This is a genomic window from Terriglobia bacterium (assembly GCA_020072645.1).
Classification (GTDB): domain Bacteria; phylum Acidobacteriota; class Terriglobia; order Terriglobales; family Acidobacteriaceae; genus Angelobacter.
In genome coordinates this window covers 1-115,343 of record JAIQGK010000015.1, presented here as the reverse complement: position 1 = coordinate 115,343, position 115,343 = coordinate 1, and the positions used below count along the sequence as shown (strand labels likewise).

Here is a 115,343-nt window from a genome sequence, read left to right as displayed (position 1 = left end):
TTGGGCCTCCAGCCCGCTGAAATCACCGTACGTTCATCGTCAACTCGTTAATCCTTCCCAATCGCTTCATTCAAGTGCTTGCCAATGGCTTCTCCGGCGCTCTGCTTGCCTCTCACGGAGTTCCCTTTGTGCACGGAATAAGCAAAGACAACGTCGCCGGTTTTGATCTCCGTTACGTTAATGCTGGCCTCTTCATTGGTAGAGTCGTTGCCCGTGAACATGATCTTGGCCCAGCCGGCTTTTTGCGATTCCGCGGCGCCTTTGATCTCAAAGTCGGCTTTGTCGCGGTCGGCCACAATTGCTACCGGGACCTTTTTCTTCATGATGCCCGCAACTATGTAGCTTTCAAAGCCGCCCATGGGCGCAACGTAAACCCGGGAGCCAGACGGAATCTTGATCCCGGTTACCGGCGTGTGGTTTGGCGCGGCTGTCTGTGTGGCCGTCGGAGACGTCTTGGGATCTTTCGAATCTGCCGCGTTGTCATTCTTCGGCGTGGCTTGCGCATCGGTGGAAGTGCCGGGAGTTGTGGGCGCATTGGTTTGCGGTGTGGATTGTGATGCCGTCTGGCCAGATGCCGGCGCGCTCTGCGGATTGCTCTGGGCCACGGCAAACCCAGCAATCGCCAGACAATAAACGGCGAGGATTGCGACTCTCTTGTGCATATGGAGTCCTCCAAAAAGGTAATAGGCTAGGGGGTTAAGCTTAGCCTACTCCATCCAGCTACTCTGATTCAAGCAATATGTTTCCATGCTGTGGTTACCGCTGGTGAACAGGGCTGTTCCACAGTTGAGTGATAGTTGGCTGATAGGTCGCGAGAAAAGACCCGGAGAGTCAAACATGGAGGTTGGTTAGATCAACAGAGGTTTCAAAACGGGAAGCGCGTCATCTCTAATACGCGATTTTGCTGCTGTTTGTCCGGTTCGCGGGACTAGAATTTTTTGATAAGACCTTTCGGCTGGTCTTTAAGGAAGGACACTGCGTATGACGAAAAAATTGTTCCTGGTATTTGTTCTTCTGCTGGCGGCCACGGCTGCCCTTGCTGCAACGTCTGATTCCAGTTCTTCACGCGCAACAGTCACTCCGGCCATCCGGACTTACCTGATGCCGGACCTCTCGATCAAGAGCGTGTTCCCGGACCTTCTGCCCCAGGCTGCGGCCCTGACGTCACAGCCGGATGCAGCACCCGCTGGCGCTACCAAGTCGGGATTCTGCCAGTGCGGTTGTGGTATTCGCTGCTCCACGTCCGCTGACTGCGGCGGCAACGCATGCCGTCCGTTCATCACCTGCTGCGCGCGCAAATCGCAAAACTCGGAAATCGACTGGTTCACCCAGAGCTTTGAGTCCTCTTCACACAAAACGTCCCTGCCTGATTCCATCCTCAAGGAAGCCCTCAAGGCGGAGTGTAAGTAGCTTCGTCATTCTCCGGCGGGTGAAAGTTGCCCGCCGGACCTACCTCAACTGCCCGTGAAACGTCTCCGGATCGCCATCGCCTACGCGCCCTCCCACCAGCGGAAAGCCCGGTGAATCCAGCTTCATCGTTGTGGCGTGACCGTTCTGCACTACGAAAGAAATATGCGCCACAGGCGATGACCGCATGGCAAAGCTGCCGTCATCCTGTTTGAGCAAACGCTCCGGGCCTTCACCCAGCGGCTGGATCATCAGCCGTCCGTTTTCATCGAAGACGCGATATGTCCGGCGATATTGCGCGAAAGAGTCATGCAGATTAGCGCCGGCGCCCACCTGGCCCAGTTTGAGCACAAACGTTCCGGCAAGCTGCTTGCGCTCGTCGGCGGAAATTGGTTTATCGGCCAGCGTGGGTTCAGCTTCACGCTTGGGCGCGGGCAGAGCAGGCAAGCCAAGGATCGCGCGGCCCAGGGCGCGCGTGATGGCGTAAGCGTTCTGGTCTTCAGTGTTGGTCAGCACTATGATGGTGAGATTGTCTTCAGGAAAGTCATACAGGCTGCCGCTGTATCCCATGAGCGATCCGTGCTGGCCGATTCGACGATGATCCTCTTCATGGTTCAGGATCATGGCGAACCCGTATTGCGCTTTGGGGTCCTGCGCGGACATATGCTGCGCCGCGCCCTCAGCGGTTGTCATCTGCTGGAATGTTTCAGGGCGGACGAGATGCTTGTCTTTGATAGCGCGCCACAACTGCAGAAGATCGCCCACGGTGGAGCAAAAGCGCAGGTCAGAGTTATAGACCATGCCGTTTTCGCGCGCTTCAACGTAACCGCCGCCGATTTTGCGATACGCGTGGGCCAGTCCGCGTGTAAGCGTAAAGTCGTCACAGTACGAAGTTGACTTCACTCCCGCAGGCTTGAAAATGTTTTGCTGCACGTAGTCAGGGAAGCTCTGGCCGGTGACGCGCTCCACGATTGTGACCAGAAGATTGAAGCCGGAGATGGACCAATCCCACTTCTGGCCAGGCTCATTGACCCATCTTTTACCGGCATATAAGGCTGTTACTTCATCCAGAGCTTTAGGCTGGCGGCTGGTGGCTTCAATGGGATCGCCAAGGTAGTGGTAGTCCACAATGCCGGAAGTATGGTTGAGCAGTTGCCGCACGGTAACGTGATGACCCTGCAAAGGAAATTCAGGAATGAACTTGGAGATGTCATCGTCCAGTGAAAGCTTGCCGCGCTCCACCTGCTGCATTACCGCAATGCCGGTGAACGGCAGCATGGGCCCAACAATGTGATAGACGGTTTCAGCTTTTGCCGGCGCTTCCAGTGCGAGATCGGCAAAGCCATAGCCCTTGTGCAGCAGGATCTTGTCACCTCGCGCCACCAGCACCGACGCTCCAACGACCCGTTCCTGCGCGATGACGCGCTGGACGATACCGTCAAAATCGGCTGTCTTGAGATCGGCGCTTGAGGGTGCGGACTGCAAGGCGTTGGCGGCGGAGCAGAGAAGCAATATCGCAATCGTTGCTAGGGCTGGCTTTGAAATGGATGTAGCGTGCATGGCTGGAGATTATAGACATGAAAGATGTCAATTACTTTCCATAAAAGCAAACCCCGCTACCGATGAGACGGATGACACCGATTTACCAAGCTAAATTCTTTTATTGAATTACTTTGATCAGTGCAAATCAGTGTTATCAGCGTCATCAGCGGTAAGGTTTAATGTTTATGCAAGCCGATGTTAACCATTGGTTAAACGGTTTTGAGACGGCGATGATTTAGAATCTTTGCTTCCCATGAACTCATTTGACGCATTGCTGGTTGTCTCTTTTGGCGGCCCGGAAAAGCATGAAGACGTAGTCCCTTTTCTGGAAAACGTGTTGCGCGGCAAGAACGTTCCACGCGAACGCATGCTGGAAGTGGCCGAGCATTACTACCACTTTGACGGCCGCAGCCCCATCAATGACCAGAACAAGCAACTGATAGCCGCGCTGGAAGGCGAGTGCAGAACCAAAGGCATTGCCGTGCCGGTATATTGGGGCAATCGCAACTGGCATCCGCTGCTGGCGGACACGCTGAAGCAGATGCACGCTGAAGGCGTTCGTCGCGCCGCGGCGCTCACCACTTCGGCTTTCGGATCGTACTCAGGCTGCCGCCAGTATCGAGAAGACATTGCGCGGGCGCAACAGACCGCCAGCGTGCAGGATATGGTAATTGAAAAGCTGCCGAACTTTTGCGATCGCCCCGAATTTATTGAAGCCATGACCGACCGCGTTCGCGCCGCCATGGCCGAACTGCAAGGAGCCGAGCAACTCATTTTCACCGCTCATAGTATTCCCGTAAGCATGGCCGAAGCGTCTCCATACCTGCGGCAGTTAAAGGAAGCCAGCGCGCGCGTTGCCGCCGCCTCTGGCATGAGCAACTGGACTCTGGTTTTCCAGAGCCGCAGCGGCCCTCCCACGCAGCCCTGGCTTGCGCCCGATATCTGCGATTACCTGCGCCAGCAACATGCGGCTGGCGTTCGCAGGGTGATTATCTGTCCCATCGGGTTTATTTCCGACCACATGGAAGTGCTTTATGACCTGGATACTGAAGCGCGAGCGCTATGCGACCAGCTCGGTATGAAGATGGTCCGCGCCGGCACGGCAGGCGCGCATCCTAAGCTTGTTAGTATGGTTTGCGACATGCTCTTACATTCGCCGACGACAGAAATTCTAGCGCACTGCGAGCCCGGTTGTTGTCCCGCGCCGCAGCGGCCACGGATCACGCCAGAACAACACCACGGATGATTGAGAGAAAATGTTTCCGTAGAGACTTAGCATGCTACGTCTCTCTGTCACAGAGATTTACCTGCCAACGCAGATCAGCGTCATGAGTGCTTAACAGTGGTGAGTTTTCAGCTCTTGGCCGCTGAAGTCGCCACCGGCATGCTGGTGAAACCTTCTGCCAGCGCTTCTTCGCATGTGTGCTCAATCACAGAGCGGTAATGCTCGCCCAGAAAGACGCGCAGGCGCGCGGTGTCCATGGTGCTGGAGCCCAGCAGGTAGGGAAGCGCTTCGGGCGGAATATCGGAAACGCCAAGGTCCCAGAGCACGCGGAGCGCCTGTTTGCAAATCGACCTTGCTGGAACGCGCTGAACTTCTATCTTTGCAATGTCAATGCACCGGCGCAGTTCCAGCGGATCGCCTCGGCCGGCCACGTTCAGGATCGTGAGTTTTGGGTCCAGCAGTTTGCGTTGCAGTATGTGTGCAATCAACCGAGCTACATCATCAATGTGGACAAACTGAAACTTGTGCTCCAGGTAGTCACCGCGTGAAGGCAGCCAAAGTGGCAGGCGCTTGCCTTGACGGCGCAAACGTTCCGCCAAACGTCCTTTTCCGCCGGGAATGCCGCGCAGCACACCCATCTGATAATTCTGTACCGTAGGCCCGGCAAAAACGTGCGGACGCAGAATGTACACCTTGGTCTTCATGCTCTTGACCCGCGATTGCACCGTGCGGTCGGCTTCTTGCTGATGGAGCGCATACGGCAGGCTCTGCGCGTTCAGCGGAGCGTCTTCCGTCGCCGGTTTGGTGAGGTCAGGACCATACACCAACGCGCTGCTGGGAAAGATAAACTTGTCAATCACGCCCAGCATGCGGTTGTGTTCCGCAATGGCTTCAGTAACGCGGCTGGTGCCCGCAACGTTCACCCGCCACATGCGTTTTTTCTCCACAACTCCGGAGCGCAACGGATCCAGAATGAACGCCAGATGAACTACTGACTCCGGACGGTGCGTGCGCATCAGGTCCAGCAATTGATCGCAGGAGCGCTCTTCCGCCAGATCAACTTTCTCAAAGCGCGCCAGACTGGATGCATCTTCCGGTTCGCGAATGTCCGTGCCGATTACGTTAAAGTCCGCCAGTTGCTTGAGGAGACGAACGCCCAGGTTGCCGGAAACTCCGGTCACCAGCACCGTCGGTTTTTGGGTGTTCACTGCCATTTCTGCCGTTCAAGATTGGCGCTCGCTTGCCGCGATTTGCCCTTTCACGCCGCAGCCCGCAACGCCACGGCGATCTTTGCATTCATCATGCAATTTTAGCTTTTATCTGCCTTGCGGATTCGGCGGCACAGGCGGCTTGAGCTGCATTGGCGTAACCGGCGGGCCAAAATATTTTTCGTCATACTCGACGTGCACCGGTGCATTCAGCTCCTTGGTCTTCGCTTCCATCTTCTGGCGGAATAGCTGCTGCGTTATCTCAGCTTTTACGCTATCCAGCGGACTAGTCTGCCGGCTATCGACCCGGTAAATCATGTGGCCTGTTGCTTCATCAGAGCGGAAGACCTCTCCCGCTTTGTGGGAAAAGATTTCCTGTTCAATCTTGGGCGGGAAAGTGCCATGGCGGGCCAGGCCCAGGTCCGTGGTCGGAGGCGTAGCAGCGATTGCCAGGGTCGTATAAGCCTCTTTTTGCAGTTTGCTCATGTCTTCACCCTTGGCCGCGCGTGCCTGTATATCGTCCGCCACCTGCGGGGCTTTCTTCTGGTACTCGGCCTTTTTTTCTGCGGTAGCCTGCGGATCAGGATCGCTCGTCGGGATAAAAATCCTGGTCAGCTTGGCGCCTTCAAATTTGTCCGGATTGGCCTTGTAATAATCCTCAATCTCCTGCTGCGACGGGGTGCGGTACTGTTCTGCCAACTGGTTGCGGTAAAGGTCGCCCAGCGTTTTCATCCGCAGCACACGCATCACTTCAATGAAAGCCGGAGTATTTTCTATACCCGCGGCCTTGGCGGCTTCTGAAAATATCAGCAACTCCACGTAGGATTGTCCCAGATTGCGCCGCTGCGCCTGGGTCACAGTCTGGTTGTTCGTGTTAAAGGCCTTCACCAGGTTATCGAACTGCTGCTTGGTCACCGTCATGGAGCAGTCACTGTTAGAAGGCACCTTATTGCTCACTGCCGGGCTGTTTTCAGCCGGACAAAGGCCTTTAATGCTGATCACTGGCGTCTCTGGCGGCAACTCAGCAGGCTGTTCATCGCGCTTTAATAATGAGGGAGGCGTTGCCTTCGGGGTCGGCGTCGGGCTGGCTGAAGGGGCCTTCGTCGTCGCCGCGCCTTGCTTCTTGGTTGCGCCTGGCGTCTGCGCCAGCGCCGTGGATGCTATAAAAACGCAAATAATGAGCCTGCGAATCATCGTTGGGTTCCTTTCGTCGTATAAGGGAAGTCAGGCGGCAATATCCTAGCATAATGGTTTTTTGGCAAATGCAGCCAGCAACAATGGTTGTAGTACTAGGAACCAAAAACTTGAGACAATGGCAGTGTGTCCTCGGCTGAACTCAACCCGGTGCTGGATAGTATGCAGAAGGAAAAGCGCAACGTTGCGCTCAATTCTCTGCTTGCCGCGCTTGGAATTACCGTCCTCAAGCTGATCGTCGGTATTTCCACGCTGAGCCTGGGCATTCTTTCTGAGGCGGCGCATTCCGGTCTCGATCTGGTGGCCGCGCTGGTCACGCTGCTTTCCGTCCGGGTTTCAGATAAGCCTGCCGATGCTGAACACCAGTACGGCCATGGCAAGGTGGAAAACTTTTCTGCCTTTATTGAAACCGGCCTGCTTCTTCTTACCTGCGTCTGGATCGTCTGGGAAGCGGTTCGCCGTCTCAATGGGCATCATAGCGTGCACATTGAGCCCTCTCTGGCCGCTTTTGGCGTGATGTTCCTTTCCATGGCGGTGGACTGGTGGCGTTCACGCAAGCTTCAAGTCATTGCCGATAAGTATGACAGCCAGGCTCTGGAGGCTGACGCTCTCCATTTCAGTACCGATATTTTTTCCAGTGGCGTCGTGGCGCTGGGACTGGCAATGGTCTGGGTAGGCGAGCACTGGCACGTTGGATGGCTGACCAAGGCCGATGCCGTCGCTGCTCTCATGGTCTCTGCCGTAATCGTTTACGTTAGTTCGCGCCTGGCCCGCCGCACCATTGATGCACTGCTGGACGCCGCTCCCGCCGGCTATCGCGGGCGCATCATGGACGCGGCGCTAAAGGTAAATGGCGTGATTGAGGTGGAGCGCGCCCGCATCCGCCGCGCCGGCAACCGCTATTTTGCCGATCTTACCGTTGGGCTGGCGCGCAATGTCACCTTCCAGCGCTCAGGCCAGGTGGTGGGAGAAATCACGCGCGCCGTGCATACGATCCTGCCCGATGCCGATGTGGTCATCCATTCCATCCCGCGTGAAACAGGACATGAAAATATTTTTGACCGCATCCGTGCCGTGGCTTCGCGCAATAACTTCAGCGTGCATGATGTCAGCGTCCAGGACCTTGAAGGCCGGCTCCATGCGGAACTTCATCTGGAGCTGGACGAAACTCTCAGTCTGAAAGACGCGCACGATGTGGTGACTGTCCTTGAAGCGGAAATCCGCAGTGACGTCCCGGAAATTTCATCCATCCTCACGCATATTGAGAGCGAGCCTTCAACAATCGAGCCTGGCAATACCGTGGTGCGTGACGCGGTACTGGAGCAGAAGCTCAAGCCCGTGATCCATGAATTTCCTGAAGTGGTGGATATGCACGACGTGGAAATCAAGCGTGTGCGTGGGAAGATTTATATGTCGTGCCACTGCACCATGTCAGACGAACTGCCGCTCTCCCGCGTGCATGACGTTTCCACGGAGCTGGAAATCCGCTTTAAACAGGCCGCTCCGGAGTTGTTTAAGGTACTGATCCATCCTGAGCCACAGACAGACAACCGCAGATAAAATTAGCCACGAATTTAACGAATGAACACGAATCTTAAAAAAATTCGCGTCTTTCGCGTTCATTCGCGGCCAATTGTTTTTTCGCGCTGCGCAGCGATCAAAAAACCGGGCGTTTCAGCCCGGCCTTCACCAACCAAAAGAGGAGAGAAGAGGCTACTCTTTGGAAGGAGCAATTTCTTTGTGCATTTCCAGCTGCCGCTCAACTGAAACCTTGGCTCCCGGCGGGGGTTGAAAGAGCGAAGCATCCGGTTCGTTGCGCTTGATGTCCGTCAGCCGATAGGTGCTGTCTCCCGTGCGCGGGTCAGAATGCTTTCTCAGCACCATGGTGTGCAGCTCAGGTGAGAACCATGTCTCCGTAACGATCTCAATTGGCCGCTCGTTACCGATCTGGCCTGCGGGAATCGTTACTGTTTCGCGCTTGCCTTGGGCGGAGACGCCTTCAATCGTCTGCGTTCCCAGGTCTTCATGTTTAACCTGCTCGCTGCTTTCCTTGCTTTGCAGAGCCTCATTTGCGCCCTGCACGTTTATCATGACTTTTTCTTTCAAGCGACGCTCGCGCTGGCCGCCGAGCTCAATGATCTGTGGCCCCTCTTTCCAGCTGCCTTCGCTGCGTACCACCTTTGTGGCTTCGCCTCCGGGAGCGAAGATGTACTGGGTATGTGTGGTGGGATCGTTGATAAAGATGGTCTTAGGGCTATCCACCGGCATGAGACCGATGCGACGCAGATCGGTTTCGCGCCGCGTGCGCCCCTGGCTGTCACGCGCCACAAAAGACGATGTCTTATTCACAATCCTGTTGCCGTCCGCCAATACCTGTGTGCTTTCCGTGGTCGCTGTGGCGGAATAGGGTGCTCCCGTTACCACTTCGCCCGCGCCGGCCATTTCCGCCGAGAAGAATTCAATCTTGCCTTCCGGCACGCGCTCGCTCTGCATCATTCCAAATGGCGCCATCATGGTGATGGGTTCATCCTGCGTGAACGTGAAGGTGCGCTTCTCCTTCTGCGCGGATTCCTGCGCAGCAACGCTCGCTGCAAGCACGCATCCGCTGAGCAATAAAACAGCAATTCGATTCATAGATACTCTCCTTGAAAAATTGTTATTGCACTAATCTCACGGCGTAGGGCGTTCCATCCTGGCTCACCACAAAATCGGCCATAAATCTTCGCGATCCTAGATCGGGGCTTACCGGAGCGCCCATCTGCCAGAGCGCGCTTGCGGGCACCTGCACCCGCACCACATGGAGTTCGTCAGCCGGAACAGAGGGATCGTATCCGGGCAGAGCAAGGAACTGGCGTCCGGAAGAGGCAAGGCTGCTGTTCGCGGCCTTCGGCTTTGCTTGCTTCTTCACAGATCGTGGTGGCGTTGTGTTCACCTTGGCGACGTTTGCGACGTCCGGAGATTTTGCTGGAACGCCGTTCGGTTGTTCTTTCACGATTTCTTGTCCCGGCACTTGATGTGGTGCGCGCGATCCCAAAGACATCAGGGCGGCCACTACTACTAAACCTGCCGCTATCGTGCCGATGCTAACCCGCCGTACCAGCCTGCGTCGCGCATGATGGCGTCGGAATGCCGCCGCCAGGCCAGCGCCAATTTCGGCCGGTGCGCCCTGCCGCGCCGAGACAGCCATTCCGCGCAGCGCCTCGCTTAGTCGCGCATCCCCTGTGGCATCTTTCAGTGGATCTCCGGATTGTGGATCTATTTCACGCATTTTTGCCAGCTCAACCTGATTTTCAACAACTTGGCTTTCAACATCGCCCGCGCACGATGCAGCCGCGAGGCCACCGTTCCAGGCGAACACTCCAGCAGCGCCCCCGCATCGGCGTAGCTCATCTCTTCCAGGTCACACAGCGCAACCACCTCGCGGTATTGCTCCGGCAATGCCAGCACCGCTTTGCGCAGCAACTCCAGCAGCTCAGTGTTGCTGAGTTCGGAAAGAACATCCAGATCGCTGGTGAACCCCGAATCTCCGCTATCCAGCCATTCCTCTTCAATTGGCAGATCCAGCCGCGACCGCTGTATCACTCGCCGGGTCAAGTTGCGCGCCACACCGAACAGATAGTTGCCTAAAGCTCCTTTGTCCGCCTGATATCCCTTCGGGTTCCCGATCAGCAGCATAAACACTTCCTGCGTTACTTCCTCCGCCGTGGCGTTATTGCCACTCATGTGCAGCGCAAACCGGTAAATAGCCCCCTGGTACCGCTCATAGAGCGCGGTAAACGCCGTCTCATTTCCTTTGCGAAGCTGCCGCAGCAGCTCCTGATCTTCGACTGGCGATTCTGCCATGGCTTTGCTGGGCGCTGCCCTCGCTCCTGTTATCCATTGCTCGAATTGGGCAAATCGTTCCATTTATTTTTTGTGATTGATCGGAGGTAGCCACTCAGTCGCCTCAGCATGAGACGGTCAGGGAAGCTTTCAGTTATCGAGGCCCAGGGAGGATTGGCCAAATCGTAATGGGCACGTCTTAGAAAGAGCAAAATAGGGAGCTGCCTGGAGTCGGAAGATTGGCTCGTTGTGTTTGCGTCCAGTCTACTCTTTCAAGCTGAGCGGGTTTAAAATTATTTGGTTACGCGGAGGCCAGATCGTATGGCAATACGCTGCTGCCGAATTCTCCTCTTTGTCCTTGTTGCGGTAAGTGGGCTAAATGCGTCAATGCCCACGTTCACACTTTATCCAGCGGTTGATCCCGTCACAAAACATTATGACGAGGGTAAATCACTTTTCAGTTTCAAGCGCGGTGCGACAAAAGATATCACCAAAAGTACAAAGGATTGGGACCTCAGCTATGGCGGCTGGATCATCAATGACGAGGACTGGTTTGGGCTTCACTTTGGACCAGAAACCCGCTCGGTCATTCAGGATCTGGGCAAGTTTGACTGGGATGACGACTATCCCATTCCTGTCCTCGAACCGCGCCCGCTAGTTGAGAAAGGGAAGAAATGGCAACCGACAGTCGTTGTCACGCCCGATCCGCATGGAGCATGGACGCGTTCTGGGGAATATGCCAAAGTCATCCTTGGCCACATGTACCTCTTACACGTGAAAGACGAAACCGCTGATTTTTATGTGACCTTTCATGTGGATGATTTCGAGCAGCACAGGTGGTGTACGATTTCCTGGCGGATAATTCCCACTCCTGAACCTCCGGAAGAGAGTCAGCGCTGAGCTGCTGTCGGCCGCAAACCATCCTTGAAGGAAAGAGAATCAGCTCAAACCAAAGCCACATTCACGCTTGGCCCAATTTCAAACGGAAGTATGTACTTTACGCAAGGGCAGTTAGGCCCAACAGATTCGCAATTATTTCGTTGCTTTAGACTCAGGGACACGTTATAAGCGGAAACAGGACAGGCCAGCGCGTGAACGCCGACCCGTCCCTGACCACAAATCACCTTTGCTAGAAAGGCGAATCATGGCTGTCCTTGATGTTACCCAAAAGGCTGGCGTTTATGAAACTCTGTCCAGCCTCAATACTGCCTTTAACGAAGTCATCCAGCACCTTCACACGCTACAGAAAACAGGGCTGTTTAAATCCAAAGTTGCAAAGCTGTTTCCCGGTTTTGCTCAAGAATTACAAGCTGAGTTTAACCAACAATTTCTCGAAGACCTGCACCAGATTGAGCTAGACGATTGGGGTGAGTACGGGAAGGCACGGCAACGCTGGGAAAAGCACTTGCGTGACCCAGATGACGTTTTCATTCAAGCTAAAGAACGTAAAAAGCAACTCGCTAAGCAACGCAAGAAAAAGTAAAAGATAGCCTTTAACAAAATGACCCGCCCCGCGATTGGGGCGGGATTTTTATTGGAGAACAAAATGGAAGATCACAAATATGACATTATGATTTTGGCGTATGCGCGGCATATCACAGGCACAGATACGGCAGCAATTGAAAGTGTTATGAGGGCCGGTAGCATTGCAGAGGTACTGTATCCCTACCCAAAAAATTCAAAAGCAGAACTTCTCAAGTCCCTTATCTCTTCTTTTCCAGAAGCGCAACAAATAGCCAAGGCTTAGTCGTCGCCACACAAGTAAAGCCGACAACGCGCCAGCCATCTTTCGCAAATTCGTTGATTGCGTCTGTTATCTGGTCGTGTCTACCTTCGATTGTTTGGTATTGAAATAAATCTTCATTCTGCATGTCCTGAGTCTAATCCTTAGGCCATCCACTAGCGGGCTTTTTCTTGGTGAGAGATTTCTTAACCGCGTCCTGCCATTTGCCCTCGATCTTGAGGGTATCTGGCTTAGGGCCGGGAGTTGCCCCTCTCTTAGTGCTTTTACGTTTCTTGCGTTTAGTCTTTATCATGCCGCCTCTCCCGTAACTGGCGGTTTATACATCATGCGTTTCCCTTCCGCTGATTGCACTGCCAAGATGGTACGCTCTCCGTCATTCAACTGGCGATTGTTCCAAAGAAAATCAAACTGCCACAGATACCGATGTAAATATTCAGTGCTTACGTTGTGATAGATGCCGACGATTCCACGTTTCACTAGAGCATGGCTGCTCTCTGCTGTGTTTGTGTGGATGTCGCCACGGGCATACTCTTTTGTTGCGTGGCATACGGTGCTGTGACTTGCGTACTCTGGGCCAATGCGTCTGTATGCCGAAAACTCATCTGTGACTAAATGCGCGCATCTGTCTACTTCTTCGCGGATTGCAGCCTCTATGGTTTCCGTTGTTACATCTGCCACAATGCGCCGACGAATTTCTCCGTCACGCTGTACAGCACAGAACACGGGAGTCTTACTGGTTCCCCTTCCGCGCTTGCTGGTGCCTTTGTAACGTGGCTTGCGCGGCCCGATGTACGTTTCATCACATTCAACCGTGCCGCTGAGTTTGGGCGCGTCATTATCGGCCATCGCAAAGCGAATGCGATTCATTAAGAACAATGCCGACTTGTAGCTTATCTGGCAATGCCGTTTGATCTCCAGCGCGGATACGCCTTTCTTTGATGTTGCGGCTCTCCAGAACGCATAGGCCCAATGACGAAGGGGCAGTCTGGATTCCTCATAGACCGTTCCAATGCGTACCGTGAATTGCGCCTTGCAATCCTTGCAACGCCACAGGAAACGCTTGCTACGCTCTCCCGTTCCCGCTTCTACCATCTTGTACACATCAACACTGCCACAATGGACACATGCGGGAGTGCTACCCCAACGCTGTGCCTCGAAAAACTCTACTGCTGCAACCTCATCGGAACAGGCCAATGGGATTGCGCGGATAACTTCTGAGTTTGAGAGGCTGTGCTTTTTGTAGCTCTTGGATTTCATAAAACAACTTTATACCTAACGCAATGTTGTGTCAAGTATAAAATTGAGTGTGTCTGATTTTGTGGGAGTCTTTGGTAATATATGAAACGTGCGGGAGTGGCGAAACTGGTATACGCAGCAGACTTGGACTCTGCTGGCGGAAACGCCGTGGGGGTTCAAATCCCCTCTCCCGCACGTCCAATTGGAAGCATTGCTGCTGCCAATTCCTGAAACAATGTTACACGTCAAATAGTTGACAGTACAACCGTCTTAAGTGTGCTACGTTTTCTCTGCTAAAATTGCGCCTCATGTACGTTCTGGGCATCCTCGCAATATCACTATCTCTGTTCTTGTCAGAAGGCACACAAGCCGATAATCAGCCCGCTAATCCCGACAAGCACAGCCGTGGCAATGTAAACATTGGCGATCAAGTATCTACCGTCACAAATTTTTCCCCCTGCGATGATCGACAAGGGGAGACATCCAAAAAATATGATCGTGCCGCACAAGAGCAACCAAGGCTTTTGGGTCTTACTGCTGCTGAGTGGGTGCAAGATGTTATCACCCTTTTTCTGGCCATTATCACGGCCCTTTACGTTCGTATTACTAGCGGGATACTCAAGGAAACCAAAGAGCAGTCCGCCATCTCTACCGCGCAACTGCGCCTGATGGAGGGAGGTGTCCATGTTGATAACGTCAGAACCGCCGCCGAGTTGGCAGAAAGTAACATGCAAGTATTTTTCGTTACCGTCGTAAACTCGGGACTGACCGCTAAGCGCGTTTCTATGACTATGGAAGTAGACCTTGCCGGGAACACCACTAAATATCAGGGCAGTATTGCCATGATGGTACCTGCTAACGGCAAAAGAGATTTCTCCATTACGTCTCACGTTGGCATCAGTGCAGAGTTGTTGCAAAGGTTGGACGGTGACACGCTGCGTGTTCGTGGTCGCATAGCATGGGACGATAAAACAGAGGACTATTGTTACAAGTACAATCGGTGCCCACTTGTACCCGTGCCTGAGGGATTCCCAAAGTTTGTACCGTGTGATTTCGACACAAGGATGGCTGTAAGCATTGGTGGAAGGTCGGACGGAACTTCTACGGGCAGTGGAACGCTTACAGCCCTGAAAAACCCGCCGGACGAAACAAAACAAACGTAACAGGGAAAGGGTTTTCGGGGTCATCTCACAGCCCCTTCCCCGTTTGGCCACGGTTGACGCACAGAACGCCCTTGCGTAAAGTGCATACTTCCGATTTCAAATTACCGTTAACCGAAGATAAAACCTCAGTTACGCTAAACTCTTTGCCTATGGAATGGTTTGAAAATGACGATTTCTGGCGGGATTTTTATCCTTTCATGTTTTCCGATGAGCGGTTTGCCGCCACCCCGGACGAAGTGACTCGCATTCTTGCCTTGACGCAATGCAGCGGCGGCAGTGTGCTCGATCTCTGCTGCGGGCCGGGACGCCACTCCGTTGAACTCGCCCGCCGAGGATTCAAAGTCACAGGCGTTGACCGCTCTCCTTTTCTGCTGGCCAAGGCCCGTGAACATGCAGCCAAGTCTGGCGATGCAATCGAATGGGTAGAGCAGGACATGCGCGATTTCGTTCGGCCCGCAAGCTTTGATCTGGCCTGCAGCCTCTTTACCTCGTTCGGATACTTTGAAGATGAGCAGGACGATTTGCGCGTGCTGCGCAACATTCACCAAAGTCTCAAAGAAAACGGCGTCCTCATTATGGAAATGCTGGGCAAAGAGCGTCTGGCGCGCGTCTGGAAAGATACCATGTGCAACGAACTGGCGGATGGCTCGCTGATTTTTCAGCGTCCCCAGATTCTCAACGATTGGACCCGAATCCGCTCTGAATGGACGCTGGTGAAAGATGGCCGTTCGCGCAGCTTCGCCTTTGAACACACCATCTATTCGGGCCGAGAACTCAAGGATCGGCTATTTGACTGCGGCTTCAATCAAGTGCAGTTATTTGGCGATCAACAGGGGTCGCCCTATGGCCTCGACGCGCAGCGGCTGATCGCTGTGGCGCGGAAATCGAATCAATGAAAATGGTTGTAGCCGTGGCTTGAGCCCTGACAGACGAGGCCCAGTACTCGATCCCGAAGATGGTTCCATTATTTTTTTGTGATAGAAAGCAGGTTGCTTCAACGATCGGATGGATTTGTCTACTTTTCAGTTATTGGACACCCAAGGAGTCTTAGACAAATTTCTTCGTCCAGGAGAATAATCTCGGACCTGGATTGGTTCCGGCTTGGCATCAATCTGCTCGTAATGGCCTAGGCGCTTCCGAGGAAGCCCGTTTCTGATAATTTCCTGATCGCCGACACTGACAATCGGAGGAGGACGGGTGAACGACGCCGAACCGCCAATGAATTCTTATGCTATCCTCGCTTGGTCGTGGTCTCGCGGATAGTGGCTGGTGACTCTTATGGCAAAACATGAAATATATAACCAGTTCATGGATGTGCCTGAAGGATACAAGACGTACTCTGCGCTCCTGATTCCAGATTATGAGTGGTTCAATAAGGTAGGACTTGCGGGCGCATACAAATTCTTCAACCGCTTTAAAAGAGTCGGTGAGATCATCGGCGATGATCATTTGACATTCTGGTTTTACCACGATTGGTTTGGTTATGGGAGGTTAGTAGATTCAGAAGTCATTGCCGCCATCGGCCACCATATCAGTTCAGTAGAAGAGTTAAAGAAGTTCACAACAGAGCACTTCGAGAAGGGCGCGCAACAAGCCTCGCAAGGAAGCTATGACATCGAGCGTGCTAGGCTGATTTGCCACGGGCTTTCACTTAGCTATTCGGCGGGACCTTATGTTGCATTTTTTTCCAAGCGACCTATTTTGCCATACCGGGAGCGTACGGATGAAGGTGTCGTGATCAAAAATGGGAATACTTACACTTCTCCAGAATTCGTATTGCGGTTCGGAGGGCTCGAACCCGACCGTTGCCTGGAGTTACTTGACGAATTGGAGCAGCAGTTATTATCAGAGAAGTTTGATACATCCCAATTAAAATGGAAGCAGGTCTGGTTTCGAATTGAGCAATGGTGCGGGAAACATCAAGATCTGATTGTGGCAGTATTAAAAGGTGTTGTTGCCAAAAGCATCCGCGGTCCCGTGTAGTCGGAAATCCGCGTTCCAGTGAAGCTTGGGTACTAATCCCGATCATGTGTAGCTCACACTTGATCTGACACCCTGACTAAAATTCAAGGTACCACGCGCGGCGCCAGAGCATGTGTTCCGCCGGCTGCTCCCCGGCGCGCCGGGCTGAGACAGAAACAGCACGAGTATTTTCTCCTGAGCTAGCGGAAGCGAGTACATGAAAATGTCATAGACGTCTGCGTAGCAATTCTTCGCTGAATGCCATTGTGTCCGATCGTACTCTGCCAGCCAATAGTCCCGAAATCGTTTTAGCCCCGAAAGATCTCCTTCAGACATCCTGCAAACCAAAGATTGTCACTCAGTGCCGGATTAGCTTCTCTTGTACCGACGATAGCGGGTTATCTGAAGCACTGCCATCCCCCGCTTCGTCGGGTCACTATGATCCCCTTTCAAGTTTGCGGAAAGCAAAAGGAACCTCACATTTTCCTTGGTGGACCATAAGTCCGACGATGGGAAATGTGTGTGTTCCCTGACTCTCACTCCCATCACACGACAACAGACGGAATCGCTCGTTACCGGACCTTTGAAGGCACCTGTGATGACTCGGCTGCCGTATGATAGAGTTTTCGCGGCTAGGGGGAGGGATCAGGGACCATGAACGTTGAAGCGCAGGTAACGTGGACAGATGGCGAGAGATTTGTCGCCAATGCCAGCAGCGGCCATGCCATCGTGATCGATTCCGACCGCCAGCGCAACACTGCTGCAGGTCCCATGGAAATGGTCCTGATGGGCCTGTGCGCTTGCACCGCCACCGATGTCGTGAGCATCCTGCGCAAGAAGCGTGAGCCATTCGTCGGCGTGCACGTGAAGGCCGAGGCAGTTCGCGCGACGGAAGCGCCCACGGTCTATACTTCGATCAAGCTTATCTATACAGTTTCCGGGCAGGTTTCACGCAAGGCGGTGGAAGACGCGGTGAGGCTGTCTGAAGAAAAGTATTGCGGCGTCTCTGCGATGCTGAAATGTACGGCAAAGATCGTTACTGAAGTGCATCTTTCAGGTGCGGAAACGCTTGCTCCGGCAAAGAAATAAAAGAAACATTGCGGTAGCGGAAAGAATCTAATCCACACAAAGGGGGGAAGTTCCTTTCATGTCGCAAAAGAAAGTTGTGGTGTACAGCCAGCCGGGTTGACCGCCCTGCTCATGGGCTGAGTCCTACCTTTCGGAGAAAGGTATTGAGTTTCAAGTGAAAGACGTTAGTTCTGACCAGCAGGCGGTTTTTGAGCTGGTCCGCACCTATAAGAGCCGTTCCACGCCAACCATCGTCGTCGGAGAAAAAGTCATGGTCGGCTTTGATCCTGAGCGCCTGGACGCGATGCTTGCCGAGTGAGTCCGCTGCCCAACAGTCAATAAGCCCCGCGCCGGAGCATCAACATCCATGGCGGGGCTATTTCTTTGTGGCCACGGCAACGTTCTGCTGGGGAGCCGCCGCTGTAGTTGGCAAGGCGATTTTTAACGGCAGCCTCTTTGCCGGCCATGCCTTGATTTCACCTGTAGTGCTCACGCAAGCCCGGACCACTTTTACCGTCCTGGTTTTTGGTCCCATTCTCTTGCTGCGATTTGGCCGCCGTATCTTTTCCATCACTCGGCGTGACCTGATGTTGTGCGCGCTTGTCGGCACACTGGGCGTGGCCTGCTCCAATTTTTTCTATTATTTTGCCGTCAAGAAATCGACTGTCTCACTGGCGATTACGATCCAATACACCGCGCCGCTCTGGGTATTGATTTACATGGTCGCGCGGGGCAGGGAACGGGCAACAGTTCAGCGTACCGCGGCAACGCTGGTAGCGATGATCGGAACCGCCCTTGCGATTGGGGTCTTCCAGACCGGCGTAAAATTCAATTTGATTGCCGTGTCGTCCGCTTTGCTGGCGTCGTTTGGCTACGCTTTTTATAACGTCGCAGCACAAGGGCTGGTGACGAGAAACCACCAGTTCACCGTCATGTTTTATCTGCTGCTGGGCGCGGCGGTCTTGTGGACCGTGGTTGATCCTCCGTGGAAGCTGATGGCACAGGATTTCAGCGGACGGCAATGGGGATTTCTGTTTGTCTTTGCCTGTCTCTCCATGGTGCTGCCTTACATGCTTTATCTCAGCGGGTTGAAATACCTTGATCCCACACGCGCCGTTATCACCAGTTGCCTGGAGCCGGTGTTCGCCATTGTTTTTGCGGTGCTTTTTGTGGGTGAAACGCTGCGGGCGTTGCAGATCGTAGGAATTGTGGCCGTGCTGGTTGCCACCGTAATGGTCCAATTGAGGCGGCGAGTGGCGGGCCGTCCTGCACCGGCGGGCTAGGGTATAAGCCGCTCTGGCTGTAAAATAGCAGCAGCCATGAATATCCAGCGTCTTACCCTTGTGTGCCTGTTTTGTATGCTTCTGCCGGCGGCTGCGCTTGCCAAAAAAAAGCCGCCTGAGCCCGAACAGAAGACCGCTTCCGTAAATATGACCGTGATCAGGAATTCGAGCGGCAAGCCGGTGAAAAATGCTGAAGTGGTGATTCACTTGATCGATAACCATGGCAAAGCAAAGCAGGAAGGTCTGGAGCTTAAGACCCATGAAGACGGCAAAGCGGAAGCAAGCGGCATTCCTTATGGCAAAGTCCGCATTCAGGTGATCGCGCCGGGGTTCAGGACGTACGGAGAAGATTTCAGCATCAATCAGCCTAATCATGAATTCACCATCAAGTTGCAAAAACCGGCTGAGCAGCTTTCCATTTACAAATGAACGATTGACAGCCTATCAAGGCCGCCGTCCGCACCAAAGAGCAGTATTCAGCACCACAAAGGCGTGTACCTGCTTGACATTACCGCGCGGGAATGTCATTTCTAGTAGCTTTACTTAATGCCATATTTTGAAGAGCAGAGAAAGGTCTTTTGAAAGTCAGGGTCTTTTTTCACGGCAAATGTTTTGACGGGACGGCCTCGGCTGCGCTGTTTTCGCGCTTCTACCGCGAACGCATACGGTCAGACGTGGACTTCCAGTTCACCGGCCTGGTGCATCGCGCGGGCGCGCTCTTCAATGAAGCAGATTTTGATGGCGATGAGAATGCCATTGTCGACTTTAAGTATTCCGCTTCGCCAAAGATTACCTGGTGGTTTGACCATCACCAGAGCGCATTTCTCTCGCCGGAAGATGAGGAGCACTATCGCCTGAGCGATAAGAGCCGGAAATTTTTTGATCCTGAATACAAATCATGCACCAAGTTTCTGGCGCATGTGGCGGAGCAGAAATTTGGTTTTGATCCGCGTCCCGTGGAAGAGCTGATTCGCTGGGCCGATATTATTGATGGCGCACAGTTTCACAGTCCGGAAGAAGCGGTGGAAATGGCCGAGCCCGCCATGAAACTCACCATGGCCATTGAGTCCACCAACGATCCTGATTTCCTTCCGCGCCTGATCCCGCATCTGGTGAGTGAGCCACTGGCTGACGTTCTGAAGGAGCCTTTTGTCGCCACGGTTGTTCCACCGCTCATGGCGCGCCATCGCCGTTCGATTGATATCCTGCGCCAGCGTTCAGAGTGCAAACAGGGAACCATTTACTTTGACATTAGTGATCAGGACCTGGAAGGCTACAACAAATTCATTCCTTATTATCTGCACCGCGATTCGGTTTACAGCGTTGGGCTAAGCAGCAGCAGCTTCCGCGTGAAAGTCTCTGTCGGGTCAAATCCGTGGACTAATCGCCAGAACATGGTGAACCTGGCAAAAGTCTGTGAGCGCTATGGCGGTGGAGGACATGCTCGGGTGGGCGCTATCTCTTTTCCGCCCGATAAAGGCGATCTGGCGCGTACGGCAGCAGCGGAAATTGTGGCTGAACTCCGGAACGCCGAATCAGCTGTGGTCAAATAACCTCAGTTGCGTAACGAAATTTCCCATCTTCCCCTCTGTGGCCGATAGTCTTTCGGGTTAAGAAAGCTACTTAGTTCTCATCTAATTCCTGATTCGGGAATGTTATGTGGAGCTCTGCTAAAAGATTGAAGCAGAGTAGATGCTTGGTTAACCTCAGGACAGTCCTCACCGGCAGGTGAGCATCAAACAATTTTGGAGTCTAAGAGCAGTGCAGAGCATACATAAGTGTCTGGCTGCTGTTGTTGTCCTTGGTCTTTCTCTGACTGGGACGGCCCAGCAGCAGAGCAATCCAAGCCTGAAGAGATCGGCAAAACCTCAGGCCAACGCGCCTGCAACCCCGGCCAAACTTACGCGCGAGCAGAAGTTTGTGATCGACACGGTAAAAATGGCGGTTGCATTGCCCGAATCTGATCCGCAGGACAGGTTGCGCGTTCTCTCCTCAGCCGCCGATGTAGTCTCTCCCATCGATAAAAAGATGGCGCGCGGATTTTGGCATGAAGGGGCACGCATTGAAACTGATCTGGTTCGGATTGGGCAAACGCCCGCTGTCTCCATGATGTCCAGCGGTTTGGTGGATTGCGCCGCCGCCCTTAACTTTGTGGAAAACCTGCCGGACAGCGCTGTGCTGCGCGCGGAGCAATCACTGATTGGCGCAGTTACAAGTTGTCCCAAGCAGACTCTGGATCCCGTTTCACGCAAGCTGGATGCCGGTTTGGAGAAGAACATTGTGGCTTCGCGCGCCCTGATGGCGGTAATGGCAGCGCAGGGCGAAAGCTCGGCATGGTCACAGCAGCATTTCGCAAAAATGTTTGATTCGCTGCCGGACCCAAAAGAAAACGCCGCAGAAGCGGAGAATATTGCAGCAATGTACATGCAGATGTCCGGTTCGGTGAATAAGGACATTGCAGCCAAGAGCGGCTTGCAGCTTCTAACATGGCTGGGAAAGATTGACGACTCGCCTCTGCGCACGCTTTCAATCACCATCACCACACAAGCGATGCAGAAGGCTCTGGGCGCGGAAGGCTACCAGAAAGCGCTGGAGTCTGACGTGGTGGCCAATACCACGGTACAAAATGCCGGCGAGCAGCGTGAAATTCAACGTCCGGAGCAGGAGAGCGTCTCAATTCTTTCCGCAATGGATAACAAAGCCACTGACCAGACCGAGCGCCTTCGCAGTTTGCCTGCTAGCCAGCGGGCGCGTGAAGCCGCAGCCGACGGCTTTGCAACGGGCACAGGCGGCAACAAGCAGCAGGCAAGCAAGTACTTTGACATGGCGTTCAGCGCCGCCGATGAAGTCTGGGATGCGCGCACGCCAGAGCAGAATGCAGCGGCCGTGGTGCAGGAGATCAGCGAGGCGGCAGCACAGGTGGATTCATTGAATGCGTTGTCTCGGGCGCAAAAGCTGCGTGACAGTTCCGCCCAGGCCATTGCCATGCTGGCTGTGGCGCGAGTGGTTGCCAGCAATGGCGTTACTCGATAACGCCCAGTACTCTAAAAAAATCAGTAAAGTTTTGAAAATTAATCGGACGTAATATTGTCAGGCAGGTCATTACATTGGTAGGCTATCAACATCTCAAATCTACAAGTCAGGGTCTTCAGTTGGTCCATATCGTCGACGTCCAGTGCCCCAAATGCATGCGCAAGTTCAGGACTGTTCCCTCCGTCGTGGAGCACGCCGGCTGGGTGTACTGCTCGGTTTGTGGCACACGCATGAATATCTCTGAGCCCAAGCCGGTTACCGCCTTATCAAAGGACCGGGTCGTCACCAAGTAATATCCCCGCGCGCTCTCATTTCAGCGGCAACGCGCCAACAGCACCGGCAAAATGCCGTTAAGGCCCAGGGGGTACCTGATCTTTTACCAGCCAGAAGCACATATGAGCCTTGCCCCAAAGTTACCTGCGTAAGGTTGTTTTGGCGTTGTCTGTGGAAGAGACAATGCTCTAAGCTTGCGTCAATTAGGTTCCTGGAGAAATAAATGTTCCGTCCCAGATTCCGGCTGGCGATCTGCGCCGCGTTTGTCTTTATGGGCAGCGCCTTGGCACAGCGCTCTGCGATGCATGATCAGTCGCCGCGTCAGGCCCTGATTGAGATGTTTTCAGGAGGCGAAGCGCCATTCAAGAAGCATCTTACGCTGGAAATGCAGAGTAAGCTCCAGAATCTGATGAAGGGTTCGGTCGACAACGCACCCAACCCACTCTTAGCCTTAACGGGGGCAAAATCCGCAGGCGCAAACGGGTTTCAGTCTTTCGATATAGGTCCTATCCTTTTCGCCTTCAACAATCCCGACCAGCATGAGCGATACGAAGTGGATGTTGACAGCGACGAACAGCATGGAGACGAAGATAGCATGGCGCTTTCACTCCATCTGGTGCGCAATGGCGTGGAGCGTGAGATCCCCGTGGGTCTCAAAATACTTGCCAAACTTAAGCGGCAGGCCGGTGTCTGGCGGCTGACAGCAGTCAACCTGAGCGCCTCGCTGCCGGTGGGCGATCCCCGAATTCTAGAAAAGTCATGGTGGGGACCGGCGGTTGCGGCTGCGGCTGCCGCAGGCGCGGACGAAGACACTCCCGGCTCTTCGCCGGTTGTGATTGATGAACGCCCCAAGATGAATCCTTTGCGAGCAGTGCGAATGATTGGCATGGCGGAAAACCTGTATGCCCAGATGCATCCCGGATTTGGTTATACGTGCAATCTTTCCAAGCTGGTGAATATTGGCAAAGGGATGGACGAAGAAGGCATGTACAAATTCATGGATGCCGAATTTGCCGGCGGCCTTTATAACGGCTATAGATTTACGCTCACCGGATGCGAGCATGCTCCCGCACGGGCGTTTCGCATTATCGCTGAGCCGGTGGCAGGCCACGGGAAGGCTTATTGCTCTGATAATACGAACAACCTGCGCGCCGCCGACGATGGCCGAGGAACCACCTGCCTTGCAGCCGGAAAGATCGCGCGCAAATAAAACGGAGGAGTAATCTCCTCCGTTCGATCCCTTTCACGCTTTCCAAGGTAACTGCTTAATCAGGACTTCTGCACTTGAAGATGGTTATCTACCGAGAAAACTCCGGGAACACTGTTCGCGCGAATGCGGGCCTCGTTCTTGTCCGCTTCCGAATTCACAACGCCTTCCAGCGTGACATGGCCGCCTTTCACGATAATGTGGATGGGCGGAACTGATCCCATGGAATAGCGGAATAGCCGCTCGTCATTGAAAAGCGAACGCGCCACTTCTCTGCGAATCCGGTCATCGTTCCCTGAAGGGGGCAGAATCTCAATCTGATTGTTCACGCTATCCACGCCTTCAATGTGTTTGACGGTCTTTTCCGCCGAGTCCTTCAGGATTGCGTCTCGCACTTGTCCCATCAGCGTAACTTTGTTGCCGTCTACTTTGTATTGAATGTTGTCAAAAATGGTGAGCTGCGGCAGCATCACTAGTTCGTGATAAACCTCGCGCGAGATTCTGTCCTGCATGCGTTGCGGTCCGGTAACATTTTGCGCCCCGCTGCTAGAATTACCGCCGGCTGGTTCCTGGGCCACACTGACCCCAAACATCCCGATACAAAGTGCACCGACTAACAGAAAACCTGGGATTTTACTCATTGTTTCCTCTTTTCATACTTGCCAGGCATTGCCTTTCTTAATTTCTGATGCACGCACAAACGCTGGTGTTGACTTGTCCCTTTGACATGCGTAAAAGCTGCGTCCTGGTGCTTGATCACGTTGACAGCTAGGGCGATGTTTAGCTTGGTACCTAGGGTGAATCCCTAGTTGTGGCGGTTCATGGCGCACGTAAAATCGTGATCAACTTCCCCCGGCCCAGATCCTCACAATGAAAATGCACGTAGAAAAATGCACAGTACTGTGCGGATTACTGAAGTACCGTTGTCACAAACGGTGAACCCCTTAAGAATGAACAAGTACGCAGGGAAGAAGGCTGTTGATCTGGACTGCCCGCCCGGTGATTTGCGCACGAGGAGAAGCTTACAAATGAAAAAATACTTTACGATCTTTGCGCTGGGAATGATGGCACTTTCCACAGCGGCATTCGCCGGCACCACGGCGACCAATTCCAACACAGTGTCGCCGACTTTGCAGATTTCAGCGACCGTCCAGAGCGCGGTTCAGTTGACGCTTAGCACAGGCACAGCGGCCGTAACGCATTGCGCCGTTACGCCAACAGGCGGCACGCCGGATTACACCATGAACTTTGGCACAGTGGACGCACTGGGCATCAACGCCGGAAACTGCAATAAGTTTGCCCCGACAACTCCGGGAACCACCAACGCCATTTACTGGTCCGATTACAACCTGAACCCGGTGTTCACCAGCCAGACGGCTTCCACCAATACCATCACCGCTCAGGTGACCACAGATTTCGCCGCGCCGAACAATCTTTTTATCGTTCGTGACTCTGCGAACTCCGCCACCGTTCCCGCTGCCGCGACGGACTTTACGGCTGTGAGCACGGCAACGCCTGACACTATCGTGACCAACGCGGCCAGCGGTTCAACCCAGACGCGCTTCATCGGCGTGGCAGTAACGCCAGCCAACGGCGCCGGCGTTACGGGCGCAAAGTCGGCCACGGTTACCTTTACTTTGACAGTCCAGTAGTCTGCGAGCTTCTCTGCCAGTTGCCGCGGTTGCCCTGTCTAGCACTTAGACAATGAGATTTAGAGAGTATGAAGACCTTCGACGCACACACCTCCCCGTCGTCAAGTCCGGCGGGAAGGTGTGTAGTGCGTCGTTTGGACGATCCCTCTCAGCGCTCATCATTCTGGCTATTGCTGCAATTGCATTTACCAAGCCGGTCCAGGCCCAAAACGGTACATTCACTGTTTCGGCGGCTCCCGGTGGAATCGCCCTTGCCGCTGGTGGCGGCGGCACGCTGTCTGGCCAGTTCGGCACCATGAATGCGCTGGGCATCGGAACGCCCGGTGTTGGCGTTACTGTGATCCCTCTGAGTAATGGCGCTCTCTACATCACACACTATCAAATAACTATTTCAGGACTGCCCAACCCTCATCTTGGCGCTGTGACGGCATTTGTGAATTCCAATTTCACGCATCCCGCCGCGCTGATCATGCAGAGTTGCCCCAGCAGCTCAAGCTGCAATGCGTCAGGAAATTTTTCTGCCATGTCGCTGCTTGCCGCCGCGCCGACCACAGTGGTTGCAGCGCCGGGAATCAATAATCAGACCATCACGCTTGGGCTGGGGATTTTTGTTCCGGACAACAACGGCGCTTCATCGTTTACCGGCGTTGATACAGCGCGCATTACGTTGACCGCAACGGACACAACAAACAACAAAAACTTTGCGACCGCGGAAATCCGTCTTGATACGCCAGTGGGTGAGACTGTTCAGAACGCCGTGCGGCTCACTTTAGCGACGGCGACCGGTGGACTCACAGTCACGCCAGGCGCAGATTTTTCCATGAACTTTGGCAACGTCAACGGCCTTGGTTTTGGTCCAGGCGCTGGACTGACTACCGTCGCTGCCCCGGGTGGAGTGATTTATTCCACGCCTTATCTTTTGCAGCCCGCTTTTAGCGCTTTCAGGTCAACCACGGCGACGATCAAGACTTTCGTGAGCACAACTTTTGCGCACCCAGCCATTTTAATCTTGCGCGATGCCGCAGCCAGCGCCGGTCCTTACAACAACATTGGCACGACGGCCGGAACAGCCACACAGATCACTAATACTGCCGCTGATCGCAGTTCGATCACACGATTTTTGGGCCTATTTGTTTCCAACACCAACGGCGCAACGGCTTTTCAAGGAAGCGATTCTGCCACACTCACTTTTACGATGACGGTGCCATAAGCAATGATGACGATGAATCAAAGCCGCGAAATAATGTTCCGCCTGCTTTGTGGGCTAGTTTGCCTGGCTGCTCTGGCAGGACAAGCCAGTGCGCAATCACTGGGATTGGCTCCGGCCCAGGTGGTGGAAACTTTTAAGCCGGGTGTGCCTTTCCAGTTTGATCTTTCCACCGTGAATTCCGGTGACACGGCGGTGGACATGCACGTTGAGATCACCGATTTCTGGTACGACGAGAAGAACGAGAAAGTCTTTTCCTCGCCCGGAACCTCGCCGCGCTCCGCTGCCAACTGGATACAGTTTGTGCCCGATCACTTTGAAGTGGGCCCGCACGGCACACAGAAGATGAAAGCCATTGTTACCCCGCCATCCGATGCGAAGGGCGGCTACTACGCGGTGCTGTTTGTGACATCCAAGCCGCAGCTTTCATTTCCCAAGAGCGACGGCAAAGGCGTTTTCACCAGTATGCGCATTGGCTGCCTGGTGCTGCTGCGCGCGGAAAACACCGGCGAATACAAGATCGAGCTGAGCAATGAAAAAGTGACTCCGCCGACGGATGCGCATGGGCTGGGCGTGGATTTTGATCTCTTGAATGCCAGCAACACGCATGTGTTTCCAGTGGCGCGCGTCGCCGTGCTGGATGCCAGCCGCAAGCTGGTGGCAAAAGCTGAAAGCGAAGAAAAGCGTTTTCTTCCCGGGCAAAAAAATTCCATGCACGTGGAGTGGGCAGGGAAGTTGCCCGCTGGAAATTACACGGCCGTGCTCACCGTGGCATACGGTGAAGACCGAATTGAGACGCAACAGATTCCATTCAACGTAACAGAGTAGGTATTGAGATTTTGAAGCGGCAATGGCACATCACGGCAATGGCAGCAGTACTGAGCAGCCTGCTGTTGTTGTGTGCGTTCGTTCCGGCCGCTACGGCGCAATCCGTTGATGGAAACGGTGTGCCTTCATTGGTTGAAGTCTATTGGCAGTGGTCACGCACGATCACAATGCCCGAGCTGACCAACATGATTGTGCTCGACCAGGAAGTTGCGCGGGTGGAAAGCACTGGTGACGGCATTCAGATTTTTGGCCTGGCGCGCGGCGAGACGGTAGTGCTCGGCTACTTGAATGACAAGCCGGTAAGCATTCGCGTGCGAGTTGTTCCGCGTCCGCAGGTTACGATTTCACCGGCACAGCTTCGCCGCCAGGGTGAGATGGCACAGGGGAGCTTTGGTTCGGGCGTGCAGATTGCCAATGCGGGCGGTCAGACAACGACTGCCGTCGTCAATGACTTTAACTGGACGCAGCTGGCCGGAAGCCAGGGACGACTGACCGTCTCAACGCAGGTTGAAGACAACGATATTCAGGGCGGCCACGCTTTCAACATCCGGCACGGAAGCATTGCCTACCGCAGCCCCGGTATAGACATAAGCCTGCTCGACAATCTGGTGAGCCTTACTGACAACGGATATGAGCGCCACCTGAGTCCATTCACTTACTCGGATTCGGTGGAACTGCGCGGCGCAGGCGTGACTGTTCGCCATGGCGAAAATCAGTACATGTTTTTTGGCGGCTCAACCATTCCGTTTTACTTTCTCACGCTGGGCTCCACGCGCGATATCGGCGGCTTTTCTTTCCAACGCAAGCAGACCAAGAAACTCAATCTGTTTGCCACCACGAGCTATATCAATTCTCCTGTCGATTTCCTGAATCCGACCGGCGGACGGCAGGATGACTGGATGCAGACTGGTGGGTTTAACTACCAGGCCAGTGACAAATGGAATTTCCAGTCCACAGGCGGTGTGAGCACTCATGGCGGCATGGGACGCGGAGAAGTCGATTACATCAGCCATCGCTTTACGTTCTTTGCCGCTGGAGGCGCGTCGTCGCTGTTGTTTCCGCTCAACCGGGTGCAGTCATTGTTTTCGGGCACAACTTCAGCCAAGGCGGGACTCACGCTGAGCACTGGCGAGCGCTTCAGCGAATCTGTCTATTACCAGCACACCATCACACAGCCTTTCGGCAACATACTGCACGCGGGCAGTTCGGATTATCTATCTCCCGCAGTCTCATGGCGCATCAATCCCAAAGATGATGTCAGCTTAAGCTATACGTTTAGCCACAATGATGGCGGCTTTGCAAACCAATCCACCGACGGAAACCGCTTTGATACCAACTGGCATCATCAGATTGCGCCACGCATTTCCAACGCCGCCCAGTTTACTGTCGGCTCCGTACAGGACCCATTGCAGCTCAGCTCAGAAGATGAGTTTGCCCTGCGCGATAACGTTACCTTCCTGATCAAGAGTGGAAGCATGACGGTGGGCTTTGAGCATGATCGCCGCAATCCGTCGCTGGTAAAGAAGCTGGGATCTGAGTTGGAGCTGCTGTCTCCGGCGTTGCAACAGTTGTTCCTGCAGGACCCGATTTCCTTTGTGCAATCGAACGATGTGCCGCCAGAGGTCAAGGCGCTGCTGGACTCGCAGGTGCCGATCAATACGTCGATTTCCGCATCCGCACAGATGCGCTTTGGCAAGAAGCTCAGCCTCAATCCTAACTTTGCTTTTGCCCGCGCCTCCAACGGCAAGACCGATTCCTGGACGCCATACGTTGGATACTCACTGGCATATCAAGTGCGGCCATCGCTTGATTTCAACTCAGGGCTAACGAACATTTGGGTGCTGGGCAATACGGCGAACACGGTCCAGCGGACCACGCTGATGTATTTTGGTTTTACCAAGCGCTTCAGCGCCATGCCGGGCGCGCTCATTCCCACGCGCCATGCCGGACGGTTGATCGAAGGGCGCGTTTTCCGCGATAACAACGTGAATGGCACGTTTAACTTTGGCGAACAAGGACTGGTCGGATTGCGTGTGCGGCTGGATGACGGCGAAGTCGCGGAAACCGATGAGCAGGGCCGGTACAAATTTACTGACGTGAGCCAGGGCGAGCACATGGTGTCATTGTCACTGACTCAGTTTGCCGAGCCGGTGCGCATGACCACTAAAAATCAGGCGTCTGTCGATTTGATCCGGCAGAAGATCGGCATGGTGAATTTTGGCGTCGTTGATTTTGCCCAGGTCACCGGAAGCGTCTTCAACGATCTGAACCTCGACGGCAACCGAACGCCGGATGCGAAAGGACTGGCTGGCGTACACCTGACCCTGGATGATGGCAAGACGCATCGCAACATCGTTGCCCAGGATACGGGCGATTTTGAAGTCGATGACGTGCCTCCGGGCGATTATCGCATCACCGTGGATGCGAGCACATTGCCGGCAAACTATTCACTACCGGAAGACACTTTCACTCTGCATGTGACGCCGATTTCGACCGCCGTGGAAAATATTCCGGCACGGGCGATGCGGTCGATTGCTGGCAGAGTGTTTGTAAAAGTTCTGGCGGAGTCAGCGGCCCAGCCGGCAGACTCCGGTAAGTTGAAGATCGGCGGCATGCCTCCCGGATCGGTGCGCAGCCAGCGCGGCGGACAGGTAGGTGGACGCGTAAGCCAAACGGGACGCGGCCAGGCACAGGGGACTACCGGAACTTCTACGGGTGGAGATTACAACCTTGTCCCAATCGCCGGTGTTCAGATCACGGCAGGGCACGGCATTGCCAAGACCGATGAAAATGGAAACTTCTTGCTGCGCGATCTGCCTGCAGGAGAACTCACGGTGACACTGGCCCCAGTAAAGGATTTACCGCCGGGGATGAAAGTCCCTGTTGGCCAGGTAAAAATGCCGCCAGAGCCAATCCAGGTGCAGGGCGCGACGATTGTGATCAGCAATCCGGACCTGGCGCCTTATCTGGTGGATGCGCCAAAGCAGTAATCCCATCCTGCCGCTCTTATTTTTTTCCGTGAAACAAGAAGAAAAGTTCTATTAGCAGGATCAGCACGACGATAAATTCCAGCAGGAAGGCGCGCGCCTGATGGAATTCTTCAATCATGAAATCATAGAGTTCGTCAGCGGTGTGGAGCTTTTCCTGCACCAGGGCCTGGTAGTCGGTAACGCCAATTTTGCCGGCGCAAAGCTTATAGACGCGGGCAAAAAACATGTCGCCGACAAATTTAAGCGCGTTGTTGGTGCGCTCCGTCAGTTCGGTCACATCCACCAGCATTGTGCGTAGCCGAGCGGCAGCGGAGCGCATGCGCCATCCATAGAACAGGCCCTTGCGGGTTTCCACAATGTCATACACGCGCTCAAGTTCGCGGGTGAGAATCTCGTCATAATGGCGGAACTGCAGTAGCTGTGAGTTGGCATATTCCAGCAGCGTGATCGTGGGCTCGGCGCCGGCGGGAGTATCGAACACAAAAGCCGCATTCCAGCCGGCAACAATAAGGTCATTGGGGTAATACGACATATATCCCTGGAGCACTTCGGTGCGCTCCTGGTCAGCCAGCGGCGTAAGCTCTCCGCGGACGATCTGGCTGATTTCTTTGCCATGCTCCTGTAGAAGCGCTGCGCCATTCGTTGTCCCGGCGACGGAATGCAGATGAATTACGGCGTAGTCCTCACTGAGCCAATTTGTATAGGGCTTTACCAGTGCCGCGCCGATTGTCTTCAGGCGTTCACGGATCGTGTTACGGCAAAGCTCGTCGAAAATTGTGCCTGAAATCCAGCTTCCGGCGAGTTGCTGAAGTTCTTCCCATGAACCGGAAAAGGCGAAGCGCAGAAGCACGCTGACAACACCGTAATCGTAATACTGGAGCGTGACGTCAAAGCGCTGGCCGGTGGAAAGAGACAGGGGTGGCAGAGGCTCGATGACCGGAGGCCGTTCGAAACGGACGTGTGCCGGTGTCGATGACTTGAATGCGGGTGCAAGCCGAGTGCCGCCCGTGATGGGAGGAAGATCAGAGAGCCTGATTTCCTCAGCAATGTCGTACAGATTTAAAACGACGATGGAGCCCTGAAGGTCGGCCATGCTTCCATCCTGACTTGTAGGACTGTCTCAACAGATAGTGTACCTGCCAGATGGATTGAGTAAATGGCGCAGCTCTATTTCGGCACGACCGTGATGGCCCATACCGGCTCTTGTCGGAGTGAGTTTCCGGAGTCCACCAGCATGGGACGTATTTCTTCTGTGACTGAAAATTCTTCATGCCGAGGATTCAGGTTGTAGGACACGGCGTCGCCGTCCTGCCGTCCATCTTTATCCTTGTCCTTATCGTCATCTCTGTCACGATGATGCACGCGTACAGCGGGAACTACTTTTACATCAATGCGCAGGTTGGATTGCGCTCCGTTGCTGTGGATTCGAGCTGTTTGTGAGGACAAGGGAATGCTCAAGGACGCGGCGAGTATTGCGCATCCGATCCTGAGCGCCTGCATGCGGGGGAAAGTGCAAATAAACATGCGCATAATCTTCCTTCCACTCTGATTGCTGCGGACGGAACGGCGTTGTGTCTGGCTTTACATTTTTAAGCCTTCGAAGCCAAATCTCACCGCTGATAAAAAACTGATCACACTGATTTACACAGATCAAGAAAGTTCAATAAAACCCCTTGAATTTGTAAACCGTGTCATCGCCGTTCATCCGTGGCAAGGTTTGCTTTCTGTGCAAAGCAGAAGGCGCCTAATGATAGCTAAACCTCGGGTTCCCGTCACCCGAGAGGAACTTTTTCCAGCCAATGAGCGATCTCCACGTTCCAGCCCAGCTTGGTGGTAATGGCCTGTTTAAGCCGGTTGGCCGCTTCGGATTCGCCGTGGACCAGAAAAGTTTTCTTTGGGGGCGCTTTGAACGTCCGCAGCCAGCCAAGCAGCTCTTCAGTATCGGCGTGGTCACTGAATTGTTCCAGCGCGGCCACCTGGGCGCGGATGGGAACGGCTTCAGAAAAAATCCGCACGGACTTTGCTCCGCTCTTGATGATCTCGCCGCGCGTGCCGGGCGCTTGAAATCCAATGAACAGCACCTGGTTGCGCGGATCGGGCAAACGCAACAGCAGATGGTGGAGGATGCGTCCGCCGGTCACCATGCCGCTGGAAGAAACGATGATGCAGGGATAGCGCATGTCATTGATCTTGCGCGAATCTTCCTGCTTGGGAGCAAAGTGGAAACCCGCCCAGTTCAGCGGCGAGCCGTATTTCCGGACAAGCTGTTTCGCATCTTCGTTGAATTCCTCAGCGTATTTCATGAAGATTTCGACAGCTTTAATGGCCATGGGACTGTCAACGAACACGGGCACCCGGGGAATCTGGTTGGATTCCATAAGTTCCTTGAGCAGAAACAAAAATTTCTGTGTGCGCTCTACGGCGAAAGCCGGAACGATGACGGAACCGCCGCGCTGCACAGTCTGGGAAATGATTTGTGCCAGCTCTGGGCGTACATCGTCATGCGGATGTGCGCGATTGCCATAGGTGGATTCCATGACCAGGATTTCCGGGTCTTCATTTGGTTCCGGTCCGGCGTGGACGACGCGGCCAGGAGCGCTGGGCTTCATGGGGACCCGGCCAATATCTCCGGTGAAGAGGAGCTTGCGCGGTTTGGCTCGATCACCCAGGAAAAGCTCAACCATGGCGGAGCCAAGAATGTGCCCAGCGTGGACAAACCGAAATGCAATCTTTGGACCCAGTTGCGTGATTTGCCTAAAGGAAACGGGACGGAACAAATGCATGCAATCTTCAGCTTCCTGCAATGTGTAGAGAGGCAGGGCAGGATGGTGCTTAGAAGATTTTTTCTGATTGTGAAAGCGCGCTTCTTCCTCTTGCAGATGTCCGGAGTCAGTCAATATGACGGAACACAGATCGATAGTGGGAGGCGTGGCATAAATTGGGCCGTTGAACCCCTCTTTGGCCAGCCGCGGAATCCAGCCGCAGTGATCGAGATGAGCATGTGTAAGAATTACGGCGTCGATGTCGCGGGCTGGAACGGGAGTATCTTCCCAGTTGCGCAACCGCCATTCCTTCTGCCCCTGAAAAAGACCGCAGTCAACAAGCACCTGCATGCCCGGCTGATGGGAAGAATCGTCGCGGGTGTTGATGAGGTGCTTGGATCCGGTAACGGTTCCGGCAGCGCCCAGAAATTGAAGATAAGCCACAGTCCGTCCTTTAGCAGTAGCTATTGCGAAGCGAACCATTTCACAGGAAAGCGCCGCTCAGCGTGCGCTGACGAATGGGTTCTCAATGAGAATACCCGCGATCATTTGTCCCGCGTTCAGATCTTCAGACAGGATCCGGACGGCGCCACTCTTGAGAGCGGAGGCGACAATCAGAGCGTCCCAGAATCCGATCTTGGACGCATCCTCGATCTGGAATGCCATAGAAATTTCAGCAGGTGTGGTATCCACGCACCAAACTGCGTAGTTGTTCACGACCGTGCGGGCCGAGTCTTTGGAGATGGGATTCGGAATTTTTCGCGTAACGTTGACGTAGAATTCCTGGAGCACCTGCGTGCTCAAGACACCAGTCCGTTCACTCCAGAGGTCACGCAGAACACTCTTCGCAGCCTCGTGCCTGGCTTTGGCATCAACATCGTGCGCATAAATCAACACATTTGTGTCGACAAATGTCCTATCGTTCATGCAGTTCGTCCCGATCCGCTTGAATTACACCACCCAGATGAAAGCCGTGATCGAGAAACGCCAACGCCTGGCGTTCGGCACGCTCGTATGCTTCATCGTTACTTACGAGAAATTCGATTTCCTGGGCCAGGAGCCCACTGATCGAAGTCTCACGCCGGGCGGCGAGAATCTTCGCTTTTTTGAGCACTTTCCGGCTCAAACTTATGGTTACATTTTGTTTCCCGCCGTCTCGCGAAGCTGCCACAAGTGGCCTCCATTCCAATTTATCACGTATCTTACGTGTAGCACGTATGGTGCGTATCGTCAAGATTCGGCAGTAGGCTTTGAATATACGTCCCAATGAGTCGCTTCAGAATCAACCATATGCGCAATATGACGAACTATATCTACGCACTCGGAATTTTAGTGCGATTCTAAGCGCAACTGCCGGGTAATTCTCCTGGTGGTGTCTCACAAACACCTTTACAAAGAGTTGGCCCCGATACTCGCTCGCCCAAAAGATTATTCCACGCAGCCGAGGGCGACTGCGGTCCACAATGATTTGTCTATTGCATGCATTGTCGAGTTATTTCAGAGACACCACACTAGCGGATCTTGAAAGTGTGCCAGCACCAGCGCGCCCTCTTTATACGGTTTAGTCCCGATTAAGGAATTATTTTAGGAACTTTAGCGCATCCCTGAGCGTTCTAAAGGGTGTTCGATTCCGAACAGCCGATTGCGTTAGCGAACACCCAAAGAGGCCACTGGGAAGCATTGATCTTCTATTTTGCTTAATGTTTTTAATGGGTTATGAGAAGATGTCATTTCGGCACAATACGTGCCATTATTTACGTGCCACGCTTTTTGGGCACGAGAAAAGCAACCAAACTTCGGCGACCGGCGCCGCTGCCCGTGGATAAGGAGTGGGTATGCGTGAAGTTAAGAAAGCAGGCTTTGCCCTCTGTCTGGGAATGGTTCTGTTGATTCTTACTGGTTTTGGGCCTAAGCGCGGCACCACCGTTTCCGCCGGTGGGGAGACCGATGCTTTTGCGCGCCACGTTGCCCTGCTTCGATCAGGCAAGCCGCAGCAGAAAGCAGCCGCTGCATACTGGCTGGGGCAACAGAAGTCGGCGGCGGCGGGCGCGGTTGATTCGCTCCTGGAATTTCTGGGTGACGCCACTGAAGTTGACGCCAAGCAGTACCGCCAGCGTCCGCTGGAAAAGATGACTCTGGGCGAGGAAGTGGCCGCAGCCCTGGTCAACATTGGCCATCCTTCGATTGAACCGCTGATCCGGGTGCTGAAAAATTCTCCGCAAGCCGAGGCGCGCAAGAATGCCGCCTGGGCCCTGGGCGCGCTGCACGACACCGGCGCCACCAGCAGCGAGATCTAGAGAAGCACTTTCAAACCACTTAAGGGAGCAAGACGCGACAAGTGTGTCAATTGGGACTGTGAGCTGAGAGGGAAAATTACAACGCAGCGTTCAGCTTTCAGCCGTTTTATTTTTCAACGTTGATTCAGTTAGCTGGTGATTGCATGGGAACTTTTTTTCAAGACCTTCGATATGCCTTACGCATGCTGCGCAAGAATCCCGCGTACACCGCGGTTGCGATAATAACGCTGGCGCTTGGCATTGGCGCGAACACGGCCATCTTCAGCCTGGAAAATGCCGTCATGCTGAAGATGCTGCCGGTAAAGAATCCCGCAGAGCTGGTGGTTGTGGGCGATCCCACGGACGTTCACGGGCGGCACATGGGCGATCCCCAAGTAACCTCGTTTTCTTATCCGCTTTACCGGGACATACGTGATGGAAACAGTGTGTTTACCGCGATGCTTGCTTCTGGCGAGGTGCATCGTCTGCGCATCACTGGAGATTCCATTGGCGAAATTTCCGGCAACACCACTGGGGTATTGGTGAGCGGCAATTACTTTGCGGTGCTGGGCGTGAATGCGCTTTACGGACACGTGATTACACCGGATGACGATTCTGCTCCGGGCGCTCATCCGGTAACGGTAGTGAGCTACGGCTTCTGGAAAAACAAATTGGGCGAGAATCCCAATATTGTTGGTCAGACGCTACGCATCAACAACTATCCCTTTACCGTGATAGGCGTTGCGCCGCCGGGATTCTACGGCGACACGGTGGGCGACGCACAAGATTTGTGGGTCCCCGTGACAATGCAGGAGCAAGTGATTAACGGCCGCAAATGGCTGGAAGACTACAACGCGAGCTGGCTGCACGTGATCGCCCGCCTGAAGCCCGGAGTGACGGTGGAGAAAGCCGCGGCGAACGTGAACCTGGTGGTCCAGCAGTTGGTCAGCGGGCCGCTTAAAGCAAAACTTTCCAAGGACGATCTGGATAATCTGAAGGCAGACAAGGTCCCGGTGAGCGCGGGCGGAGGCGGCTTTTCTGATCTGCGTGGCGATTTCCAGCAACCGCTTTTGCTGCTGATGATTATTGTGGCGCTGGTCCTGGTAATTGCGTGCGTCAACGTGGCAAACCTGCTGCTGGCGCGAGCTTCCTCACGCAGGAAGGAATTCGCCGTAAGAGTGGCGATTGGCGCCGCTCCGGGCCGAATCGTCCGCCAGCTTTTGACGGAAAGCATTCTTCTGGCTTTTGCGGGTGGAGCGCTAGGATTCCTGCTTGCGCGCTGGGGCACAGACGCGCTGCTAAAACTAAGCGGAAACAAAGATCTGGAAGCTTCACCCGATCTGCGGGTATTTGTTTTTACCGCCGTGGTGTGTCTGCTTACCGGCGTGCTGTTTGGCCTGATACCCGCGCTGCGTTCACGCCGTGTGGCGGCGGCCCTTACGCTGAAATCCGGATCGCAAAATGGAAGCAGCGCCAATGCCGGCTGGAACTGGGGAAAATTGCTGGTGACAGGGCAGGTAGCCGTGTCACTACTGGTGCTGTTTGTAGCCGGGCTGCTGGTACACAGCCTGCAAAATATTCGCAACGTTGACCTGGGCTACAACCGTGAACATTTGCTGGTGGTGTCTACAGATCCATTGGCCGCGGGTTATGACAAAGTGAGGATTGCGAGCTTTGCCAATGAGCTGGCGGAGAAGATTGGCAGCCTGCCCGGAGTTCGTGCGGTGACGAGTTCCAAGAATGGGCTCTTCAGCGGGAGCGAATCAGGAAACAGTATCAAAGTGGAAGGTTACAGCTCAAAGAATGACGCTGATTTGCAGGCCGCGTTTGACGAGGTGGCCCCGAACTATTTCCTCGGTGTAGGAATCCCAATGCTTCTGGGGCGCGATATTGGATTGCAGGACACAGCGACTTCACCGAGAGTGGCCGTGATCAATGAGACGATGGCTAAGTTCTATTTTGGACAGGCGAATCCCATTGGCAGAAAATTTATTGTTGATGATCAGGAATCCAAAGGGCCGGTGGAGATAGTTGGAGTGGCGCGGGATGCCCGTGACCACAAGCTTAAGGGTAGTATTGATCGAAGGTTCTACCTGCCGCTTTCGCAATCGATTGGGCAGATTCCCGTAGTGAATTTTGTGGTAAGGACAGTGGGAAATCCTGTTGCTGTGGCCGAGGCCGTACGCAAACAGATTAAGAGTCTGGACGCAAACATTCCCGTGAATAATATTCGCTCACTCAATGAATTGACGGAGCGAGCTATTAGCGACCAGGTCCTGATTGCGCGACTCTCCAGTGTTTTTGCGGGTCTTGCGCTGCTTTTAGCGGCGATAGGGTTGTACGGAATCCTTTCATATTCAGTAGCGGGACGCACCCGCGAGATTGGCGTGCGCATGGCGCTGGGCGCGCAACGCGGCAGCGTGCTGAAAATGATTTTGCAGGAAGCAGGAAAGCTTGTGCTGCTGGGAGTGGTGATTGGAGTACCCGCAGCGATATTGGCGAGCAGACTTTTTTCGTCGATGCTGTTTGGGCTGAAAGGGACCGATCCGGTTTCCATGCTGCTGGTGCTTGCGGTGCTTCTGGCGATCACCTTGCTGGCGAGCTACATTCCGGCGCGGCGAGCGACGAAAGTGGATCCGATGATCGCGTTGCGATACGAATAGCATGGGAACTCTCTTTCAAGACTTTCGCTACGGCCTGCGCATGCTGCGGAAGAACCCCGGCTTTGCGGCCGTTGCCGTGCTTACGCTGGCGCTGGGCATCGGCGCGAATTCAGCCATCTTTACCGTGGTGAATGCCGTCCTGTTGCAGCCGCTGCCATATCCTGAGCCGGATCGGCTGGTTTACCTAGTAGAAGGGGACGGGGGCAGCCTTGGATATCCGAATTACCTGGATTGGGCCGCACAGAATAAAGTCTTCGAAAACATCGGCGCCATCCAGCCCGCCTCTTTTGTTCTTACCGGACACGAGGAGGCGGAACTGGTTCCGGGAAGTTATGTGGCGGAAGGTTTTTTCCCCACTCTGCGCGTCAAGCCAGTAATTGGCCGTGGTTTTGTGTCTGCGGATGATCAGCCTTCAGCTACTCCGGTTACGTTGGTCAGCTACAAATTCTGGCAGCAACGACTCGGTGGCGATCCGAGCGTATTAAGCCAAGTCATTAATCTGGATGAACGCGCCTATCACGTTGTTGGCGTGATGCCAGCGGGTTTTCAGGTTCCTCGTGATGATTCTGCCGAAATCTTCGTTCCGATAGGCTTGACCGCTAATACCCGCGAAAAGCAGGACCGCGCTAAGCATGATGGCGTTCATGCCATTGCACGACTCAAGGCAGGCGTAACCATGGAACAAGCCCAGTCTGATTTTGATTTGATCTCCGCGCGGTTGGCCAGGGCATATCCGGAAGTGGATTACCCAAAGCAGGCCAATGTCTGGTCTCTTTACGATGAGATCACCTGGAGAGTGCATGACTGGCTTTTAATCCTGCTTGCTGCCGTCGGACTGGTCTTGTTGATTGCTTGTGCGAATGTCGCGAACCTATTACTGGCAAGAGCGACCGCCCGGCAAAGTGAAATGGCAATCCGTCTGTCACTGGGTGCGCCGCGGTCGCGGCTTTTCCGTCAGATGCTGACGGAAAGCGTTCTGCTTGGAATCTCTGGAGGCGCTCTGGGACTGCTCTTGGCGTCAGCGGGCGTCCACGCACTTCTGCGGCTGGCGCCGGAGACGCTGGTTCGTCTGCCGGAAATTCATCTCAGCGCGCTAGTTGTCGGGTTCACCTTATTAGTATCGATTCTTACGGGGATTGGTTTTGGTCTGGCCCCAGCATGGCACATCGCATACTTTCGCGGAGCCTTGCAGAATGGAGTCCAGAAAACCGTCAGCACCGGACGACAACGCATCAAAAATATGCTGGTGGTTGCGGAACTGGCGATTTCTCTGGTGCTGCTGGTGGGCGCCGGCCTGTTGGTGCAAAGCTTTGTCCGTATGATCAGGCAGGAAACAGGATTCGATCACCGCAACCTGATCACCGCAGGAATCCAACTTCCGCTGAACAAGTACAAGACGCAGCCCGATCTTGATGTCTTTTTTGACACACTGGTGGAAAAGCTGAATGCGACTCCGGGTATTGAGTCATCTGCTGTGAATATGCCACTGGAATTTTCTGGGGACAGTTGGGGTTACAGTTTCATGGTGGATGGCGACCCAATTCCTGGTCCCAGTCAGGAGAATAACACCCGTCTGCACTACGTGACGCCTGACTATCTGCGCACAATGAAAATCCCTCTTGTACAGGGCAGAAACTTTACACTGGCGGATAATGACAGCAGCGCGCCTGTGGCATTAGTGAGCCGGTCCTTTGTTCATGTCTGGCTGCACGACAAGGATCCCATTGGGAGGCGGTTGAGGCTAGGAAAAGCTCGAGATCTGGCGAATGAACAGAATCCGTGGTTCACCATTATCGGCATTGTCAATGACGTAAGGCACTACGGATCGCCTTGGCTTCAGGGCGAAGTGCTTATCCCCTTTGATCAGCACCAGCGTTATCACGTTCCGATTACACAACGCTATCTGGTGATCCGCAGCAAGGGCGATGCTGCGGTTGCGGTGCAGCAATTGCGCAGGTTGGTGGCCAGCATGGACAACAGCCTGCCGCTCAATAGTGTTGCCACCATGGACCAGTTGATCTCGCGCTCCATGACTTCAGAACGGACGCTGATGTTTCTTATTACCACGTTTGCCGTGTTGGCGCTGATGCTGGCGGCAATTGGAATCTATGGCGTGCTTTCATACTGGGTAAACCAGCGCACCAGAGAGATTGGCATTCGTCTGGCGCTGGGCGCGGACCAGAAAAATATCCTCACGGTGGTCCTGCGGGAAGGCATCAAGCTTACGTTGATCGGGCTTGTGATCGGCGTGCCGCTGGCCATAGGGCTGACGAACCTGCTGCCGAACGTGTTATATGGAGTGGGGCGGCATGATCCAGCGACGTTCGTTGTGATCGCGCTGATCCTGGGCTCTGTTGCGACGCTGGCTTGCTATATTCCAGCGCGACGAGCGGCAAAAGTGGATCCGATGATCGCATTGCGGCATGAGTAGGCAACGTGGCATTGAGCAGAGTGGCGGCTTGGCGGTCATGAGAAAATGAAAGAAGAGTCTTCAAAGGTTCGATAAAGGACACATGATTCAACTTCGCAACGTAGAAAAAACGATCAAGAGCCCGGCCGGGACGGTGTGGCTGCTGCGGCGCATCAATATCGACATAAAAGAGGGAGAGTTTGTGACCATTATGGGCCCTTCCGGCGCGGGAAAGACCACGCTGCTGAGCATTGTTGGCATGCTGGACGACGGTTGGGCCGGCGAATACGTTTTTGCCGAGCAGTTGGTGCATAAGCTGGATCGCAAGAGACGGGCGGAGTTGAACCGCAGGTTTGTTGGCTTTGTCTTCCAGAGTTATCACCTGCTGGACAACCTGACAGTGCAGGAAAATATTGATGTGCCGCTTTCTTACCGGGATATTCCGCGGGCGCAGCGTGCTTCAATGGTGGCGGACATTCTGGACCGTTTTCAGATCGTCGGCAAAAAAGATTTGTATCCAAACCAGCTTTCCGGCGGACAGCAGCAGTTGGTAGGCGTAGCGCGCGCCGTAGCGGGAAATCCAAAACTGATTCTGGCCGACGAGCCGACGGGCAACCTGCATTCCGGACAGGCCAAAGAGATCATGGAGCTGTTCAGAAAGTTGAACGAGCAGGGAACTACGATTATTCAAGTTACGCATTCGGAAGCGAACGCGGCCTTTGGGAATCGTATTATTCAGCTTAAAGATGGATGGATTGTGGAAGATTCCGCTGTGCATCCAGGTAGCGCGACGGCCTAAGCGGAATCGATCAAGCAGTGAAGTTTTGAAAGCAGGAGAAGTTTGGTGTCGACTAAAACGCAGGAATTCGTGAGCACCACAGCGACCAGGTCTGAGCCAGTCCGCATTTTGATTGCAGACGATCAGGCGGACGTCCGTGAAGCGCTGCGTTTGTTGCTGAAGGCTGAAGGGTTCTCGACGGAGACGGTCAACAGTCCGGCTTCCGCGCTGGAAGCGGTGCAGAGCAACGAATTCGACATTATGCTGATGGACCTGAACTACCAAAGGGACACCACCTCTGGACAGGAAGGGATCGATCTGCTTACTCGCGTGCAACAGGCGGACAGCAAACTTCCAATCGTGGTGATGACAGCGTGGGGAAGCGTTGAGCTGGCCGTGGAAGCGATGCGGCGCGGCGCGCGCGATTTCATCCAAAAGCCCTGGGACAACCACCGGCTGCTGAGCATTATTCGCACACAGGTAGATTTGTATCGCATCATGCGGCGCGCAGAACGGTTGGAAGCGGAAAACAGTTTGCTGCGCGCGCAGAACCGTCCGGTATTCATTGCGGAATCGAAAGCGATGGAGCCGCTGTTGACGCTGCTGAGCCGCATTGGGCCAAGCGATGCCAACGTCCTGATCACCGGCGAGCACGGAACCGGCAAAGAAGTTGTGGCGCAGACGCTACATGCGCTTTCTTCGCGCAGCGGACGGCCGATGATTACCGTCAACACGGGCGGCCTGCCGGAAGGCACGTTTGAAAGCGAGCTGTTTGGCCACGTGAAGGGCGCGTTTACTGACGCGCGCGCAGATCGAGTCGGCCGCTTTGAACTGGCGGATCGCGGCACGCTATTTCTCGACGAAATTGCCAACGTCCCGATGAAACAGCAAGCCAAGCTGCTGCGCGTGCTGGAAACCGGCGAGATGGAGCGCGTTGGTTCGTCGAAGACGCATAAAGTCGATGTCCGCGTGATTTCCGCCACCAACGCTGACCTGAAACTGGAAAGCGCTGAAGGGCGCTTCCGTCCGGATTTGCTTTTCCGTCTCAACACGGTTGAGCTGCCTATTCCTCCGCTGCGCGAACGCAAAGAAGATATTCCGCTGCTGGCGGCGCATTTCCTTAAGCTGTATGCGCAGCGATATCGCAAGCCGGTGAAGGGATTCGATCCTTCAGCGTTGCAAAAAATGCTGGACCATCCATGGCCAGGAAACGTGAGAGAGCTGGACCATTCGATCGAACGCGCCGTTTTAATGAGCACCAGCGATCACATTCAGGGAGTCGATCTGGGCCTGGAAACCGACAAAGCCGTTACCGGACGCATTGAAGAGCTGAGCCTGGAAGAAGTCGAAAACCTGCTGATCAAGAAGGCCCTGGCACGCCATTCAGGTAATATCAGCCATGCGGCAGACGCGCTCGGCTTGAGCCGAAGCGCGCTTTATCGCCGCATGCAAAAGTATGGCGTCTGATCCGCAATCCCAACAACCCGTCCGCACTCTCGCCGTAAAACCGGAAACACGGATCAAGCTGAATTTTGACACGCGCATCCTTCTGATGACCCTCCTCATCAGCCTGCCCGGCGCCGTTGTCGCCGAACTCTTTCTCTGGCTGGGCCACCACTCGCTGGAACTCAAGTGGACCGTCACGCTGTTTATCGGGATGGCGTGGATGATCGGCAGCTCGATGCTGCATGGCCAGATCATCCGCCCGCTGCAAACGCTTTCAAACATGGTGGCCGCCATCCGCGAAGAAGATTTTTCTTTTCGCCTGCGCGGCGGCGGGCGTGAAGACTCGCTGGCCGACCTGATCTATGAAATCAACTCGCTGGCTATGCGGCTGCAACAACAAAAAGTAAGCGCGCTTGAGGCCACAGCGCTGCTCAAAAAAGTAATGATGGAGATCGACGTCGCGGTCTTCACCTTCGATCAGCAACAGCGGCTGCGCATCGTCAACCGCGCCGGCGAGCAGCTTATGGGACGCATCGCTCCACGCATGCTCGGCCTTACCGCGGAAGAAGTTGGGCTAAAAGAATTTCTGCAATCGCCCGGCCCGCAGACGGTGCAGATGACGTTTCCCGGCAAGCATGGCCGATGGGCGATCAGCCACACAGAGTTCCGCGAGAACGGCGTACCGCATCAACTGCTCATCATCTCCGATCTCAGCCGCGCCCTGCGTGAAGAAGAGCGCCAGGCCTGGCAGCGCCTCATCCGAGTGCTGGGCCATGAGCTCAACAATTCGCTGGCGCCAATCAAGTCCATTGCCGGAACGCTGGGCTCGCTCACCGCGCGCGCCGCCCTGCCAGAAGACGTTGCCCAGGACATGAACCAGGGCCTGCGCGTGATTGAAAACCGCGTTGAATCGCTCAATCGATTCATGCAGGCTTACACGCGGCTGGCCCGCATGCCTGCGCCCACGCGCTCCCGCATCGATATCGGCCCTCTGGTGCAGCGCGCCGCATCGCTTGAGCGCCGCCTTCCTGTCACGACGCTCAGCGGCCCGCCCATCACCATTGAAGCCGACCCTGACCAGATTGAGCAGGTGCTGATCAACCTGATCCGCAACGCCGTCGACGCCTCGCTTGATCCCACGCTTAAACATCCCGGCACCGTGGAAGTGGGCTGGCGCACCAACGCGCGCAGCGTTGAAGTCTTCATCCGAGACCAGGGCCCCGGCCTGCTCAACAGCGACAATCTTTTTGTTCCATTCTTCACCACCAAGCACGGCGGCAGCGGCATCGGTCTGATCCTGAGCCGCCAGATCGCAGAAGCCCACGGCGGCGTTCTGCAGCTCGCCAACCGCTCTGACCGGACAGGCTGTGAAGCCGTGCTGGCGTTGCCGATCACGTATGACGGGACGGGCGGGTAGGAATGTTTCACTGGCGGACGCGAAGAAACCAAGAGAGTTTTACCGCGGATCGACGCGGATAAGCGCGGATTGAAGCAATGCTTCAAAATGCCAACTAGAGTTTAGAACAGCCGGAAAGCAACCTTTCAGAGCGCCCTTTCTGGTAATTTCCATGTAGCCGACAACTCCCCGTAACCTCATACAAGCCGTTTATCGGTACAAATTGTGCGCCGTTGACACTGTCGTCTTACGAAACTAGGTGCGTCCGCTGTCATCATTTTTGGGGCGATTCCCCTGGCATCGCAGGTTTTGGCTGGTTATCAAGCTATACTTGTCGGCTCGCATAGTTGCGAAGGCTCCAAGAGGTGAACGATGCCAGATATTTCTGCGGAAGTGAAGATCTTCCTAGAAAACGTGATGGATGCAAAGAAGTTGGTTTTTTTTGTTGGAGCCGGGCTCTCGGTGCCAGCCGGTTATCCTCTCTGGGGTCCGGCAACGCGAGAAGCTCTGAAGAAAGCTAGATCGAAAGGATTGGATGACGCCGCTGCAACCTACGCAGAAGACAAGTACAAGAAAGAACAGTACTACGAGGTTTTCCAGATTCTCCAAGACGAACTTCCTGAACCTACATTCTATGGAATCGCAGAAGAGGTATTTCGCGGCCGTGATCAGACAGGAGAGACACATCGACGACTAGTAAAGCTGGACTGCCGCGGAATCATTACAACAAACTTTGATTCGTGTTTGGAGGTCGCCTGTGCGCAGGAAGGGAAAGGAATTCCTTTAGGCGACATTGCTGAAGCGATGGCCTCCGACAAGTTTTACGTAGTCAAGCCTCATGGATCGATTGTTTCGCCCCGATCAATGGTACTCAGCAGAAATGATTGGAAGCGCGTCGGAGACAATCGGGATTTCAAAGACTTGCTGGCACAGTGTGTAAGCTCAAATCAAGTTATCTTCCTTGGCTACAGCATGCGAGACCCAGACTTCAACCGAAACTGGGATGAACTCTTGAAAGAGCGAATTTTTCGCTCTCCGGCAATTTATTGTTGCGCAAAAGGCTCTGTCGGGGCAGGTCAATATCAAGAGTTTCGGCAACGAAACGTCGCGGTCATAGAATTTCCTGACGATGGGAGTTTCACTTTCATACCCGCAATTCTGGAAGCCCTGGCTGCACTGGTTATCTCAGAGCGGAAGCCACGCGGAGCGACAAGTGCGCAACCGCAGGACATTGCCCGCGACTTGGAACGGTATGTTCTTATCTCTCTTCAATTCTCACCTTCTCGGCAAAGCCGACTAGTGCTGGTTGCAAAGTCTCTTGTGCTGGAGTGGTTAGCTTTATCGAAGGCTGAGGTCTTGGAAACAGAGGCAGTTCATGCGCACATAGCCCGCGCACTTGGTCAGGACTCACCTGTCTTGCGGGAGGCTACCGGCAGGGCGTTACAGGAACTCGTTGATGCGAAGTTCATAACCACCGACGGGAACCAGATTAGGGTCAGCAAACGTGACCTTAAAACGCTAGAAGAACAGGCTTCAGCTGTCGAGCATGACCAGATGGAGTGGGTGACGCGCTCTTTGGAACAATCTGGGGCTGAGCAGGGAACGATTGAGACCGGAGACCTTACACATGTGACGCAGCTCATCGAAAAAGTTCTTCTGGAAATAGGCAAACAGGTCGCTGAGCTTTTCCTGTTCAGCCGTCCGCCGACGGACGAGTCTCAAAAGATTAATGATTCCGTGGAAGAGTTTTGCCGCGAGAAGGGACTAGAGGGGAAGACTGAGCTCTACAAGAAAACTATCAAACGGATGGTCTTCGAACCGTCCGATGCCGATGAAGATATCCTCTTCAAGAAATTGCAGTCTTATTTCATAGCAAGCGCATATGTGCTGGACCCCACTAGTGAAAAGCTGCTGTCGCAATACGCACGGGATCACTGGGTCTACTTCGACTCATCGATCATCCTGCCTGCCTTAGCAGTAGGGCATCCCTCTAATCAAGTCTACCGGAGGCTACTATCTCGAACCCAGGCATTGGGCATGAAACTCAGAGTAATTGGAGATATGGTCAATGAAGTGTGGGCGAACATCCGGACGGCCCTCGCAGCATTCAAGGAGTTTGGTCGATCTTCAGTGAACATTCAGGACGTGCTTGAAGGATATGTTGTGATGCACGGACCTGGAAACGGGAACGTTTTCCTAGAAGGACTGTTGTCTCGACTGAAGCTGGATCCTGGACTTACGTCAGTCGCATATATGTCGGAAGTCTTAGGAGTTGATGACCTAGGAATCAAGGAAGAACACGTAGTTCGAATACTCTCAGACGTATTGGGCATAGAAACGGATTCCATCACAGCAATTGAGATGGATCAGAAGGAATTAGACCCGATCGTCGGAAGCATCGAGTTCCTAAGAAAACAGGCGAATCGGTTCAAGAACCGGAAGCTTTGCGAGCACGAAGCTCGACAGTTTTATCTGATCCATCTCCGGCGACGTCAGAACCCGGATCTGGCCACGAAAATATGGTTCGTTACCACGGATCGATTCCTTGTCGAGCTTCAACGATTGGAGAAAGACAAGTATCCTCTGCCGATTTCATATACGCCACGGAGTTGGTTCCAATACCTAGACCTTATTGACGTACAAAGCAGGGGTAGTCACAATTTTGCCCGATTGCAACCTAGGATGCGTTTTGGCGTTGTCAGCGGTGAACTTGGCATTGCTGCGATTCAAGCAATCCTGAAGGAAGAAAAACAGCTTCTAAGCAAGGGTGTGGTCACCGTAAAGGAGCTGGCAGAAGCGGCGGTCAGCGACTTCCACGTTCGCCAATCCATCGTCGATTACGATAAGAAGTCGGGCTCCGCACACGACCCAGCACTATCAGCAAAAGCGAAGAATGAAATTCGCACCGAGATGAAGAGGGCGATGGATCAATTCGTCGCAGTAAGAGTGCAGGAAATTGACAAACTTAAGAACGAAAGGGATGCTGCAAACGCCGCCGTCAAAGTGCTGGAAAGGAAACTCGCCAAAGAACAGTACGTATCTAAGACACTCAAAGGGCGACAGAAGTCCCGCAAGCGTAAGCGCTGATGATCCTGAAAACTGGGACAAGCGGAACGTTGTGGCGGGCAATACAGAAACCATTTGCAATCCTTGTGCATTAGGACCGACAAGTCGGCTTGTGTGAATCGATCTCAGGAGAACTCATGGCTGACGGGCAATACGAGACCTTATCCCAGTCCCAGAAATCCTCTGACGGGATAATTGGCTAAATCGAAGGGATTAGGCTGGAGGCGCGAACCGTCTTGGGCGAGAGCATGTCCAGCGAGCGAACAGTTTCAAGGAATTTTCGTTCTAAAGCATGTCCTACTTCGCGCTTGCTAAGGCGAACAAATGGCGCTATACTCCGGCAGCGCCCTAGGGTGTGAGCGGGAAAAGATATTTGAAATATAGAAGCTGCTAGCTCCTAGCTGCTGGCTACTAGCTAAATCAGGACCAAGGGCAAAAAACTGCGATCCTCTGCATGCTTGGGATTGGGATTGGGTTTGGGTCGCCCTTGGGCCACCCTTGGGCCACCCAAGGGCCACGCAAGGGCCACCCAAGGGCCACCCAAGCGCCATCGATGGGTCGATTTGGATAAGTGGTTTGTTTGCAACAGAAGTGGAAAAATAGGGGGTGGGGTGGCGCGCGGAGCGCGCCTATCGCCGGAATCCCACCCCAGCACGCGAAAAACGCGCGCGCCAGGGACCCCGGACATCGCCGTGATCAGAAAGGCGACATCCACTCATTACACGGAAAAACCTGATCAGAAGTAGGAAGCCCGGGGTTGATTTGTGTAAGCCCTTTGGAATCCTAGTTGAGGTATGGAGGGAGGGGTGTTCACGGATCGCCGTAATCGCCGGAATCGCCGACATCGCGCGTGATCGGAAAGCCAAACCTTGATCCGCACTGGGAGCCCTATTCGACTCTTTCGCTCTGCTTGATCGTTCAGGGGCAGACCACGGAGCGCGAAACGGTATCCAACGGAGTTGAGTTGAGCCCTTCCATGTCATCTTGATACCAACTTCGCGCGGCGGTGATCAGGCTACCGTCCTCTTCAATTGTCCGCACGCTGCGTAAATATCTCTCCCGCGCGGCCGACGCACAAATGCCGGAATGCCCGCTTTGACCAGCAGGTCTTTGAAAACCAGCACGCTCTGCTCTGCCGGCGTGCCAAACTGGATGCCCGGGCCGGGATTGAGCGCGATGAGATTCACTTTGCAGCGGATACCGCGCAGCAGTTCAATCGCTTCTCGGGCGTGAGCGGGGCTGTCATTCACGTCGGCGAGCAGGACATACTCAAACGTAATGCGTTCGCGGTTGCGGAGAGGGAAGTCACGCGCGGCCTGCATCAGCATTTCCAGGTTCCACTTTTTGTTGATGGGCATGATGCTGCTGCGGACCTGATCATTGGACGCGTTGAGCGAAATAGCCAGCTTGGGTCGCACTGGCTCAGAGCCAAAGTCGTGGATGCGCGGAAGAATCCCGGAAGTCGAAACCGTCATACGCGATTCCGGAAAGCCGACGCCTTCCACCAGCAGTCGCACGGCCTTGATGAAGTTGGGATAGTTGAGAAACGGTTCGCCCATGCCCATAAAAACGATGTTGACGCGCTGGCGCTCCATATCAACCTGGCGGTCATTCAGCACGGCGATGACCTGGCCCACGATTTCTCCGGCGCTCAGGTTGCGTTTTACGCCCAGCAACGCGGTAAGGCAGAACTGGCAGTTTACGGCGCAACCCACCTGACTGGAAACGCAGATCGTCGCGCGATGCCACTCAGAGTCGCCGGCTTCAGTGCCGTCGCCGGTCTCGCCGTCATCGCCTTCAGGCATCCAGACGGTTTCCACGGTTTCTCCGTCGGCCATGGCGATCAGGTAGCGGATGGTGCCGTCAACGGATTGAAACCGTTTTTCAACGCGCGGGTGCTTGATCTCAAGACCTTCTTGTTGCAGCGCCGCGCGAAAAGGCTTGGGCAACGTTGAGACGGAGTCGAGCGCCGGGAGCCGCTGGGGATAAAGAGCGTCAAAAAGCTGGCGCGCCCGGAATTCCGGCTGCCCAAATTTTTGTGCAATGCTGCTAAGCTCTTGATAATCAAGGCCCAGAAGGCCGTCTTGGAGCGGATCAGGCATGTGAAGATTGACTACACCTTAAATTCTACACGTTAAGGACCAGAAAGCGTCGGATTCGTCTAAGGTGCAAGTAAGTTATTGAATAATATAAACATATAATTACCCATGCGACCATTTCCAGTGTGTAAGAATCAAATGTGAACCAGTGATGGAAACCGCAGTTCTAACCCGACTCCCTTTGACCGAGCCACGTAACATTAAGCGCGAAGTTCTGCCCAACGGCCTGATCGTGCTGAGTGAAGAGATGGCCCACATCCGCTCCATTGCCATTGGAATCTGGATGAAGACCGGCTCGCGCGATGAGTCGCCCGAGCTGAACGGCATTTCTCACTTCACCGAGCACATGGTCTTTAAAGGGACCAAGACACGCACGGCGCGTGACATCGCCCGCCAGGTGGATTCCATTGGCGGCAACATGGACGCTTTTACCGGCAAAGAAACCGTCTGCTTCAATATTAAAGTCCTGGATGAGCATTTGCCGATTGCCATCGACATTCTGAGTGACCTGGTACTGAATCCGACGTTTGATCCCAAAGACATCACGCGCGAAAAAGGCGTGATTCTGGAAGAGATCAAGATGGATGAAGACAATCCGGATTATCTGGTGCATGAAATCTTTACCCAGAATTTCTGGAAAGATCATCCGCTGGGCAAGCCGATCCTGGGGACCAAAGAGACTGTCCGCTCCTTTGAGCAGGAGAAGCTCTTCAAATATTATCGCCAGCACTTTTCGCCGAACAATATGATCATCTCCGCGGCAGGCAATCTGAACCATCACGCTTTTGTGGAGCTGATCAAAGAGCGCTTCGCCGCGCTGGAACGCATGCCCAACGGCTTCCATCTGCCGGCGCCGGCCGTTACGGGAGGCGTGATCACGCGCAATAAGAAGTCGCTGGAGCAGGTGCAGCTTTGTCTCGGCGTGCCTTCGCACCCCATATCCGACGAGAAGCGTTACGTCTCTTACGTGCTGAATACCGTGCTGGGCGGCGGCATGAGCTCGCGCCTGTTCCAGAAGATCCGCGAAGAGCAAGGCCTGGTGTATTCGATCTACAGCGACTTGAATCCTTATCGCGATACCGGCTGCATGGCGATTTATGCCGGCACGTCAGTGGAATCAGTGCGGCAGGTCGTGGACCACATTCTGGCGGAGTTTCTTGAGCTCAAGTCCGCGCCCATTCCTGCCGACGAGCTACGCCGCGCCAAAGACCAGCTCAAGGGCGGACTCATGCTGAGCCTTGAATCAAGCACCTCGCGCATGTCGAACCTGGCCCGCCAGGAAATGTATTTTGAACGCTTCTTCAGCCTCGATGAAACCATCGACCAGATTGAATCAGTGACTGGAGAAGAAGTCTGCGAAATGGCGAACGCTCTTTTCCATCCGGACAAAGTTGCGGTTACTGTGCTGGGAAATCTGGATGGGCTGAAGCTGTCGAAGGAAAATTTGGTGTTCTAACATCTCGAGCCTAGCGAGAGATCCCTATCGACGACCAACTCGCTGAGCAAAAAATCAGCCGCAAATGGACGCGAAAAAGAGCAAATTTTTTAGATTCGTGTTCATTCGCGTGTATTCGCGGCTTAAAGAATAACAAGCGGGTAGCGTTCCGTCGCTCCGCTCGGGAATGAGAAAAGCTTACCGCTCAGTAACACTCTCCAGCATCGTAAAAAACTCCGGAAAAGAAATCCTCGCCGACTCTGCTCCATGAATCACGCTCTCGCCTTCTGCACGCAACGCCGCCACAGCAAACGCCATGGCAATTCGATGGTCGCCGCCTGAATCAATCTCTGCTCCATGCAGCTGCTGGGTTCCCGGAACAAGCAACCCGTCTTCGCGCTCTTCGCATTCAGCGCCCATCGCGCGCAGGTTCTTTGCCACCAGCGCAATGCGGTCAGACTCTTTTACCCGCAGCTCTTTAGCATCGCGGATTTCAATGCCATCGCGCGTGTAAGGACCTATTGCTGCAAGCACCGGCAGTTCATCGATCAGCGCCACAGACTGCGCTCCTTCAATGGTGATTCCCGTCAACTTGCTATGTTCAATCTTGACGGTTCCCACTAGCTCGCCGTGATGTTCTTCCAAGTTGATGACTGACAGTCGAGCACCCAGCAGTTTGAGCACATCGAGTAGGGAAGCGCGCGTTGGATTGAGCAGCAGGCTTTCGATTATCAGATTCGACCCCGGAAACAGCGCAGCCGCGCACATGAAGAACGCGGCAGAAGAAATATCGCCTGGAACAGCCGCTTGGATCGCCGTAAGCTTCTGTCCGCCCGCTATCGTCACTCGATTCTTGCTGCGGGAAATCTCTACTCCAAAAGCGCGCAAAGCCTGTTCTGTGTGATCGCGCGTTCTGTGCGGCTCGTCAACGCTGGTTTCGCCTTCAGCAAACAGTCCGGCAAACAGCACAGCGGATTTCACCTGCGCGCTGGCTATTGGCGTCATGTACTCAATGGCTCGCAACTTGCCGCCACGAATATGCAGCGGCGGCCGATCGCCCGCAGCGGCGCTGATCTCTGCTCCCATCATCCGCAACGGAGTCATAATGCGGCCCATCGGACGCCGTGAGAGTGATTCGTCGCCATGCAGATCGCAACTGAAATTCTGGCCCGCTAGAATGCCTGAGAGCATGCGCATGGTCGAACCCGAATTGCCGCAGTCCAGGCTGCTCACCGGTGCTAGGAGCTGCTCTCGTCCGTCGATTTCCAGCGTGCCATCCTGATTTCGCCGCACTGCGCAGCCAAGCTGTTGCACACACGCCACGGTGCTGGCGCAATCAGCTCCTGTAGAAAAGTTTGCCAGTCGCGTTGTGCCTGCGGCAATCGCCGCCAGCATGGCATAGCGATGTGAAATTGATTTGTCGCCGGGCAGCCGCAGCGCGCCCAGTATGTTTTTTGCCGGACGAATGATCAATTAATTTTTTTCTCCTGAAAAAATTGCGTTCAAGTTGCCCATCAGCGCTGAAAAATATTATTTGTGGAATGTTTACTCAAATACAACTCCCATATTTCATACGCACTCTCATTGTCAGCACTCGCGTGGAAGCGCGGTGCCAACAAGAGGCACTTCGGTCAGGCCCTGGCCCCTTTCCAGAATTTCCTCTTCGTGACAATTCAAATGTAGCAGGTTGTTATGAAGACTCCACGGCTGATCGTTCTCGGTCTCGCATTTGTTAGCTGCTCTCTTTATCTTTCGGCACAAAGAATGGGCATGGATCCATCGCTGCCGTCGCAATCGCCATTTTCCAATCCAGGTGGGATGAGAGGGAACAATTCACCGTTTAGCTCTGCGCATGCGGACAATCGTTCTATCAACGGCACTGTGCAGGATACACAAAACAATGGCTTGAAAGATGTGCGCGTTGAGCTCTCGGATTCAAATGGTGCCATGGTCGCCTCCACTTACACTGGTGTGTCCGGGCGTTTTGAGTTCAACCGTCTTGCACCGGGAACATACACTGTGGTTGCCACTTCAGGCTTGCAGCAGGCTTCTGAGCGTGTTGACGCCAGCAACTTTTCCAATACCGTTAGCGTTCGTCTGCAGGGTGCGGGCAAGCCCACTGACGGAATTGACGGCAACTCAATTTCAATCGCGCAGTATCGGGTCCCGGCCAAAGCTCGTGAAGCCTATCGCCAGGCGCATGAGGCTTTGGAAAAAGGGAAGATGGACGATGCTCACAAGCACCTTGCCAAGGCGCTGCAACTCTGCCCGAATTATGCTGAGGCTCTTACGCTGCGCGGTGTGCTGGCGCTGAACCAGCAGGATTCTCAGGCAGCCATCGCGGACCTTGATAAAGCCATCCAGTCCGACGGCAACTATGCCATGGCTTATCTGGTCATGGGCTCAGCATTGAATATGCAATCCAAGTTTGATGAAGCCATCCGTAGCCTCCAGCGCGGCCAGTCTCTGGCCCCAAATTATTGGCAAGGCTATTTTGAAATGGGGAAATCGTATATCGGAAAGGCCGATTATCCTGATGCCCTGCGGCAATTGGAGCGGGCGCAAAGTTTGGCTCCCGCGGACTATCCGCTCATTTCCTTGCTGCGTGCTCATGCGCTGCTGGCCATGAAGCAATTTCCGGAAGCCATGACCGCCTTGCAAGCCTTCCTGCAAAAAGATCCTCAAGGCCCTAATAGTGAGAAGGCGCGCAAAATGCTGGAACAAGCCCAGGCATACATGGCCAGCAAGAAATAAGCGAACTCAATCGATAGCCACATCTGCCACCCTTGTACGGGGTGGTTTTTTTATCTGTTCGCTACTCGATCTTGCGTGGCAGGTGGTGCTGCGGCCAGCATTAAAGGCTCTTCCGGAATGATGATCCAGGCGGCAATGTAAGCCAAAAGACCAACTCCTCCGCATATCACACACACTGCCCACACAATGCGGATCAACGTCGCGTCAAGGTCATAGTACTCCGCTAGTCCCGCGCACACGCCTGCGATCTTACGGCTTTGGCGGGGACGCACCAGCCGTTGGCGGGCAATCACGCCGGCCACTCTCTTGCCGCAATAGGCGCAAAGGTTTGAATCATCGGGAATCACCTTGCCACAGTAGTTGCAATACATCTTTCCCTCCTCGCTTGAGCGCCCTAAGGTCCGGTCCCAAGACGGGTAAATCAACCAAGCCGCTCTAATCATGATACGTATTCCGGGCCGTTTCGGTTCAATAGGAGTAAAGTGAGCTTAATTTTGGGTAGAACTCCGGATTTCTGCCGCTTGCATGGGGAATCAGGTGCTCTCTTTATGCAATCACCGGTTATTTGCCCCGGCGGCTGTTAACGCTGGCAATTCTTCGCGGTAAAAACGCGATTACCTCCGTAATAAGGAAGGCCTTAGCGGGTAAGGTTTCATGTGACCCCTTATCGGGCAGTTTACCTGATATCTTAGCCGGGTTAGACACGGTACAACCATCTTGCTCCCCCGCATCCCAGAACGCTAAGGATACGGAAGACAAAATTATGACCAGACCGCTCAAGCCAGTCAAAGAGTTCTATACAGAACCCGAGGCCGCTGGCTACCTCAACATCCCCTTAAATGAGCTTTATACGCTCCTGGACGAGTACATCTTCAATGACGGCAGCCCTCGCCCGCAGGACCTTACGTTCTGTGAAGCCGATCTGGTGCTGCTCGGATTTTGGAGCAAAACCAGGGATAATCCGAAGATCCTGCGGATGCCCCGGCGTCGCGAAGCCTGAACCTTTTACAACGTAAGATTTTCCGGGTACATTGTCCTGTTGGCCATGGGTAAAACTGTAAGTTGATGGCTCCAATAGGGTTACGTTCCCTCCATCTTTGGCCCTAGATTTGCCCTTACATCAGTAAGACTTAAGGGGCTTTGCTAAATGGCACATCTGGCGCCGAATTATGAGGAACGGCAGGAGTTCTGGAAACCGGCAGTAGCTCCGCGACACGAAGCAGCAGCGGCTGAGACCACAGATCAGGTGTGCCAGGAGTGTGGCACGGATTTTGTTCTGGGATCGCGCTTCTGTTATGTCTGCGGTGCTGACCGGCACGCTAATCTCGCGGCCAATGCCGTTTCGGGTGTGCGTGCCTGGATAGACTTTGCTTCCTTGCGTGAAGCGCTGGGGCAGAGCAATGCTTCTTTGGTCGCCTTGGTTCTGGGATTCGCCTGCGTCATCGCGGCGATTGTGACTGGCTTTGTCTTCACCGCTACCACGCTGCTCGATTGGCAAGCCGTACAACTCTGGCGTATTGAGTGGCTTCTTGGCGCCGTCGCCATGTTCGCGGCCGGCTTCCTGCTCAAGAAGAAATAAGTTTTCTCCCCTTAAGAAAAGGGCGGCGTCGCGCATTTCGCCGCTCTTTTTTATTTCAACTCCCAATCTTAGTGCCGTCCCAGAACAATCCCGCCAATCGCATCCTGTAGAAAATGCGAAATCATTCCCGGCCTGGTGCTTTTCCGCCACTGAGCCAGCCATCCTATAAGGGTGCCCAGCACAACAATCGTCAATACCAGCTTCAGTCCTTGATAGGCGTGAGCGGCGCCAAAGATAATGCCTTGGATTACTACAGCCGCCGTCGCGTTTTTCAGCCAGCCGTTCAACTGCTGCTGTAGATAGCCGCGAAAAGTGAACTCTTCGCAGATTCCTGCCGAAAGCGATAAGAATATCCAGAGCGTGATTTCGGTTGCGCTCCGGGGAAGCAACCTGCTTATGTTGGCATTTGGGCCGGGACGCAAGAGTGCTTGCAGTCCTGCCAGAAGGATATTGGAACCCACAAGAAATAGGACTCCGATCCCCAGGTCACGACCGAATTGCTTTGCAGTTGACCACCGTGCGCCAATCACGCTCTCAATTGAGCCTCCGCCTAACCTTATTCCCCAGGCCGCCAGCGCAAATAGTAGCCATTCCCAGGCTATGGTGAACAGATAGCTCACTGCCCGCGACGATCCAAAGGCGGGCAAACCTTGCCGATGCGCTCCCCACGCGGCAATCCCGCCCAACGCAAGCAGAAACAGTGCTGTATGCCAAAGTGGAGCAATAAGTTTGGGAGAGAACGGTGCTGGATGCGCGGCTGCGGGAGCATTCATGGTCTGTGATTATAGGACTGTCGCGTCATTGCAGAAAGCAAAACGGCTGCCCGTGAAAGGCAGCCGCTTTAGTCAAATCAGAAAAATTGTTAAAGAAATATCGCCTTTAGTTAAGTGGCGGTTTTGAGGGCTGAGTAGAAGATCCGTTTCCCATATCGCTGGGTGCCGGAGGATTGCTGGGAACAGTCGAGCCGCTCGGAGTCGTGCTGCTCGGCGTGGTGGTGCTTCCCGGCTCGCACGGATTTGCAGTAGCAACAGTCGTTGACGTCCCGCTCGGACGCGAAGCTGATGCACTGGAGGTCGTGCTGGATCCGGTAGTCGAGCTGGTTGAACTTCCAGTCCCGCTATTGGCGGTTGCGGAAGTGTTGCCCGTTGCAGGCGTGCTGCTCGCCGTGGTCGATGTTCCAGTGCTGTTGGCAGGCGTGCAAGGCGCCACAGTGGTCGAAGTCCCGGTCTGGGTCTGCGTGGAACCCTGCGTTCCGCCGGTTACTGATCCTGCGCTGCCTGCAACACCCGGCGTTCCCTGAGTTGCTGCGGGGCTTCCGGTGGTGGTGCTTCCGGGCTGCGAAGTTTGCAGTGTTCCCATTGAACCGGAACCTGTGGTTGAAGTGGTTCCAGTTGATGTCGTTCCGGGCTGCGTGCTGGTTGTGCCCTGGGTTGTCGTCCCTGTTGTGCTTGGTGTCGCCGGGCTGGGTGTAACTGTGCCCGTGCTTTGTGCCATGGCGATGCCAACGGACAATGCAAACACTGATGTTGCCAGTAAAATCTTGCGCATAGAAAGCTGCTCCTTGTGAACTTGCGTGTCCGGGATTTCCGGCCACAAAATGTGAGTCACTCAATACCTTCGGTTAAATATGGGATGCACTTCGCGGAAAGGCAGATGTCGCAGGCAGAGTTGCTGGACCGCATTATTTGCCCTTTCCAGCATCCAGCGTCCGCGTCTTCTCTGCTCACCGTTTCCAGCCATGGACAAAGATAGGCGTTTGCTTCTATTCTTCCGCCTGTACTTACAATAAAATGTGATGCTCCACCGTAAGCTGGTCAAGCACTTGTACTCGCCGGATTCGTATTGTTTTTATTGTCCTTTGAAGGGGAAGAGACTTGAACTTATCGTTTTTTCGTGGCCGCGTGCGGCTCGGTTGTTTGTTGGCTCTCGTAGTATTCTGCATTGTTCTTTCCGGAAAATCATTTGCCCAGGATAACGACCTCTCGGCTGAGGAGATCATCCAGATTCTCCAGCAAAATCCAGATGTGCTCGCTGAAGCGAAAGCAGAGATCGTGAGTCAGCTGCGGGATCGCGGCTATAACGTCTCTGAGCGGGACATCACCGATGATCGCCTCTTCAGCCAGATCCGCTCAGATGACCGTGTGCGCCAGATTGCCGCCAATGAATTGACCAAACGCGGTTTCGGTCCGGCCCAGCAGGGTGATCAGACGCCCGACGAACAGATTGTCCCTTCAGGTCAACCGTCAGGCCAGCAAACCCAACAAGGCGGGCAGCCATTTCCGCAGAATACGCAGCGCCCGGGCGTCGCCGGACAGCAGGGAATGCAGGGCGGCCAGCCGGGAATGAACGGACAAGCGCGTCCTCGCCGCGCGCAAAGCCAGAAGGGCCCCACGCAGGAGCAATATCCACTCCGCAACCTGCCGGCCTTGCGTGATCTTTATACGCAAGCCACTGTGGACGAAACAAAGCTGGAGCGCTTTGGCGCGGCTCTTTTCCGCAACAGCGCCGCCGTTGCCGATAAATCTACTTTGAGCGTCCCGGTTGGCCCGGACTATGTCCTCGGTCCCGGCGACGAACTTGTCATCGATTACTGGGGCGCTTCGTCGCAACACATCCAGCGCGCGGTGGACCGCGAAGGCCGCATCTCGATTCCTGAGGCCGGTTCCACGGTTGTTGCCGGACGCACGCTCGGTGAAGTCCAGCAAACCATCCAGAAGATGCTGAGCCGCCAGTTGCGCGGTATTTCCGTGGACGTGACTCTGGGTAAGCTGCGTACTGTGCGCGTCTATGTTGTGGGCGATGTCAAGAATCCCGCCGCTTATGACATCAGCTCGCTCTCCACGGCCTTAAGCGCCTTGATCGCCGCTGGCGGCCCCACGGATACCGGTTCCTACCGCACGGTAAAGCACTATCGCGGCAAAGCCCTGGTGGAGGAGGTCGATCTCTACGACCTTATGTTGAAAGGCGTAAGTTCCGCTGAAGTCCACCTTGAATCTGGCGACAGTATTCTTGTGCCGCCCATCGGTCCGCAAGTCACTGTGGCGGGGAAAGTTCGTCGACCCGCAATTTACGAGCTGCGTAATGAACAAACGCTGGACCAGGTCCTGGATCTGGCGGGCGGCGTTCCCGTTACCGGAGAACTGAGCCGGATCAGGGTTGAGCGCATTCAGGCCCACGAGCGTAAAGAAATGATGAGCGTCAACGTGGCTGGCGGGGCCGGAATCGCCGCAGCCGACGACGCCTTCAAAAGATTTCGCATTCAGGATGGCGACATCGTCACCGTCCTACCGATTCTTCCTTATAGCAATCGCGCCGTTTATCTTGAAGGACATGTCTTCCGTCCGGGAAAGTTTTCCTTTAAGGATGGATACAAAGTCACCGATCTGATTTCTTCCTATGACGATCTCCTTCCTGAGCCGGCCGACCGCGCAGAAATCGTTCGCCTGCATCCCCCCGACTTCGTCCCGGTCGTGATCCCTTTCAACCTGCATGACGTTCTTTCCAAAAAAGTAGAAGCCCCCAGCCTGGAGCCCTTTGACACTGTCCGCATCTTTGGCCGTTATGAAACTGACGGGCCAAAAGTTTCGATCTTTGGCGAAGTCATGCGCCCCGGCGAGTATCCTCTTTCTGAAAAAATGACGGCAGCCGATCTTCTGCGTATGTCTGGCGGTTTCAAGCGCTCTGCCTACCAGCAGGAGGCCGATCTCACCAGCTATTCCGTCATCGATGGCGATCACGTTGACCTGGACCATCGCGAAATTCCCATCGGACGCGCCCTGGCCGGCGAAGCCGATACCGATGTTCTGTTGAAGCCCGGCGACGTTCTTACCATCCGCCAGATCGGTGGCTGGAACGATATCGGCGGCGCCGTTTCCATTACCGGTGAGGTGATGCATCCCGGGCGTTATGGCATTCAACGTGGCGAACATCTCAGCTCTATCCTGAAGCGCGCGGGCGGATTTTCGACTGAAGCCTATCCGTACGCCGCCATTCTCGATCGCGCCCAGGTTCGTGAAGCTGCAGCCAAGAGCCGTGAGGAAATGGTGACGCAGATTCAGGCGCAAAACATTGGCGGCCCCGGCTCAACCGGATCGTCTTCATCGTCCTCCTCTTCACGTAACAACAACGCTGTCGCCCAGGAGCGCGAACGCCAGCAGTTGCTTGCCAAATTGAAGCAACTCCAGCCCAACGGCCGATTGCTGATTCACGTCAGTTCGGACATTGAAAAGTGGCAGGGCACCCAGGCGGATGTGGAAGTTCGGGCTGGCGATACGCTCTATATTCCCAAGCGGCCTACGTTTGTCATGGTCGCAGGCCAGGTTTATAACCCCATCGCGATCACCTTCAGCTCCGGCAAGCATGCTGGCTGGTATCTCAAGCAGGCGGGCGGTCCAACCACGCTCGCCAATAAAAAGGAGATATTCGTCGTTCGCGCCAATGGAACGGTCGTAGGACGCGGTTCCGGAGAATGGTGGTCTGGCAATGTTTTGGGCACGACCTTGCAAGCAGGGGACACCATTTTCGTTCCTGAGAAGGGCGCAGGCACGGGAATCTTCAAGAACCTGAGCCAGACGATTTCATTGCTTTCCGGCGCGGCTGTTGCCGTTAGCGTTATCCGCACTTTTTAACCGAGAGAACGAGTTGACCCGAATGGGAAATTGCAGGCTTGCTCTTTTACTAGTTTTATTTTTCGCAGCCACCGCGGCATGGGGCCAGTCGAGTGATAGCTCGTCGGCCGCTTCTTCCACGCCAACGCCAACACCTACGCCGGTTGCGCATGCCACCGACGATGCTCACCCTGCCAGCGACAATCCGGTAAAGTTCCTGCGTAATCTGGGTCGCGACCAGAAAGATATCTGGACCAGCCCCTTTAAAGCCCGCATCCAGGATCTGAATTGGATTGTTCCGCTCACCGGCGTAAGCGCTGGTTTGATCAATGCCGACGCTGAGCTCTCGTCTAGAATCACCGGGACCGGTTCGTTCGGCAAACATTCCAGCACCCTTTCTAACGGTGGTGTTGCTTTGTTGCTCGGCGGAAGCGGCTCTCTTTATCTGCTGGGTAAATACACTGGCGATGAACATAAAAAAGAAACAGGAATTCTCGCTGTTGAAGCCGCGACTAATAGTCTCATCGTTGGTGAGTTGCTGAAGGCAGTCACACAAAGGGCTCGCCCCACAGACGGCAACTTCAAGGGCGATTTCTTCAACAGTTCTTCCATCTCCAATTCATCGTTTCCTTCGGCCCATGCCTTGCTCGCGTGGTCCGCAGCCAGCGTTCTTGCGCATGAATACCCCGGGCCTCTTACGCAGATTGCTTCTTATGGCTTGGCGACCGTGGTCAGCGTCGCCCGTGTTTCCGGTCGGAACCATTTTCCCAGCGACGTAGTGGTTGGCAGCGCCATGGGTTGGCTGATGGGGTGGCAGGCTTACAAGGCGCACCATGACCATGAACTGCCCGGCGCTGGCTATGGAAAATTTATTCCCGATCCAGGTCCGGAAGGTTTCCCCCACGCGGAGCGCGGTTCACCCTACGTTCCTATTGATAGCTGGGTCTATCCTGCGTTTGATCGCCTCGCCGCGCTGGGCGCACTGAACAGCGGAATCGTAGGGCTCCGTCCATGGACGCGCAATGAATGCTCCCGTCTGGTTGAGGAGATCGGCGGCGAGGTCGATCAGTCCAACCCTGACGAAGCCTATCGGCTCTACTCAGCGCTGGTCCGTGAATTCGCCATGGAACTCAGCGGCGAGCCAACTGACTACATCGGGTTGGATTCCGTGTACGCGCGCACCACTTCCATCTCCGGTCCTCCGCTCACTGATAGCTATCATTTCGGCCAGACAATCGTGAATGATTACGGCCGGCCCTATCAGCGAGGTACCAACGGAGTAGGCGGATTCTCTTCCAGCGGCGTTGCTGGCGCCCTCGCGTTCTCAGTCCGTGGCGAATATGAGCACGCCCCTTCAGCCGCTGGTTATTCACAGGCCGTTCAGGACGCGATTCAGGTCACCGACTTCAAAGGCCCGCAACCTGCCTCTGCCATTCCCGCTTTTAACCAGTTCCGCCTGATTGATGCTTCCATTTCTCTGAACATCAAAGGTTGGCAAACCTCATTTGGTAAGCAGACTCTGTGGCTCAGTCCCACACAGGACCCCTTTCTTTGGAGCAACAATGCTGAGCCGCTCTACATGCTCCGCGTTGACCAGACCCATCCGTCCAAGTTTCCATGGATTCTGGGAAAATTGTTGGGGCCATTCCGCACCGAGTACTGGGTTGGAAAAATGACAGGTTCTCATTGGAACAATACTCAGGATCCAACGATTGGAGAAGTCTTTTCATTCGGACGTACTCTTCCGCAGCAGCCCATGGTCAATGGTTTCAAAGTTAACTTCAAGCCAACCCCCAATTTTGAATTTGGCGTAGGCCGAACCGGGATGTTTGGCGGCCCTGATTTTCCCATCACAGCCTCATCGCTTAAACATTCCCTGTTTTCCACTGGCAATAGCACTGGCCGCGGCCACGATCCGGGTGACCGCCGTTCCACCTTCGATTTCACATGGCGTCTTCCTGGTTTCAGACAATGGCTAACCCTCTATGACGATTCTTTCGTGGAAGACGAAATTTCCCCTATCGGCTATCCACGCCGCTCCGCACATACCCCCGGTCTTTATCTATCTCATTTTCCCGGCATGGAGCGTCTGGATTTCCGAGTAGAAGGCTCTTACACCAATCTTCCCGGTCTGATTCAAACCGCGGAAGGAGGCTTCTTCTATTGGAATGACCGCTACCTGGACGGCTACACGAATAAAGGCAACATCGTGGGCGATGCTACAGTGGGTCGGCAGGGAATTTCATTGCGTGCCAGTACCACATATTGGGCCGCATCAGACAAAACGGTCCAGTTCGGCTACCGTAGTGAAATTGCTGACAGCATGTTTCTCCAAGGCGGCAATCTCAGGGACATATATGCCAAGTCCGAATGGGCTTTGTCTCCCAAACTCTCTCTCTCAACCTTTTTGCAATACGAGTATTGGAATTTTCCATTATTGAGCGCTGGAAAAAAACAAAATGATTTCACCGCTTCATTTCAATTAACATATTGGCCGCATTGGAGATTCAAACGTGGAAGCTAGGGGCCAGGCCACCGTACCCATTTACGCCCCCTCCATCCATCCGGAGCTGGAGAAGCGATACTCGCCTTCAGCGCCCGAGCCTGACGATCGAAAAGGAGAGAAGCTCTGGGTGCTGTGGCGATCGCGCCGCTTCCTGTGGGGCGTAATTTGGAAAACGCTTATCGCTTCCGTCGTTCTGGCGTTTCTGGTTCCTTCGCATTACGAGTCCGCTGTCAGATTTGTCCCCGGAGAAAATTCCAGCGCTAGCGGCAGCAGCTCCATGATGGGCCTCATGAGCAAGGCTCTCGGCAATGAAAATTCAAGTATGGGTTTCGGGCTGGACGCTGCCAGCCTGCTCGGGGCCAAAACCCCCGGCGCTTTTTACGTTGAAGTACTGAAGAGCCGCACTGTCCAGGATCGCCTGATTAACCGCTTTGATCTGCGTGCCCGTTATGGCAAAAGCACCTACTTTGAAGCGCGCAAAAAGCTGGCAAAGTTTACTGACATTGAGGAAGACAAAAAAAGCGGCGTGATCACGCTCACCGTCACAGACTATGAGCCTAAAATGGCCGCGCAGATTGCCAACGCGTATGTCGACGAGTTGAATCGGCTGGCTGTCGATCTCAATACTTCTTCCGCCCATCGCGAACGCCAGTTTCTTGAGGAACGTCTGGCAACCGCAAAACAGGATCTCGCCCGCGCATCGGCCGCTTTAAGCCAGTTCACCACCAAAAACTCCATGGTCGATCCCCAGAATGAAGGCCGCGCCGTAATGGACGCCGCCGCCCGCATGCAGGGCGAACTCATTGCCAGTGAGACCGAATTGAAAGGACTGCAACAGATTTATTCTGACGACAATGTGCGTGTCCGCACGCTCAAGGCGCGAATGGCTGAATTGCAGTCGCAACTCAGGAAGCTCGTTGGCCAAAGCAATGACGCGGCAGCGCAGGATTCGCTAGCAGGCTCGTCAGCTCCTTATCCTTCCATGCATACTCTGCCTGGACTAGGGTCGCGCTATGCCGATCTTTACCGCGAAGCCAAGATTCAGGAAGCAGTTTACGCATTCGTGACCCAGCAATTCGAGATGGCAAAAATTCAAGAAGCAAAAGAGCTGCCCATCGTCCGTGTGATGGATGCGGGAGTTGCCCCGGAAAAGCGATCCAGCCCTATCCGTAGCCTCATTGTTGGCGGCAGTGTCTTTGGTGCATTTCTCCTGGCATGTTTGTGGGTGCTGGGAAAATACCGCTGGCAGCAGATCCCGGCAGATGATACATACCGGCTGCTTGCCGCTGATGTTGCGGGAGAATTTCGCTCTGTTTTTGCAAAATTGCGGCGCAGGACCAGTTAGAGCAGCTGTTGACAAAATTCTGAGTAGGAGTATTCATGGCTCTCGGACATCAAGATCGAGAATGGGAATCTCTCCAACAGGCGGACCGATCCGTTAGAACGTATTTTCGCGACCTCACCGAGCTTGTTCCTCTCCTGCCATACAACTCCATCACTGCAATTGTCTCTGTCTTCCTTAATGCTTTTGCAGAGCAGCGCACCGTCTATGTATTTGGGAATGGCGGCAGCGCTGCCAGCGCCTCGCATCTGATGTGCGATATCAATAAAGGTGCCAGCGCTCCCGGCGACAATAAGCGCCCCAGGGTGATGGCTCTCACTGACAATGCTTCACTCATCACCGCATGGGCCAATGATTTTGGATATGAACGCATCTTCTCCGAACAGCTAAAGACTTTCATCAAGCCGCGCGATGTGGCCTTCGCCATCAGCACCAGTGGTGATTCTCCCAATGTTTTGCTGGCGCTGGAAACAGCCAGAGAATGTGGAGCTATGACCATCGGCCTGGGCGGCTGCCAGGGTGGCCAGATGAAGTCTCTGTGCGACGTTTGCGCCATTGTTCCTTCAGATAACGTTCAACTGGTTGAAGACCTCCACCACGCCATCATTCATTCGATCTTTGTCGCCATTCGCGAAAACCTACTTCACGGGACCACGAAAAATCTGATGGCCCGGGCGGCATCGTTTTAAGGGCTCTGCATGAAAATCGCTTTTGACTTGCGCAGAATCGGCAACCCGGGAATAGGCCGGTACATGAAGTGCCTGACAGAATCCATCACAGCGCAAGCTCCCGAACACGAGTATCTGCTCATTCTCCCGCCGCAAAGCGAGCACCTGGTTCATGCGCCCAACGCGCAAAAACTTTGCACCCCTTTGAAGTATTATTCTTTTCGCGAACAATTTGAGCTGCCGCGAATTCTCAGCCGCTACAAAGTTGATCTGCTGCATGGGCCGCATTTCCTTCTTCCGCTGGTGCGGCCGTGTCCCGCCGTCGCCACTATTCATGACGTGATCTATATGGCCTGCCCGGAAGATCTGCCATCGCTCGCCGGACGCCTTTACTATCGCGTCATGATGACTGCATGCTCGCGCATGGCGACGTGCTTGATCACGGATTCCAAGTACTCCAAAGATGAGATCGTTCGTTATCTACACGCGGATCCGGCAAGGATCGAGGTCGTTTACCCTGCGGTCGATCCCTTTTTTGAATCACCAGCCGACCATGACCAAATCGCATCTGTGCGGGCCAGATTCGGCATTGATCGCGACTACCTGTTATCCGTAGGCATTTATAAGCCCCGCAAGAACTACGCCAGATTATTGAAAGCATTTCAACTCCTGCACAAAAGTGGAATACATTCGCAATTAGTGATCGCCGGGCCCTTGGGAAAAGGAGAACCCATTCTTCGCGGGCTTGCCCGGGAACTGGGGATCGCGGAGCACGTCATCTTCACTGGTTTTGTAAATGACGCCGACCTACGCGCACTGTATTCCGGCGCTCGCGTTTACGTTTGCCCGTCGCTCTATGAGGGGTTCGGTTTCACCGTGCTTGAGGCCATGGCCTGCGGAACGCCCGTAGTCTGTTCATCCGCCACCTCGCTGCCGGAAGTTGCAGGCAAAGCAGCGCTCTACTTTGATCCTAATAAGCCGGAAGAGATGGCAAGCCAGCTTCGCCGCGCCGTTTCGGATGAGTCTGTGCGGACATCTCTGATTTCCGAGGGACGCACCAACCTTCTCCGTTTCAGTTGGGACGAGACAGCCCGGCAGACGCTCGAGGTCTATCACCAGGCTTTGCATCTGCCACTGCCCAAAGCGGCCTACGCATGAAAGCCTCCGGCAATCACGACGTTGTAAAGGTCGCATTCGACGCCTCTGCGCTCAAGCCGCAATATCTCCACCACGGAATCCAGGTTTACACACGCAACCTGCTGGCCGCCCTCCATCCAATAGCAGGATCGAGTGGGATGGAGATTCGACCATTTCTTCCTTCAGCAGAAGATGTCACGCCCGGCAAATTTACGGAAGCGCCAGGTTTCCAGCCCCGCAAATCTGCTTTAATCGGATTTGACCGGCTATGGCGTTACGGTGGGGCGACCGCCGCGGCTTTCCTTGATGGCGCGGATATCCTGCTGAATCCGCATGGCGTCTCGTTGCCCATCAAAACTCTTCTGCCGACCATAACCACCATCCACGATCTCACGCCTATGGTGATGTCCTGTTATCCTCAGCGCACTGCTTTCTTTTTGAAATTTCTGCTCACCCGCTCCGCTAAATCGTCCACCGCCATCATTACTGTCTCGGAAAACTCCCGCCAGGATCTCATTCGCATTTGCGGCGTTCCTGAGTCGAAAGTTCACGTTGTGTATGAAGGCTACGACCGGGAACTGTTTAATTGCGTCCCTCCGGATACAGCCTTGCTTAAACAGTTACAGCTACGCTTGGGCATCGGGCGACCGTACATTCTCCATCATGGCGCAATCCAGCCGAGAAAGAATCTCCCTCGCCTCATCGCTGCTTACCGCCAAATGCTCAGCAGGAATCCCAAACTCACTTTCGACCTTGTATTGGCTGGTCCTCTTGCTTGGCAGCATCAGGAAACTGTCGATTCTGCTCAAGACGATAGCGCCGGCAAAGTCAAAGTCATTTTGACAGGTGCACTGGATGATCACGACTTATCTCTGCTGGTGCGAGGTGCTTCACTCGAAGTGGTCCCATCGCTTTATGAAGGCTTCTGTCTGCCCATGGTTGAAGCTATGGCCTGCGGTGTCCCTACAATTGTCGCCAACACTTCATGTCTGCCTGAGATTTCCGGCGGCGTTCTGCGTTATTTCAATCCCAATTCTATTGAAGACATGGCTGACTCGATGGAAGCGGTCTTGCTATCCCGTGACTTGCAAACCGAGCTTGCCGAACGGGGCCGCGAGCGTGCGCAGAGATTCAGCTGGGGCCTTTGCGCGCAAGAAACGGTGGCCGTGCTGGAGCAGGTTGCGCGCCGGCGCGAAGTACATTCCCGCACCGCTGGAGTTGCGTTGTGAGGATTGCGATAGATTCATGGACGCTGGCCAGCCGCTTTCGCTGTCAAGGTACTTATGTCTATACGCAGAACCTGCTTCGTGAATTCAAAAAGATTGTTCGCCATGACGCTGGAGTTTGTTTCTCGCTTTTCGCTTCCGCCCGAAACGGCAACGATGCGATCCACGTTGCTCGCGAAGAGCGCTTTGAACTGTGCTCATCGCCGTTGCTCGATCATGATCGTCTATGGCGCTTCGGCGGTGCTGGTCTTTCTGCTTCGCGATCTCATGCCGACATCCTATTTATCCCCACAGCAGCGACCTTGCCTATAGGCTCCGTGCCTGCGGTCTGCACGATCCATGACGTTACGCCAATCACCATGCCGTCGCATTCTGTTCCAGTAAGCGCAATGCAGCGGGTCTTGCTTAAGGGGTGCGCGCGTTTCTCCCGCACAATCATCACTTCTTCAGAATGTTCAAAAAGAGATATCGTCGCGCATCTTGGAACCTCTGAGCAAAAAATCGTTGTAATACATGACGGCTGCGACCAGTCGCTTTTCAACACTGATCCACCGGACATTGCATCTCTTGCCGCGTTACATGCTCGACTCGAAATCAAAAAACCTTACCTGCTCCATCATGGAACAATTCAGCCCCGCAAGAACCTGAAGCGGTTGATTGAAGCCTTCCGTCTTATGCTGGCGGATAATGCAGATCTGGAATTCGATCTGGTACTGGCGGGACGACGAGGCTGGGCATCTGATGAGATCGTGAATGCGGCCGCGAAGAGCAGCGGCCGCTGCCGCGTAATTCTTGCGGGTATTCTGGACGAGTCCGATCTGGCATTGCTGATCAAAGGCGCCAGTCTGGCGGTTGTGCCTTCATTGTATGAGGGCTTTTCATTGCCGATGGTTGAAGCGATGGCTTGCGGCGTGCCGACCATCGCTTCCCGAACGTCATGCCTGCCTGAAATATCTGGCGATGCTCTTACTTACTTTGATCCTTTGTCTATCGAAGACATGGCGGCGTGCATGCACGCAGTGCTGCGCGACTCTGAATTACGCCAATGCCTGCGCCAAAAGGGAATTGCCCGTGCGCGCGAGTTCACCTGGAAACGCTGCGCACTCCAAACGCTTGACGTCCTGATGAAAGCTGGCGAGGCCCGCAGTAATTGAATCAGATGAACTATCCAGCAACATTACGAGCAAATGTTGAACAGCCGGGCTGGCGCGCGGAACTGCTGATCGTCGGCATTGCGGTGGCGTTGTCTGCTGGCGCGCTTGTCAGCCCTCTTGCGTTGCCGCTGGCCTTCAGCGGAGCAGTGTTCGTTCTGGCTGCGCTTCGATTCAAGCCGTTACTGCCATTGGTAATATTTTTCTTGCCGGTTACGCCATTTCTCAACTGGGATTTTCCCATACGCGATCTCAGCACATTGGTGCGGTTCAGCTTCTTTGCCGGCGTTGTGGTATATCGCGTGACACATAACAGTAAAAAAGACCTGCGGACGTGGCTCTTTGGTACCTGGTTGACGCGCGCGATTCTTACTTACCTGGCCGTAGCCATTGCATCTGCGCTGTTTCTCAATCCAGTCACGCTCGACGCGCAGCGTGAGCTCATGCGCTTGGCGTCTTACGTTTGCTTCTACTATGTCATTACCGATTGGTGTCAGACCGAGACCAATACTCGGATCTTGTTGAAAGTCTTGATGGCTTCGACCATCGTCGTGGCGCTCTTCGGATTCTGGCAGGCATTCACGGGCGGTTATTCTTCGCTCTACGACGTGCTCTACCCAATTCAAGATGAAATTGCGCAGATCCCAGCATGGGAAGGGCGCATCACGTCTTTTCTTGAACACTATAACGGTCTTGCTGGATACCTCAATCTGGTGCTGCCATTCTGTTTGGCCTTTGCAACCGGCGGCACCGATCCTGTTCTTCGCACGCTGAGCAGATGGTGTCTTGTGTTTGCTGCTACAGCGCTTTTGCTCACACAGAGCCGCGGTGGTCTGCTGGCTTTCGTTGCCATTCTGATAGCGCAGGTATGTCTTGCTGCACGGGATCGTAAAACTCGCATAAAGCGAGTCGCCCTTGTCCTGATTGTCTGTCTGCTGGCTGCCGCAGTGGCTGGCTTCTTCTTTCAGCGGCTTGGCGAGATTGACGACTTCACCACAGTCTCGCGTCTTGCAATCTGGGGTGGAGCTTTCACTGTCTTCGCCCGATCGCCGTTGCTAGGCACCGGCTTTGGAAATCTTCGTGGCCTGATGGGCGGCCTCTTGAGTCTGCCTGACGGCTGGACCGGCGACGCGCATAATCTGTACCTGGAACTCCTGGCGGAAACCGGCTTGATAGGCTTCCTGGTCTTTGGGGTTGTAATTGTTCTTGCATTGCGAAACGCCGTGAAACTATTGCGTAAAGCGCATGACAACTTCAACAAGATGATTGCTCTTGCCATCGTTTCTGCTATCTGTGGTGTGCTGGTCCACGGAACGGTCGATTACCTGTTCCACACCACGCCGCAGGTGACGGCCTTGTTTTTTGTCGTTCTGGGATTGCTAAGCGCACAAGGTTCGATCCCTGAAGCAGCTCCAAGCGGGCAGGCCGCCACATGATTGCCCAGGGGACTGTAGAAAAGAACATGATTGCAGAAGACAAGATCGCTGCAGAAAAGAAGTTCGCTACAGAAGTCGTGCTGGCTTGCAACGTTTGCCGGAGCGATCGCATACAGAAAGTAGACCCAGACTTCAATTTCTGCCGTTGCGATTCTTGTGGATGCGTTTTCGACAGCCCGCGGCCGTCTTTCGCCCAGATCAGCGCCTTTTACTCGCAGACAGACAAGTACGATACATGGCTACAAAAAGAGTTGGCCCGTGACATGCTGTGGAAGCGCAGGCTCAAAAAATTGTTACGAGCTGGCGCCAAGGGCAGTCTGCTGGATATTGGTACAGGATACGGACAATTTCTCCACCATGCCCGACCCCATTTCGCGGAGGTCAGCGGAACAGAAGTGTCTGAGAGTGCAGTCGCCCTCGCAAAAGAAAAATATGGTCTTAACCTTCTTATCGGACAGGTCGAAGAGCTGGATCTGCCCCCGCACTCCTTCGATGTCATTACTTTGTTCCATGTTCTGGAGCATGTGCCCGACCCGGGAAGGCTCGTGAGTCGGTGCCATGCTCTGTTAAGGGCGCAAGGAATTCTGGTCATCGCGGTGCCAAATGACGTGCTGGCATGGACCTCAAAGATCAAGAAGATCGGCAAAAATATCGGCCTAAGCCCCTTTCAGAAGTTCAGTCCGAAGTTGGGCATTGCGCGGGCGGGAGCGTCTCGCGAAATACATCTTTCACACTTCACGCCGTCCGTACTGCGCCGCCTTCTTGAAAATTGTGGATTGCGCATGGTGGAAGAATCACTCGATCCCTATTATGTTTCCAGCGGTTTACCTTTACTCCTGGATAGTAGCTATTACGCAGTTCACCGGATCTTGCATGCGGCCCTGAAAATTAACCGGTATGACACAATCTGGATGGTCGCGCGCAAACCATGAATTCACTCAAAGAGCTGCAACGAAACTGGGAAGGGTTGGCACAAACCGATCCGCTGTGGGCGATATGCACTGATCCCAGCAAACGCAACAGCCAATGGGACAGAGAAGAGTTTTTCGCGACGGGCCGCAAAGAGATTGAAACAGTACTTGGCTACGCCACCAGAGTTGGCCTTTGCATCGATAAAAGTCGGCCAGCACTCGACTTTGGTTGTGGGGTGGGTCGCTTGACCCGCGCCATGTCCGAATATTTTTCTGAATGCCGCGGCGTGGATATTTCCCCGACCATGATCAGCACGGCGCGAGAGCTCAATCATGATTGTCCCCGCTGCCATTTCCAACTGAATGAAGACACTCGATTGAAGTGTCTGCCGGACAATTATTTTGGCTTCATTTATACGAACCTCGTGCTCCAGCACATCGCACCACCATGCAGCCATCAATATATCGTCGAACTTATCCGGATATTGAACCCTGGCGGGGTGTTGATTGTTCAAGTCCCAGAAAAGCTGCGCGCGAGCGCGCTCACAAAAGTCCGTACAAGATTGGCATTGCGCTCGCGTCTGCACTCCATTTTCGGCAGGGGAAAGCCCTGTACCATGGAGATGCATTGCATCAAAGAAGCAGTGATCCGGAAGTTGATTGCCCAAAATCACGCGCGGATTGTAGCCGTGGCCCTCACAAATTCCTGCGATCCTGCTTTTTCCGGCGATCTCCGATACCTGGCGCAAGAACCGTTACACGGCTATGTAAGCAAGCAATATTGTGTGGTCAAGCACTGACAGGGGCTGCTGCGAATGCGTGTAGGTTTTGATGCCCGCTGGTATAACCAGTCCGGAGTGGGGAGTTACATCTCCGGATTGTTGCCTGCGCTTGTTCGTGCTGGTTGTGAACTGGTGGTTTATGCTGATCCGCGCAATCCGGTCCCAGGATTGAACAGGCTTTCACTGCAGACTGTCCCAGTCTCTTTCGGGAAGTATTCGCCTCTTGCCACGCTCGAATTCCGACGCCGCGAAGAACTGGACAAGCTCGATCTTTTCCACTGTCCGTTTTATGCAGCTCCGCTGTTGCGCTGTCCAGCGGTGGTCACGATTCATGACCTCATCCCGTTTCTATTTCCAGTTTATTTCTGGCCAAAGCAGAAAATCGTTCAGGCAGGATACCGTGCAACGGCTAAACGCGCAGCGCACCTCATTGCGGACTCTCATTGCACAGCAATCGATCTCCAAAGGATATTGGGCGTGACGTCCGAGAGAATTTCTACCGTGCACCTGGCGGCTGATCAAAACACTTTTCATCCGAACGGCGCGGAGAACGAAGAGATGGTTTTGCGAGAGCGGTATCACATCCGAAAGCCGTTTGTACTTGTGTCCAGCGCGCGAAACTGGCGCACGAAGAACTTGGGAAGTGCGCTTTTGGTTTTGGAGATCGTGCGCAAAGAAGTAGGCATTACATTTCAAACCGTGATGTATGGATCCACTTCAAAGGAGAAATTCGAAATTGACGCTAGCCTTAATGTGAATCATGTAGGCTACGTTGACTCTGAAGCTCTGGCCGCCCTCTTCCGCCATGCTCATGCATTTGTGATGCCCTCTCTTTATGAAGGCTTCGGACTTCCATTGGTGGAAGCGATGTCATGTGGCTGCCCTGTAATTACTTCTGACCGAGGTTCGCTGCCGGAAATAGCGGGCGCAGGAGCCCAGTGTTTTGACCCTTTCAATGTCAAAGGCATGGCCAACGCTGTCTGTGCGCTACTGCGTAGTCCTGAAGAGTTACAGCAAAAAAGATCCAATGCCCTGAGGAGAGCTGCTGATTTTTCCTGGGACAAAGCGGCGCTGGAAACGATATCGGTATATCATCACGTAAATCAATACACCAAGCGCCAGCAAATTGGATTAAAACCTTAAAGGGGTGTACTTTCGGATGCGTGCTTTAATCACAGGAGTGACTGGACAGGATGGTTCATACTTGGCCGAGTTGCTTCTGGAAAAAGGATACGAAGTTTACGGAGTCGTCAGAAACCTTGCGCGAGCGCATCCGGAAGGCGCAGCCGCCTTCAGTCGAAGGCTTAATTATGTTGAAGCCGATCTAGCCGACCAGCCTTCCCTTGATCGCGCGATGGGACAGGTTAAGCCCGATGAAGTTTACAACCTCGCTGGACAAACGTTTGTCCCCGTCTCGTGGACTCAGCCGATTTTGACCATGGAAGTCACCGGCATGGGTGCGCTTAGGATGCTGGAAGCAATTCGTCGCCATGCTCCCCAGGCCAGGTTCTTGCAGGTCTCGAGTTCGGAGATTTTCGGGAAGTCCGACGAGGGACGGCAGAGCGAAGTCACGCGCCTGCAACCGCGTAGCCCATACGGCGCTGCCAAAATGTTTGCTCACCATATTACGATCAATTACCGCGAAAGCTATGGCATGTTCGCGTGTTCCTGCATTGCTTTTAACCATGAGTCGCCCCGCAGAGGACCGGAGTTTGTAACGCGCAAAGTGTCACGCCAGGTGGCCCGCATCAAGCTTGGATTGGCCAACAAATTAAAAATGGGAAATCTTGAAAGCCGCCGAGATTGGGGTTTTGCCGGCGACTATGTTCATGCCATGTGGCTGATGCTGCAACAACCCATGCCTGACGATTTTGTGATCGCCACCGGTGTTACTCATAGCGTAAAAGAACTTCTGGAAATTGCGTTCTCACACGCTGGCCTGGATTGGCAAAAGCATGTTGAGATTGATCCTGCGCTGCTACGTCCTATGGAAGAGGATCCGCTGAGCGGAGACGCCGGCAAGGCAAACAAAAGTTTAGGCTGGAAGCCGACGGTTACATTCGAGCAAATGGTGCGGATGATGGTGGATTCCGACTTGTCGTTGCTTTCCAAGCCGGTGGCCCAGGCCGCCGAAACTTCCATCGCGGGAGACTAACGTGCCAGCTTCTGCCGCCGCCAAAACACAGGCTCTCACGCGCAGCCAACAGCTGCCGATGACACGATGGAATCGGACGCTGAAGAGATTAATTGATCTGGCAGGAGCCTCAATTCTTTTGGTACTGTGCTGGCCGCTCGTGTTGATTCTGGCCTTGCGGATAAAGCTTCGCGATGGTGGCCCAGCCTTCTTTCGCCGTCGTGTCGTGGGGCCAAGGGGCGAGTTTGACGCGTTTAAGTTGAGAACCATGCGTGTGGATGCCGATGAAGTGTTGCGGCGTGATCCGGTACTTCGCCACCAATTTGAAGTAGATTTCAAGCTGAAAGACGATCCTCGAATTACTGCCGTCGGACGCACGCTGCGCCGCACTGGGTTGGACGAACTGCCTCAACTCTGGAACGTGCTCAAAGGCGAAATGAGTCTGGTTGGTCCCAGGATGATTACGCCCATCGAACTTAAAAAATACGGGGATGCAAGCTGGATTTTTTCTGAAATGAAGCCTGGTTTGACCGGTTACTGGCAGGTCAGTGGCCATCAGCTGGCTGGCTATGATCGGCGTATCGAAATGGACTTGTTTTATGCAGATAACTGGTCGCTATGGTTTGACTTGAAAATACTCATTAAGACCCCGGCTCGGGTCTGGCGCGGATCAGGGGTGTAGGAATGGCAAATGTTCTGGTTACAGGTGGCGCGGGTTATGTTGGGTCAGTCTGTTGTGCGGAATTGTTGCGAAAGGGACATTCCGTCACAATTGTGGATGATCTCTCTACCGGATACAGGGAAGCAGTGCCTTCAGGCGTGGCTTTTTTTCAAATCGATGTTGGCAATCGGAGCGCAATGCAATCTCTTGTGAGCCATATCCGTTTCGATGCGGTTTTCCATTTTGCCGCCAAGGCTCTGATTCCTGAGTCGGTCAGCAATCCTGGAATGTTTTTTCAATACAACGTGGCTTCAGGAATTGTTATGTTGGAGGTGCTTCGCGCCGCGGGCATCAAGAACTTTGTATTCTCATCTTCAGCCGCAGTGTATGGCACGCCGCAGCGGGTCCCCATTGAGGAGGATGACCCCAAGCTACCGGTCAACTCCTATGGCGAAACCAAGCTGATGTTTGAGCGTATTCTTGATTGGTATTGCCGCGCTTACGGATGGAGCGCGACAGCTCTGCGTTATTTCAATGCTTCCGGCGCCACGGCGGAATTGGGAGAACGCCACGATCCTGAAACGCACATCATCCCTCTATTGCTCCAGGTGGCGGCCGGCGAGCGCAAGGTTTTTCACATCTATGGCGATGAATATGACACGCCAGACGGTACATGCCTCCGCGATTACGTGCATGTGTTGGATATTGCCAGCGCGCATATTTGTGCTCTGAAAAATCTGAACAATCCAGGTATGCGCGCTTACAACATAGGGCTGGGTAAAAGCTATTCGGTGAGAGAAGTCTGCAATGCAACGACTGAAGTTACAGGCCGTAATATCCCTTTGCGGGTAAGCGCCCGGCGTGACGGCGATCCAGCGGTGCTGTGCGCCAGTCCCAAACGCATTATGCGTGAGCTGGATTGGAATCCCGAGCACTCTTCTTTGCAGGAGATTATCGAATCTGCGTGGCAATGGAAGCGCAAACAACTCACCGTGGTCATGTCAGTATCGGGAGCAAAGCGGTGAATCCATTCTTTAGTTGAGTGTCATTTATTCTTTTTGAATGAAGGCTTTTCTACTCGCGGCAGGAAACGGCACACGGCTGCGTCCGTTGACGGACAGCGTTCCCAAATGCCTGCTGCCGATACAAGGCGTTCCCCTGCTGGAAATATGGCTGAATAACTGCAAGTTTGCTGGAATCACTGACGTTCTGGTCAACGCACATGCTCACGCGGGAGCTATCCGAAAATTTGCTACCGAGCAAGAGACCGGGGTGCGAATCCACATCGCCCAAGAACCGGAACTGCTTGGCAGCGCGGGAACTCTGGTGGAAAACCGTGAGTTTGTGTCCGGGGAAAAGTCCTTTTTTGTCCTCTACGCTGACGTGCTGACCAACGTCGATTTGTTACGCATGCTCGCGTTTCACCAGCATAAACATCTTGTAGCTACGCTGGGCGTCTATCAGGTGCCTGATCCGACTCGATGCGGCATCGTGACCACGAATGAAAATTCCGTTATTCAGGAGTTTGTTGAGAAACCATCACAGCCTGCCAGCAACTGGGCCTTCGCGGGTGTGATGGTTGCCGACGCGAAGCTTTTCGATTTTCTTCCGGCGCAACGGCCCGCCGATCTTGGCTTTGACGTGCTCCCAAAGATGATCGGCAAAATGGCTGCATATAGAATTTCTGAGTACCTGTTGGATATCGGCACACTCTCGAACTACCAGCATGCACAACAGTCATGGCCTGGACCAGCTCAATTACAATCGGCCGCTCGAGGACGATAGACGGAAAATGCTTGGCGGCGTGATTTTCGATTTCGATGGAGTTATCGTAGATAGCCATTCTGCGCACATGCAGGCTTGGAAGACTTTTCTCCTCTCCAAAGGCAGAGTAGCCGGCGACGCGGACCTGTCTTTCGTCCGGGAAGGAGCGAAACGTGAAGAGATACTGCGGCATTTCCTGGGAGAACTCACCCCACAACAGGTCGCTTGTTACGGTGCTGAAAAGGACAAATTATTTCAAGTCCGTGCGAGTGAATTGAAGTTTGTCCCGGGCTTTGCCGAATTTCTTCTGCAGCTTGATGCCATTGGATTGCCAAGCGCAGTGGCATCCTCAGGTAGCCGCGGACGAGTGGAGCGTGGCCTGCACTCTTTCAACATACGAGATCGCTTTCGGGCAGTCGTGACAGGAAATGACGTCGAGCGGGGCAAACCTGATCCGGATTTGTTTTTGCTGGCCGCCCAGATCTTGCAAGTCGATGCAAGTCAGATCCTAGTATGCGAAGATGCCGTTGCCGGCGTGCTTGCAGCCAAAAGAGCGGGGATGAAGTGTGTGGGCATCGCTGCCATCGGTAGGGAGACCCTGCTAGAACAAGCTGGCGCTGATCTGGTGGTGAATGATTTTTCGCACATCAGGCTTGAGGATGTCACACGACTCTTCGCTTAGATAAATACACGGATACGCTGTCTGAACCAAAACGCCCAGCGTGGGATTCTGTGACGGTAAATTTGCGAGCAGACGAGCTCCCGGGAAGGAGCATGAAGCTCGTCTGCTGCCTGAAGAGCAGCCTTGGGACCTCTCTTCAGTTTCGCGGGACGCGAACGTCGTTTAAACTGCCTGGGCCAGTACGCGCGCACCGGTCCGGATTACCTGCCGTGAAAACCGCTCCATTTCTTCCAACTGCGGGCTGAATTGCAATAGCAACAAGCCGGCGCCGGCATCTTCAAACTCTGCGACACGTTCAGCCACCTGCTCCGGTGTTCCCACCAAGCCGGAACGTAAGCCGCGATTCGACACCGAGTAATCCTCCAACGAAACGCGCTGCTCCAGTTGTGTGTTGGCCAGCCACTGCTGATAATTCTGGTACCCGGCGGCGTTCTGTTGCACGTCAGTGATGCGGCGCAATTCGTCCTGCGCTTCGCGCTCGGTATCGCGCACAATGGCATAGGCCGCCACGCCAAATTGCATGGGCGGCAGTCCCCATCTCTCGCGACGCGCCGAGAGATCGCGGACCTTGTCGCGAATCTTCTCCGGCGGATCGCCGTGCATCACGTAAGCGTCGCACTTCTGCGAAATCAGGTTCTTGGCTGCTTCTGACTCCCCCCCGGCGTAAATTACAGGTCGAGGGTGAGATACCGGCTTGGGCTGCAAGATTAGATCCTCAACCTTGTAGTACTTGCCGTCGTAATTTACATGATCGTGTTTCCATGCTTTGTCCACCACGTCCAGCCACTCTGAAGTGCGGGCGTAGCGATCATCATGCTTATCGAATTGCACGCCATACTTCCGCGCTTCCTCCGCCCACCATGAGGAGACGACGTTCAGTGAAACGCGGCCGTTGCTGATGTGGTCGATATTCGCCGCCTGCTTCGCCAACAAGGCAGGGTTGTGGAACGTAGGGCGCACGGCCACCATCAACTCAAGTCTGTGCGTCACCGCCGCAAGCGCGGCCGCTGTAGACCAAGCGTCCAGAGACGGCTCTTCAGGGCCCTTGATGTCATTCAAATTGAGTTCGGCGATCAGCGTGAGGTCAAAGCCAATCTCTTCACTGCGGCGGGCCAGCCGGCTGACGTATGGCCAGCTTGTCTCCATTTGCTCGTCTTCCACGTTGCGCAGCCAACCGCCGAAAACAGGGAGCCAGTATCCGTATCGCATTACGCGGCCTCCTGTTCCAGAAAGTCCACCAGACGCACAAAGGGATCAAAACCAACTACCTTTGGTCCGTCAGCCACAAAGTTGGAAAGCGCGTTGATGTCGTAAAAGTAAAGCTTGCCGTCGCGATCATCGAAGATGTACTCAATGCCGCCGACCTCGATTTGCGCTTCCTGCATGATGCGCTCGACCTGTTGGATAATTTCATCCGATGGCGTGTAGCCCTCAACCTTCAGGCCGGTTTTCGGCGCATCCACAGGGCACGCGGCACGGGCCAGTTCCTGGCCGCCGGTGGTCTTGCAAATGTCCGCCGGGCAGAGATCGAAGGTTTCACCGGTAAGGTGGACTTTGATTCCGTAGAGAAATTTGCCGCCCACAACCTCTACGCGGACGATGTGGCTGCCGCGCGCGGGAATAAATTCCTGCACCAGCGCTGTTGTGTCCAGGCCAAGATCGAGCGTGCCTGCCTTGGCTGCGGCCTCAAGTTCCTGCCGCGAGTTGAACTTTGTAACTCCGGCGCCGCTGCCGCCGATGTTCGGCTTCACCACGATAGGGAAGCGCAGCCCTTCAGAAGCCTGCACAGCGTCCGCCGGGTTGTTGATCACGCGGCTCTTGGGGTAGGGAAGCCCTAGCCTTTCCAGCAGGGAAAGCTGCAACGCCTTCGACGTTTCATAGCGAAATGCCTTCTGGCCGTTTACAATTCGCTTGCCACGCTGCTCAAGGTGATCGAGATAATAGAGCGTGTAGAAGATCGCTTGGCCATGACCTCGGCGATAGGCGGAAGGGCTCATTCGATTGAACACCAGTGAATATCCGCCTTCGCCATTCAAATGGGCAGGATCGAAATGGTGTTGTGCCGCGTCAATGCGGACGAACGGAACTCCCCGACGCTCCAGTTCCTTGAAGAGCGGAACGAACCAGTGCGGGTGTTCATAGTAAATTGCGATTGGCTTCTTCAGCTTTGACATGCCTTCCTCTTTCCTTGAGGGGCGCCGCTTGTCCCGTGTGAGAAGCCAAACAAAAAGGCCGCTCACTTTGAGCGGCCCCGGGTTCAATCTGAGTCTAAAATCTAAGAAAAATTGCTCAGCACCGGCCGCTCGCGTGTACACATACACATACAGCAACACATGGCCATGTTGCTGGCGGAAGCCGGGTTGGTGAATAACTGGTGCATCTGAGTTTCAAATCCTACACCTGGGGCGTGGGACAGTCAAATATTCTTCTTTATCCATGCCAATGATTGTGCGTGCTCTCTTTAACGACGGCCAGGGATTGAGCCTTTGAGCTGAAAGAAAACCAAGGTTTGCTTTCCTGCAATCGCCTCGTGCCAAAGCATTTAGAATGGTCTCATGGGCGAGTATTCGGGCATTTTTTCCGGCAATGAACGCAAAGAAAAAGAGCAGCAGATGCTCAAAGCGGGGCGCTTGCCGCCCGGCCAGTCTCTCACGCTAAAGTGGCCGGTGCTGCATTACGGATCAGTGCCGCGATTTGATCCTGCACGTTGGGACTTTTACATTAGGGGATTAGTGGAACAGCCCGTCCGGCTTATGTGGGACGAATTCAACAAGCTACCGAAAGTTAAGACACACAGTGACTTCCATTGCGTCACACGCTGGAGCCGCTTTGACAACGATTGGCAAGGCGTCGCATTCCAGGATGTTCTTAAGCTGGTAAAACTCAAGCCGGAAGCGAAGTACGTACTTGTCCATGCTGAACAGGGTTTCACCGCCAACGTGCCTCTGATTGATCTCGACCGCGAAGACGTGCTTTTTGCTACGCACCATGAGGGCCAGCCGCTCTCGGCTGATCATGGCTATCCACTGCGGCTGATTGTGCCGCATCTTTACGCCTGGAAATCAGTAAAATGGGTGCGAGGATTGGAGTTTACAGACCATGATGTCCCGGGCTTCTGGGAGCAGAACGGCTACCACATGTATGGCGATCCGTTTTTGGAACAGCGGTTTGATACTGATTAGCTGCGAGTAATTAGCAATTGGCAATTAGCCAGTTCGAACTCTGGGTCCGCGCACCTTTGACTTGGCCAATTGCCAGGTGCCAATTGCCATTTGCTACTTCACAATCGCGTTATAGCCATCGCCAGACAAACGAGTGCGCATGGCTTCAGCATCTTTCCTGTCAGTGAATGGGCCGACCTGCACGTGGAACAAGGGGTCTCCGGCTGCATTGGCGATGAAGACTGGATACTGTTTCTTGCGCAACGCTGTTACCAGAATCTCAGCATCTTCCTGTTTCGATACAGCTGCCACTTGAACCATGAAAGAGCTTGCGGCGCCATTTTTAGCATCTGCTCCCGCAGATTGCGCCGTGCTTTGATCTGACGTTTTGCTGCCAGATGACGGCTGCGCCGCAGCTGGTTGATCAGCAGGCTTGGTGGCTGAGCTTGTGTCGCTGGCTGTAGCGGCCGCGCAGTTAGGCGATCCAGGAGGGCAGGTCTGCGTGACAGCTTCAGGAGTCTTGTTGCCGGCGTAAGGCTTTCCCGCGCTGCTGCTGGGCACCGTGGCCACGATCTCAGTTCTTCCGCCGGCGCTGTTGCTCTTACCCAGCAGATATCCCATGGTGAAAAACACGCCGCATACAATTGCCAGGGCAAAAAAGATGCCAAGGAGCTTGCCCGTACTCAGCGTGATTTCAGTGTCGCGCACCTGATCGTCTTCTTTTGCCGACATCTGTGTCCCAGTTGCCATTTCTCCCCCGGTTTTTTAGCTAAGCTTGCCCCCAGTGTAACCCGATTTCTACTTGTTGGAGATCTTTTCTACCGCTTTGGTAATCGCGGAGATCATGTCCACTGGTAATGGGAAGACGATGGTGGTGTTCTTTTCCACGCCAATTTCCGTGAGTGTTTGCAGATAGCGCAACTGGATGGCAATGGGCTCGCCAGAGAGAATGTGCGCGGCTTCCTGAAGACGTTGCGAAGCTGAAAATTCGCCCTCCGCATGGATGATCTTCGCGCGCTTTTCGCGCTCGGCCTCGGCCTGCTTGGCCATGGCGCGCAGCATAGATTCAGGAAGATCAACCTGCTTTACTTCGACGTTGGAAACTTTTACGCCGTACGGCGCGGTATGTTGGTCCAGAATGCTTTGGATACGGGTATTCAGTTTGTCACGGTGCGCCAACAATTCGTCCAGTTCGACTTCACCGAGCACCGAGCGCAATGTGGTCTGGGCAAACTGCTGTGTCTGCCAGTAGTAATTCTGAACCTGGACCACCGCCTGCGGGGCATTGACCACGCGCCAGTAGATCACGGCGTTCACTTTCAAGGTCACGTTATCGCGGGTGATGATGTCCTGCGGCGGGACTTCAAGGGCTTGCTGGCGCAGGTCAATCCGCACCATTTTCTGGATTGGAGGGAATACCAGGATGAGTCCTGGGCCTTTTGCGTCCTGCTGGAGGCGGCCAAGGGAAAAGATCACGCCGCGCTCATATTCGCGCAGGATCTTGATGCAGTTAAAAACATAGAGAAGAACAATGACAACCGGAACAAGAACAAAGAGCACTGGCGCCTCCATCAGAGCACGATTGGGAAAGTCGAACGGATTTTATGGCACATGGGTAACAAAAGCAAAAATTATCCTGCAATCGAAGGCTGAGGTATTGCTTCGTGCACTGGTTCTACATGCAGCATCAGGTTCTCTACCTGGCGAACCACCACTCGGCATCCAGCATCCACATTGGCCGGCGAGATCGCGTCCCATAGTTCGCCCTGGACAAAGACCTTGCCGGAAGGCGTGAGCGGCGCACAGACAATCGCCACTTCGCCGATCATCCCTTGCGCGCCGGTTACGACTTTGTTTCTACGGGCCTTGAATGCAATGGTCATAAGAAAGATTGTGATGATCCCAATCGGGAGCGCTACGGATAAGGCGGCCCAGAGATGCACGCGCATTTGCGGGATCGGTCCATCGACCAATAACAGCGCACCGATCACCATCAAAACAATGCCACCAGTCCCGGCAATGCCGTGTGTCTGAAGCTTTGCTTCCAGCACGAACATAGCAAAAGAAGCAATGATCATCACCAGCGCCATGGACCGTAAGGGAAGCAACTGCAGCGTATAGAGTGAAATAGCAACTGCAACAAAGCCCACCACTCCGGGCAGAATCGCTCCAGGATGGTTGAATTCGAAGAAGATGCACAGCAATCCCAAGGCAAATATGATGAAAGAAATGTTGGGATCCATCAGAACAGAGAGCGTCTGTTGCCGCAGTGTAAGCTCATGGATGCGGATTGGCTTACCCACAAGATGCAGGACCGTCTTGGACCCATCAAAGCGCGTGATGGTCTTGCCTTCCAGTTGCCGAAAGAGATCATTGTCATCGGTAGCAATGTAGTCGACCAGATGCTGCGCAATGGCTTCGTCCGCGGTGAAGGACTTAGATTGACGAACCGCAGTCTCAGCTACACTCACGTTGCGGCCACGCTTGCCAGTGTAGGACCGCAACAGGGAAGCCGCGTAATTTTCCAGCTTTTCTTTCATGATCGGGTCCATGGTCCGTCCGTCACCCCACACAGGATGCGCCGCTCCGGTATTGGTGCTTGGGGCCATGGCAGCGACATCGGCAGCTTCCAAAATAAAAAAGCCTGCGGACGAGGCGTCACTCCCTGCTGGAGTCACGTAAATTATGGTCGGAACCTTGGCGGCGAGCAGCTTCTGAATGATTTGTTCCATTGAAGACATAAGGCCGCCCGGAGTGCGCAACTCGATGAGGAGTGCGTCGGCATGTGTTCGCTCCGCCTCTTGAATGGCCCAGTCAAACCTCTCAGCAATCAAAGGATGTATGGTGTCATTTACCACGATCTTCAGCACGTCTGCTGAAGCAGTGCGCGAAATCAAGAACAGCGCAAATACGATCGCGATCCTGGAAATTCCGGTTTTGAAAAACAGATTACGCATAGCTTTACCTCAAGGATGCGGAGATGTTGGCTTGCCTGCGGTTCCCGATGCAATGTCGCGCTTGAGCGCAATCGCCGCAGCATTCGCAGGATCAAGAGCCAAAGCATGGTCAATATTTTGTGTGGCTGAAGCGGACTTGTTTTCCGCCAGATCCAACCGCGCCATCACCAGATACGCGTCAGCCGTCGGTTGTAACTTTATGGCCATGCGGGCCTCATTGCGCGCGCCCGTAATGTCCTGATCGTTCTCAAGCACCGCCGCCAAGCCAGCATGGGCCCCTGCACTGCCGGGATCAAGCACCACGGCTTCTCGAAACTCTTTTTCTGCTTCCCCAGACAGGCCCGACTGCAACAGCTCCTGGCCGTGCCGCACATGAAAAGCGGCGTGGCTCGCCGGATCAGATTTCGCCAGGCGCGCCTCATTTGTATTTTCTATTTCCAGGGCAATCTGCCGGAAAGTGGATTCGTCGTAGTTGCGCTTGATGCGCTCCAGCGGCATGCGGGCAGGTTGTGCGCCGGAAGCAACTGTCTCCAGGAAGGTCTTAGCTTCTGCATCAGGATGAATTGCTAACAGCTCACGTAGCTCGCGCGTGGCCCCCTGCGTATCGCCTTCGCGGAACAGAGCGACTGCGAGATTGAAGCGATAGTCCGGCTCGTTGGGGTCTGTCTGCACGGTCTTTTCAAAATAGCCGCGCGCACTCTTCTCGCCTCGACGTGCCGCAACAACACCCAGATTGTTTAAGACCTCAGTCAAGGGGAGTCGGGCAGCAAGAGTCTGGAAGGCGCTTTCTGCTCTGTCCATGTGGCCCGCGTAGAACGTTGCAAGTCCCAGGTAAAACTGGGCTTCATTGGCGTTGGCGTCCGCTTTGGGGACGCGCGCAAGCCAGCTTGCGGCTGACTCGTAATCCCGGGCCTTGTAATAGCTTTTACCCAGTTGCAACATGGCAAGAGCATGCGTTGGCTCCAGCCGCACGGCTTCTTTAAAGTATTTGATCTTCTCCTGAGTGTTGGTTGCTATGATGCCGCGCACATAGTTTTCCAGGACATCTGGCCGCTGAGCAGGGAACTGGGAAACAAAACTTTCTTTAGCAGGGGTGCCGGGGCTTAACGTATTCAGGATGTCCCATGCCAGAGCCGTCTGAATAGTAATGAGATTGGCCAGCGGGCCAGATTCCGTGAATTCTGGACTGAGGCGAAGCCGCTCCATATCCATTACGCGAGCATGCGTTGTAATGTTGGATTGATCAACGCGATAGTCGCCCATGACTAAAAAGTCGGCGTCCAGTTGCTGGCCGACCTGATAAAGAGTGGCGCGCGAAGGCTTGGCTCCCGGAGGAATGCCGAGCCGGTCGAATGCGTTGAGCCGGTCGTCTCGTCCCATGACGAAGAATCCGCTGGGGCTCAGCCGCGTGCTCAAAACTTCAGGAAACGACTCACTGATCCAGTCAGTTCCCGCGGCATTAGAAGTATTCTCAAAGGGGATGATTAAAAGCAGCCGGCTCACACGGGCGGGGCCGCTTTGCTGTTGGGCCTGAAGCGGCGCCTCCAGCACCGATATGGCCAGAAACAGCAGTGAGAGAACAATACCAGCTGGTTTTCTCAAGGTAACTAAATTATAGGCCAAAATAGCTCCGTCCCTCTCCGTAAAGGCGCTGGGGCCCGGACCTTCCGGAATCGCGCAAAATTGCCGGTGATCAGGGAGCCTCTGGACCACAAAGCGCACAGGGAAAGATCGAGTGACGGGTGCGAATTCGGGCCCGGAATTTTTCGCCTCAAGGGGGTGCCATTTTGGAACAGCGCACCTCGATTAAAACCGCGAGCAGACGGGAAGAACTTTGTTCGCAGACTAAAATGACTGGGTCTGAATTTTTTGCGCAGACAATAAACAGCAATCGTGAAAAGAGCACAAATGAAGAAATTCCTGACAGCAGCTTTCATGACCGCGACCTTCACAGCCGGTGTGATCTCGGTTCATGCCCTTGGCACGAAAGCACAAGCCAGCTCGTGTGGAGTCAGCTGTATAGCCCCTAAATTGAGTTGTCCTGGCGGCTGTTTTTGTGACTTGACGCAGGGCAATGGCATCGATACAGGCGTTTGCGTCTCAAAGCATTAAAGCATTCACCGCAAAGGACGCGAAGGAAAGAATTTTATCGCAGCAACGTCGCAGAGACAGGACGATTTCAGATTCAATGTAAGTACAAAACCTTTTTTCCTTTGCACCCTTTGCGGTGAGAAACAATAAAAAGGCACGATCTGAATTGTTCTGTCAAATCAGTGGCGTTGACACCGGCGTTTGTATGAAGCATTGATGGTGATTTTACCGCCTTTCTCTGCAATCCCCGACGCTGATAAAGTTTGTAAGTGCACGAATCCGGGGGATCAAAAGAACGTTCTGAAATCATGATCCGTCAAGACAGCGAAGACGATAGGGGGCTCCCTCTGCGCTCGGGATCTCAGCTCTTCGTACTGACCGGAGCCGGAATCAGCGCAGAGAGCGGAATCCCGGTTTTTCAAGGTACCAATTGGCGCGGCCACAGCCATTACGAACTGGCGAATATTGAAGCGTGGGAGCGCGACCCAAAGCTGGTTTGGGAGTATTACTCTGATCGTCGCGCCCACGCGCGCGATGCTAAACCCAATGCCGCACATGTTGCGCTGGCCCGGTGGAATGCAGAATCCAGCGACAGTAGATTGTTTCTGTGCACACAAAACGTGGACAGCCTGCATGAAGCCGCAGGATCGGAAGACGTGTTTCACATCCATGGCAAACTTTTTGAGAGCCGGTGTGCCGCCAATTGCGGTCGTCCACCGTTCACTGACTACAACGGTTATGCGGCGGGCGAGTTGCCGCACTGCGCTTGCGGAGCGCTGGTGCGCCCGAATGTCTGCTGGTTTGGCGAGCAACCGTTTCACCTTGACCGAATTTATGACGCGCTGGAAGCGTGCGATACGTTTATCGCGATTGGGACTTCTGGATCAGTGCAGCCGGTGGCGAGCTTTGTAACCATGCTCAAGCAAAGGCCGCACTCTGCACGAACAATTTTTCTGGGGCTCACGGAACCCGCCAATTTGTTGTACTTCGATGAAGTTCATCTCGGTCCCGCCGCGGAACTGGTGCCGAAATTGTTGCAGTCATGGATGAAAAGGAAATAAGCAACGGGCCTAAAGACTATTGGTTCAGCGGGAACTTCGTCGGTAAAGAACTGGAGCGGGAGACCGGGATCGAACCGGCGACGTCCAGCTTGGGAAGCTGGCATTCTACCACTGAATTACTCCCGCTCGTGATAGCATAACTGCCGAAATTGTAACACTTTGCGCGGCGACTGGAGAGCTGTATCTTACAAGGTCTTTCCGGAAAAGGTACGCATCGATGTCGATGCATAGGCCTGATTTCATTCTCGCCAATCACGATAATGATAAGTCATTGGGAAAACGCACTAGGAACCACGTGGCGGAGGCCACACTAGAGTTGTCCCTAAATGTCTTGAGCTGCGTAGAACGTAGTTATGGCATTCGAACTTCCTGACATCTCAGTTTACCGGCAACTGATCACCGGGCAGTGAGACGCTGCCATGATTCGATACGCAACACTCGTTCGAACGTGAACTCCCGGAAGGAAAGCGTCCCTCACTCCTAACACAATCATGTCGGCATTCTTGTCGTGCGCAACTTTCAAGATCGTTTCCACTGTCTCCCCGGATTCGATCACAAATTCCGTCTGCAAGGGCGCCAGCCGCGGTTCAAAGATATGGACCATGTTCCTGCAAACTGGCTCTGACAGCTTCTGCGTGTCAGGATTACTGGCAGTTTCCTCCGGCAAAACATGGAGCACGGTTACCTTGGCCCCGTAAGCTCCGGCCAGGCCCACAACAAACGGCAGAGCGCGCATGCTTTCCTCTGAAAGATCTGTCGGCACCAGAATGTTCTCTATCTTTATTCTTGAACTTGGCTGATCAGGGCCAACGGTCAACACTGGGCACGTTGCCACACGGCAGATCCCTTCCACGGCCGAACCCAGCAGGAAGCGGCGTAATCCAGTGCGTCCATGCGTGCCCGCAACTATCAGATCAATGTGATTTTGATTGATCTCCTCCTGCAACGCATCACCCAGGATACCTGATGACAGTAGCGCCTTGGTTTTGATTCCTTCCAGTTGTGGCGAATGCAGGATGTTGTCCAGTTCTTTGGTCGCGGCCTCATACTCAGCTTCATAGAAATAAGGCGCCGATTGGGGAGCCGCGGTGGCCAGCGACGTTGGAGTAATGATGTGGCAGGCAAAAACGGATGCGCCAAACTTTTTAGCAAGGGAGGCGGCGTACGGAAATGCCTTCATCGAAGCCTCAGAAAAGTCCGTTGCAAATAAGATGTTCTTTACGCTTGCGACCGGACTCGGAACAATGGGTGCACGAACGGTAGCCATATGAACCTCCTTGCTTTGACTATATGCCCGGAAATTCGCGTGTTCTGTGATGACTGTCACATGGTTGACACAGCCGCGTCACTGCCGAAAGAGGTTTTCGACACCGTAATTGATCCACCGGAATCGCGCACAGCAGAGCAGATGTTGTTGGACTCCAGATGGTTCCTGATGCTTTGGCGGCTTCGGCTATAAGCGATCCCGCACTGTCAGTACCGGACACTCAGCGTGGCGCACGACCTTTGACGCAATGGACCAACTGGCATGTTCTGACAGCGGACGCGCATGCGTGACGCCCAGAACAATTAAGTCGGCTTTCACTTCGCGTGCGCTTTCAAGGATCGTGCTCACCGGATCGCCACTGGCGATCTTGAAGCCAGGCTTGCACCACAAGGTAGCGTCTTCCGGTACAAGCTGCTCCATCCGTTGCCTGTTGCCAAAAGCATTTTCCTCTTCACCTTTTTCCGGGATGTGCAGGAGCGTAAGGTTACCGTTGGATTCCTCCGCCAGCGCCACAGCATATTGCGCGGCACGGAGTGAATGTGGTTCGAGGTCAGTGGGCAGCAGTATGGAAGAGAATCGTTCACCGCACGCCTGGATGTGTGGTCCAACCGTAAGCACGGGTATGCCCATCTCCCGGAATAGAGCTTCTCCAGTTGAGCCGAAGATGAATTTTGCTGCGCCTCCTGCGGCGTGAGTGCCAATGACGAGTAGATCAGCCCGGAATTCCCTGGCCAGCCGGGCGACTTCTTCAACCACGTTTCCCTCTGCCACCTCAACAGCGAAGCGCGTTTCCTTTTTCATGCACGGTTGCAGCCATGCATTAAGAGTTTCTTTCACATTCGTTGCGGTTTCAGAAGGAAGCATAAGGGCTGGATTGAGAACATGAACAATGACCAGAGTCGCGCCGGATCTGTGGGCCAGTTCCGTGGCGATTTTTATGGTATTTGCCGAAGATGGCGACAGGTCAACTGCCACCAGCAGGTGATCAAAATGCACTCGCATGGTTTCCAGATGCGGTTCCTTCAGTGACGAGAATGCATTCGGATTGTTCATAAAACCTCCATTCAATCCAGCCAATTCCGTGGCTGAGCCAGTCAGCAAAAACTAGGTGCCGGTCTTCAGCGTGAAAGATGTGGACGTGACTTCGGGAAAAGCCTCGCGATCTGCATCCTGTGATAATTCCATCGCCAGAAAGTCCCCTTCAGACATTTCTTCTCTGAGTTCATGCATCAAATTCAATTGCATTTTGGTCAAGGCTTCATCCAGGGCCTTTGGTGGTCTTTCCGCCAAGCCAAAAGCTCTGGGGTTGTTCAATATGTTCCCCAGCATCAGATAAACTTCTTTAACTCGATCGTTCATGACATCCCCTTCCGGCTTGCGCCATCAGGCCGCGCTTACGGCTATTGTTTTTGCTATTTCAGTGGCAGATTTTGGGGCGATTATCTCCAGGATGCCATTCTTCAGCGTCGCATGTGCCTTTTGCGGCACCACCTCAGATGGCAACGAGATGCTCCCATAAATCATTTTGATCTCTGATTCGCCTTGCCTGAATTTCTTGGAATCCGTCTGCTTTATCCCGCGAATCGTCAATTGGCTCTTTTCCAGGTTGAACGCTACTTCATCGTCATTGAAGCCGCGTACTTCCGCCACGATGCGAACCCCGTTTTGCGTCTCCTTGATTTTCATTGGAACGGGAGCGAGCAACTCCGCTTCTGCCATGAGCCAGTGGTCCAGATCATGACCGTTCGCGCAACCGCACTCCTCAAACAGTTGAAATGCGCGCCTTGCGATCTGCTTTGTCATACGATCGGATACGTCCCAGACTTCCGTGAGAGACGTGGGATCAACGTGGTCTTTCTTCGTCTTAACCGCAACATGTTCTTTCATCTCACACTCCTCCGACTATTTATTATTCGAGTTCTCTATTGTTATTGGCTGTGATCACGATCACGCAAAGGAGTGATTTGGAACAGCATGAGAGATGGCAGATATTAAGGTATAGGCGGCGCAGTTTTCTCAAGGTCGGTGGGATTTTTCAAGAGATATTTGTTAGTTAAGGGACAATGACGGCTGCGCCATCAATTGAGTCATTTTTAATTGCAGCCAGCGCGTCGTTAACCTGATTGAGAGAAAACACCGTTGTCTTGGGGCGCAGATTGATTTCCGCTGCAAGTTGTAGAAAATCGCGGGCGTCTGAGCGCGTCATGTTCGTGACACTTCGGAGTTGCCGCTCACCCCACAAAAGGCGATCGTAGTCAAACTCGGGAATGCGATCCAGATGGATTGCATTGATGGCGACCACACCGCCCTTGCGCAGGCTGGCCAACGCGGCTACAACCACGGCACCGCTGGGCGCGAAGGTGACAGCGCGGTCAAGTTGCACCGGCGGCTTTTCAATTTCACTGCCCACCCACGTTGCGCCGAGCGATTCTGCCAGTTGCCGATGAGATGTACCACGCGTGGAGACGTAAACTTCACAGTTCCAGGCTCGCAGGACAGCAATCGCAAGGTGGGCCGAGGCCCCAAAGCCGAATAGACCAACACGTTCTCCATGTTTTACTTCAGCCACACGAAGGCTGCGAAACCCGATAATGCCTGCGCACAAGAGGGGTGCGGCTTGCAAGTCGTCAACCTTGTTTTCCAGCGGAAACGTAAAATCAGCCCGTGCGATTGCATACTCAGCGTAGCCCCCATTCAGGGTGTAGCCAGTAAAGGCAGGAGAATCGCAGAGGTTTTCCATCCCATGCTGGCAGTACCAGCAACTTCCATCCACTCCGCTGATCCAAGAGACGCCGACGCGAGCGCCTGCCGTAAGACTAGTCGTGCCGGGATCGGCAACTTCTCCAACGATCTGGTGCCCGGGAATGATTTCATTGCAACGTGGCGGTAGTTCACCTTCCACAATGTGCAAGTCCGTTCGGCAAACGCCACAGGCGCGCACACGCAGGAGAACATAGCCAGGCTTGAGCTCTGGTTGCGGGACCTCGCGCACCTCAAGCGGGAGTTTCGAGATATCACGCGGTGAAGAGAGAACGGCGGCTTTCATCTGGCGCATCACAGTTTATTCAGCAACGTCCTGAACAAACAGATTACGCCTTGAATTGCCGTTTGGAGAAATAGCACAGGCCGCAACTGTCAATCAGATGCGGCCTTTTGTGCAATTTACCAGCGACGCACGCGACCAACGTCAACGTGCACGAACTGTTCCCGCGCATAATACCCAACGCCGCCTTCATGCAGCTTCAATGCAGCATCACGAAGCTGCGTGGTGCTGACACCCGGCACCCTGATGTCGATTGCCATGGCCTGCATGTGCAGGCTGTGCTGCGCCACGGCTGACGAACGGCTGCGCAGAAACGCATTGCTCCATGGCGTTCGATAACCACAAACAATGTCGATTTCTGAATTCGGCCGTCCCAGGGAACTTGTCAGGTCGTGAAGTAGATCGAAAACCCGCGGATCATAAGGACGCACATCATTTGTGCGATGATCGCGCAAAAAGTGCTCCAACTTGTCCAGCGCGACGGGATCATAACTATCCCCATGCCGGTACACAATATCCAGGCGCTCATTGGTATGCGTATGGTAAAGACGCAGTTCGTAAACAGGCCCCGTGGGAGCCGCAATCCGTACCCCTGGGTTTGACGCAGGGGCTGGAACTAGGAGGGCAACAAGTGACGCAATTAGGTACAACACAACAAATAGACCTTAACACCTTCTCGGCAAATTGGGAATCGGGGGTTCCGATTAGATGCTGGTCGATTCTGATTTGATAACTTTTTCTCTAAGTTATTACAAAGGATAGGGATAACCCTTCGTCAGTTCCTGCTCCAGCTTTGCGTCCTGCCCGTATATATCGGCAAAGAATCCAACCTCGCCGCTTTCATCGACCGCGGCTGTGGCGTAGAGGATAAGGACGGGAATTGATTTCGGTAGGTTCACCCGTTGAGACTGTGTTGCGTTCATCGCCGCCTCAATTTTTTCATTCGTCCATGCCGGATTACCCTGCAATACCCACGCCGCTAACTTTGCCGGGTCTTCTACTCGAATGCATCCGTGGCTCATCGCGCGATCAGCGCGTGAGAACAAGGCATGTTCCGGTGTACCGTGCATGTAAACGTCATAGTCATTGGGAAAGACAAATTTAATCAGGCCAAGTGAGTTGCCGGCGCCGGGTCTTTGGCGGATTTCAAGGTCACCCGAGCGGAGCCTGGCTATGACTGAACCGTCGGAAATATCCGCGTTTACTACCTGGTCCTGGCGGGTCACCACTTCAAATGCGTGTTTGGCCATGTAGCCGGGTTTCTTCCTCAGGTCAGGAATGATTTCATTGCGCGTGATCCTGATTGGAACATTCCAATAGGGACGGAATATCAGGTATTCCATCTGGTCCTGAAAAAGAGGCGTCCGGCGTTCTGGAAACGCTTTGCCGACAATTACCCGCATGTCAATTGCTACACGGTAATCGTCATAAGCGCGCAGCTCGAACTCAGGAACATTCACTGCAATCATCCGTCCCGGCAGGTTACGCGGAAGCCAGCGCCAGCGCTCCAGAGCGAGTTGAAGCTGTACGATGCGGCGGCTGAATGGGGTTATCAGGTTCTGGTACGTTACCTGATCGATAATTCCGTTGGGAGCCAGACCATGCCTATCCTGAAAATTCTTGATGGCTTCAACCACCGCACCTTCATAAACAGTCGATCCGCTTGCATGCCAGTCCGCCAGTGAGAGATCTCCCAGACGTTGCAGCCTTGTTGCCAGTGCATTCAACCCAGGATAGACTCCACCAGGCTTGATCGCTTTCGTGATCGCCGGAAGCGGCTCACCCTCGCCTTGCTGGGCAAGATCCATATAATGCTTTAACGCCACCAACGTTCGTCGATAGCCGGCATACGCGCATTCAACCTGTTCAAAGACCGCATTTACGTCCGGCGCTTTTACCAGGTTTGACCGTACGAACTCGCCTAATTTGTATCGATTGTGATCGATATTCAGATCAACCCGTAAGCGTCTGGGATCGACCCGGCCCCTGTGCAGAGCGGAGACATATCGCAGCACGGAAACTGTTAGCGCCAGATCGAAACGGTCCAGTTCGGCGGCCAATGGCTTGGAGCCTGATGATGCGATGCGCGCCACGCGATCATTCCAGAGTGGCCCGTCATAGTCCTCTGAGTGCAGCCCTTTTAACTCAACACTCTGCAGTACTCGGACGATAGCCTGAGCTTGCGGCGTAAGTTTATTTTCTGCTGTCCAGGCCCTGACATAATTTGAAGGCAAATAGAAATCCCGGACTTCGTCGCGAATATCAGAAAAATCAGGCCATCTCAAAATATCAAGGTGGCCCGATTCGACGAGGGAGCAGAGTTCTGATTGAGAGTTTGCGGCACAGCCAGCGCGAATGATTGTTTGCGGTGTCTGGCTAAAGGCAAAGCTCCATGTAAAACTTGCAATGCAGCACAGAATAATCAGAGCGCGGAGAGATGGAGTACTCAGCTTCACAGATCATTGTCGATCTTGGCGGCCTTGAGAGTACGTGATTGCCATCACACAGGAGGCTTGCTGATGCTGACAGGGAGGTAACGCGCTTCCCCGGCACAAAGCAGGCGGCAATTTTTTGCCTACTCATAGCGCAAAGCTTCAATGGGGTCCATGTACGCGGCTTTGCGCGCCGGATAATACCCAAAAGCAATGCCTACCACCGCGGAGAAAAGTACTGCCAGGAATACTGCGCCAACGCCGATGACCGTTTGCCAGCTAGCTAGTGTAGAGATAATGGCAGACGCACTGATCCCCACTACAATCCCCACGACACCGCCGGCAAGTGAAAGAGTTGTCGCTTCTACCAGGAACTGCGTAAGAATGTCGCGAGTTTTTGCTCCCACTGCCTGGCGTAAGCCGATCTCACGAGTTCTCTCCCGGACGGACACCAGCATGATGTTCATGATTCCAATCCCGCCGACAATCAATGAGACCGAAGCCACAGCGGCGAGCATCAGTGACATCACGCGGGACGATGTTTGCTGCGCCGCAAAAATCTCTTCCATATTGCGGATGGAAAAATCATCGTCCTCTTTCGGCTGCAGGTGGTGGCGCTGCCTTAAGAGAGCTGACGCCGAGTCCTGCGCCGCGTGAATCTGGCTGGCATCCTTCGCCTGGATCATGATGGAATTTACGGCATCCGCATTCCCGGACCTGATTCCAAGAACTTTTCTTTTGGCCGTCGATATGGGGAGCAGAATGATGTCGTCCTGATCCTGGCCCGTCGGTGATTGTCCTTTGCGTTCCAAAACCCCGGTGACGGTGACGGGGATTTGTTTGATCCGGATGGTTTGTCCAATCGGGTCAGCTCCATTAAACAAATTGTCTACAACCGTCTGCCCCAGCAAAGCCACTTTGTTGGCGGAATCGACGTCATGGTCAGTGAAAGAAGCGCCTTTAGCTACGGCCACATCGCGGATTGTCAGGTATGCAGGCGTGGTGCCCAGGATCACGGTTGCCCAGTTATTGTCTCCGTACACGATCTGTCCCGCACCCCGCACTGCCGGCGCTGCGGCTGCCACCTCAGGGCATTGTGCAGAAATGTCTTTAACGTCTGACTCGGTGAGGGTGGCTGCATTGCCGGTCCCCATATGCAGTCCGGAACTGGTCATGCTACCAGGAATGATAATGATTACATTGCTGCCTATGCTGGCAATCTGCTGCTGCACTCGCTGGGTCGCCCCGGAACCAACGGCAACCGTTGCAATCACGGCCGCTACCCCTATCACGATCCCCAGCATGGTCAGAGCAGATCGGGCCTTGTTCACCTCCAGAGCACGGAAGGCGATTCGTACAGCGGAGAGTATGCGCTTCATAAGAGAACCTCCTCCGCTGCGGGCGTCGCCTCTGGAACCGCTACAGGATGGACTACGGCTTGGTCACTTACGATCTCTCCGTCACGGAAACGCACAATGCGGTCCGCATAGTTTGCTATTTCTTCAGAGTGCGTAATCAGGATGATCGTAATGCCTCGCGCCCGGTTCAGTTCCTGAAAGATGGCCATGATCTCATTGCTTGTGCGCGAATCGAGCTGCCCCGTTGGCTCATCAGCAAGCAGAATCTCAGGATTGTTGACTAGTGCGCGTGCAATCGCCACGCGCTGTTGCTGGCCGCCGGAAAGCTGGTTGGGCAGACTCATTTCGCGACCAGACAGGCCGACACTCGCCAAAGACTGCTGCGCCCGTTCTCTTACGTCGGGAACATCATGCTCGGTATAAAGGAGAGGCAGTTCTACGTTTTCCAGGGCCGTGGTTCGCGAGAGCAGGTTGAAGGTTTGGAAGATGAAACCAATCTTTTGATTTCGAATGGCGGCCAACTGGTCACGATCCATGCTTTCCACTGGCACGCCATCCAGCCAGTAACGCCCCGAACTTGGCTGGTCGAGGCATCCCAACAAATTTACAAAGGTCGATTTGCCCGATCCGGACGGTCCCATAATAGCGACGAACGATCCACGCTCAACGGAAAGCGTCACGTCATGGAGGGCATCCACCCGCACTTCGCCAAGGTTATAAACCTTGCAGAGATTCTGAACATCGATCAGCGCCGGCATGTTTGACCTCACATTCCCGGTCTGCGCAGTCCGCCGCCCGGTGCGCTTGTGGCTGCCGGTGGAGCGCTCGCAGAAGTCATTCTCAATACAACTTTTTGCCCCACCTTTAACGAATCAGAGGTTACGGCCGTATACCTTCCGTCTGATATACCCAGTTTCACCGGGACCGCCTGCAGCTTATTTCCTGCAAGCAGGTAAATTTGCGGTGCATCGGATTTCGTTGCGGGCAGGTTGTTCTTTTTCAACACGTCCGTCGTTGGATGGAAGCGCAAAGCCGAATTCGGCACTTTAAACATGCCATCTTGTTTTGCCGTAAGAATGCTTACGTTTGCCGTCATGCCGGGAAAAAGCTTCAAGTCCGGGTTGGCAACCTGAATTACAACGTCATAGGTGACCACGTTTTGCGCCACAATCGGCGCCCTGCGGACGTCCGTCACGTTGCCGCGAAAAGTTGTGCCTGGATACGCGTCCACCGTAAAACTGGCTGGCTGGCCCGTGCGGATGTTGCCAACATCGGATTCGTCCACATTGGTATCAACCTGCATCTGCGTCAGGTCCTGGGCGATGTCAAAAATATCGGGCGCTTGAAACGATGCAGCCACCGTTTGGCCGACATCAAAGTGTCGCGCAATCACGGTGCCGGAAACCGGTGCAAGAATCCTGGTGTGTTCTAGGTTGATTTTTGTCTGCGCCAGCGCCGCCTGGGCCTGCTGTTGCTGGGCCTGTGATGTCTTCCATTGTGCTATGGCAACGTTGACCTGGGATTTGGCCGACTGAATATTTTGTTCAGCCGCATCTATCTGTGATTGATCTGCCGTGATTTGCGCCTGAGACGCGTCATAAGCCGCTTTTGTGGTGTCGCGATCCTGATCGGAAACCACGCCGTCTTTGGATAGCTGTTCCGCTCTCTTCCATTGAAATTGTGCGTTCAGAGCATTGGCTTTATCTTTGGCCAATACTGATTCCATGTTGCTCTTGGTCGCCACCGCGCCGGCCAGATCGGCTTTTGCTTTTTCCACTTGGGCCGCGGCTGTGACTATCCCCGCGCCGGCTGAAGCGGCGGCTGCGCTGGCCTGATCAACCTGCGCCTGGAAAATCTGTGGGTCGATCAAAGCAACAAGCTGATCCTTAGTCACTTTGGTATTGAAATCGGCATACAGCGCCTTGATATTTCCGGAAACCTGGCTACCAACCTGCACATTGACAACTGGGTTTAATGTTCCAGTAGCAGTGATATTGGCCAGGATGGATCCACGCTCCAGAGCTGCTGTCTCAAATGTGACTTGAGCCTGCAGGTGTGACCACCAAATCCAACCCAGGACTGCGGCCAATACGCACAACGCAATCACAATGATCCATTTGGCCAAACGAGGTATTCTCGAGAGAAGCGGGCGTTTGGCGGCCTGGGGAAGACTGATTACCTTGGGAAATTCGTGGAGGGGTTGCTGTTTTGCAGTGACCGGCATACATCTACTCCTGATAACAGCGTAAGCCGTTTCACTCGTGCGGGCCTGTGACTGGTGTCACAGCCGCAACAGTCAGGCCACGCTACTTCGCAAAGTTTTGTGAAGCAGAAAACGCTTTGCGATTTCCACCAGGAACAGATATGTCAGCGTCGCTACAGCGAGGAAAGCAAAATAAACAGGCGGCAAGGGCGTGAACCCCAATCTTGTCCCAAGTGGCAGGAATGGGAGAATGATTCCCAGCAAGACAATCCCGAGTGTGGTGGCGGTAAGCGCGCGGCTGGGGCGGCTGCGGAAAGGGTTCCCACTGGTCCGGATCACAAACAGCACCAATGTCTGCGTGGCCAACGATTCAACAAACCAGCCTGTGTGAAACTCCGCTTCTTGCGCATGGAGCAGAGCCAGCAAGACATAAAAGGTAAGAAAATCGTAAATGGAACTAATGGGACCGATAAACAGCATGAAGTTACGGATCAATTTGATGTCCCAGTGCTGGGGCGCTCGCACATAAGCGGCATCAACATTGTCGGTGGGAATAGTGACTTGGGCCATGTCATAAAGGAAGTTGTTCAACAGAATTTGCGTTGGCAGCATGGGAAGGAAGGGGAGAAACAAAGATGCTCCTGCCATGCTCAACATGTTGCCAAAGTTTGAACTGGTCCCCATCAGCAGGTACTTCATCACGTTGCCAAAGGCGCGGCGGCCTTCAAGGATTCCCGCATGCAAGACCTGCAGCCCGGGCTCCATCAAGATGATGTCGGCTGCATCGCGGGCAATGTCCACTGCCGTGGAAACAGAGATTCCTACGTCGGCGGCGTGTAGAGAAGGCGCGTCATTGATGCCGTCGCCCATGTAGCCGACAACATGACTGCGATGCTTCAGCGCCATGATGATGCGGTTCTTCTGGGCCGGGGAAACGCGCGCAAAGACCGTGGTCTGCTCCGCAATGTGTCCCAGCGCGGCATCTGTCATCTTGTCAAGTTCAGCCCCCAGCACGATCTTTCCCGGCTGGAGTCCCACCTGTTCACAGATCCTGCCGCTCACAAGATCGCTGTCGCCGGTAATGATCTTCACTTCCACGCCATCACGCCGCAGTGCCGCAATGGATTCTGCCGCATCAACTCTTGCAGGGTCGCCAAAAGCCATGTAACCGGTTAGAGTGAGGCTGCGCTCGTCACTAATCGAGTAAGCCTGCTTTGCCGGAACATTGGCGTACGCCACAGCCAACACGCGGAATCCGTGACTGCTGAGATCGTTATAGGTCTTGCGGCATTGCGTCAGCACTTCATCGTTCATTGCTAACGTTTGACCGTTGCGTTCGTAACTTGATAAAAGCGGGAACATCCCTTCCGGCGAACCCTTTGTGATCAGCATCCGTTCGTTTGCCTGCTCCACGACCACAGACAGTCGCCGCCGCTCAAAGTCGAACGGAATTTCGTCGCACTTCGTGAATCCGTCGGCTAAAGAGCAAGGCAGGTTGCAAATTGCCACATCGAGCGGGCTCTTAATCCCGGTTTCAAGCTTGCTGTTCAGCCATGCTAGTTCGAATGTCCGATCCGACGGTGCTCCGAATGGATCCACTGCGCGGTCCAGTACCATGTCCCCGGTCGTAAGCGTGCCGGTCTTGTCGCTGCATAAAACGTCGATGCTGCCGAAGTTTTGAATGGCCGAAAGATGCTTCACGATCACGTTCTTGCGCGCCATCGCCAACGCGCCTTTGGCCAACGTGACGGAGGTGATCATGGGAAGAAATTCTGGTGTCAATCCCACAGCCAGGGCCACAGCGAACAGCAGGGATTGCAGGGGATCACGGTGCATGACCACACTCACCACGAGCAGGAAAAGCACCAGGAAGACTACGGCGCGCATGATCAGGTTGCCGAACTGTCGCAGGCCGCGGTCAAAAGCCGTTTCTTCCGGGCGGGCTGCCAAACGGTCCGCAATGTCGCCGAAGGCTGTTTGCCGTCCCGTGGTCGTGATGATCGCCGTGGCTGTCCCGCTCACCACCGAGGTGCCCAGAAAAACCATGTTGCGGGCCTCGGGCGTCGACGACTCCTCCGCGCTACTTACTTCTTTTTCTGCAGGCAGCGACTCGCCTGTAAGCGCCGCCTGCTGAACATAGAGATCCCGCGAAACTAGAAGACGTGCGTCGGAAGGAACCAGGTCACCGGCACAAAGCCGGATCGTGTCGCCGGGAACCAGTTTCTTCCGGTCCATTTCCTGCCAGCGACCGTCACGCAGCACGGTAGCTGTCGGCGCGACCCGTGCCCTTAAGCTTTCTATGGCGATCTTAGACCGGTAAGTTTGGTAAAAATTGATTCCTGCGCCGACGAGCACCATGGCAACGATGATCCCGGCATCCAGCAACTGGCCGATAAAGCCGGAAATGATTGCGGCAATCAGTAGAATGATGCCGAGCGGGTTTACAAACAGCAATAACAGCTCTGTGAGCGCGGAATGACGGCGCGCCGGGGTCGGATCATTGGCGCCGAATCGCTTGAGCCGTTCCTCAGCCTCCTGGGACGTCAACCCGATGCTGTCAGCTGGGTTGCGCTGGACAACTTTTTCAGCAAAGGCCTGTGGCATGAACTCCTCGGAAGACTCTATAGTGCTCTGGACGTTTGCTATAGGTAATAAGCTGCCTTAGAAGGCTCTTGTACTGCCATTAGAGAGATCGACATTTGTTTCTTCTTAGAAAACGCGCTGAAACGCTAAGGCAAAGCCGGCTCAGCATTGACAATAATTGAAGTCAATCTGCTTATACTGTTCGGTTTTGGAAAGCACAAAAAAAACAATCGCCACGCTATGTATCGATCATAGCGAATTATCTTAATTCAATCTGGGCAAAACAAACGGTTTTGTCGGCGGCTCAGGAGAAATCTGCCCTTGGTTATTGAAAAACAGGGTACCCTTAAATTAAATCGAGAGATAATTGTCAATGTGCTGCTACCAGTGGCACGGTTGAATCATTTGAATAGCGAGCATTTGGATCCGGACGCATTGTGGGACCGCCTACATGGTGATGTGACCCTGCTCCGTGAGTTAGTGGATGTATTTGCCGCGGAAGTTCCAGAGATGCTGGCAAAAATCGAAAAAGCAATCAAGCATGGTTCGCCTTCCGACCTGGAAAAGGCCAGCCACAAGATTAAAGGATCAATGCTTCAATTTTCCGCACATAGAGCGGCCAATATTGCGCTTAGGCTGGAAGAAAGCGGACGGGTCGGCGCAATGGCTGAAACGGGCAATTTGTTACAGAAATTGCGGCAAGAAATCTCCGAATTGCAGCAAACATTGCGTGCCATGGTGCGGGACGGGGCTCAGCATTAACGAACTGCTGCCGTGCCCACGTAGGTTGCACGAATAGAAGTTCAGGGGAGTGGATCTAAAGATGTCAACGCTGGTAATGGATTCACGACAAACGGAACTCCTTCGAGTGCTGCTGGTCGAAGACAATGCGCTCGATGCGAAGTTCATCACGGGATTGCTGCGTTTACCTACCGCGACGTTGCAATGCCAGCACGTCGCCCGATTGTCTGAGGCTTTACGACACCTTGAAAGGAACCATCCTGACGTAATTCTGCTCGATCTCAACCTTGAAGATAGCGCGGGTTATCAGACCTTTTATCGAATCCGGCAAGCAGCGTCTCTCGCCGCCATACTGGTACTGAGCGGCTCCGATGACGAGGAACTAGCCATTAAGACCGTACGCGAGGGCGCGCAGGATTATCTGGTAAAAGGCACGTTCGATGGACGGCTGTTACTGCGCTCAATTCGTTATGCTATTGAGCGCAAACGGTCTGAAGAAGCACTTCGGCAGAGCGAGGCCACGGTCCGGGCCATTTTTGAGAACTCTCTGGAGGGCATCGTTATTTTTGCCGATGACGGCACCTGCCTGGAAGCTAATGCCGCGGCAGGGGCGCTGGTGAATCTCTCACGCAATGAACTGATCGGTTGCCGCATTTGCGACTTTTGCGAAAAGGGGTTTGAGCAGGTGTGGGCAGAGCTCAACGCGTCCGAGAGCGGTCGTGGTCAGTTCTGGGCGCACCTGAAGGATGGGTCGCGAAGGCTCGTAGATTATTGTTTTACCGCGAATATTCTTCCCGGCCAGCATCTGGCCATGTTGCGTGACATCACCGAACAGCAGGACATGGAAGAACAACTGCGAGATTCACAAAAAATGGAAGCCGTGGGCCGCCTGGCGGGCGGTGTAGCCCACGATTTCAACAATATCCTTGGGATTATCAGCGGTCACGCGGAACTACTTGAATCCAGCGCATCCGGCCCGGCGGAACGCGGGCGGGCGGAGAAAATCATTTCAGCCACTGAAAAGGCGGCGTCCCTTACTCGCCAACTGCTTGCCTTTGGACGCAAACAGGTCATGTCACTCAAGTTACTGGATCTGGCCATGGTACTGGAAGGTCTCACCAGCATGGTGGATTGCCTGGTGGGCGCGGAAGTGCAAATCAGCATTCAAGCCGCAAAGAATGTTGGTTTGGTGCGCGCGGACCAGAGCCAGATGGAGCAGGTGATCATGAATCTGACGGCAAATGCCCGTGAAGCGATGCCCGAAGGTGGAACCCTTACGATTACCATTGACCGGTATGAGAGTTCCACTGATCAGCCCGAACTGCCTCCGGGCAACTATGCGCGCTTGTCCGTGAGCGATACTGGCGGTGGCATGAGCCAGGAAGTGCAATCGCGGATTTTCGAGCCATTCTTTACTACAAAAAAAACCGGTTCGGGGTTAGGACTTTCCACCGTTTACGGCATCGTCAAGCAAAGCGGCGGCTACATTACGGTAACGTCGGAAGCGCAGCGGGGTTCCACCTTCAGTGTTTATCTGCCGCTGGTTGTTGGTAGCGATCTAAATCCCGCACCGGCAGAATTGCGGAAAAGGTCGCACGTGCCCGGACACGAAACCATCCTGGTGGTTGATAACGAAGAAGATCTGCGCAACGCCTCATGCGAATATCTGGAGAGTTGCGGTTATCGAGTTCTGTCGGCCAGCGACGGCAAAGAAGCGATTGAGATCTGCGATCGCCACGCAGGGCCTATCTCATTGCTAATCTCCGATATCGTCATGCCAAGGCTAAGTGGCCGTGGATTAGTGGACCACGTACGCAAGACGCGTCCCGGTACAAGCGTGCTGATTATTTCGGGATACGCTGATGATGCGGTATGGCGCCATGGCATCGCCCTTGACCCAGCATGCTTCCTGCAAAAGCCGTTTACTTTCCAAGCATTAAGCGCAAAAATTCGAGCAATACTTGATAAAGAGAATTGACTCTCCAGCGGGTCTCCCGGGCATCGCCTTACTCGTGATACATTCAAATCTTCCCTATGACAGAACGCGCTACTCCGCGCTGGCTTGATGTTCTTTGGCTCATCTTTCTTGGCGGACTTGCGCTTATTCCGCCGGTTGCCGAATTACACAAGCAGCTGATTCTGCTGATCATCGGGATCTCGCAATTGCTGGAGACGCAATTCGTACGGCGTGCGGGAAAGCCGGGGCCGGCAATGGCCGTGCTCATCAAGATTGTTCTTGCCACCGTTCTAATCAACCACACGGGCGATCCAGCGGCCATCAATAGCGGCTACTATCCGATCTACTACCTGCCGGTAATGACCGCAGCCATGTATTTTGGGCCCGTTGGAACGCTGCTGTGGACATTGGCTGCGTCAGTGGCTTATAGCTCATATCTGTATCAGGCGAATCTGCACTTCACCATCACAGCCAGCAGCCTGTCTGAGCTGTTAATGCGTGTCCTGTTCTTCTTTTTTGTAGCCATGACGGTAAATCGCTTCGTGATGCAGTACAGGGTGCAGGTGCGGCGGTATCAGGTCCTTTCTGAAACGCTCACCGAGGCGAATCGTAACCTTAAGCTTGCGCAGGACGAGGCGCGCAGAGCGGAAAGGCTGGCGGCGCTCGGCCAGCTTTCTGCCGGTTTGGCCCATGAGATACGCAATCCACTGGGTGTGATCAAGGGCTCGGCGGAAATACTTGCGCAAAAAATAGATGAATCGAATCCGCTCGCGAAAGAACTTGCCGGATATATTTACACTGAAGTGAATCGCGTGAGCGCCCTGGTGAGTCGATTTCTCGATTTTGCGCGGCCCTCCCAGCTTGATCTGGGCTCGCATGACCTGGCCACGGTGGTGGAGCGTTGCCTGAAGACGGTTTCTGAACAGGGCGCATGCAAAAAGGTCAGAATAAAGCGTGACTTTGCTCCCGGCTTGCCGCAAGTCATGCTGGACCATGATTTGTGCGATCAGGTCTTTACCAACTTATTCATGAACGCCTGCGAAGCCATGGGTGAAGAAGGCGGCGATCTACGCGTGAGGCTCCGTGCGTCCGATGAAACTGCTGAAGCGCGAGGCGTTGTGGTGGAGATTGAAGATAGCGGTCCAGGCGTTCCACCGGAATTGAAAGAGCAGATATTCAATCCATTTGTCACCACGAAGAAGTCCGGAGTCGGGCTGGGCTTGGCGATTGTCTCCAAAATTGTTGATGCGCATGGCGGATCACTCAAGCTGGTAAGTGAAGCGGGACATGGCGCATGTTTTCGGGTCACATTTCCGGTGGCGGTAGAGACTGAGACAGGCGCAACAAATTAAAATCCCGCCACGGAAACGCGGAGGCACGGAGAAAGCTGTTCTCCAAGGGCCGTAACAGAAATTTATCCATAAAACTAAGGGTGTGAAATAGGGTTGATCTATATCAGCAGATCGTTAGGGAATAGTGATCCCTCACCCGCAACCCGGGGTTTGGGATAAAAAAATATGGCGAATATCCTTATCGTTGAAGACGAGCCACGCATGCGGCGGCTGTTGGAGATCAGCCTGGGCGAAGACGGACACAGCGTCCAGACGGCGGGCGATGCCGAGACCGGCCTGCGGCACCTGCGTAAGGAATCGGCTGACATAGTGGTGACGGACCTGAAGCTGCCGGGTATGAACGGTCTGGAGTTCCTCCAGGAAGGGAAGCGACTGAATCCCGCTCTGCCGTTCATCGTAATGACGGCTTATGGCAGCGTTGAGACCGCTGTGGACGCAATGAAAGCTGGCGCCAGCGACTATGTGTTGAAACCCTTCACCATGGCTGAGATGAAGCTGGTCATCAATAAGGAGCTCGATGTCCAGCAGGTGCGCGATGAAAACGTGCGTCTGAAAGAGGCCCTGGGCAAGCGGTACCACTTCCAGAACATTGTGGGCCGGAGCAAGAAGATGCAGGAAGTGCTTGCATTGGTCGAGCGCGTAGCGCCAACAAATTCCACGGTACTTATCGGGGGTGAGAGCGGCGTGGGCAAAGATCTGATCGCGCGGGCCATCCACCAGAATTCGCGACGGGCATCCGGCCCGTTCATCAAGATCAACAGCACTGCCATCCCGGACACACTTTTTGAAAGTGAGCTCTTTGGCTTTGAGCGTGGCGCATTTACCGGCGCATTGGCTAGCAAGCCGGGCAAGTTCGAATTGGCCGATAAGGGCACTCTCTTTCTCGATGAAATCGGCGACGTGCCGGCGGCCATTCAGGTAAAGCTGCTGCGTGTCTTGCAGGAACGCGAGTTTGAGCGCCTGGGCGGTACAAAAACGCTGAAAGTTGATATAAGAATGATTGCCGCAACCAATCGCGACCTGCGCGCCGCATTAGAAGAAGGAACCTTCCGCGAGGATCTTTATTATCGGCTGAACGTTGTGCCGATCGATATTCCGCCGCTGCGGGAACACAAAGAAGATATTCCTGACCTGGTGAACCATTTTCTAGCTCGATTTGCTGCTGACAGCGAAAAAGAAATTGAAGGCATCACGCCCCCCGCACTCGACGCATTAATGGAATATCACTGGCCGGGAAACATTCGCCAGCTTGAAAATTGCATCGAGCGCGCGGTGGCATTGTCATTGGGAAGGATGATCGATGAGAAAGACATCCACCTGGATACAAGGCAGAGCAAAGCTGCCGCAGCGTCAACCCCTGCCGATCAATTTCTTCCCGAAGGAATGACTCTGGAGCAGTGGGAAGACAATATGATCCGCGAAGCCCTGAAACGGGCGAACGGCAACAAGAGCCAGGCTGCGCGCCTGCTGGGGCTCTCGCGCAATGCGCTCAGGTACAGGCTGGGCAAACTCGGAGTGGCGGACGAAGGAGAATGAAGACGACCGCAATGCCCATAATTAAAAAGAAGGCCTCGAACATCGAGGCCTTTCCGCTTAATACGGTCGCACTAGCGTTGTCCCCAGAGCGTCAACTCGGGCTTGCCTGAGTTGGGATGGGCTTTGCCGTACCACAGCTCAAAGCTTTTCACAAAGCGGTCGCCTTGCAAAGCTATGGCGCGGCTGTGCCCGCCCCGCCGGATCACATCGCGCACCTGCAGAACTTCCGGCTCGCCGTCGCCATAGTGGACCACAATGCGGTCGAACTCGATGGGGGCATTCTTAATCCGGATCTGCAGGAAGCGGTAACGGCCGGAGGCCTTTCCCACTTCAATATTGTCATGGTCATGCTGGCCGTCAACGTGGGCCTGACCGAGGTAAACCCAGTTATCGGCGTGGGCTGAGGGTGCAACGTAGATCATCAGAGCTACGATAAAAAGTGGAATCAGCGCTTTCTTCATTTTGTGGGTGTTCTCCTCTCAATTTGCATTTTCCCAGGGCACGGAACCGCGACCATCATGGTGTTCTTTGTTCCAGCCGGTCAAGTTCTGAGAATGGTTCCGCTCCATGAAACCCGGAGCAGCAATGTAAGTTGCTGGATTGCAGTTACTAAAGGGTCTCAGAAAATCATGCAACTTTTATGACGCTGCGGAGTTGCGCAGAGAGAAAATTTTGTCCGATTGTCTATCTATCAGTCTGCCGAGGCGGCGATCCTTGCTGGCGATGTTGCCAAAAACTTTGTTCGCAACTGGTGGTTAAGCGGCTCGGAATAAAAACGGGCTACCACATGTCCCAGCGCTCCCGTTAATGCCAATGTGGCGAGAAACCAGAGCGGCGACTGGTGAATGCTCTGATGAAAATGGAAGAACAAGCCCACCATTGCCCAGACCACGAACATGTGAGTGAGATAAACCTCGTAGCTGTTGCGTCCAAACCAGCACAGAAAAGCCGTTGAACGATGCAGATATACACTGATGCGGTTCAAGCCAGAAGCGCCTGTGGGTTTATCTGAATTGTCCACACGCCTCTCAGCGTTCTGCTGTAATGCGATCAGCAGGAGCGCGCTGCCAATCTCCAGGATCGTCACATCGAGGCCCGCTTTATAAAATGCGAGCCGGACAGCAATTCCGCGAAACACGGTGATGAGAAGGCAGAGGAGCGCGCCGGTGATCGAGAATGCCAAGTTTGTTTTCTTGTTCAATGTGATTCTTGCGGCGACCATGGCTGCCAGGCAGCCGAAGGCAATCCCGTCCATACACGAAAGGTAACCATAGTCGGCCCAAAGCTCATTTTGCGTGTGTACACGAAAGAATGGGCCGGTCATCACAAAGCAGACGAGCATGGCGATTAGGAGCGCCTGCTTTCGCACGAGCACGCACATAATCGGGAACAAAACATAAAACATCTCTTCCACAGAGAGGGACCAGAGCACGTCCCATGAAGCGGGCAGGTAGCCGGTTTTGGCTTCGAGCCAGTTCACGTGGAAGGTGAGGGCCGCAATCGAGGCGCGTACCAGCGAAGTATGTTGCGTGTTAACGACGAAGCGCGGAACATTCAGCCGGTCCAGCAAAACCAGCATAAGCAGCAGCCCTGCAAGACACGGCATGATGCGTGCAAATCGCATCTGGTAAAACTGGCGGATATTGAGCTGGCTGAGTCTGCCCCAGCGTTTCAATGACCATGATGTGATCAGGAACCCAGAGATGACAAAGAACATGCGAACGCCGTAATATCCGTTCCAGAACAGCGCACGGTTGGCTGCCGGGCCAATGAACTGGCCCAGGCTGCTGTCATGGAAATGGATCCTCAGATTAATGTGGTGCAGCACCACGGCCACAATGCAAAGGCCGCGGAGCAGATCAATGCCTGGCACCCGTAACTTATCTTGTTGCGCAGCAGCCCCAGCCAGTGACATTGCATCTCCCTGAAAATCTTCAAATATGCATAGTAAATCAGGGTCTTGGCTGAATTAATTACCGCTTTGGCATTTTTGCGGACAACACCTCCTTACTCGGTGGATCATCAGACTATGAAGACCAACGCTAAGCCAGTATCTGCGTTGCTGGTGCTCAACTTTGGTGAAATTATTTGGAGGGAGTTTTGCGAAATCAATGGATCGTGCTGTCAGGACTGCAAAGCCTGAGAATTGCGTCAAAGGATAGCGGTCCTTGTAATGAGTATCGAATTCAGAACCATTCCGTCGAATTTCGCGCGGTCGATGCGCACGGTAAGGCGTATTCTCATCCGTCGCAGTGGCGCGTTCTTGATGGTGAGGAGATCAAGCTCCACTTCGCCTTGCAGACACCTGTGGCAGAGTGGCTGAACAAGAACCTTTACTCAAATTCAACCGCATAAGATCTCATTCTTGAGGGGGGTCTCTGATTTACCTGATTGCGGCACGTTGCGGCTCGCCGGTTTGTTCATCGTACAGGTGGTCCAGGGCTTTCACCATAATTCGGGTATTGCTACTGTTGGGAGCGCGACGGAGAAGCAACTCTGCCTGATGCTCAAATATTCCCAACGCTTGTTCTTCCATCACATACGTGCGCTCTTGTGTGTCCGAGATTACCCAAACGCCGTCGCTGCTTCGAACAATCGAGAGCTCGCGTTTCACTGTTCTTTGCGGCAAAATGCGCCCGTCTTCCTGACACATCGTTTCATCAATCTCAAGAACTACCAATCCTCTCTCATGTTTGACCTTTATTTTTTCCACTTCCAACCGGCTGAAAACCGAGAATGGACGCGCTACGTCTAGCGTTTCACCGGCGATCAATTGTTTCGCTCGTGCTTTACTGTTTGCCATGATTGCCGCTTCGATTTGTAGTCTGCTCGGCATTTGGCGTTGGGCAATGACTGCGACGACGGAAGGAGACCTATTATCGCTTTCGTCCGTGTTCTGAGCGTCTTGCACTGACGAGTCAGTGCGCTCTTGCTGCGAGTTGGGAACGTCACTGTCGGTATTAGCGGCGGAGGGAAGTTCGCTATTGGTCTCGCTACGCGCATTACGTCGGCTTGCAAGTTGCGGGAGGTTATCATCGTTCATGATCCTGGCGAGCAAGTTCATGTCGGCATCAGGACCATGCGATAACGATAAAAACGCGGACGGCCGCGTCGGACCCAGTGCGGCGCCGTCCATGATTCAGTAATAATTCCAGAGCGCACAGAACTGAGGAACGTCTTTTCTTGCGGCGAAAGCACGATGCCCACATGGCCCAGCCACACAGCGAGGTCTCCAGGCTGCGGCATTTTTACCCGCTCAAAATCGCTTACGCCGCGATACAAAACGCGTGAATCCTGATATGGGTAAATAAGCCCGGCGCGCGAATAGAGCAGATGCACCAGATGAGAGCAATCCGGCTTGGGGTGGCGGATTCGCCTTTCCGATTGCAATGCAAATGCAGCCAGTGCTTCGCCCTGTTCAGGTGATACCAGCACTTTAGCGGACGAATCATCATCCGTTTCAGCTCTGGCCTCAAGACTGGCAATTACCGTCAATAGGCACAAGAACAGCAACGCGAATTTTAAAACACATCGCATCAGATCAAATGATTGTGGCCAGGTTCATTGTCTGATGCTTTGATCTGATTCAGAGTTGGTTTCTGGCGAGCCAGTCACTCATTGGTACATGGACGCTTGTTACTAATTGCATCTAATCCTGCTTAATCCCCCAGTAATATTCCTCTCTGGCATGGACCACCAAGTCCTTCTGTTTTGTCTTGACGCTGATCTTGTGAAAGCCTTCACCGGGATCAGTCCTGTCCGGCGTGTATCCAAGACTGTATTGATTGCGAAGGTCCTCTTCAATCTGGACATAAATCTTCTCGACCGTCTGCTTGCCGGAAACTTCAAAAAGCCGGCCGCCGGTTTCGCGCGACATCTGTTCCAGTATCTTTTTCCCGTCCACGCGCGGCTCCTGCGGATATCGGTCGCGACCGCCACCCAGGCCGCCGTGATGGCCGCCCATTCCTCTTCCGCCAAAGCCGCCACCGAAGGAACGGTCATCATCATCCTTAAATAGGATTGAGTGGATAATTGTGTCTGCGCGTTGCGCGGTTTCAATGGCGCTCAGCAAGGTCTCTTTGCTGCCGCGGTCATCTCCATCAGAAAGAACAATCAAAGCTTTTCGTCCAGCCTGCTTTTTCATGAGTTCGTCCGACGCCAGATAGACTGCGTCGTACAGAAGGGTACCGCCGCCGTGACTGCCGCCATCGTGATGACCATGGCGGCCTGGATATCCCCCTGGGTTCTGTCCTTGTGAATTGCCTCCACTGGTTTGAGTGAACTGAGGCGTTTGCAGGCTATCCAACGCAGACCGCAATTTTTCCCGCGAAGAGGTCAAATCCTGGTCCAGTTCTACTTCATGATCAAAATGGATAAGAAATGCTTTGTCTTTGTCCGGCCGCAGCATCTGGTCGATAAAGCTTGAACTAGCGGTGCGCTCCTGGCCCAATACTCGCCGTTGGCTCATGCTGGTATCCACCAGCAAGCCTAGTGTGAGGGGCAGGCTGCTCTCCTGGGAGAAATAGCGGAGCGTTTGCGGGCGACCGTCCTCTGTCAACACGAAATCGTCCTTCGCAAGATTGTTAACGATGTTTCCGTGTTTATCTCGGACGGTGGCAGGCACGTTCACCACCTTCACGCGGACCGTCAAGTCAGCTTTTTCCTGGCTGCGCATCCGCATTCCAACGACTAGTAAGCAGAGAATCGCCACGGCCAGTGAGATCCGCATCACGTGTTCATTCAGTTTGTTGCTTTGCACAACGTCCTCCACAGAGATCGGCTTGTTTGAGTTCCTCTCGGCTGATGTTGAAGGGAATCAGGGATTCACGGCTAGCACGTCACAGGAATTAAGTTTCTTGAGTTGATCTCTGGTGTGATGCTGATTTTCTCGTCCTGCGGTGAGGACTGGAGTAAAGACCTTGTAAGGCGCAGGTAAATTACATGGTCGGAAGCAACGGCGAGAGCGCGAAATGGCATTTTCAATCTTGCATGGCATATCCAGAGCTGAATTCGTTTAAAAAGAACGGTTGACAATCGCGCCGACATCTCATAGCTTAAGCTCTTAAGACTTAATCGCATGACCAGCCGCAAGAATCCGTCGCCTCCCACCCGAGCCGAGCTTCGTATCTTGAACGCATTATGGGAGTTAAAATCGGCCACGATTGAAGAAATCATTCATCATTCCAGTTTTTCTTCGCCGCCCAATTACAAGACCACGCAGACTATCCTTCGTATTATGGAAGAAAAGGGGCTGGCGCGACACACGAACGGCGGGCGCGTGTTTGTGTTTGCGCCGACCGTGACCCGCGAATGGGTGGAACGGCTCTCCGTGCGAAACCTGCTGGAGCAGAATTTTGGCGGCTCGCCAGCAAAACTGCTGGTTAATTTATTGGAATCAGGCCCCGTTGCGGAGAAGGAACTTGAAGAATTAGAAGCCTTGATTCGCAATTACCGCATCCAAAAAGGAGAGATTCAGCACTAAATTCGCTGGCGTGTTTACGTCACGGGCTTTCATTATGAGCGCAGAGGTCTGCCTACATTTCGCCGCTACCTGCCTGAGTTACTTCCTGAAAGTTGCTGTGGCCTTTTTTGCCTGCTGGATATTGGCTCGGCTGCTGAGTACGCCCCGCCAGCGTTTTATTGTCTGGATGGTTTTTTTAACGGGTTCAGCGGCGTATTGGTTGGAACTGGTTGTCAGCGAAGTCAAAGCTCTAATCGCTGGGACGGCAGGCGGGGCGAATGCAACGGTGTCAGCGTCGGCCATCAAGCATTCCGTCATGCTCCCGTTGGCGTGGAGCCACAATACGGTGATCACTATCCAGTGCCTGGGTACGGTTTATGTTGCAGTCTCTCTCGCACTGATCGGAATGGCGGTGTGGAAGCATGTCAGAATGCGCCTGCTACTGAGTCACACAATCGACGCCTCTCCAGCGCTCAACGGGCTTTTTCTTGATATCTCTCGCGACATGGGTTTGTCGCAGTCGCGAATCTCCCGTACCCGGTTGCTGCTGCTGCCCGGACTCAAATCGCCAGCGACGGCGGGCTGGTGGAACCCGCGAATCCTGCTGCCTGAGGTTTGTGAAGAAATCGGCCCAACTCCCCAGGTTGCCGACGTGCTTTGCCATGAGTTAGTCCACATTGCTCGTCGCGACTATCTTTGGGCTGGGCTGAGCGATCTGATCGGCTGCGTTTTGTTCTTTCATCCAGCCGTCTGGAAAGCCCGGAAAGCCATGACGTTGCAGGGCGAGTTAGCTTGCGACCTGGCGGTATTGAAAACACGTCCCGGCGATCGGGCTGATTACGCTGACAGCCTTACATATTTTGTGCGCCTGCGCATGTTGCAGGAAGGCTTTTCGCTGGGTGTGGATTTTGCTGCGTCAACCTCTCTGGGCCTGCGGGTGCGCACCATCTTGACTACGCCAAAGCCCATGGCTTGGTGGGATGGGTGTTCTCGGGCGGCAGCAGGACTGGCTTTGGTCGCGGCTTTTGGCTCTTTTGCTCCATCCATTGCTTTGTCCGTGGGCTTCACTGAACCACTTGTTGAACGCATGCCGAATCCGTCGCCGAGACAGACTGCGGTAGGGCACTCCCACAATGCTCGGAACGCCCAACTCCGCGCGACGCCTTCAGATACGCCTAAGGACTCTCTGACCACGCTGCGCACGCGTTCTTACGTTCCAGAAACTCCCGTTTACACAATGACCAGCAGCTCAAATTCCGCTGCAGGTTCGGCAGGATCTTCCGCAATAGAGCCGGAATCCACGCCGTGGCGGGAAAACCAACCGGCTATCCAACACCCATCCGTGTCCAGCGTCGTTCGTTCCACTCTCAGTGAAATCGCGACCCGAGGAATTCATGTTGGTCGAGGCCGCGACCGTGATGAGCACTAATCGCTGTAAGTCTATGTTTTTCAGTCGATAATTTGATGTCGTAAGGATTTAAGAGTATATTCAAAACAATTCTTAATGTCTTAAGACATCTAGGTCGTCTACGATTTAGGTATCAATCTTGGCGGTGATGAATGACGCAAAGCACTTTGGCTGCTCCCGGCAGCCTATCGGCAGATGCCGGCTATTCCGAGCATGTGAACCCGCAGTGGGTAAAGCTCCTGAGCCTGTTGGAAATGAATGTCCGGTACTCGCGTTGCGTAGGCACAGAGCTGTTTACCTCTGATGGCGGTCGGATTCTCGATTTCCTGTCCGGCTATTGCGTCCATAATCTGGGCCACAACCATCCTGCCGTTATCGCAGCCCTGCATGAAGAACTGGATCGCCGCGGGCCAGCGATGTTGCAGAGCCACGTTCCCGAATTGGCAGGTGAACTGGCGGCGGAATTGTGTCGTCTGGCCGGCCGACGCCTGGAAAAAGTCTACTTCTGCAGTTCTGGCAGCGAAGGGGTTGAGACTGTAATCAAGTTCGCCCGCCTCTTTACCAGGAGAAGCGGCTTGCTTTATTGCACGGGCGCATTTCATGGTCTTACCTGCGGCGCCCTTTCACTGATGGCTGATTCAACCTGGGCTCAGGGTTTTGCGCCGCTGCTGCCGGGCGCAGAGAGCGTGCCCTTTGCCAATCTGGCTGAGCTGGAAACTAAGCTGGCTACTAGGAAGTTTGCGGCATTTGTAATCGAGCCAATTCAGTCTGAGGCCGGGGTTCGCGTGCCGCCGGACAACTACCTTCGCGGTGCGCAGGCGTTGTGCAAGAAATATGGCACGCTTTTTGTACTCGATGAAGTCCAGACCGGGCTTTACCGCACAGGAACTTTTTTAGCCGCACATCATTGGGGACTCGATCCCGATATGGTGGTCTTGGCGAAGGCGCTGAGTGGAGGTCTTGTACCCAGTGGCGCAGTGCTGATGTCCGATGAAATTTACGAATCGGTTTATAGCTCACTGGGCCGGTCAATCATCCATACGTCGACTTACAGCGAAAACGGCTTGGCCATGCGCGCCGGGCTGGCGACTTTACAGACCCTGCAAGATGAAGGGCTGGGAAAGCGCAGCGAAAAGATGGGCCAGCTTCTGCGCCAGTCATTAACGGACGCTCTTTCCGGCTATGAGATGGTGGCCGAGGTGCGCGGCCTGGGCTTGCTCAACGGCATTGAGTTCCGGCGTCCGGAGAGCTGGCAGCTTCGTGTTCCGTTTGAAGCTTTCCGCAAGATACATGAAGGCATGTTCGGGCAAATCATTGTGGGCAAGCTCTTCCGCGAACATGGTTTCCTCACGCAAATGTGCGGCAACAATTTCATGGTATTGAAAGCCGCGCCACCGCTGATGGTAAATGAGCAGCAGATCGCGGACTTTGTGCGCGCCGTAAAGAGCGTAGTGGAAGAAGTTCATTCCTCATCCTCCTTCTGGATGGACGCGCTGCATCTGGCACGGCGGGCGGTAAAAATCTGAAGACTTTGGCCGCGTGCAATTCGACAAAAAAAAGAATCAGGTGACTATGCGAATTATTGGAGCGGGAAGTGCCTTTCCCGGAAATGTTTACAAGCAGCAGGAAATCACTTCCGCGTTGAAGGAAGCCTGGCAATCACAACTGGATAATCCTGAAGTGCTGGATCGCCTTCACTCGCGCTGTGGTGTGGAACGGCGGCATCTTGTCCTGCCGCTGGAAGCGTATGAGCGCGTAACCACCTGGGGACAGGCCAATGACTTATGGATTGATGCAGCCCAGACATTGGGCCGCGACGCGATCTGCCGCGCTATCACCCCGCTCGGGATTTTGCCGCGTGATATTGATGCGCTGTTTTTTGTATCGGTCACCGGCGTAGCCAGTCCATCGATTGACGCGCGGTTGTTGAACCGCATGGGACTTTCTCCGAACATCAAACGTATACCGATGTTTGGACTCGGCTGTGTGGCCGGTGCTGCCGGTCTGGCCCGCGCGGCTGATTACGTGCGCGCTTTCCCGAACCAGATTGCGGTAGTGCTGGCAGTAGAACTCTGTTCTCTCACGTGGCAGCGCGACGATGTCAGCGTTGCCAACATGATTTCTACGGGCCTCTTTGGTGACGGCGCTGCCGCTGCCGTGGTTGCCGGACATGAGACGGATTTCAACGGGCCGGAAATTCTGGCGACAAAATCAGTGTTCTATCCCGGATCGGAAGACGTGATGGGCTGGGACATTTCTGAAACTGGTTTCCACATAGTTCTCTCGCCCGACGTACCGAAAGTTATCCGTGAAAACCTGGGCGGCGACGTGGATGCGTTCCTGGCAGAGACAGGAATCAAACGCAGCGACATCGCGAGTTGGATCATTCACACGGGCGGCTCCAAAGTTCTTGAAGCAGTCGAAGATAGCTTGGACCTTGCGCCTGACGCTCTAAAACTTTCATGGGAATGCTTGAAGCAGGTTGGCAATCTTTCGTCTGCTTCAGTTCTTGTCGTATTGCAGGAAGTGCTGGCGCACCATCGTGGCAAGCCGGGATCTTACAGCGTGCTGGCGGCGATGGGGCCTGGTTTCTGCTCTGAACTGTTATTGCTTCGCTGGTGAAAAAGGATGGGACAAATTTTAGATACAGACGTATTTGTAGTTGGGGGCGGCCCGGCTGGCCTTGCTGCGGCCATCGCCGCCAGTCAGCATGGGCTGCGAGTGATAGTCGCTGATCGTGCACAACCGCCAATCGATAAAGCATGTGGCGAAGGCTTGATGCCCGACAGCCTGGATGTTCTTGCCAGGTTGGGCGTGTCGCTGGAGGGATGCGAGACAGGAACCTTTCATGGAATCAGGTTCATTGGGCCGGAAAGCTCCGTTGCCGCAGAATTTCCCCAGGGCCGCGGGCTGGGTATCCGGCGTGTCTTGCTCCACCAGTTGCTTGTGGAGCAAGCACAAAAGTACCAAGTCGAGATGCTTTGGGGCGCTCGTGTTTCCGCCATACGAAACGATGCAATTTTAGTGAACGGAAGAGCGATCACTTGCCGGTGGATTGTCGGCGCCGATGGACAAAATTCCCGTGTTCGCGAGTGGGCGGGGCTTTCAGCCGGTAGCGGACGCACGCAGAGGATCGGACTGCGCCAGCATTTTCGGGTGCGTCCCTGGAGTGAATACGTTGAAATCTACTGGGGCAACCACGGACAGGCATATGTAACGCCGGTGGGAAGCAATGACGTCTGCGTCGCGTTGATATCGCGGCCAAAATTTCATTCATTTCGTGAAGGCCTCAGCGAGTTTCCTGAACTGGCCGCCCGCCTCAACGATGCAGATTCTTCCACAAGAGCGATGGGGGCATTGAGTATCTCTCGCCAACTGAAGCATGTTTGTCGTGGAAATGTGGCTTTGGTGGGTGAAGCGTCAGGCTCGGTGGATGCAATTACCGGGGAAGGAATGGCGCTCGCTTTCCGTCAGGCGCTCGCCCTGGCTCCGGCACTCGTTGCAGGTGATCTCTCCAGTTATGCCGCTGCTCATAACAAGATCAACAGCCTGCCCGAATTTATGTCGCGCAGCATGTTGTTGATGGACCGGAGCCGATGGTTGCGCCAGAGAAGCTTGCGGGCACTCTCGCGACAGCCCAGCCTCTTTGCGCGGATGCTGGCGGTTCATGTGGGCGAAATGAGGTTCAAGGATTTTGGCGCCAAAGGATTGGCCAATCTTGGCTGGCATCTGTTGTGGGCGTAAAGATCACGCAGAATACAATTGATTTGCAACACTGAGGACTTTTAGATGAGTTCAGCAGTTCGAGTTTTTCGCCATATCGCTTTATTCATTCTCGTTGCGACGGTCGCGGACACTGCGGGGCAGGCGCAACAAAAGACCTTCACACTCGATCCGGCCAAGACCACTGTCAACTTCACGGTTGATTCAACGCTTCATACCGTCCATGGCGACTTTCGTCTTAAGCGCGGCAGCATACAGTTTGACAACGCTACAGGCGCGGCTTCAGGCGAGCTAGTCGTCGACTCGGCCAGCGGCGAGAGTGGCAGTGACGGTCGCGACAAGAGAATGCACAAAGACATCCTTGAGAGTCCGAAATTCTCTGACATCGTCTTCACGCCGCAACATGTGAAGGGCGCGGTCGCAAATGAGGGTAAGTCGACGGTCGAAGTTGAAGGCATTTTAACGATGCATGGCAAATCGAAGCCGGTAAGCATGCCGCTTGAGGTGCAACTGCAAGACGGCTCTGGCTCAGCCGATGGTAGTTTTAACGTGAAATACCAGGAATGGGGAATGAAGAATCCCAGTACGTTTATTCTGCGAGTAAACGACACGGTGAAGATCCATGTGCACGCGGTGGGCAAGATCACGACGGGGATAGCAAAATAAATTTGTGCGCCACTATAAGATCACTCTCTTGCCGCGACTCCCATTGCTCTCACGCGTTTGATAGATCACCAACACGCGTGATCGCCGTCACAGCATGAAGAAGCGGTGATTTTTTAAAGTGCAGGTGTCGACGGTTGAAAAGGTCCCGCGTTACCGAGGATCTCGCGAGCACCAAAGTAAACTGGGTGACCAGCCGACCAGGGTAACTTGGGAGGCAACCAGACCCGAAAAAATCAACGGCACCCCAATGGGTATCTGTTGAGGTTTGGGACTGCAAAAGCAGTGATCACATCAAGGGCTACGATGGCAATGTATCCACGCTGATTGACTTCCTGATAGAAGGCCAGTCGGTTAGAACACGGCCAGCGCCGTGGCCCTTCCAAATTTGTGCTTCCTCTCCTCTCTGACGTTCTTTCCTAAACTTATAAATACCTGTTGATCTCTGCATAAGGGGCGAAAATTTGCGGTCTGTTGCTGCTCTCTGTGACCTATGCCTTTTTAGCATTTAGTGTGCTGATATCCACAATGCTGTATCCAGCCCATGGCATCCTGTGAAGTGATAGCGGCAATAGCCTCAGTGATGGCCGGGTCCAGTGCTTCAGCCGTGCGTGCCTTCAGGGTTCGTAGG

The 115,343-nt window shown here is 54.1% G+C and carries 103 protein-coding genes and 2 tRNA genes; 61 read left to right on the top strand and 44 right to left on the bottom strand.

Going from position 1 to position 115,343, the window contains the following annotated elements:
• Positions 1-47: 47 nt before the first annotated feature.
• The gene (locus tag LAO76_21630) at positions 48-662 is read right to left on the bottom strand and encodes a hypothetical protein (GenBank protein MBZ5493527.1); all 615 of its coding nucleotides are present in this window, start codon (positions 660-662) and stop codon (positions 48-50) included.
• Positions 663-981: 319 nt separating this feature from the next.
• On the opposite strand from LAO76_21630, the gene LAO76_21625 reads away from it, so the two are divergent.
• Positions 982-1,410 (top strand): hypothetical protein, encoded by a 429-nt coding sequence (locus tag LAO76_21625; GenBank protein MBZ5493526.1) that lies wholly within the window; start codon positions 982-984, stop codon positions 1,408-1,410.
• 39 nt (positions 1,411-1,449) lie between these two features.
• Here LAO76_21625 and LAO76_21620 read toward each other — a convergent pair whose 3' ends face one another.
• A complete protein-coding gene (locus tag LAO76_21620; GenBank protein ID MBZ5493525.1) occupies positions 1,450-2,967 on the bottom strand; it encodes a beta-lactamase family protein in 1,518 nt (505 codons plus the stop codon).
• A 235-nt stretch (positions 2,968-3,202) separates the two neighbouring features.
• Here LAO76_21620 and LAO76_21615 point away from each other — a divergent pair, with 235 nt between their 5' ends.
• Complete coding sequence (locus tag LAO76_21615) at positions 3,203-4,195, top strand: ferrochelatase (GenBank protein MBZ5493524.1); 993 nt, start codon at positions 3,203-3,205, stop codon at positions 4,193-4,195.
• Positions 4,196-4,302: 107 nt separating this feature from the next.
• Here the strand turns inward: LAO76_21615 and LAO76_21610 are convergent, their stop codons facing one another.
• Positions 4,303-5,382 (bottom strand): NAD-dependent epimerase/dehydratase family protein, encoded by a 1,080-nt coding sequence (locus tag LAO76_21610; GenBank protein ID MBZ5493523.1) that lies wholly within the window; start codon positions 5,380-5,382, stop codon positions 4,303-4,305.
• A gap of 108 nt (positions 5,383-5,490) precedes the next feature.
• On the bottom strand, positions 5,491-6,576 hold the full coding sequence (locus LAO76_21605) for a peptidyl-prolyl cis-trans isomerase (protein MBZ5493522.1): 1,086 nt from the start codon (positions 6,574-6,576) through the stop codon (positions 5,491-5,493).
• Positions 6,577-6,738: 162 nt separating this feature from the next.
• Between LAO76_21605 and LAO76_21600 the strand changes: the two genes are divergently transcribed.
• Positions 6,739-8,136: a cation-efflux pump gene (locus tag LAO76_21600; GenBank protein ID MBZ5493521.1), complete on the top strand. Its 1,398-nt coding sequence runs from the start codon at positions 6,739-6,741 to the stop codon at positions 8,134-8,136.
• 153 nt (positions 8,137-8,289) lie between these two features.
• On the opposite strand, the gene LAO76_21595 is transcribed toward LAO76_21600, so the two are convergent.
• From LAO76_21595 to LAO76_21585, 3 genes are read right to left on the bottom strand one after another with little or no spacing between them, the layout of a single operon-like run.
• A complete protein-coding gene (locus LAO76_21595) occupies positions 8,290-9,210 on the bottom strand; it encodes a hypothetical protein (GenBank protein ID MBZ5493520.1) in 921 nt (306 codons plus the stop codon).
• Between the two features lie 22 nt (positions 9,211-9,232).
• On the bottom strand, positions 9,233-9,844 hold the full coding sequence (locus LAO76_21590; protein ID MBZ5493519.1) for a hypothetical protein: 612 nt from the start codon (positions 9,842-9,844) through the stop codon (positions 9,233-9,235).
• A complete protein-coding gene (locus LAO76_21585; protein MBZ5493518.1) occupies positions 9,832-10,482 on the bottom strand; it encodes an RNA polymerase sigma factor in 651 nt (216 codons plus the stop codon). The genes LAO76_21590 and LAO76_21585 overlap by 13 nt, the downstream gene beginning before the upstream one ends.
• 303 nt (positions 10,483-10,785) lie before the next feature.
• On the opposite strand from LAO76_21585, the gene LAO76_21580 reads away from it, so the two are divergent.
• The 3 genes from LAO76_21580 (at position 10,786) to LAO76_21570 (ending at position 12,145) form a co-directional block, all read left to right on the top strand.
• The gene (locus tag LAO76_21580) at positions 10,786-11,298 is read left to right on the top strand and encodes a hypothetical protein (GenBank protein MBZ5493517.1); all 513 of its coding nucleotides are present in this window, start codon (positions 10,786-10,788) and stop codon (positions 11,296-11,298) included.
• Positions 11,299-11,542: 244 nt separating this feature from the next.
• Entirely contained in the window at positions 11,543-11,881 is a 339-nt protein-coding gene (locus tag LAO76_21575; GenBank protein ID MBZ5493516.1) for a hypothetical protein, read from the top strand.
• A 63-nt stretch (positions 11,882-11,944) separates the two neighbouring features.
• Positions 11,945-12,145 carry a hypothetical protein gene (locus LAO76_21570; protein MBZ5493515.1) on the top strand — a complete coding sequence of 67 codons (201 nt, stop codon included), beginning with the start codon at positions 11,945-11,947 and terminating at the stop codon, positions 12,143-12,145.
• On the opposite strand, the gene LAO76_21565 is transcribed toward LAO76_21570, so the two are convergent.
• Positions 12,102-12,269, bottom strand: a complete 168-nt coding sequence (locus LAO76_21565) for a DUF4177 domain-containing protein (GenBank protein ID MBZ5493514.1) — start codon at positions 12,267-12,269, stop codon at positions 12,102-12,104. The two genes, LAO76_21570 and LAO76_21565, sit on opposite strands and share 44 nt — an antisense overlap.
• Positions 12,270-12,430: 161 nt before the next feature.
• The gene (locus tag LAO76_21560) at positions 12,431-13,399 is read right to left on the bottom strand and encodes an IS1595 family transposase (protein MBZ5493513.1); all 969 of its coding nucleotides are present in this window, start codon (positions 13,397-13,399) and stop codon (positions 12,431-12,433) included.
• Between the two features lie 90 nt (positions 13,400-13,489).
• Between LAO76_21560 and LAO76_21555 the strand changes: the two genes are divergently transcribed.
• The 10 genes from LAO76_21555 to LAO76_21510 all read left to right on the top strand — a co-directional run bounded on the left by LAO76_21555 (position 13,490) and on the right by LAO76_21510 (position 21,887).
• Positions 13,490-13,573 (top strand) — tRNA-Pro (locus LAO76_21555).
• Positions 13,574-13,686: 113 nt separating this feature from the next.
• Entirely contained in the window at positions 13,687-14,541 is an 855-nt protein-coding gene (locus LAO76_21550) for a hypothetical protein (protein ID MBZ5493512.1), read from the top strand.
• Positions 14,542-14,690: 149 nt separating this feature from the next.
• On the top strand, positions 14,691-15,437 hold the full coding sequence (locus LAO76_21545) for a methyltransferase domain-containing protein (GenBank protein ID MBZ5493511.1): 747 nt from the start codon (positions 14,691-14,693) through the stop codon (positions 15,435-15,437).
• A gap of 382 nt (positions 15,438-15,819) precedes the next feature.
• Complete coding sequence (locus tag LAO76_21540; protein MBZ5493510.1) at positions 15,820-16,524, top strand: hypothetical protein; 705 nt, start codon at positions 15,820-15,822, stop codon at positions 16,522-16,524.
• Between the two features lie 633 nt (positions 16,525-17,157).
• A complete protein-coding gene (locus tag LAO76_21535; GenBank protein MBZ5493509.1) occupies positions 17,158-17,592 on the top strand; it encodes an OsmC family protein in 435 nt (144 codons plus the stop codon).
• A gap of 142 nt (positions 17,593-17,734) precedes the next feature.
• Entirely contained in the window at positions 17,735-17,890 is a 156-nt protein-coding gene (locus LAO76_21530; GenBank protein ID MBZ5493508.1) for a glutaredoxin family protein, read from the top strand.
• Complete coding sequence (locus LAO76_21525) at positions 17,880-18,854, top strand: EamA family transporter (protein ID MBZ5493507.1); 975 nt, start codon at positions 17,880-17,882, stop codon at positions 18,852-18,854. Before LAO76_21530 ends, LAO76_21525 begins: the two co-directional genes overlap by 11 nt.
• Positions 18,855-18,890: 36 nt before the next feature.
• The gene (locus LAO76_21520; protein MBZ5493506.1) at positions 18,891-19,283 is read left to right on the top strand and encodes a carboxypeptidase-like regulatory domain-containing protein; all 393 of its coding nucleotides are present in this window, start codon (positions 18,891-18,893) and stop codon (positions 19,281-19,283) included.
• A 149-nt stretch (positions 19,284-19,432) separates the two neighbouring features.
• Positions 19,433-20,407: a phosphoesterase gene (locus LAO76_21515; GenBank protein ID MBZ5493505.1), complete on the top strand. Its 975-nt coding sequence runs from the start codon at positions 19,433-19,435 to the stop codon at positions 20,405-20,407.
• A 208-nt stretch (positions 20,408-20,615) separates the two neighbouring features.
• Positions 20,616-21,887, top strand: coding sequence for a hypothetical protein (locus tag LAO76_21510; GenBank protein ID MBZ5493504.1), 1,272 nt, complete (start codon positions 20,616-20,618; stop codon positions 21,885-21,887).
• A 115-nt stretch (positions 21,888-22,002) separates the two neighbouring features.
• On the opposite strand, the gene LAO76_21505 is transcribed toward LAO76_21510, so the two are convergent.
• Positions 22,003-22,173 carry a hypothetical protein gene (locus LAO76_21505; GenBank protein ID MBZ5493503.1) on the bottom strand — a complete coding sequence of 57 codons (171 nt, stop codon included), beginning with the start codon at positions 22,171-22,173 and terminating at the stop codon, positions 22,003-22,005.
• Between the two features lie 210 nt (positions 22,174-22,383).
• Here LAO76_21505 and LAO76_21500 point away from each other — a divergent pair, with 210 nt between their 5' ends.
• Positions 22,384-23,370 carry a hypothetical protein gene (locus tag LAO76_21500; GenBank protein MBZ5493502.1) on the top strand — a complete coding sequence of 329 codons (987 nt, stop codon included), beginning with the start codon at positions 22,384-22,386 and terminating at the stop codon, positions 23,368-23,370.
• Between the two features lie 59 nt (positions 23,371-23,429).
• Here the strand turns inward: LAO76_21500 and LAO76_21495 are convergent, their stop codons facing one another.
• Complete coding sequence (locus tag LAO76_21495) at positions 23,430-23,960, bottom strand: BON domain-containing protein (GenBank protein ID MBZ5493501.1); 531 nt, start codon at positions 23,958-23,960, stop codon at positions 23,430-23,432.
• A gap of 435 nt (positions 23,961-24,395) precedes the next feature.
• On the opposite strand from LAO76_21495, the gene LAO76_21490 reads away from it, so the two are divergent.
• From LAO76_21490 to LAO76_21475, 4 genes are read left to right on the top strand one after another with little or no spacing between them, the layout of a single operon-like run.
• The gene (locus LAO76_21490) at positions 24,396-25,019 is read left to right on the top strand and encodes a hypothetical protein (GenBank protein ID MBZ5493500.1); all 624 of its coding nucleotides are present in this window, start codon (positions 24,396-24,398) and stop codon (positions 25,017-25,019) included.
• 52 nt (positions 25,020-25,071) lie between these two features.
• Positions 25,072-26,229 (top strand): hypothetical protein, encoded by a 1,158-nt coding sequence (locus tag LAO76_21485; GenBank protein MBZ5493499.1) that lies wholly within the window; start codon positions 25,072-25,074, stop codon positions 26,227-26,229.
• A 12-nt stretch (positions 26,230-26,241) separates the two neighbouring features.
• Positions 26,242-27,054, top strand: coding sequence for a hypothetical protein (locus LAO76_21480; GenBank protein ID MBZ5493498.1), 813 nt, complete (start codon positions 26,242-26,244; stop codon positions 27,052-27,054).
• A gap of 38 nt (positions 27,055-27,092) precedes the next feature.
• Complete coding sequence (locus LAO76_21475; GenBank protein ID MBZ5493497.1) at positions 27,093-30,044, top strand: hypothetical protein; 2,952 nt, start codon at positions 27,093-27,095, stop codon at positions 30,042-30,044.
• Between the two features lie 16 nt (positions 30,045-30,060).
• On the opposite strand, the gene LAO76_21470 is transcribed toward LAO76_21475, so the two are convergent.
• From LAO76_21470 to LAO76_21450, 5 genes are all read right to left on the bottom strand, one after another.
• Complete coding sequence (locus LAO76_21470; protein ID MBZ5493496.1) at positions 30,061-31,137, bottom strand: hypothetical protein; 1,077 nt, start codon at positions 31,135-31,137, stop codon at positions 30,061-30,063.
• Between the two features lie 74 nt (positions 31,138-31,211).
• Complete coding sequence (locus LAO76_21465) at positions 31,212-31,568, bottom strand: hypothetical protein (protein ID MBZ5493495.1); 357 nt, start codon at positions 31,566-31,568, stop codon at positions 31,212-31,214.
• Positions 31,569-31,816: 248 nt separating this feature from the next.
• A complete protein-coding gene (locus tag LAO76_21460; GenBank protein ID MBZ5493494.1) occupies positions 31,817-33,250 on the bottom strand; it encodes an MBL fold metallo-hydrolase in 1,434 nt (477 codons plus the stop codon).
• A gap of 57 nt (positions 33,251-33,307) precedes the next feature.
• Positions 33,308-33,733 (bottom strand): PIN domain-containing protein, encoded by a 426-nt coding sequence (locus LAO76_21455; protein MBZ5493493.1) that lies wholly within the window; start codon positions 33,731-33,733, stop codon positions 33,308-33,310.
• The gene (locus LAO76_21450; protein ID MBZ5493492.1) at positions 33,723-33,977 is read right to left on the bottom strand and encodes a hypothetical protein; all 255 of its coding nucleotides are present in this window, start codon (positions 33,975-33,977) and stop codon (positions 33,723-33,725) included. The genes LAO76_21455 and LAO76_21450 overlap by 11 nt, the downstream gene beginning before the upstream one ends.
• Positions 33,978-34,641: 664 nt before the next feature.
• On the opposite strand from LAO76_21450, the gene LAO76_21445 reads away from it, so the two are divergent.
• The 7 genes from LAO76_21445 to LAO76_21415 all read left to right on the top strand — a co-directional run bounded on the left by LAO76_21445 (position 34,642) and on the right by LAO76_21415 (position 46,862).
• On the top strand, positions 34,642-35,103 hold the full coding sequence (locus LAO76_21445; GenBank protein ID MBZ5493491.1) for a hypothetical protein: 462 nt from the start codon (positions 34,642-34,644) through the stop codon (positions 35,101-35,103).
• Between the two features lie 143 nt (positions 35,104-35,246).
• Entirely contained in the window at positions 35,247-37,745 is a 2,499-nt protein-coding gene (locus tag LAO76_21440) for an ABC transporter permease (protein ID MBZ5493490.1), read from the top strand.
• A gap of 1 nt (position 37,746) precedes the next feature.
• Positions 37,747-40,176 carry an ABC transporter permease gene (locus tag LAO76_21435; protein ID MBZ5493489.1) on the top strand — a complete coding sequence of 810 codons (2,430 nt, stop codon included), beginning with the start codon at positions 37,747-37,749 and terminating at the stop codon, positions 40,174-40,176.
• Between the two features lie 82 nt (positions 40,177-40,258).
• Entirely contained in the window at positions 40,259-40,954 is a 696-nt protein-coding gene (locus LAO76_21430; protein ID MBZ5493488.1) for an ABC transporter ATP-binding protein, read from the top strand.
• A gap of 105 nt (positions 40,955-41,059) precedes the next feature.
• Positions 41,060-42,400 (top strand): sigma-54 dependent transcriptional regulator, encoded by a 1,341-nt coding sequence (locus tag LAO76_21425; protein ID MBZ5493487.1) that lies wholly within the window; start codon positions 41,060-41,062, stop codon positions 42,398-42,400.
• On the top strand, positions 42,390-43,796 hold the full coding sequence (locus tag LAO76_21420; GenBank protein ID MBZ5493486.1) for a PAS domain-containing sensor histidine kinase: 1,407 nt from the start codon (positions 42,390-42,392) through the stop codon (positions 43,794-43,796). Before LAO76_21425 ends, LAO76_21420 begins: the two co-directional genes overlap by 11 nt.
• Before the next feature lie 351 nt (positions 43,797-44,147).
• Positions 44,148-46,862, top strand: a complete 2,715-nt coding sequence (locus tag LAO76_21415) for an SIR2 family protein (protein MBZ5493485.1) — start codon at positions 44,148-44,150, stop codon at positions 46,860-46,862.
• 989 nt (positions 46,863-47,851) lie between these two features.
• Here LAO76_21415 and rlmN read toward each other — a convergent pair.
• Positions 47,852-48,943 (bottom strand): 23S rRNA (adenine(2503)-C(2))-methyltransferase RlmN, encoded by a 1,092-nt coding sequence (gene rlmN / locus LAO76_21410; GenBank protein ID MBZ5493484.1) that lies wholly within the window; start codon positions 48,941-48,943, stop codon positions 47,852-47,854.
• Positions 48,944-49,091: 148 nt separating this feature from the next.
• Between rlmN and LAO76_21405 the strand changes: the two genes are divergently transcribed.
• Positions 49,092-50,396 carry an insulinase family protein gene (locus LAO76_21405; protein ID MBZ5493483.1) on the top strand — a complete coding sequence of 435 codons (1,305 nt, stop codon included), beginning with the start codon at positions 49,092-49,094 and terminating at the stop codon, positions 50,394-50,396.
• A 177-nt stretch (positions 50,397-50,573) separates the two neighbouring features.
• Here LAO76_21405 and aroA read toward each other — a convergent pair whose 3' ends face one another.
• Positions 50,574-51,848 carry a 3-phosphoshikimate 1-carboxyvinyltransferase gene (gene aroA, locus LAO76_21400; GenBank protein MBZ5493482.1) on the bottom strand — a complete coding sequence of 425 codons (1,275 nt, stop codon included), beginning with the start codon at positions 51,846-51,848 and terminating at the stop codon, positions 50,574-50,576.
• A gap of 219 nt (positions 51,849-52,067) precedes the next feature.
• Between aroA and LAO76_21395 the strand changes: the two genes are divergently transcribed.
• The gene (locus tag LAO76_21395) at positions 52,068-53,129 is read left to right on the top strand and encodes a tetratricopeptide repeat protein (GenBank protein ID MBZ5493481.1); all 1,062 of its coding nucleotides are present in this window, start codon (positions 52,068-52,070) and stop codon (positions 53,127-53,129) included.
• Between the two features lie 50 nt (positions 53,130-53,179).
• Here the strand turns inward: LAO76_21395 and LAO76_21390 are convergent, their stop codons facing one another.
• Positions 53,180-53,500 carry a PspC domain-containing protein gene (locus LAO76_21390; protein MBZ5493480.1) on the bottom strand — a complete coding sequence of 107 codons (321 nt, stop codon included), beginning with the start codon at positions 53,498-53,500 and terminating at the stop codon, positions 53,180-53,182.
• Positions 53,501-53,892: 392 nt separating this feature from the next.
• On the opposite strand from LAO76_21390, the gene LAO76_21385 reads away from it, so the two are divergent.
• Together LAO76_21385 and LAO76_21380 are read left to right on the top strand one after the other, a co-directional pair.
• Positions 53,893-54,129, top strand: coding sequence for a hypothetical protein (locus tag LAO76_21385; GenBank protein ID MBZ5493479.1), 237 nt, complete (start codon positions 53,893-53,895; stop codon positions 54,127-54,129).
• Between the two features lie 147 nt (positions 54,130-54,276).
• Positions 54,277-54,708 (top strand): hypothetical protein, encoded by a 432-nt coding sequence (locus LAO76_21380; GenBank protein ID MBZ5493478.1) that lies wholly within the window; start codon positions 54,277-54,279, stop codon positions 54,706-54,708.
• 68 nt (positions 54,709-54,776) lie between these two features.
• Here LAO76_21380 and LAO76_21375 read toward each other — a convergent pair whose 3' ends face one another.
• The gene (locus LAO76_21375; GenBank protein ID MBZ5493477.1) at positions 54,777-55,481 is read right to left on the bottom strand and encodes a CPBP family intramembrane metalloprotease; all 705 of its coding nucleotides are present in this window, start codon (positions 55,479-55,481) and stop codon (positions 54,777-54,779) included.
• A 106-nt stretch (positions 55,482-55,587) separates the two neighbouring features.
• Positions 55,588-56,256: a hypothetical protein gene (locus tag LAO76_21370; GenBank protein ID MBZ5493476.1), complete on the bottom strand. Its 669-nt coding sequence runs from the start codon at positions 56,254-56,256 to the stop codon at positions 55,588-55,590.
• A 326-nt stretch (positions 56,257-56,582) separates the two neighbouring features.
• On the opposite strand from LAO76_21370, the gene LAO76_21365 reads away from it, so the two are divergent.
• Genes LAO76_21365 through LAO76_21290 form a run of 16 tightly spaced genes read left to right on the top strand, consistent with a single transcriptional unit; the run spans position 56,583 to position 75,715 of the window.
• Positions 56,583-59,336, top strand: a complete 2,754-nt coding sequence (locus LAO76_21365; GenBank protein ID MBZ5493475.1) for an SLBB domain-containing protein — start codon at positions 56,583-56,585, stop codon at positions 59,334-59,336.
• Between the two features lie 22 nt (positions 59,337-59,358).
• A complete protein-coding gene (locus tag LAO76_21360; protein MBZ5493474.1) occupies positions 59,359-61,839 on the top strand; it encodes a phosphatase PAP2 family protein in 2,481 nt (826 codons plus the stop codon).
• Positions 61,829-63,166 (top strand): lipopolysaccharide biosynthesis protein, encoded by a 1,338-nt coding sequence (locus tag LAO76_21355; protein MBZ5493473.1) that lies wholly within the window; start codon positions 61,829-61,831, stop codon positions 63,164-63,166. Before LAO76_21360 ends, LAO76_21355 begins: the two co-directional genes overlap by 11 nt.
• A gap of 35 nt (positions 63,167-63,201) precedes the next feature.
• Positions 63,202-63,852, top strand: a complete 651-nt coding sequence (locus LAO76_21350; protein ID MBZ5493472.1) for an SIS domain-containing protein — start codon at positions 63,202-63,204, stop codon at positions 63,850-63,852.
• 9 nt (positions 63,853-63,861) lie between these two features.
• Positions 63,862-64,989 (top strand): glycosyltransferase family 4 protein, encoded by a 1,128-nt coding sequence (locus LAO76_21345; GenBank protein MBZ5493471.1) that lies wholly within the window; start codon positions 63,862-63,864, stop codon positions 64,987-64,989.
• Positions 64,986-66,197 carry a glycosyltransferase family 4 protein gene (locus LAO76_21340; protein ID MBZ5493470.1) on the top strand — a complete coding sequence of 404 codons (1,212 nt, stop codon included), beginning with the start codon at positions 64,986-64,988 and terminating at the stop codon, positions 66,195-66,197. The genes LAO76_21345 and LAO76_21340 overlap by 4 nt, the downstream gene beginning before the upstream one ends.
• On the top strand, positions 66,194-67,348 hold the full coding sequence (locus LAO76_21335; GenBank protein ID MBZ5493469.1) for a glycosyltransferase family 4 protein: 1,155 nt from the start codon (positions 66,194-66,196) through the stop codon (positions 67,346-67,348). The genes LAO76_21340 and LAO76_21335 overlap by 4 nt, the downstream gene beginning before the upstream one ends.
• A 5-nt stretch (positions 67,349-67,353) precedes the next feature.
• Positions 67,354-68,781, top strand: a complete 1,428-nt coding sequence (locus LAO76_21330; protein ID MBZ5493468.1) for an O-antigen ligase family protein — start codon at positions 67,354-67,356, stop codon at positions 68,779-68,781.
• Positions 68,778-69,713 carry a class I SAM-dependent methyltransferase gene (locus LAO76_21325; protein MBZ5493467.1) on the top strand — a complete coding sequence of 312 codons (936 nt, stop codon included), beginning with the start codon at positions 68,778-68,780 and terminating at the stop codon, positions 69,711-69,713. Before LAO76_21330 ends, LAO76_21325 begins: the two co-directional genes overlap by 4 nt.
• The gene (locus tag LAO76_21320) at positions 69,710-70,492 is read left to right on the top strand and encodes a class I SAM-dependent methyltransferase (GenBank protein MBZ5493466.1); all 783 of its coding nucleotides are present in this window, start codon (positions 69,710-69,712) and stop codon (positions 70,490-70,492) included. Before LAO76_21325 ends, LAO76_21320 begins: the two co-directional genes overlap by 4 nt.
• A gap of 15 nt (positions 70,493-70,507) precedes the next feature.
• Positions 70,508-71,617 (top strand): glycosyltransferase family 4 protein, encoded by a 1,110-nt coding sequence (locus LAO76_21315; GenBank protein MBZ5493465.1) that lies wholly within the window; start codon positions 70,508-70,510, stop codon positions 71,615-71,617.
• A 16-nt stretch (positions 71,618-71,633) separates the two neighbouring features.
• Positions 71,634-72,629 (top strand): GDP-mannose 4,6-dehydratase, encoded by a 996-nt coding sequence (locus LAO76_21310; protein MBZ5493464.1) that lies wholly within the window; start codon positions 71,634-71,636, stop codon positions 72,627-72,629.
• Between the two features lies 1 nt (position 72,630).
• Positions 72,631-73,290 (top strand): sugar transferase, encoded by a 660-nt coding sequence (locus LAO76_21305; GenBank protein ID MBZ5493463.1) that lies wholly within the window; start codon positions 72,631-72,633, stop codon positions 73,288-73,290.
• A 2-nt stretch (positions 73,291-73,292) separates the two neighbouring features.
• Positions 73,293-74,294 carry a UDP-glucose 4-epimerase GalE gene (galE, locus tag LAO76_21300; protein ID MBZ5493462.1) on the top strand — a complete coding sequence of 334 codons (1,002 nt, stop codon included), beginning with the start codon at positions 73,293-73,295 and terminating at the stop codon, positions 74,292-74,294.
• A 37-nt stretch (positions 74,295-74,331) separates the two neighbouring features.
• Positions 74,332-75,054, top strand: a complete 723-nt coding sequence (locus tag LAO76_21295; protein ID MBZ5493461.1) for a nucleotidyltransferase family protein — start codon at positions 74,332-74,334, stop codon at positions 75,052-75,054.
• Positions 75,055-75,073: 19 nt separating this feature from the next.
• Positions 75,074-75,715, top strand: a complete 642-nt coding sequence (locus tag LAO76_21290; protein ID MBZ5493460.1) for an HAD family phosphatase — start codon at positions 75,074-75,076, stop codon at positions 75,713-75,715.
• A gap of 162 nt (positions 75,716-75,877) precedes the next feature.
• Here LAO76_21290 and LAO76_21285 read toward each other — a convergent pair whose 3' ends face one another.
• On the bottom strand, positions 75,878-76,924 hold the full coding sequence (locus tag LAO76_21285) for an LLM class flavin-dependent oxidoreductase (GenBank protein ID MBZ5493459.1): 1,047 nt from the start codon (positions 76,922-76,924) through the stop codon (positions 75,878-75,880).
• On the bottom strand, positions 76,924-77,889 hold the full coding sequence (locus LAO76_21280; protein ID MBZ5493458.1) for an ATP-grasp domain-containing protein: 966 nt from the start codon (positions 77,887-77,889) through the stop codon (positions 76,924-76,926). The genes LAO76_21285 and LAO76_21280 overlap by 1 nt, the downstream gene beginning before the upstream one ends.
• Positions 77,890-78,327: 438 nt before the next feature.
• On the opposite strand from LAO76_21280, the gene LAO76_21275 reads away from it, so the two are divergent.
• Positions 78,328-78,897 carry a sulfite oxidase-like oxidoreductase gene (locus LAO76_21275; protein MBZ5493457.1) on the top strand — a complete coding sequence of 190 codons (570 nt, stop codon included), beginning with the start codon at positions 78,328-78,330 and terminating at the stop codon, positions 78,895-78,897.
• A 93-nt stretch (positions 78,898-78,990) separates the two neighbouring features.
• Here LAO76_21275 and LAO76_21270 read toward each other — a convergent pair whose 3' ends face one another.
• From LAO76_21270 to LAO76_21255, 4 genes are read right to left on the bottom strand one after another with little or no spacing between them, the layout of a single operon-like run.
• Entirely contained in the window at positions 78,991-79,626 is a 636-nt protein-coding gene (locus tag LAO76_21270; GenBank protein ID MBZ5493456.1) for an SPOR domain-containing protein, read from the bottom strand.
• A 48-nt stretch (positions 79,627-79,674) separates the two neighbouring features.
• The gene (locus LAO76_21265) at positions 79,675-80,448 is read right to left on the bottom strand and encodes a slipin family protein (protein MBZ5493455.1); all 774 of its coding nucleotides are present in this window, start codon (positions 80,446-80,448) and stop codon (positions 79,675-79,677) included.
• Between the two features lie 59 nt (positions 80,449-80,507).
• Positions 80,508-81,806 carry a nodulation protein NfeD gene (locus LAO76_21260; protein ID MBZ5493454.1) on the bottom strand — a complete coding sequence of 433 codons (1,299 nt, stop codon included), beginning with the start codon at positions 81,804-81,806 and terminating at the stop codon, positions 80,508-80,510.
• A gap of 36 nt (positions 81,807-81,842) precedes the next feature.
• Positions 81,843-83,435: a tetratricopeptide repeat protein gene (locus LAO76_21255; GenBank protein MBZ5493453.1), complete on the bottom strand. Its 1,593-nt coding sequence runs from the start codon at positions 83,433-83,435 to the stop codon at positions 81,843-81,845.
• 797 nt (positions 83,436-84,232) lie between these two features.
• On the opposite strand from LAO76_21255, the gene LAO76_21250 reads away from it, so the two are divergent.
• Positions 84,233-84,985 (top strand): NAD-dependent deacylase, encoded by a 753-nt coding sequence (locus LAO76_21250; GenBank protein MBZ5493452.1) that lies wholly within the window; start codon positions 84,233-84,235, stop codon positions 84,983-84,985.
• A 51-nt stretch (positions 84,986-85,036) separates the two neighbouring features.
• Here LAO76_21250 and LAO76_21245 read toward each other — a convergent pair.
• The 12 genes from LAO76_21245 to mgtA form a co-directional block, all read right to left on the bottom strand.
• Positions 85,037-85,111 (bottom strand) — tRNA-Gly (locus LAO76_21245).
• Between the two features lie 256 nt (positions 85,112-85,367).
• Positions 85,368-86,252, bottom strand: a complete 885-nt coding sequence (locus tag LAO76_21240) for a universal stress protein (GenBank protein ID MBZ5493451.1) — start codon at positions 86,250-86,252, stop codon at positions 85,368-85,370.
• A gap of 186 nt (positions 86,253-86,438) precedes the next feature.
• Entirely contained in the window at positions 86,439-87,305 is an 867-nt protein-coding gene (locus tag LAO76_21235) for a universal stress protein (GenBank protein ID MBZ5493450.1), read from the bottom strand.
• 51 nt (positions 87,306-87,356) lie between these two features.
• On the bottom strand, positions 87,357-87,611 hold the full coding sequence (locus LAO76_21230) for a hypothetical protein (protein MBZ5493449.1): 255 nt from the start codon (positions 87,609-87,611) through the stop codon (positions 87,357-87,359).
• Between the two features lie 24 nt (positions 87,612-87,635).
• Entirely contained in the window at positions 87,636-88,139 is a 504-nt protein-coding gene (locus LAO76_21225; GenBank protein ID MBZ5493448.1) for an Hsp20 family protein, read from the bottom strand.
• Positions 88,140-88,305: 166 nt separating this feature from the next.
• Entirely contained in the window at positions 88,306-89,298 is a 993-nt protein-coding gene (locus tag LAO76_21220) for a zinc-dependent alcohol dehydrogenase family protein (GenBank protein MBZ5493447.1), read from the bottom strand.
• A 116-nt stretch (positions 89,299-89,414) separates the two neighbouring features.
• Positions 89,415-89,948 carry a DUF882 domain-containing protein gene (locus LAO76_21215; GenBank protein MBZ5493446.1) on the bottom strand — a complete coding sequence of 178 codons (534 nt, stop codon included), beginning with the start codon at positions 89,946-89,948 and terminating at the stop codon, positions 89,415-89,417.
• A 96-nt stretch (positions 89,949-90,044) separates the two neighbouring features.
• Complete coding sequence (locus tag LAO76_21210) at positions 90,045-91,529, bottom strand: L,D-transpeptidase family protein (GenBank protein MBZ5493445.1); 1,485 nt, start codon at positions 91,527-91,529, stop codon at positions 90,045-90,047.
• Between the two features lie 341 nt (positions 91,530-91,870).
• Positions 91,871-93,106 carry an ABC transporter permease gene (locus LAO76_21205; GenBank protein ID MBZ5493444.1) on the bottom strand — a complete coding sequence of 412 codons (1,236 nt, stop codon included), beginning with the start codon at positions 93,104-93,106 and terminating at the stop codon, positions 91,871-91,873.
• A complete protein-coding gene (locus LAO76_21200) occupies positions 93,103-93,834 on the bottom strand; it encodes an ABC transporter ATP-binding protein (protein ID MBZ5493443.1) in 732 nt (243 codons plus the stop codon). The genes LAO76_21205 and LAO76_21200 overlap by 4 nt, the downstream gene beginning before the upstream one ends.
• Positions 93,835-93,851: 17 nt before the next feature.
• Entirely contained in the window at positions 93,852-95,309 is a 1,458-nt protein-coding gene (locus LAO76_21195; GenBank protein ID MBZ5493442.1) for an efflux RND transporter periplasmic adaptor subunit, read from the bottom strand.
• Between the two features lie 72 nt (positions 95,310-95,381).
• The gene (mgtA, locus tag LAO76_21190) at positions 95,382-97,892 is read right to left on the bottom strand and encodes a magnesium-translocating P-type ATPase (protein MBZ5493441.1); all 2,511 of its coding nucleotides are present in this window, start codon (positions 97,890-97,892) and stop codon (positions 95,382-95,384) included.
• A 300-nt stretch (positions 97,893-98,192) separates the two neighbouring features.
• Here mgtA and LAO76_21185 point away from each other — a divergent pair, with 300 nt between their 5' ends.
• The 4 genes from LAO76_21185 (at position 98,193) to LAO76_21170 (ending at position 103,457) form a co-directional block, all read left to right on the top strand.
• The gene (locus LAO76_21185) at positions 98,193-98,633 is read left to right on the top strand and encodes an Hpt domain-containing protein (protein MBZ5493440.1); all 441 of its coding nucleotides are present in this window, start codon (positions 98,193-98,195) and stop codon (positions 98,631-98,633) included.
• Between the two features lie 61 nt (positions 98,634-98,694).
• On the top strand, positions 98,695-100,590 hold the full coding sequence (locus LAO76_21180; GenBank protein ID MBZ5493439.1) for a response regulator: 1,896 nt from the start codon (positions 98,695-98,697) through the stop codon (positions 100,588-100,590).
• A gap of 56 nt (positions 100,591-100,646) precedes the next feature.
• Positions 100,647-101,921, top strand: a complete 1,275-nt coding sequence (locus LAO76_21175) for a hypothetical protein (GenBank protein ID MBZ5493438.1) — start codon at positions 100,647-100,649, stop codon at positions 101,919-101,921.
• Between the two features lie 165 nt (positions 101,922-102,086).
• The gene (locus LAO76_21170) at positions 102,087-103,457 is read left to right on the top strand and encodes a sigma-54 dependent transcriptional regulator (GenBank protein ID MBZ5493437.1); all 1,371 of its coding nucleotides are present in this window, start codon (positions 102,087-102,089) and stop codon (positions 103,455-103,457) included.
• Between the two features lie 71 nt (positions 103,458-103,528).
• Here the strand turns inward: LAO76_21170 and LAO76_21165 are convergent, their stop codons facing one another.
• The gene (locus tag LAO76_21165) at positions 103,529-103,918 is read right to left on the bottom strand and encodes a hypothetical protein (GenBank protein MBZ5493436.1); all 390 of its coding nucleotides are present in this window, start codon (positions 103,916-103,918) and stop codon (positions 103,529-103,531) included.
• Between the two features lie 230 nt (positions 103,919-104,148).
• Positions 104,149-105,372: an acyltransferase gene (locus LAO76_21160; GenBank protein MBZ5493435.1), complete on the bottom strand. Its 1,224-nt coding sequence runs from the start codon at positions 105,370-105,372 to the stop codon at positions 104,149-104,151.
• A gap of 185 nt (positions 105,373-105,557) precedes the next feature.
• On the opposite strand from LAO76_21160, the gene LAO76_21155 reads away from it, so the two are divergent.
• The gene (locus tag LAO76_21155; protein MBZ5493434.1) at positions 105,558-105,812 is read left to right on the top strand and encodes a hypothetical protein; all 255 of its coding nucleotides are present in this window, start codon (positions 105,558-105,560) and stop codon (positions 105,810-105,812) included.
• Positions 105,813-105,840: 28 nt separating this feature from the next.
• Here the strand turns inward: LAO76_21155 and LAO76_21150 are convergent, their stop codons facing one another.
• The 3 genes from LAO76_21150 to LAO76_21140 form a co-directional block, all read right to left on the bottom strand.
• Complete coding sequence (locus LAO76_21150) at positions 105,841-106,521, bottom strand: hypothetical protein (GenBank protein MBZ5493433.1); 681 nt, start codon at positions 106,519-106,521, stop codon at positions 105,841-105,843.
• Positions 106,518-106,994 (bottom strand): CHAP domain-containing protein, encoded by a 477-nt coding sequence (locus tag LAO76_21145; protein ID MBZ5493432.1) that lies wholly within the window; start codon positions 106,992-106,994, stop codon positions 106,518-106,520. The genes LAO76_21150 and LAO76_21145 overlap by 4 nt, the downstream gene beginning before the upstream one ends.
• 112 nt (positions 106,995-107,106) lie before the next feature.
• Entirely contained in the window at positions 107,107-108,186 is a 1,080-nt protein-coding gene (locus LAO76_21140; protein MBZ5493431.1) for a VWA domain-containing protein, read from the bottom strand.
• Between the two features lie 348 nt (positions 108,187-108,534).
• Here LAO76_21140 and LAO76_21135 point away from each other — a divergent pair, with 348 nt between their 5' ends.
• The 6 genes from LAO76_21135 to LAO76_21110 all read left to right on the top strand — a co-directional run bounded on the left by LAO76_21135 (position 108,535) and on the right by LAO76_21110 (position 114,715).
• Positions 108,535-108,939, top strand: a complete 405-nt coding sequence (locus tag LAO76_21135) for a BlaI/MecI/CopY family transcriptional regulator (protein MBZ5493430.1) — start codon at positions 108,535-108,537, stop codon at positions 108,937-108,939.
• 34 nt (positions 108,940-108,973) lie between these two features.
• Positions 108,974-110,347 carry a M56 family metallopeptidase gene (locus tag LAO76_21130; GenBank protein MBZ5493429.1) on the top strand — a complete coding sequence of 458 codons (1,374 nt, stop codon included), beginning with the start codon at positions 108,974-108,976 and terminating at the stop codon, positions 110,345-110,347.
• A gap of 131 nt (positions 110,348-110,478) precedes the next feature.
• Entirely contained in the window at positions 110,479-111,852 is a 1,374-nt protein-coding gene (locus tag LAO76_21125; protein ID MBZ5493428.1) for an aspartate aminotransferase family protein, read from the top strand.
• 46 nt (positions 111,853-111,898) lie between these two features.
• Positions 111,899-112,948: a type III polyketide synthase gene (locus LAO76_21120; protein MBZ5493427.1), complete on the top strand. Its 1,050-nt coding sequence runs from the start codon at positions 111,899-111,901 to the stop codon at positions 112,946-112,948.
• A 6-nt stretch (positions 112,949-112,954) separates the two neighbouring features.
• Positions 112,955-114,070, top strand: coding sequence for an NAD(P)/FAD-dependent oxidoreductase (locus LAO76_21115; GenBank protein MBZ5493426.1), 1,116 nt, complete (start codon positions 112,955-112,957; stop codon positions 114,068-114,070).
• A gap of 45 nt (positions 114,071-114,115) precedes the next feature.
• Positions 114,116-114,715 (top strand): YceI family protein, encoded by a 600-nt coding sequence (locus LAO76_21110; GenBank protein ID MBZ5493425.1) that lies wholly within the window; start codon positions 114,116-114,118, stop codon positions 114,713-114,715.
• The last annotated feature ends 628 nt before the right edge of the window (positions 114,716-115,343 follow it).

Bases quoted from the DNA above. Each gene is read 5' to 3' on its own strand.
- LAO76_21135 (MBZ5493430.1), top strand. From the start codon at position 108,535: ATGACCAGCCGCAAGAATCCGTCGCCTCCCACCCGAGCCGAGCTTCGT.
- LAO76_21580 (MBZ5493517.1), top strand. From the start codon at position 10,786: ATGCCCACGTTCACACTTTATCCAGCGGTTGATCCCGTCACAAAACAT.
- LAO76_21625 (MBZ5493526.1), top strand. From the start codon at position 982: ATGACGAAAAAATTGTTCCTGGTATTTGTTCTTCTGCTGGCGGCCACG.
- LAO76_21240 (MBZ5493451.1), bottom strand. From the start codon at position 86,252: ATGGCTACCGTTCGTGCACCCATTGTTCCGAGTCCGGTCGCAAGCGTA.
- LAO76_21485 (MBZ5493499.1), top strand. From the start codon at position 25,072: ATGAGATTTAGAGAGTATGAAGACCTTCGACGCACACACCTCCCCGTC.
- LAO76_21550 (MBZ5493512.1), top strand. From the start codon at position 13,687: ATGTACGTTCTGGGCATCCTCGCAATATCACTATCTCTGTTCTTGTCA.
- LAO76_21490 (MBZ5493500.1), top strand. From the start codon at position 24,396: ATGAAAAAATACTTTACGATCTTTGCGCTGGGAATGATGGCACTTTCC.
- LAO76_21445 (MBZ5493491.1), top strand. From the start codon at position 34,642: ATGCGTGAAGTTAAGAAAGCAGGCTTTGCCCTCTGTCTGGGAATGGTT.
- LAO76_21165 (MBZ5493436.1), bottom strand. From the start codon at position 103,918: ATGAAGAAAGCGCTGATTCCACTTTTTATCGTAGCTCTGATGATCTAC.
- LAO76_21595 (MBZ5493520.1), bottom strand. From the start codon at position 9,210: ATGAATCGAATTGCTGTTTTATTGCTCAGCGGATGCGTGCTTGCAGCG.
- LAO76_21560 (MBZ5493513.1), bottom strand. From the start codon at position 13,399: ATGAAATCCAAGAGCTACAAAAAGCACAGCCTCTCAAACTCAGAAGTT.
- rlmN (MBZ5493484.1), bottom strand. From the start codon at position 48,943: ATGCCTGATCCGCTCCAAGACGGCCTTCTGGGCCTTGATTATCAAGAG.
- LAO76_21495 (MBZ5493501.1), bottom strand. From the start codon at position 23,960: ATGTTTGGGGTCAGTGTGGCCCAGGAACCAGCCGGCGGTAATTCTAGC.
- LAO76_21430 (MBZ5493488.1), top strand. From the start codon at position 40,259: ATGATTCAACTTCGCAACGTAGAAAAAACGATCAAGAGCCCGGCCGGG.
- LAO76_21270 (MBZ5493456.1), bottom strand. From the start codon at position 79,626: ATGGCAACTGGGACACAGATGTCGGCAAAAGAAGACGATCAGGTGCGC.
- LAO76_21275 (MBZ5493457.1), top strand. From the start codon at position 78,328: ATGCTCAAAGCGGGGCGCTTGCCGCCCGGCCAGTCTCTCACGCTAAAG.
- LAO76_21160 (MBZ5493435.1), bottom strand. From the start codon at position 105,372: ATGTCACTGGCTGGGGCTGCTGCGCAACAAGATAAGTTACGGGTGCCA.
- LAO76_21295 (MBZ5493461.1), top strand. From the start codon at position 74,332: ATGAAGGCTTTTCTACTCGCGGCAGGAAACGGCACACGGCTGCGTCCG.
- LAO76_21500 (MBZ5493502.1), top strand. From the start codon at position 22,384: ATGTTCCGTCCCAGATTCCGGCTGGCGATCTGCGCCGCGTTTGTCTTT.
- LAO76_21330 (MBZ5493468.1), top strand. From the start codon at position 67,354: ATGAACTATCCAGCAACATTACGAGCAAATGTTGAACAGCCGGGCTGG.
- LAO76_21125 (MBZ5493428.1), top strand. From the start codon at position 110,479: ATGACGCAAAGCACTTTGGCTGCTCCCGGCAGCCTATCGGCAGATGCC.
- LAO76_21180 (MBZ5493439.1), top strand. From the start codon at position 98,695: ATGTCAACGCTGGTAATGGATTCACGACAAACGGAACTCCTTCGAGTG.
- LAO76_21340 (MBZ5493470.1), top strand. From the start codon at position 64,986: ATGAAAGCCTCCGGCAATCACGACGTTGTAAAGGTCGCATTCGACGCC.
- LAO76_21345 (MBZ5493471.1), top strand. From the start codon at position 63,862: ATGAAAATCGCTTTTGACTTGCGCAGAATCGGCAACCCGGGAATAGGC.
- LAO76_21120 (MBZ5493427.1), top strand. From the start codon at position 111,899: ATGCGAATTATTGGAGCGGGAAGTGCCTTTCCCGGAAATGTTTACAAG.
- LAO76_21420 (MBZ5493486.1), top strand. From the start codon at position 42,390: ATGGCGTCTGATCCGCAATCCCAACAACCCGTCCGCACTCTCGCCGTA.
- galE (MBZ5493462.1), top strand. From the start codon at position 73,293: ATGGCAAATGTTCTGGTTACAGGTGGCGCGGGTTATGTTGGGTCAGTC.
- LAO76_21620 (MBZ5493525.1), bottom strand. From the start codon at position 2,967: ATGCACGCTACATCCATTTCAAAGCCAGCCCTAGCAACGATTGCGATA.
- LAO76_21320 (MBZ5493466.1), top strand. From the start codon at position 69,710: ATGAATTCACTCAAAGAGCTGCAACGAAACTGGGAAGGGTTGGCACAA.
- LAO76_21360 (MBZ5493474.1), top strand. From the start codon at position 59,359: ATGGGAAATTGCAGGCTTGCTCTTTTACTAGTTTTATTTTTCGCAGCC.
- LAO76_21605 (MBZ5493522.1), bottom strand. From the start codon at position 6,576: ATGATTCGCAGGCTCATTATTTGCGTTTTTATAGCATCCACGGCGCTG.
- LAO76_21310 (MBZ5493464.1), top strand. From the start codon at position 71,634: ATGCGTGCTTTAATCACAGGAGTGACTGGACAGGATGGTTCATACTTG.
- LAO76_21540 (MBZ5493510.1), top strand. From the start codon at position 15,820: ATGGCAAAACATGAAATATATAACCAGTTCATGGATGTGCCTGAAGGA.
- LAO76_21380 (MBZ5493478.1), top strand. From the start codon at position 54,277: ATGGCACATCTGGCGCCGAATTATGAGGAACGGCAGGAGTTCTGGAAA.
- LAO76_21265 (MBZ5493455.1), bottom strand. From the start codon at position 80,448: ATGGAGGCGCCAGTGCTCTTTGTTCTTGTTCCGGTTGTCATTGTTCTT.
- LAO76_21375 (MBZ5493477.1), bottom strand. From the start codon at position 55,481: ATGAATGCTCCCGCAGCCGCGCATCCAGCACCGTTCTCTCCCAAACTT.
- LAO76_21545 (MBZ5493511.1), top strand. From the start codon at position 14,691: ATGGAATGGTTTGAAAATGACGATTTCTGGCGGGATTTTTATCCTTTC.
- LAO76_21235 (MBZ5493450.1), bottom strand. From the start codon at position 87,305: ATGAACAATCCGAATGCATTCTCGTCACTGAAGGAACCGCATCTGGAA.
- LAO76_21590 (MBZ5493519.1), bottom strand. From the start codon at position 9,844: ATGCGTGAAATAGATCCACAATCCGGAGATCCACTGAAAGATGCCACA.
- LAO76_21325 (MBZ5493467.1), top strand. From the start codon at position 68,778: ATGATTGCCCAGGGGACTGTAGAAAAGAACATGATTGCAGAAGACAAG.
- LAO76_21440 (MBZ5493490.1), top strand. From the start codon at position 35,247: ATGGGAACTTTTTTTCAAGACCTTCGATATGCCTTACGCATGCTGCGC.
- LAO76_21465 (MBZ5493495.1), bottom strand. From the start codon at position 31,568: ATGTTTATTTGCACTTTCCCCCGCATGCAGGCGCTCAGGATCGGATGC.
- LAO76_21170 (MBZ5493437.1), top strand. From the start codon at position 102,087: ATGGCGAATATCCTTATCGTTGAAGACGAGCCACGCATGCGGCGGCTG.
- LAO76_21405 (MBZ5493483.1), top strand. From the start codon at position 49,092: ATGGAAACCGCAGTTCTAACCCGACTCCCTTTGACCGAGCCACGTAAC.
- LAO76_21455 (MBZ5493493.1), bottom strand. From the start codon at position 33,733: ATGAACGATAGGACATTTGTCGACACAAATGTGTTGATTTATGCGCAC.
- LAO76_21150 (MBZ5493433.1), bottom strand. From the start codon at position 106,521: ATGAACTTGCTCGCCAGGATCATGAACGATGATAACCTCCCGCAACTT.
- LAO76_21140 (MBZ5493431.1), bottom strand. From the start codon at position 108,186: ATGCGGATCTCACTGGCCGTGGCGATTCTCTGCTTACTAGTCGTTGGA.
- LAO76_21350 (MBZ5493472.1), top strand. From the start codon at position 63,202: ATGGCTCTCGGACATCAAGATCGAGAATGGGAATCTCTCCAACAGGCG.
- LAO76_21435 (MBZ5493489.1), top strand. From the start codon at position 37,747: ATGGGAACTCTCTTTCAAGACTTTCGCTACGGCCTGCGCATGCTGCGG.
- LAO76_21385 (MBZ5493479.1), top strand. From the start codon at position 53,893: ATGACCAGACCGCTCAAGCCAGTCAAAGAGTTCTATACAGAACCCGAG.
- LAO76_21600 (MBZ5493521.1), top strand. From the start codon at position 6,739: ATGCAGAAGGAAAAGCGCAACGTTGCGCTCAATTCTCTGCTTGCCGCG.
- LAO76_21195 (MBZ5493442.1), bottom strand. From the start codon at position 95,309: ATGCCGGTCACTGCAAAACAGCAACCCCTCCACGAATTTCCCAAGGTA.
- LAO76_21175 (MBZ5493438.1), top strand. From the start codon at position 100,647: ATGACAGAACGCGCTACTCCGCGCTGGCTTGATGTTCTTTGGCTCATC.
- LAO76_21205 (MBZ5493444.1), bottom strand. From the start codon at position 93,106: ATGAAGCGCATACTCTCCGCTGTACGAATCGCCTTCCGTGCTCTGGAG.
- LAO76_21395 (MBZ5493481.1), top strand. From the start codon at position 52,068: ATGAAGACTCCACGGCTGATCGTTCTCGGTCTCGCATTTGTTAGCTGC.
- LAO76_21285 (MBZ5493459.1), bottom strand. From the start codon at position 76,924: ATGCGATACGGATACTGGCTCCCTGTTTTCGGCGGTTGGCTGCGCAAC.
- LAO76_21630 (MBZ5493527.1), bottom strand. From the start codon at position 662: ATGCACAAGAGAGTCGCAATCCTCGCCGTTTATTGTCTGGCGATTGCT.
- LAO76_21565 (MBZ5493514.1), bottom strand. From the start codon at position 12,269: ATGCAGAATGAAGATTTATTTCAATACCAAACAATCGAAGGTAGACAC.
- LAO76_21130 (MBZ5493429.1), top strand. From the start codon at position 108,974: ATGAGCGCAGAGGTCTGCCTACATTTCGCCGCTACCTGCCTGAGTTAC.
- LAO76_21220 (MBZ5493447.1), bottom strand. From the start codon at position 89,298: ATGAAAGCCGCCGTTCTCTCTTCACCGCGTGATATCTCGAAACTCCCG.
- LAO76_21280 (MBZ5493458.1), bottom strand. From the start codon at position 77,889: ATGTCAAAGCTGAAGAAGCCAATCGCAATTTACTATGAACACCCGCAC.
- LAO76_21470 (MBZ5493496.1), bottom strand. From the start codon at position 31,137: ATGGCCGACCTTCAGGGCTCCATCGTCGTTTTAAATCTGTACGACATT.
- LAO76_21615 (MBZ5493524.1), top strand. From the start codon at position 3,203: ATGAACTCATTTGACGCATTGCTGGTTGTCTCTTTTGGCGGCCCGGAA.
- LAO76_21520 (MBZ5493506.1), top strand. From the start codon at position 18,891: ATGAATATCCAGCGTCTTACCCTTGTGTGCCTGTTTTGTATGCTTCTG.
- LAO76_21370 (MBZ5493476.1), bottom strand. From the start codon at position 56,256: ATGCGCAAGATTTTACTGGCAACATCAGTGTTTGCATTGTCCGTTGGC.
- LAO76_21535 (MBZ5493509.1), top strand. From the start codon at position 17,158: ATGAACGTTGAAGCGCAGGTAACGTGGACAGATGGCGAGAGATTTGTC.
- LAO76_21390 (MBZ5493480.1), bottom strand. From the start codon at position 53,500: ATGTATTGCAACTACTGTGGCAAGGTGATTCCCGATGATTCAAACCTT.
- LAO76_21225 (MBZ5493448.1), bottom strand. From the start codon at position 88,139: ATGAAAGAACATGTTGCGGTTAAGACGAAGAAAGACCACGTTGATCCC.
- LAO76_21415 (MBZ5493485.1), top strand. From the start codon at position 44,148: ATGCCAGATATTTCTGCGGAAGTGAAGATCTTCCTAGAAAACGTGATG.
- LAO76_21115 (MBZ5493426.1), top strand. From the start codon at position 112,955: ATGGGACAAATTTTAGATACAGACGTATTTGTAGTTGGGGGCGGCCCG.
- mgtA (MBZ5493441.1), bottom strand. From the start codon at position 97,892: ATGCCACAGGCCTTTGCTGAAAAAGTTGTCCAGCGCAACCCAGCTGAC.
- LAO76_21575 (MBZ5493516.1), top strand. From the start codon at position 11,543: ATGGCTGTCCTTGATGTTACCCAAAAGGCTGGCGTTTATGAAACTCTG.
- LAO76_21110 (MBZ5493425.1), top strand. From the start codon at position 114,116: ATGAGTTCAGCAGTTCGAGTTTTTCGCCATATCGCTTTATTCATTCTC.
- LAO76_21315 (MBZ5493465.1), top strand. From the start codon at position 70,508: ATGCGTGTAGGTTTTGATGCCCGCTGGTATAACCAGTCCGGAGTGGGG.
- LAO76_21475 (MBZ5493497.1), top strand. From the start codon at position 27,093: ATGGCAGCAGTACTGAGCAGCCTGCTGTTGTTGTGTGCGTTCGTTCCG.
- LAO76_21585 (MBZ5493518.1), bottom strand. From the start codon at position 10,482: ATGGAACGATTTGCCCAATTCGAGCAATGGATAACAGGAGCGAGGGCA.
- LAO76_21230 (MBZ5493449.1), bottom strand. From the start codon at position 87,611: ATGAACGATCGAGTTAAAGAAGTTTATCTGATGCTGGGGAACATATTG.
- LAO76_21480 (MBZ5493498.1), top strand. From the start codon at position 26,242: ATGAATCAAAGCCGCGAAATAATGTTCCGCCTGCTTTGTGGGCTAGTT.
- LAO76_21145 (MBZ5493432.1), bottom strand. From the start codon at position 106,994: ATGCGATGTGTTTTAAAATTCGCGTTGCTGTTCTTGTGCCTATTGACG.
- LAO76_21250 (MBZ5493452.1), top strand. From the start codon at position 84,233: ATGATCCGTCAAGACAGCGAAGACGATAGGGGGCTCCCTCTGCGCTCG.
- LAO76_21570 (MBZ5493515.1), top strand. From the start codon at position 11,945: ATGGAAGATCACAAATATGACATTATGATTTTGGCGTATGCGCGGCAT.